This is a genomic window from Kribbella sp. NPDC050820 (assembly GCF_040653975.1).
GTDB lineage: Bacteria > Actinomycetota > Actinomycetes > Propionibacteriales > Kribbellaceae > Kribbella.
The window spans coordinates 1-113,505 of record NZ_JBFAHB010000020.1 but is presented as its reverse complement, the minus strand read 5'-3'; the positions used below and the strand labels follow the sequence as shown (position 1 = coordinate 113,505).

Below are 113,505 nucleotides of genomic sequence, written 5' to 3'. Positions count from 1 at the left end.
CGGGGATGTCGGATGCAGCAGCACCACAGCCGATCTGGCGTTCAGCGCGCGCCAGAGTGGGTCCCACGACGGCTCCCCCGGATACAGTCCGCCCGCGTTGCTCATCAGTACGACGCCATCCGCGTGCAAGACGTCGTACGCGTACTCCAGCTCGACCAGCGCGCCCTCGACATTCGGCAACGGCAGGCTGGCGAAGAACCCGAACCGCCCGGGGTGGTCCCGGCCCAGCTCGGCCGCGCTCTCGTTGACCCGCCGCGCGAGCACCTGCGCCCGGAAGTCGTCGCCGAAGTGCACGCCGGGCGACGAGACGGACAGCAGGGCGGTGTCGATCCCGTTCCGGTCCATCACCTCGAGGTGGCGGCGGACAGACCACTCCGGCCAGCCGGGCATCCCGTCTGGCCGAAGGTGTCCAGCCCGTTCCGCCGCGGCGACGTACTCCGGCAGCAGGAAGTGAGCGTGGAAGTCGATCAACCTCCTCACCCGACCGGGTGGAGCAGGTCCTCGAGGCCGATCCGGCGGAGTAGCTCGGTGCGGACCCGGTCGGCGACCGCGTTGACCACGGCCGCGCCGTCGTCGGACGGGTCGATGTGCACCCGGAACGGGCGCCGGCCCTTCTCGGTGCCGACCACGGTGACGATCGCCTTCGCGACCTCGGCGACGTCGGCCCACTCGGGCTCCAGCTCGGCGAGCTTCTGGCCGACCTGTTCCATCAGGCCGGCGTACTTCGTCTCGTACGCCGTGACCACGTCGGCGTCGGCCGGCGACCCGCTGTGCGCGAAGTGGTTGGTCCCGTGGGTGAACGCGCCCGGCACGACGATCGTGGTCTCGATCCCGAACCGCGACACCTCCAGCGCGTAGCTCTGCGCGAGCGCGTCCATCGCCGCCTTCGCCGCGAAGTACGGCGCCAGGTACGGCGGGGTGCCGCCGCGTGTGCTGGAGCTGCCGACCCACAGCAGCAACCCGTCCTGCTGCTCCCGGAGCTTCGGCAGCGCAGCCCGGTTCAGCCGCTGGGTGCCGAGCACGTTGGTGTCGTACAGCTCGGCCAGCTGCTCCGGCGTGAACGCCTCGGTCGGTCCGGTGACCATGTGCCCGGCGTTGTGGATCAGTACGTCGAGACGCCCCTGCTCGCTGATGACGGTGTTGACGGCCTGCTGGGCGGAGGCGTCGGAGCTGATGTCGAGCTCGACCGGGCGGAGGTCGACGTTGTGCTCGGTCGCGTACTGCTTGGCGTCCGCTGCCGCGGTCACGTTCCGGCCGCCGAGGTCGCGCATCCCGGCGTACACGATGTGTCCGGCGTCGGCGAGAGCGCGGGCGGTGAGGGCGCCGAAGCCGCTGGAGGCGCCGCTGATCAGAACTGTCTTGCTCATGATCGGTGTCCTTTCAGTACGAAGAGGTGGGTGGTGGTCAGGCGGCCGAGCCGCCGTTGGCGTAGATGACCTGGCCGTTGATCCAGCGCGCCGGGCCGGCCAGGAAGGCGATGATCTCGGCGATGTCGGACGGCTCACCGAGGCGCTCGAGCGGCGGCTCGGCGGCGATCCGGTCGATCAGCTCCTGCGGCTTGCCCTCGAAGAACAGCGGGGTCGCGGTCGGGCCGGGGGCGACGGTGTTGACGGTGACGTCGCGACCGCGGAGCTCGCGGGCCAGGATCAGCGTGATCGCCTCGACGCCGCCCTTGGTCGCGGAGTACGCCGAGTAGCCCGGGCGGGCCAGCTTGGTCAGCGAACTGGACACGTTGATCAGCGCGCCGCCCGAGCGCAGCCGCCGTACGGCCTGCTGGTCGACGACGATGGTGCCGCGCAGGTTGGTCCGTACGACGCGGTCGAAGACGTCCAGGTCGAGGTCGGCCAGCGGGGACAGCGGCATGATCCCGGCCGCGTTCACGACCACGTCGACACCGCCGTACTCCTGCTCGGTCCGGTCGAAGAGCGCTGCCACCGCGGTCTCGTCGGCGACGTCGGCCTGGATCGCGATCGCCCGCCCGCCGGCCTGCTCGACGTCCTTGACGGCTTCCTCGGCCGCGGCCTGGTTACCGGCGTACCCGATCACCACCGCGTAGCCGTCCTTGCCCAGCCGGGCCGCGGCCTCGCGCCCGATGCCACTCGATCCGCCGGTCACGATCGCGACTCGCTCGGTGGTGGTGTTGTTCATCGTCCCGCTCCTTCAAGTCTTCGGTTTCTTGCTGACACCAAAGATCTTGCTGCCGTTCGATGCATCACGTCCAACGAATCAACTCGATGGGTGAATCAGTTTCATTGATTCAAAAGCACGGCCTTCGGGCGGGTTGGATGGATCAGTCTTGTTGATCCACGTCCGCGCCCAGTTCGGTGCCGGGTGGGTGTTGGAGGTGGGCGCCGACGAGGCCGAGAAGTGCGCGGAGGGCGGCGGAGGGTTTGCGCTTCTTCAGCGTGGCCAGGTACAGCGTCCAGCGGAACGACTCGTCCGCGACCGAGATCGCGCGGATCGAGTCGATCTCGGCGACGGCGTACCCGGGCAGGATCCCCAGCCCCACGCCGTGCGCGACGAACTGGACCCCGCCCTCGATCCCGAGCGCCTCGACCACGACCTTCCGCTCGATCCCGGCCGCCTCGAACTTCTGGTCGATCAGCGTCCGCGTCCCGGACCCGGGCGGGAAGTCGACGAACGCCTCGTCGGCCAGGTCCGCCAGCGTCACCGACCGCAGCCGCGCCAGCCGATGACCGACCGGAACCGCGAGCACCTGCGGCACCCGCAGCAACTCCCATGTGGTCAGGTCGCGCGGCGCGCTCCCGGCCGCGACCCCGAGGAACCCGCAGTCGATGTCGCCGTTCCGCAGCCCCGCGATCACCCCCGCCGACCCCTCGGCCTCGGCCCGCAACTGCAACTCGACGTTCGGATACCGCCGCCGGAACTCACCGGCCGCCGCCGGCAGGTTGATCAGCCCGAGCCCCGGCAGCAGCCCGACCCGCACCGACCCGCGCATCCCCGCACCGAGCTCGTCGACGACATCACGAGCCCCCTGTACGGCGTCCATCACGGCCAGCGCCTCCGGCAACAGCGCCGTACCCGCCTCCGTCAGCACCACCCGCTGGGCACTGCGCTCGAACAACGTGACCTTCAGATCGCGCTCCAGCGCAGCGATCGCAGCACTGACCGCGCTCTGGACCACATGCAGCCGCCGAGCCGCCAGCGTGAAGCTGCGCTCATGCGCAACCGCCACGAAGTACTCCAACTGCCGCAAGTCCACGAGGGCAGTGTGTCAGCCCACGTGCACCCAGGGCCGTTTCGACCGGACCGGCTCGGCGCGCCGCAGCACCTCACGGGTCACGGGCGGGACGTCGCCCTCACCGGAGATCAGGTAGCGGAACAGGAAGTAGAACGGGTTGCCCTCGGCCCACGCGAAGTAGATGTGCGGCATCACGTCCCACTCGTCGCGGATCCGCAGCGACAGCGCCGCGATCGCGTTCGCCACACTCGGGCTGTCCACCTTGAGGACCGAGTACCCGTGCAGCTCCTCGCCGGTCACGTCCAGCTCGGTCTCGAACTGCGACGCGTCGGTCAGCGTGACCTCGAGGAACACGATCGGCAGGCCCTCCGGCAGGTTCCGCACCTCGCGCTGCTCGGCCTCCTTCTCCTGGTACTCGGTCGCGTCCCGCTCGTTCGGCTCGTTCGCGATGATCCGGAGCTCGCCGTCGACCGCGGCCGCCTCGATGATCCGGCGCGCCTCGTCGTCGAACCGGACCTCGGTCGCCCGCAGCTCCAGCGACCGGGTGGCCCGGGAGATCAGCGAGGTCAGGATGATCGCGACGATGAAGAAGGACGCGATCTGGACGCCGTCCGGGCGCTCGATGATGTTCGCGATCGTGGTGTAGAGGAAGACCAGGCTGATCACGCCGAAGCCGACCGTCTTCGCGCGCTGGCCCTTCCGCCGCGCGGACAGCGTCACCGCCACCGACGCAGACAGGATCAGCACCAGTACGCCGGTCGCGTAAGCGCCACCCTGGGCGTCCACGTCGGCCTTGAACAGCAGCGTGATCACGAAGGCGATCACCGCGAAGACGAGCACCAGCGGCCGGGTCGCCCGGGCCCAGTCCGGGACCATGCCGTAGCGGGGCAGGTAGCGCGGGACGATGTTGAGCAGGCCGGCCATCGCCGACGCTCCGGCGAACCACAGGATCAGGATCGTGCTGACGTCGTACACGGTCCCGAAGACGTTGCCGAGGTTCTCGTGCGCCAGGTACGCCAGCGCCCGCCCGGACGCCTCGCCGCCGTCCTCGAACTCGTGCTCCGGGATCAGCACGATCGTGGTGAAGCTGCTGGTGATCAGGAAGCCGCTCATGATCAGCGCGGCGGTGGTGAGCAGCTTCCGGGTGTTGCGGATCCGCTCGGCCGGATGCGCCGGGTCGTCGTCGGCTGCGCCCTTGACCTGTGGCATCACCGCGACGCCGGTCTCGAACCCCGACAGGCCGAGGGCGAGCTTGGGGAACACGACCAGCGAGATACCGATCATCACCCAGATGTTGGAGTGCTCGGTGACCAACAGGCCGCGCCAGTTCGTCACCAGCCCCGGCGCGGTGATCACGTTCCACAGCGCGTCGCCGACGACGACCAGGTTGAGCCCCAGGTAGACCGCGACCAGGACCACGGCGATTCCGATCGCCTCACCGAAACCGCGCAGGAACACGCCCGCGAGCAACGCCAGCAGGACCAGGGTGATGGCCACCTCCTTGCCCTCGAACCAGTGCGGGACGTACGGGTTCTCGACCACGTGCGCGGTCGCGTCGGCGGCCGACAGCGTCATCGTGATGATGAAGTCGGTGGCCATGAAGCCGAGCAGCACCAGGATGGTGAACTTGCCCTTCCAGCGGCCGAGCAGCCGGTCCAGCATCGCGATCGAGCCCTCGCCGTGCGGGCTCTCGGCGGCCACCCGGCGGTAGACCGGGAGCGCCCCGAGCAGCGTCAGCAGGACGAGGATCAAGGTGGCGAGCGGCGACAGCAGGCCGACGGCCGCCGCGGCGATCGCGGGCTGGTAGCCGAGGGTGGAGAAGTAGTCGACCCCGGTCAGGCACATCACCTTCCACCAGCGATGGGTCGGGTGCGGAGCCGGCCGGTGCGGCCCGGCGTGCCCGGTGGGCCGGTCGTGCAGCAGCCAGCCCACGAACCGTCCGTGCCGCGGCGGGGGTACGCCGACGGCGTCGTTCTCCTGCGTTTCTGTCGCCGCCACGGCGCGCAGCCTACGTAGCTCCGGGATCTGCAAACCCGGCCTCTAACAGCTCTCTAACAAGGTGTGTCAAAACCGGCCGGGCGGCTCCGACCTGGTGGTGACTGAACTCTCACAGACAGGATGACGAGCGTGACGAATCTTCAGGAGCAGGTGCAGCGGCGGATCGACGAGTTGGCCGGGACCGAGCTCGGGCTGCAGGTCGCGGTCTACAAGGACGGTGAGCTCGTCGTCGACGCGGTCGCCGGCGAGGCGGTCGGACCGGACACCCTCTTCTACAGCGCTTCGACCGGCAAGGGCGCGACGGCGACGGTGGCCAACGTGCTGGCTGACCGCGGTGTCCTCGAGTACGACGCTCCGATCGCGGACGTCTGGCCCGAGTTCGCGGTCCACGGCAAGGAGAAGGCGACGTTGCGGCATCTGCTCACCCATTCGGTCGGCCTGCCGGCTTTGGCGCCGGATACGACGACCGACGACTTGCACGACTGGCCGAAGATCACCTCGTACCTGGCGGCCGCCGAACCGTGGTGGGAGCCGGGGACGAAGACGACGTACCACGCCGAGACGTTCGGCTACCTGGTCGGCGAGGTGGTCCGGCGGACGACAGGCCGGACGATCTCCGACGTACTGCGGGAGATCGCGGAGCCGCTCGGGATCGCCGACGAGGTGTACTTCGGCGTACCGCTGGACCAGCAGCACCGGGTTGCCACGCTGATCGAGCCGGCCGGCGCCGAGGACACGTTCGCGATGCTGGCCGGGATGTTCAGCAAGGTCACGCCGGCCGCGGTGATCCCGCGGGCCGCGCTGTGCAACAGTCCTGAGCACCTCGCCGCCGAGACTCCGTCGGCCGGCATCCTCACTGCGCGTGGCATCGCGAAGCTGTACGCCGCCCTGATCGGCGAGGTGGACGGGGTCCGGCTGATCCGGCCGGAGCGGGTTGCCGAGGTCACCGGGCCGGCCTTCGTCGGTAAGGACGAGCTGCTCGGGAACGACGCGACCTGGGCGCTGGGCTACGCGATCGGGCGGCTCGGTTCGAGTGCGGAGGAGAGCCCGACGTCGTTCGGCCTGCCGGGCATGGGTGGCAGCGCCGCCTGGGCCGGCGCGCGTTCAGGCGTCTCGTTCGCACTGACCAGGCGGTTGTTCGACCCCGCGCAGTCCGCGTCGGCGATCGAGATCGGCAACCTCGTTGCGAAAACTCTTTGCTGAAATCCCTTGTGGGTAAGGTCTTTCCGGGTCCTAGGCGCTGCGGATGGAGTGCTGGTCGACCCAGACCAGGTGGCCGTGGTGGCTGACGAGAACCTCGTCGGCACCGGCCGCGCCGGTCCGGCGACCGAGCTCCTGACCCGCGATCCAGCGGCCGCCGATGCGGACCTGGACAGCTACCGGCCGGGTCGGAGATGTGGCTACGGACATGGCACCTCGAACGGCAGTGGAGTGATGCTGAAGATCGGTCATCGTCGCCCTCGCAGGGACACGGCAACCAGCGTCGGGGGCTGGCTACTCAACCAAAGGCCACCCTACAACCGCGACATGACAGAGCGTTAGCGATAACTCGAATTGACCGCCAACCCCCTGGGTACCGGAAAGATCTCACCCTTAGGAGGTGGAGTCATGAGCACGAATCCGATCCCTCCGGTGCCGGTCGGCCCGGGCGACTCCCGCAACCCGGACAACCCGGATCCGGAGATGCCGGACCTGGTCGATCCCTCCATCGACGAAGGAACCACCGTCGCCGACCGCCCCGACGACGACTCACCGCTGGAGCAGCCCGCCTCCAACCCGGACGCCCCGGACGAGGATCCCAACGACCAGCTACCCCACTGGGACAGCTGACTAGCGCCACTCCGGCAACTGCTGGAGAGCCCAGGAGTTCCCGTCGGGGTCGTCGAAGAACGCGAAGGTCCCCCACGGGAACTCCTGCAGGTCCGACACCTCGACGCCGCGGCCGGCCAACTCGGCCCGAGCCGCCGAGACGTCGGGTACGACGATCTGCAGCCCACGCACCGAGCCGGGTTCACCCTGCGGCATCCCGCTGCCGATCGCGATCGAGCAGGCCGAGCCCGGCGGGGTCAACTGAACGAATCTCAGTTCCTCGGTGACCTGGTGGTCGTGGTCGGCGTGGAAGCCGACCTTCTCGGTGTAGAACTCCTTCGCCCGGTCCACGTCCGTCACCGGCACCGACACCAACTCAAGCTTCCAGTCCATGGCCAGACCCTAAGGTCGATCCGGGCCGTCCGGAATGGTTTCTCTCCTCGTCGAAATCGATACAGAGGAATAACGCCGGGAGAGCCGGGGTAGGGTTCCGATCAGATAGCACTGACCGCGGTCCAGACATGTGCCGCGCCGTGACTCAACGTCGCGAGGTCAGCAAAAATGGTCACCGTACTCTCCAGCAGCACCGTCGACGAGCCGCGCAGCACCGATCCGAAGCAGCGCCGGGACACGACGACCCGAAACCTCCTCAGCCGGCGGGCCGCCAGCACGGACGAAGCTCTCCGGCAGGCCCTCCTCAGTGAGGCGATCGAGCTCAACCTGAGCATCGCCCACAGCATCGCCACCCGCTTCCGCGGCCGCGGTGTGGAGGCCGAGGACCTGGACCAGGTCGCGTACCTGGGGCTCGTGAAGGCCGCCCGCAGCTACGACCCCGGCACCGACACCCCGTTTCTCGCCTACGCCGTGCCGACCATCAGGGGTGAGGTGAAACGGTACTTCCGCGACTGCTCGTGGACGGTCCGGATCCCGCGCCGCCTGCAAGAACTGCAGGGCTCGATCGCCTCGGTCCGCCCGCAGCTCGTCCAGGACCTGCACCGCGAGCCCACGCTCGCCGAGCTCGCCGCCGAGATCGGTGCCGAGGTCAACGAGATCGAGGCCGCGATGGCCGCCGACGGCTGCTTCTCGGTGCTGTCGCTGGACCGCCCGGTCGACGACGACACGGCCGCCAACCTGGCCGACACCATCGCGGACACCGACGACAGCGCGTTCGAGCGGACCGAGGCGGTCGCCGTCCTCGAGCCGGTGCTCAGCGACCTGGCGCCGCGGGAGCGTAAGATCCTCGAACTACGCTTCATCGAAGGACACACCCAGGCCGATATCGGCGCCGAGATCGGAGTGAGCCAGATGCAGGTCTCCCGGCTGCTCCGCGGCATCCTGAACCGGCTGCGCAACCGGATCGAGCCACCCTCGGCAGCTGCCGCTTGACGTCCAAGCCGATCTTCGTGGTGCAGCTGCATGATGCCCGGCGGCTGCACTACGACGTTCGGCTGGAGGTCGACGGCGTCCTGAAGTCCTGGGCGGTCCCGCGCGGGCCGTCGCTGGACCCGACCGTGAAACGGCTGGCGGTCTTCACCACCGACCACGACCTGGAGTACGCGTCGTACGAGGGCGTGATCGCGGACAGCGCGTACGGCAGCGGTGCCGTGATCGTGTGGGACGCCGGCATCTACAGCAACCTCACCCGCGACGATCGCCACCAGCCGGTGGACCCGGCGGTGGCGATCGAGCGCGGGCACTTCAAGGTGCAGCTGCACGGCGTGAAACTCAACGGGGCCTGGGCTTTCACCAGGACCGGGGCGGACTGGCTGCTGGTGAAGGTCCGGGACGCAGCGGCCGATCCGGACGTCGACCTGACCGTCGCCGAACCGCGATCGGTGCTGAGTGGGCTGACCATCGAGGAGATGGCTGCCTCCTGACCGTTTCCGGCCAGTAGGCTCACTTGATTCCCTCCAGGCGTCTCCGCACACTCGGGCGTACTTTCCGAGTCCCGCCTGGAGGACCCGATGCGCATCCCAGCCGCCCTGCGCTCCGCCGTACTGCTCGCCGCTGCGCTCCCCCTTCCGGCGGCCGCCGCGCCACCGCCGGTCTGGACCCACAACGCGAGCGATCGCCTGTTCCCCGGCACCACCAGACCCGCCGGCGCACCCACGTCGATCGAGCTGTACGCGGCCCGCAACGAGACCGAGGCCGCGCAGCTGGCCGTCCGCCCGACCGCAGCGGTACGGCGTACTACGACGCGCTCGTCGAGAACACTCCGCGATCACTCGCCGCGAACGTCACCCAGCCGTACCACTACAGCGTCCACGTCCCGGCCGACGCGACCCCGGGCCTCTACACCGGTACGGCGACTGTCCAGAGCAGCGCAGGCAGCGTCGTCGTACCCGTCCGGCTGACCGTCTACCCGGTGACCATCCCGCCGACGGACCAGTCCACCTTCAAGCTGAACAACTGGACCACCTCAGCCGGCTGGGACTACGACGGCACGATCAAGGCGATCCCGGTCCAGTACGGCGTCCAGATGTACGACGCCAACTGGTGGAAGGTGATCGAGGCGATGGCCCGCAACCACGCCAAGCACCGGAACAACGTCGTGTACGCCGACTTCCAGGCGCTGCTGATCCCGCGGGCCCGGATCGATGCGGCAGGCAACTACACCTTCGACTGGACCGACTTCGACCGGTTCATCGGGGTCTACCGGGATGCCGGCGCACTGCAGTGGATCTACACGCCGACGCTCCTGATCAGCAGCGACCCCGCCGTCGGCCGTCCATCGCAGTTGGAGATGCTCAAGCGCGCGTCCGACGGATCGACGCAGATGGTCCCGGTGCCGTCCCAGTCGGCGGAGGCGAACGCGTACCTGGACAAGCTGTTCCCGGCGCTCAAGCAGCACCTGGACGCGAAGGAGTGGACCGACCTCTTCTACATGAGCGCGAACGACGAGACCCGGCACACGGCCGACACCACCGCGGCGAACTGGTTCTACGCCAAGTACCCGGCAGTACTTCCCGAACCCGCAGCTGAACGAGGCCGAGCTCGCGATCCACAACCCGCCGCCGAACCTGACCGCGAACACGCCGATCCTCGACCTGTACGAGAAGAACGTCGGCTACTACCAGAGCAAGCGGCTGGGCGGCAACGAACTGTGGCTCTACAACTGCATCGGCCCGCAAGGCCCCTACCTGAACCGTTTCCTGGTGTCGCACCTCGCGAAGACCCGGCTCACTCCGCTGCTGGCGTGGAAGACCGACTCGATCGGCTACCTGCACTGGGGCTGGAACTACTGGTTCGAGCACGTCGGCGGACCGTACCTCCAGTACGACACCTTCGACGGGAGGCAGAACGGCGACAACTTCATCGTCCGGCCCAACCGAGCGGCGTACGACGTCTACGACAGCATCCGGAGCGAGGCGCAACTCGACGGCGCCGAGGACTACGAGCTCTTCACCAAGCTCGCCGCGACCAAACCGCTGCTCGCGAAGGCGCTGGCCAACTCGCTGCTCGTCAACTCCTACACAGGTGATCGATCCGGCACGGCCGTGGACGTCGTACACCGTCAGGTCCTCGACGCGCTCGTCGCCGGTGGCCCCGACCAGGCCTATCCGTACGCCGACGACTTCGCAGCCGGATCCCAGTCCTGGCAGACGAACAGCGGAACATGGTCGGCCTCGGGTGGCATGCTGACGCAGACCGACGTCAGCCGCTGGGACCACGTCGCCGGCCTCGAGGGACGCGCGTACGGCGATGTCGCGGCGAGCGTGGACCTGCAGATCCGCGGGGTCAACCCAACCGGTGGCAACGAGAACTGGGCCGGGATCGTGGTCCGCAACCTCAACCCGACGGACTTCGAGAGCGGCTATCTGGTGGCCCAACGCAACAACGGCGAGGTCTTCGTCTATCGCAGCGGTACGACGCTCGCGCGGGCGCAGGCGCCTGGATACGCGGCCGGCCAGTTCAACCGGCTGCGCGTGGTCGCGCGCGGGAGCACCCTGCAGGTGTACGCCGGGTCCGGGCATGCGCCGGTGCTGATCGTGACCGACTCCGCCTTCCGGGCCGGCGGGATCGGGCTGGCGAGCGGCGGCGTGAACGTTGCCTTCGACAACGTCCGACTGAATCCCGAGGTGAACCCGGCGGAAGGCGCCGCAGTGAGCGTCAGTTCGTCGTACGACGGGGATGGGTGGAATCCGCGCGGTCGTCGATGGTCGGCGAACCTCTGGCGCTGCGTCGATGGGGTGGACCAGTGCGGCAGCCGCGAGTGCGACGGACGCCCAGACCTTGCAGGTGGATCTCGGGTCGGTGCGGTCTCTTGGGCGGGTGGATCTGTACCCGCGATCGGAGGGGCCAACACCGGGAACGGGTTCCCGGTCGACTTCACCGTCGAGACGTCGGCCGACGGTGTCACCTGGACGCCGGTCGCGACGGTGGCCGATCACGCCCAGTCGGGGTCCGCGCCGGTATGGTTCACCTTCCCGCCGACGACCGCGCGGTACGTCCAGGTCCGTGGGACGGAGCTGCGGCCGGACGGCGAAGGCGGGTACCGGATGCAGTTGGCCGAGCTGGAGGTGCGGTGACTACCAGGCGTTGAGGTGCAGGACGTCGTCCAGCGGCTGGCGCGGGGCGGGCTTGAAGTCGGTCCCGACCGTGTAGGCGGTCGGGATCAGCACCGACTGCCGGATCTCCTCGGGCAGGCCGAGGACGTCGGCGACCTCCTGCTCGTAGTTGAGGTGCAGCGTGGTCCACGCCGTACCGAGGCCGCGGGCGCGTGCGGCGAGCATGTAGCTCCACGCCGACGGCAGGATCGAGCCCCACAACCCGGCCTGGTTGCCCGCCGGCAGCGCGCGGGCTTCGAGGCATGGGATGACGAGGACCGGGACCTGCCCCATCCGCTCACCCAGGTAGGCGACGCTGTTGCCGATCCGGCGCTGTACCGGTCCGCGCACCGGGTCGTCCGCGAAGAGTTTCCCGGCGGCACCGGTGCCGGCCAGGTACTTCTCGACGGCGAGCCGGTAGTACTCCCCGATGGCGGCCCGCTTGTCCGCATCCGTGACCACCACCCAGTGCCATGTCTGCCGATTGCTCCCCGACGGCCCCTGCAACGCGATCTCCACACACTCCCGCACCACGTCCAGCGGCACCGGCCGCTCCAGATCCAGCCGCTTGCGCACCGTTCGAGTGGTGGTGAGCAGTTCGTCGGGGTTGAGCTCCAAGGTGTAGGTCACGCCCACAGTCTGCTCGATCAGCAGGTGTAGAGGCTGTTGGGGTGGACCTTCTCGCAGAAGCGGACGTGGAGGTGGTTGTCGTGGGCCGGCCACTCGGTGGTGAGTCCTTCGTTGATCAGGACCGGGTCGTTGAAGAAGATGATCCGGACGTGCCCCGGTGCGGCGGCACGGATCGCCTGGACCAGTTGGCGAGTGGCAGCCCGGTCGTACGTCGATGACTCCCAGGTGATCCGGCCTGCGGTGCACTGGGCGCTGTCCGTGCGGATCGGCCAGATGTCGATGTCCAGGCCAACCTCATGGCTGCCGTGGCCGGGGATGTCACCACCGTGCTCGAACCCGGCATCGCCGTACGGGACCTTTCCTTGTGCGGTGCCGCGGAACGATCGCGCGGCCTGCTCGAGCTGGGCGACTGCGGCCGACGTGGCCCAGTTGGCCGCCGTACCGTTGCCGTCGGGGTCCTGGTCGCACAGGTTGGCGGCGAAGTCCGGGTAGTCGTAGTGCCAGGCGAGGTTGCGCCAGGTGATCGGGCCGACGATCCCGTCCGCGCCGATGCCGGCGTGGGACTGGAACGCGACCACTGCGTCGCGGACCGCCGTACCGAACACTCCGTCGACCGGCAGGCTGAGCCGCCGCTTGGCGTTGAGCTCGACCTGAAGCGCCTTCACCGCCGCGTTGTTGTCGCCCGACCGGATCGTCGGCACCAACGCTCCCCAGGTCTGCGGTCCGACGATGCCATCGGCGCCGAGGCCCTTCGACGTCTGGAACGCCTTGGCGGCGGCCGTCGTCGTCGCGCCGAACACTCCGTCGGCGGAGACGGACTGCCCGTGGTGCTGCAGCAGGTACTGGATCGCCAGTACGTCGGCGCCACGATTGCCACTGCTCTGCGTCGGGAAGAACGCGTTCGCGTACGCCTGCGCCGGCGCAGGCACTCCGATCAGCAGTACGGCGGCCAGCACCGCGAACACGAGTCGTCGTCTCATGGCTCCTCCGGGGCGGGTGAGGTGCGCTGGTTACTGACCAACTTCTACGCAGCCACGATCGGGCATGATCTTCCCAACCGCAAGACCTCACTGGAAGGGTGCCGGGTCCCCCGCGCCGACCCGGACCACCTCGGCGAAGTCGTCGGAGAAGTCGACGACGGTGGTGGGCTCGGTGCCGGTCTCGCCTTCGATGACCGCGTCGACCTGGTTGTCGAGCTCTTCCTTGATCTCCCAGGCCTGTGTCATCGGCACCTCGTGGTCCGGAAGCAGCAGGGTGCTCGACAGCAGTGGCTCGCCCAGCTCCTCGACCAGCGCCTGGGCCACGACGTGGTCCGGGATCCGCACGCCGACCGTCTTCTTCTTCGGGTGCAGCAGCCGGCGCGGCACTTCCTTCGTGGCCGGCAGGATGAACGTGTAGCTGCCCGGCGTGGCCGCCTTGATCGACCGGAACACCGCGTTGCTGATGTGCACGAACTGCCCGAGCTGGGCGAAGTCCTGGCAGACCAGCGTGAAGTGGTGCCGGTCGTCCAGGTGCCGGATGGCGCGGATCCGCTCGATCCCGTCCCGGTTCCCGAGCTGGCAGCCGAGCGCGAAGCACGAGTCGGTCGGATATGCGATCAGCCCGCCGTCGCGCACCAGGTCCACCACCTGGCCGATCGCGCGCCGCTGCGGATTCTCCGGGTGCACGTTGAAATACCTCGCCATAACGGCCGAGCCTAGCGGTCGGGTCAGCGGGCCGGACCGACCGCGGTGGCGGTGACGACGAGGTTGTCCTCGTAGCCGCCGCGGGAGGCGTCGTACGCGCCCGTGCAGGTGATCAGGACCAGCCGGTGGCTGACCTTCTGGTCGAAGGCGCCGCTCTTCGTCGCGAGCGCGTTCTTCGGCACCGAGACGATCGAGCTGACCCGGTACGTCGCGGTGTGGCCGGCGCCATGCAGTACGACGAGCTCGCCCGGCTTGATGCGGAGCAGCCGGGCGAAGTGCCCGACTCCCTCGGTCTTGGTGTCGACGTGGCCGGCCAGCACCACCGACCCGAACGGGTCACCGGCCTGAGCACCGCCGTCCCACCAACCGACGCGCCGGCCTTCCTCCGGGACCTTCAGCTCACCCCTCACCGTGCTCGCCGGGATCACCGGAGCCGTCGCCCCACCCGGCAGCACCACCTGGTCCGGAACGAACCAGATCCGCTGGCTCGGGGCCGGCGTACCGATCCGGGCCGGCGGTGCGGACGCCGGATCGGTCTGCGACGGCGTGACCCTGGGTTCGATCTCCGGAACGAACCCAGGGGCGCCACGTACAGCCGGAGCGGACGACGGCGTTGGGGTACCGCCGCCCGCCCCGGGGTCCGGCACGGCGTTGTCCGCCTGCGCAGCGCACCCCTCCAGGCCCGCGCAGCACAACACCAGTGCGAGCAGGAGCTTCCTCAGCGACGGACCGCCTTCCGGACCGTCACCACCGCAGCCAGCAGACCGGCCAGGATGACCACGAGCCAGAGGTCCGCGGAGCTGTGCGCCTGGTTCAGCTCCGCCGCCTGACCGCCGGTCCCGGTGTCCACCAGCCCGGGTGTCCCCGAACCCGAACCCGGCAACTTGATCGTCCCGAGCGCGACGTTCATCGTCTTCGCGTTCGGATTACCGACCGCGAAGACCCGGGTCAGATAACCGGCCCGAGCCGGCAAATCCAACGGACCGAGAACAACCGGTGAACTCGCGCCGGCCGGCACGATGTCGACCTTGTAGGTGGCCGCCGGGACGACCGCCTCCAGCGATTCCCCATTCGCCACGTTCGCGAACGCCACCTGACCGTTCACCCGGATGTCGGCCGGCCCGACGGCCGCGTCGTGCGCGACCCGCAGCGCGGCCTTGTCGCGCGGGATCGCGTTCAGTTTGTTCACGTACGACGTCAGCACCGGCGCGCCGGTGGGCGAGACCGGCAGGTGGATCACGGCGTCGACGCTGGCCCCGGATCCGACCGAGACCTCCCGCGAGATCACCGTCTTGCCGTCCTGCCGGGCGGTCAGCATCCGCTTGCCTGCGGCAACACCGAACGGCCCGACCACCTTCGTGGTCGCGACATCGGTCGCCACCGTGCGGCCGTCGATGCTGATGTCGAGCGATCGCCCGGGCAGGCCCTGGACGACGTACAGATTGGCGCCCGCGGCCCCCTCGGCCGGCGCCACGAGGACGGCCGGCGCCGCCGCGACAGTCACCACCAGCGCCAGCGGAATCACCCGGCTAATTACCGGACCAGGAATTCTCGAAATTGCTTCGAATACGGCCCGGAATGGTCCGGACACGCTCCGTCTCGCCATTTTGTGCCCCCTCGAAGTCCCCAGGAAATATTCGGCAGTAATTGCCGCACCCCACTAATTCCGGCGTATCGTATGCGCAAGTCCGATCCGACCGCCAGAGGAAACGGCCGAATCCGTTGGGGGCGATGAGACGTGTCTGAACGCGGTTCGCCGGACCGGGCGTCGAGGACGGGCGCGGAGTTCCTCCCGGACGTGCCATCGGGGGTGGAGGACCTCGGGCGACGGGCGACGGGGACGGGGACAAGGTGGCTGGCCGCGGCCGCGCTGACTCTGGGGCTCAGCGCGACCGTGGCCTGCTCACCGGACACGGCCGGCCCGGTGGCCCCCAGCCCCGGCCTTCCCTCTGGACCGGTCAGCACCACTCGGCCCGGCGAGACGCCGGCCAGCAGCCCGGGTCCCGGCGCGACCACGCCGGGCATCCGGATGGTCGCCGTACCGCTGGCGGACGGGTCGTTCGACATCACCGAGGACGTGATGTTGCCCAAGCCGACGAGCATCCTGCAGGTCCAGCTGCCCGCGTCCGGTGAACAGCTGCCCGGGATGATGACCAAGACCTCGCCGATCGCGACCAACCTGCGGGTGCTGGCCAACGGCGCGGCCATCCCGCTGGCCAGCTCCAGCGTCACCACCACGACCGACGTGCCGCTGACCACGGCCGCGACGAACCTGCGCCTGATCTACCGGCTGTCCGGCTCGACGGTACGGCGTACGGAGTCGAAGCCGGAGCGGGCCGCGTCGGCCATCCGGCCGCTCACCGCGATCACCGAGGGCGGCCTGCCGACCAACCTGATCGTCAACGGCGGCGAGCTGCTCAACGTCGTCTGCCCACTGCTCACCGAGACCCGCTGCGCAGTCGGCAACCCACCCGAACTCTCGGTGCTCCCAGGCATCCCGGCCGACAAGGCCCTCGTCGTTCTCCAACTGGATCTCCCGCAGCCGTAGTAAGCACCTAGTGTGAGTCCATGACGGACGAGCGGATCGTTTTCGGCACCAGCCGGGCGAGGTGGGTCCTCGCGGCCACGGCACTCGGGTCGGGGATGGCGTTCCTCGACGGCACGGTGGTCAACGTCGCGCTGCCGGCGATGGGCGAGGAGTTCGACGCCGAGGTCGCCGGACTGCAGTGGATCGTCAACGGGTACATGCTGCCGCTGGCGGCGCTGATCCTGCTCAGTGGTTCGCTCGGCGACCGGCTCGGCCGGCGGCGGATGTTCGTCGTCGGAGTGATCTGGTTCGCGATCGCCTCGGTGGTGTGCACGGTCGCGCCGACCCTCGAGGTGATGATCGCCGGCCGGGTCCTGCAGGGCATGGGCGGCGCGTTGCTGACCCCCGGCAGCCTGGCGATCCTGCAGACCACGTTCGCGCCGTCCGACCGCGGCAAGGCGGTCGGCGCCTGGTCCGGCCTCACCTCGGTCGCCGCGGCCATCGGCCCGTTCGTCGGCGGCGGCCTGGTCGACAGCGGGTCCTGGCGGTACATCTTCCTGCTGAACGTCCCGCTCGCCCTGCTGACCTTGCTCGTCACCCTGCGGCACGTCCCTGAGACGCGCGACGAGACCGCGGCCGGCAAGCTCGACCTGAAGGGCGCCGCGGTCGCGACCATCGGCCTCGCCGGGCTCACCTTCGGCCTGATCAGCGCCGGCGAACGCGGCTGGAGCGACCCGCTCGTGCTGACCTCGCTGATCGTCGGCGTCCTCTCGTTCGCGGTCTTCGTGGAGGTCGAGCGCCGGGAGTCGCACCCGATGATTCCGCCCGGCATCTTCGCCAACCGGGCCTTCACCGGCGCCAACCTGGTCACCGTCGTCGTGTACGGCGGCATGGGCACGGCGACGTTCCTCCTCGTCGTCTACCTCCAGACCGCACTCGGGTACTCCGCGATCTGGGCCGGCGCCTCACTGCTGCCGATGACGCTGCTGATGCTGGCGCTGTCCGGGTACGCCGGCGGACTCGCGGACCGGATCGGTGCGCGGATCCCGATGACCGTCGGACCGCTGCTGATGGCGGCGGGCCTGCTACTGATGCTGCGGATCGACATGGACTCGACTTACGTCTCCGCGGTGCTGCCGGCGGTCGTCGTACTCGGCCTCGGGCTGGTCGCGACCGTCGCGCCACTGACCGCGACCGTGTTGTCGTCGGTGGACGACCACCACGCCGGGATCGCGTCCGGGGTGAACAACGCGATCGCCCGGTCGGCGCAGCTGATGGCGGTCGCGGCGATCCCGATCGCGGCCGGGCTCACCGGCGACTCATGGCTCGATCCGGTTGCCTTCAGCAATGGGTTCGCCAACGCACTGTGGATCTCCGGGGCGTTGTGCGCTGCCGGTGGGGTGATTTCCTGGTTCACGATCGGCGGCCGCGCCGAGAGGCCGGTCGAGGTCCTTCACCACCCGCACTGCGCGCTGACCGCACCGCCGTACGCCGACAGCCGCGAGGCCTCCTGAGCCCAGCCCGGCACGGCGACATGTCGACAAATGGCGAACCGGCCTTCAGCAGTTCGGAAGGTCGCGGCCGTTGTTGTCCTTCGCCTCGTCGTTGCCCCAGCGGGACAGGTAGTACGCCGACACCCACTGATTCGCCGGGCCGACGTCGAGGTCGGTCTTCATCCACCAGTGGTTGTAGGCGGTGCCGACCCGGACCTCCGGCCCCCAGACCTTGCAGAACACGTAGTTCGTGCCCTTGTAGAGGGTGCCGGTCTGGGTGCCGCCGGGCGTGCTGTGACCGGGTGCGTTGGCGAACGTGTCGACCCAGAACTTCCCGTCGCCCGCGCCGCAGTTGGCGCTGGTCTCGAAGTGCTGGTTGTACGACCAGGTGAGCGGTACGGCGTGCCCGTTGAACCACGACTGCTGGACGGTGCCGTTCAGCTTCTGCTCGTAGTGCAGGTGCGGCCCGGTGCTGTCACCGGTGTTGCCGACGATGCCGATCTGCCGGCCCTGTGCTACCACGTTGCCGACGGCAACGTCACGGCGGTCCATGTGCAGGTACCGGGTCTGCCAGCCACCACCGTGGTCGATGACGACCATGTGGCCGCCGCTGGACGACAGCAGCGACGCACTGACCGTCCCACCGGCCGACGCGAGCACCGGAGTGCCGCGGGTGGCTCCGCTCGGCGAGACCATGTCCAGCATCCACTGGCTGGCGTGGCCGCCGTGCGTCGCGGTGGTCCACCGCAGCCCGCACGGGATCGGCATCTGAAATCCGGGCGCTGCCGTGGCAGTGGTCGGCACAGCGACCAGCCCGGCGGCGACGAGTGTTGCGAGCAGCAACAGCTTGATGATGCGCTTCGGGTTCATGGGGGCGGCCCCTTCCGCGATCGACTTGAGCGTCAGGGTAACGCTCCGTCGCGGGATCCCGAGGCCTTTCGACCTGCGCGAAAACGTCAGCGCAGCGCCAGATACTCCTTGCGTACGGCGGGTTCCAGCCGCTCGATCGCGTACCGCAGCATGGTCCGCGGCATCAACGCCGCGTGCTCGTCGAGGAACGCCCGGAGCTCGTCCTCCGAGACTCGCTTGCCGGCCTCACGCAGCATCCACCCGGACGCCTTGTGGATCAGGTCCTCGCGGTCGTCGAGCACCAGCGCGGACAGCGCGTACGTGTCCGCGCTCTCGCCGTTCCTGATGAACAGGTGGGTCGCAACGAGCGCGATCCGCCGCTCCCACAGCGAGGGCGACCGGACCAGCGTGTAGAGCACGTCGCGCGGCTTGTCGAGCAGGTACCCGCCGACGATCTCCGACGTGCTGCAGTCGACCAAGTCCCAGTTGTTGATGTACGCCGTACTGCGCAGGTAGAGGTCGTAGATCGCGGTGACCTCGGCCGGGTCCGCCGTACGCGGCTTGAGGCTGCGGGACGCGCGGTCGGCGAGCAGGCAGAGCACGGCCAGCCGGTGCTCGTGGATCGGGCTCTTCAGCGCCTCCTCGAGCTCGGCGAGCGGAAGGCCGGCGCGCAGGTAGGGCTTGAGCAGGCCGCGGATGGTGGACAGCTTCACGCCGATCATCTGGTCGCCGTGACCGTAGCCACCGGGTCCCAGCTTGAAGTAGCCGGCCAGGATCTTCGCCGCGGCCGGGTCGGCCGCGGCGTCGACGTCGGCGAGCAGGTCGGCGGTGCTCAGATCAGCAACCCTCCGGTGGCGCGCAGGTTCTGCCCCGTCAGCCAGCGGCTGTCCGGACCGGCCAGGAAGGCGACGACGTCCGCGATGTCGGCCGGCTCGCCGACGCGGCCGAGCGCGGTGATGCCGACCAGCGCGGCCTTGGCCTCCGGCGGGTTGGAGTCGCGGAACATGTCGGTGTCGGTCGCACCCGGCGAGACGATGTTGACGGTGATTCCACGGGCGCCGTACTCTCGGGCGGCGACCTTGACGAACTGCTCGAGCGCGGCCTTGCTCGCCGCGTACAGCGAGATCCCGGGACCGGGCACGACCGTATTCAGCGTCGAGAGCGCGATGATCCGGCCGCCGTCGGGGAGCACCCGCGCCGCCTGCTGGATCGCGAAGTACGGACCCTTCACGTTGGTGGCGAAGAGGTGGTCGTAGTCGTCCTCGGTGACGCTGTCGATCGGCTTCACCGTCACCTCGGCCGCGTTGCCGACGAAGATGTCCAGGGCCCCGGTCGGCTCGGCGGCTCGCGCGAACAGGTCGGGGATGCCGGCCAGGTCGGCCTGGTCGGACTGCACCGCGATCGCCTGGCCGTCGGCCGCCTTGACCTCGTCGACGACCTCGGCGGCCGCGGCGTCGCTCGACAGGTAGGTGAAGGTGACCACGGCGCCGTCGGCGGCCAGCCGCCGGACGATCGCTGCCCCGATCCCTCGCGAACCGCCGGTGACGAGAGCGGCCTTGCCGTCGAGCGCACCCATCGCAGCCTCACCCCTGGTGTCAGATTGCTTCCATAACGTGTCTATCACGCATACCCTGGTGACCCCAGTGAACCCGTCCCGGAAGGGCATCGGGACCTTCGGCGGCCGTGAGGTGATGCGTTCGATCGAGTGACGATTGCCTTTGTAGGAGGCGTCTGCACAGGCAGGTGAACGAGGCGTCTGCACATGGCAAATGCACTGGCTGGTAGCGCTTACACCCGTGGTTAGATCACGCTCCGAGGTCATCCGGGTCAGACCCGTTGTGACGCTTGCGCGTTGGGGCATACGGTGAGGGCAGGGCAGTTCCACCTCGCCAGGACCGACCGGCGTCCGCGGGACTGTCCGGGGGAGAGACCGGCGTGACCAGCCACCCAGAGCCGCGGGACGGCGAGATGATCAAAACGACTTTCGACGCTGTGACCGAGGAGCTGGAACCAGGCGTGCTGCTGGTCCGGCTGTCCGGTGAGATCGACATCGCGACCACTGACTTCGCTGCCGAGTCGATCCGCGCCGCAGTGGCCCCACCGGCCAAACTGGTGCTGATCGACGTCTCTGCCGTCACCTTCTGCAGCTCGGCCGGACTGGGCAACCTCGTGGAGGCCCGCAACCTGGCCGGCCTGCACAACATCACCCTGGCTCTGGTCGGCGTCGGCCGCCCGGTCGATCGGCCGCTGGCGATCACCGGTCTCGGCGGCCAGTTCCGGATCTACTCCACCGCCACCGAGGCGCTCGCCGAGCTCTGAGCCCCCGGGCGGGGGTGGAATCGATTCCAGCCTGCCTCTAGGGTGCTGGGTGTGTTGCACGCCATCGAGGACACCTGTGTGGTCTACCTGTTCGTTGACCCGGCGACGCGGTCGGCAGTGGCGATCGACGCCGGCAGCGGACGCTGGCTGGACCAGTTGCCGTCGTACGGCGTGGACCGGGTGACCGACGTACTCGTCACGCACCACCACCGCGACCAGGTCGAAGGTCTGCCACGGCTCGTGGCAGCCGGCGCCCGGATCTGGGCGCCCGCCGGCGAAGTCGACCTGATCGCCGGTGTGGATCATCACTGGCAGCAACGACGTGTGGTGAACAACTACGATCTGCACACGGACCGGTTCTCGTTGCTGGAGCCGGTGCCGGTCGCCGGCGTCATGAAGGACTACAGCGTCTCCCGCATCGGGCATCTGGACGTGCGGACGCTGCCGACACCTGGTCACACGCCAGGCAGCGTCAGCTACCTGATCGATGGCTATGCCTTCACCGGCGACCTGCTGCACAGCCCGGGCAAGGTGTGGTCGGCTGCCGCGCTGCAGTGGTCGTACGTCGGTCTTGAGGGCGCCGCGCTGACCATGGCCTCCCTGGTGCAGTTGCTGGACCACCAACCGCGCGCACTGATGCCCAGTCACGGCTCGCCGATGACAGACCCGGCTCTCGCCGTCCGGCAGACCTGCGACGCGCTGGGCGAGCTGATCAAGGTGCGACTCGGCCAGCCGACCGGTCTGCTCGACAAGCTCGAGCGGCCGTACGTAGAGCTCAGCCCGCACCTGCTGATGAACCGCACGAGCGAGTCACACAGCTACGTCCTGCTCAGCGACTCCGGTAGGGCGCTGCTGATCGACTACGGCTACGACCTGACCACGGGCATCCCGATCGGTGGCCCGCGGCACCATGTCCGACCCTGGCTGCCCAGCCTGCGCGCACTGCAACGCGACTACGGCATCGAGCGGGTCGAGGTTGCCATCCCCACCCACTACCACGACGACCACGTTGCCGCGTTCAACCTGATGCGCGAGGTGCACGGGACGGAGGTGTGGGCGTCGAGTCCGGTGGCCCACGTGCTGGAGAACCCGACGCACTATGACCTGCCCTGTCTATGGTTCGAGCCGATCCCCTGCGCGCGGCACGTGGCGGACGGGACGAGTGTGCGGTGGCGCGAGTACGAACTGGACCTGCATGCTCTGCCGGGGCACACGCTGTACGCGTCGGCCATTGGCTTCGAGGTGGACGGGCAGCGGGTGCTGTCCACAGGAGATCAGCAGACGGGTAGCTGGGTTCCTGGTGAGTCGGCGGAGATCCCGAACTTCCAGTACGCGAATGCCTTCGCTGCGGACGACTATGTGGCCTCGGCTGCGCTCTACCAGCGGCTGCAGCCGTCTCTGATGATCTCCGGGCACTGGGACCCGCGACCGGTGACGCAGGACTACCTGGACGAGTTGGTGCGGCTTGGCGATGCCGTTGCGCGGGTACACCGGGAGTTGTTCTTGCCGGACGACCCGGTGTTCACGGGTGCTGTGCGCATCACGCCGTACCGGATCGATGCGGTGGACGGGCAGCCGTTCACTGTGCGGGTGAGCTGTGCGGGTGCGTCGCTGGTGGTGCCTTCCGGATGGGAGTGCTCACAGGTGGCGTCGCAGGAGTTCCTCGTGGTGCCACATGTCGGGGAGCCGGTGCGGCAGGCGCGGATCGCGGCCGGGATCACCCGGGACGGGCGGTACGTGGGTCAGTTGGCAGAGGCACTAGTAGACGTGAGGACGGGTCGTTGAAGTACACGGTCGATGTACAGGAAGCCAAGGCGTACGCCAGCGTGGTCGTCGATGGACGGCCGGTGCTGAAGCTGCGGCTGTTCGCCTCGCTGGACACAGTGGAGGGGTTCGACGAGAGCTACGGCGACATCGCGGTGGATGTCGTCGAGGGTGCTGAAGGACTGGTCGTCACTGCGACTGCTCACAGCACGGTGTGGGACACGCGAGTCACGACCACGCGGTTCCTGGCCGACCGGATCGAGACGTCGACAGTGGTGACCGGCCGGGGGCGGCTTACCGATATGCACCTGCTCGGTGGGCGTCGTACGCCGCGGGGTTTCCTGCCCAGCGGGTCGCAGCTGCAGCAGGCGTACTCCCCCAATCCGGACCACCCGACCCGTGTCATCCGGGATGCGCTGGAGCCGGCGACGATCAGTGTGTGCGGTGAGGGCGGTGAGCCGGGCATCGAGCGGTGGCTGTTCACGCCCGCGCCCTGGTGCTTCGCGGCGGCCGTGGACGACCAGTGGCTGGGCCTCAGTGTGGTGGCACCGGTCGCCGAGCAGACCTTCACCAGCTACCACTACCTGCCTGTGACCGGTGGCTTCAGTCTGCGGCTGGACTACGAGGGCCAGACCGTGGTCGAAGGGCAGTTCCGCACGCCGCCGCTCGTCGTACACCTGGGTGGTGAGTCCCCGTCGGATGTCCTGGTGCAGCATCGGGCATTGCTCGACTCGTACGGCGTTGTGCCTTCCCGGACGGCAGTGGACGCGGAGTGGTGGCGCGGGACGATCTTCTGCGGGTGGGGAGCGCAGTGTGCGCTGGGGGTTCGCACCGACCAGGCTCCACAGCCGCTAGCGACCCAGACGAACTACGACGCGTTCCTGGAGACCCTTGCTGGGCAGGGGATCGTGCCGGAGACGATCGTGATCGACGACAAGTGGCAGGCGTCGTACGCGACCTGCCAGCCCGATCCGGTGAAGTGGCAGGACCTGAAGGGCTGGATTGCCGCGCGGCATGCGGCCGGGCAGCGGGTGTTGCTGTGGTGGAAGGCGTGGGACGAGGAGGGCGCTCCGCTGGACGCCTGCGTGACCGATGCCGGTGGCAACCCGGTCGGCCTCGATCCGGACTCTCCTGCCTGCGCGTCACTGATCACCGAGGCCGTGACCTACATGCTGTCCGCAGACGGGCTGGATGCGGACGGGTTCAAGGTCGACTTCACCGCGCGGACGCCGTGCGGCTCGTCACTGCGGCACAGCGGACGCCGGTGGGGTGCCGCGCTGCTGCACGAGCAGCTCCGGCTCGTTTACGACACGGCCAAGCGGGTCAAGCCGGACGCACTGGTCGTCACGCACACGCCGAACCCGGCCTTCCTCGACGTGACCGACGTGATCCGGCTGAACGACGTACTGCACGACCACACCGCCGAGCCCGGGTATGTCGCTCGTCACATGGCCTATCGGGCCGAGGTGGTGCAGGCGGTATGTCCTGAGCTGGGCATCGACACCGACGGCTGGATGATGCCGAGTCACGGTGAATGGCGCACGTACGTGGCGATGCAGGGCGGTCTGGGCGTGCCGGCGCTGTACTACGTGGACGGTACTGACACGGACCGCTACGACTTCGCTCCGGACGACTTCGACGCCATCAAGGACAGCTGGAACCGCTACAGGGCGGCCCGGAGCCTTTAGACTGCGGCCCATGAGTCCCCGGGGGCAGCAGGCAGCACGGGCCGTGCAACAGCAGCCGGTCCAGCCTGCGCAGCCGTCTGTACGGCGTCCGACGGTGCAGGACGTGGCCCGCGAGGCCGGTGTCTCACCGTCGACGGTGTCACGCGCGCTGCACACCCGCGGCTACGCGTCCCCCGCCGTACGGGCTCGCGTGCGGGCAGCGGCCGAGCGGATCGGCTACGTGCTCGACCACAACGCCCGCAACCTGCGGAGCCGTACGTCGACCTCGATCGGCGTGCTCATCTCCGACCTGCGCAACCCCTTCTACGCCGACCTGGCTGCCGGTATCGAGGAGGAGCTGCGGGCGGCGGAGTACCAGATGGTGCTTGTCAACGACAACGGCGACCCGGCAGAGGAGATGCGGGCCGCCGAGACACTGCTGGCGATGCGGGTCCCCGGTGTGATCGTCACGCCAGTCACTGCCAAGTGCCCGCGGGTGCTGCAGGAGAACGGCGTCCACGTGGTGTGTGCGGACCGTGAACTCGGCCGGGGCAACGGCGACGTGGTGATGAGCGACAACAAGGCCGGGGCGCGCGAGCTGACCGACCACCTGCTGGCTCTCGGGCACACCCGGATCGGGCTGCTGATCGACGAGACCAAGTGGTCGACCGGCGCCGGGCGGCTGGCCGGCTTCCGGGCCGCGCACCTGGACAACTTCGTCGACCTGGACGAGGACCTGATCGCGTACACCAGCTTCGACGCGGATGCGGCCCGGGAGACGACCCGCAAGCTGCTGAACGACCACGACGTCACCGCAATCATCTCCGCGAACAACGTGCTGGCGCAGGGTGCGCTGGCCGAGATCAAGGACCGGCGGCTGAAGATCCCTCGCCAGCTCAGCGTCGCGGCGTACGACGACGTGCCGTGGATGTCGCTGGTCCAGCCGGCGCTGACCACGGTCGACCAGCACACCGTCGAGCTCGGGCGCAGCTGCGCGCGGTTGCTGCTGGCCCGGATCCGCGGGGAGCTCCCCACGAAGCGGCGGATCGTGCGGGTGCCACCGCGGCTGATCGTGCGCGGCTCCACCGGTCCCGCGCCGCGCTGATTCCCGGTCTGTTGTCCACAACCTCCCATCTGACGTCTTGACGTCGGCAGAATCTCACACCTAACGTGCTCTGCAACCAAATGTGGCATCGATACCACATTTCGGCCACTCGCCCCCTGTCGAGGATTAGGAGCACACGCAATGAAGCACCTGCGCCTTCCCGTGGCGCTGGCCGCCGGGACCCTGGTTCTGACCGCCTGCGCCGGCGTCGGGAACAAGGAGGACTCCGGTGGCAGCACCCCCGGCTCCACCGACTCGACCCCGTCGGGAACCCTGAACGTGATGGGTTTCAGCGGTGAGGACGAGGTGGCCCAGTCCCGGGTGAACGCGTTCAAGGCGGCGTACCCGACCGTCACCGTGAAGAACAACAAGGGCGACTTCGACGCCCAGCAGTTCCTCACCGCGGTGTCCAGCGGCAACCCGCCGGACGTCGTCTACATGGCCCGCAACCTGATCGGGACGTACGCGGCGAAGGGCGCGATCCAGCCGCTGGACGACTGCATCAAGAACAGTGGAATCGATACCACCCAGTACCGCGAAGCCGCGATGAACGAGGTGAAGCTGAAGGACAAGACCTACGGCATCCCGGAGTTCTACACGGTCTCGACCAACCTGATCAGCGGCAAGGCGCTGAAGTCCGCCGGCGTGCAGACCAGCGACATCCAGACCGCTGACTGGGACAAGCTCGAGCAGACGGTCAAGAAGCTGTACGTCGCCAAGAGCGGCCGCCCGGCCCGGATCGGCTACGACCCGAAGATGCCGGACTTCTTCCCGCTCTGGGCGATGGCCAACGGCGCCGAGCTGGTCAAGCCCGGCGGCGAGCCGAACCTGAACGACCCGAAGGCGGTCGAGGCGCTGCAGTACACGATCAAGTTGATCACCGACCAGGGCGGCTGGTCGAACTTCAAGACCTTCCGCGACACCTTCGATCTGTTCGGCGAGAAGAACCAGTTCACCAAGGACCAACTGGCCGCGTTCCCGATCGAGAACTGGTACGTCAACGTCCTGCTCGACTCGCGCAAGCAGGGTCTCGAACTGCAGTCGACGATGTTCACCAACCGGCAGGGCGAGCCGATCAGCACCATCGGCGGCTCGGCCTGGGTGGTGCCGAAGGGCGCCAAGAACATGAACGCCGCCTGCCAGTGGGCGAAGACGATGACGTCGCTGGAGACCTGGCACAAGGCTGCCGAGGCGCGGATGCAGACCGTGACCAAGGACAAGAGCTTCTTCACCGGCCTGTTCACCGGGAACAAGAAGGCCGACGAGGAGATCAAGGCGAAATACCTCGAGCCCACCGGTGACGCCGGCTTCGACCAGGCGATCAACAACTACTACGACGTGCTGGACAAGGCGAAGTCGATGAACCCGTCACCGGCCGGCGCGGAGATCGACGCCGCCTGGAAGAACGCGGTCGGCAAGGCGCTCGGTGGGTCCGCCACCCCGCAGGCCGCCCTCGACCAGGCCCAGTCCGAGGCCAAGGCCGCCTTCGACAAGGTCAACCAGGGCTGATTCGATGACCACCACCGTCGAGCGTCCGGTGGCGGGCGGGCAGGCCGAGCCCGACCGCCGCCGGCCCAAGCCGCGGCGCAGCCCGCTGGCGAAGCGGGAGGACCGGGCCGGCTGGCTGTTCGTCTCGCCGTGGGTGATCGGGTTCCTGATCTTCACCGCGGGGCCGATGATCGCCAGCCTGGTGCTGTCGTTCACCGACTACCAGATGATCCAGGCGCCGCGGGCGGTCGGCCTGGAGAACTACCGCGAGCTGTTCGACGACCCGCGGGTGCTCAAGTCGCTCAGCAACACGTTCGTCTACGCGGCGATGTTCGTCCCGCTCGGCACCGTCGTGGCGTTGGCGCTGGCGATGATGCTGCAGCGGGTCGGCCGGGCCGGGGGCTTCTTCCGGACCGCGTTCTACCTGCCGGAGATGACGCCGGCGGTGGCCGCCGCGGCGATGTTCCTGCTCCTGCTGAACGGTCAGCAGGGCCTGGTCAACAAGGTGCTCGGCTGGGTCGGCATCAACGGGCCGAACTGGACCACCGATCCGAGCTGGCTGAAACCGTCGCTGGCGATCGTGAGTCTGTGGACACTCGGTGGCACGGTGGTGGTCTACCTTGCGGCGCTGAACGGCGTACCGAAGCAGCTGTACGAGGCGGCCGAGCTGGACGGTGCGGGGCCGGTGACCCGGCTGTTCCGGATCACGATCCCGATGATCTCCGGGGCGCTGTTCTTCACCGTGATCACGAACACGATCGCGGCGATGCAGATGTTCGACCAGGCCTACACGATGTTCTACGGCCCGCAGCAGAAGGCGGCGGCGTCGGAGGAGTCGCTGGTCTACATGGTCTACCTGTTCCAGAACGCCTTCCAGTTCTTCAAGATGGGCTTCGCCTCGGCGATGGCGTGGCTGTTGTTCGTGATCATCCTGCTGATCACGTTCATCCAGGTCCGGATCGGCAACCGGTACGTGTACTACCACGGGGAGCGCTGATGACGATTCCCTACCGTCGGTTGCCGTTCCTGTTCTTCCTGACGCTGGCGACGTTCGCGTTCTGCTACCCGTTGGTGTGGCTGGTGTCGGCGTCGCTGAAGCCACGGTCGCAGGTGTTCGACAACCGGCTGATCCCGGAGATCTTCCAGCCGTCGAACTACGTGCGCGTGTGGGAGGCCGCGCCGGTGCTGCGCTGGCTGACGAACTCGCTGACCGTCGGCTTCATGGCCGCCGCGGCCGTGACGCTGTCGAGCGCGCTGGTCGCGTTCGGGTTCGCGTACTTCCGGTTCCGCGGCCGGAACCTGCTGTTCGGGGTGCTGCTGTCGACGATGATGCTGCCCGGTGCGGTGACGATGATCCCGGTGTACCTGATCTGGAACCGGCTGGGCATGATCGACACCCAGATCCCGCTCTGGGCGCAGAACCTGTTCGGCTCGGCGTTCTACGTGTTCCTGCTGCGGCAGTTCTTCCTCGGCATCCCGCGCGAGTTGTTCGAGGCGGCCCGGGTGGACGGCTGCGGGTACTTCGGGCTGTTCCGGCGGATCGCGTTCCCGCTCTGCAAGCCGGCGCTGGTGATCGTGTTCGTCTTCGAGTTCAAGGCGAGCTGGTCGGACCTGATGAAGCCACTGATCTACCTGCAGACCCCGGAGTACTTCACAATGCCGCGCGGCCTGAAACAGATCATCGACGCGTTCGCCCTCTCGGGTCACTACGAGTGGGAGATCGCGGTGGCTGCCAGCGTGATCGCGGTGGTGCCGATGATCGTCCTGTTCGCCTTCGGCCAGCGGTACATCCTCGACGGCGTGGCCACGACCGCGCAGAAAGGCTGAGCGTGCATCCCGCTGATCTGCCGCCCGTGCTCGCGTTGGACGTCGGTGGCACCAAGCTCGCTGCCGGCGTCGTCTCCGCTGACGGCACGGCGCGGTCCTTCTGCCAGGTCGAGACCGCCGTGGACGAGGGCCCGGCAGCCGTGGTCAAGCGCCTGCTGGACCTGGGCGAGCAGGCCCTGACCGAGGCCGGTTCGGTGCCGGTGGCGGCCGTCGCGGGGTCGGGCATCGCGCCAACCGTCGCCGGGACGGGCACCGCGGCGGCTGTCGCCGGGCAGGTGGCCGCGGTGGGTGTCGGGTGCGGTGGACCGCTCGATCCGCGGACCGGGGTGATCCTCGGCCCGCCGGGTCTGCCCGGCTGGGACCACGTCCCGCTCGGCAGCTTGGTGGCCGACCGGTTCGGCCTGCCGGCGTACGTGGAGAACGACGCGACCGCGGCGGCGCTCGGCGAGTACCGCTGGGGTGGCTGGGATGTGCGGAATCTGGTCTACCTGACCGTCTCCACCGGCTTCGGCGGCGGTGTCGTTGCTGACGGCAAGCTGTTTCACGGCGCGGCCGACCAGGGCGGCGAGCTCGGGCACGTGGTCGTCGACTGGCAGGGGCGCCAGTGCGGCTGCGGCGCCCGCGGCTGTGCGGAGGCGTACGTCTCCGGGACGTCGATCGCGCGTCGGGCTGCCGAAGCTGTGATGGCGGGGTCGAGTCTTGCGGTGCTGCCGGCGATCACAGCCAGGGATGTCGCTGAGCACGCGGCGGCTGGTGATCCGGTCGCGCGGGCTGTGTGGGACGAGACGACCGCGATCCTCGGCCGGATGGTCGCCGTACTGATCAACGTCTGTGAGCCGGAGCTCGTCGTGCTCGGAGGTGGTGTCACCAGGGCGGGCGACCAGTTGCTCGCGCCCGTGCGGGACGCTGCATTGCGACAGGCGATGCCACCGGCCGCCGCGGCGTGCGACGTGGTGCTCAGCAGGCACGGTGATGCGGTCGGGGTGCTGGGTGCCGCGGCGATCGCCTTCGACCGTTTGGAGGTGACCCGATGACCGAGCTCTGGGTGGACGGCCTGCTGGACGGGCAGCTGGAGCGGCATGCGGAAGTGACCGCCTTGATGCGGGACCAACTCCCCCAGGTGCAGGCGGTCGCCGACGAACTGATCCGCCGGCTCGCGGCCGGCGGTGTGCTGTACACGTACGGGAACGGCGGGTCGGCCGCCGACGCGCAGCACCTGGCGGGCGAGCTGATCGGCCGCTACCTCCGCGAACGCCGCCCGCTCCCCGCGGTCGCGCTCATCGGGGACGCTGCGGTGGTGAGCTGCATTGCGAACGACTACTCCTACGACGACGTGTTCGCGCGGCAGGTGACCGCGCTGGTTCGTCCACAGGACATGGTGGTGGGGTTCAGCACATCCGGTACGTCGCTTACGGTGGTGAAGGGTCTCGCGGCGGCGCGGGCGAAGGGCGCGTGCTCGGTCGCCTTCACGTCGACGCGCGGCAAGGATCTCGCGGCGGCGGCGGACCTGGCGGTCGTCGTACCGGCCGAGGAGACCGCCCGGATCCAGGAGATGCACGTCCTCGCCCTGCACCTGGTCAGCGAACTGGTCGACCGCTGGGCGCTCAGCACCGACATCGTGGAGACGTCATGACACGTGGTCCCCTGCACATGATCGGCAATGCTCACATCGACGCGGTGTGGCTCTGGCAGTGGCAGGAGGGGTATCAGGAGGTGCGGGCCACGTTCCGGTCCGCGCTCGACCGGATGGACGAGTACCCGGACTACGTCTTCACGGCGGACTCGGTCGCGTACTTCAGCTGGATCGCCGAGCACGATCCGGGCCTGTTCGAGCGGATCCGCAAGCGGGTCGCCGAGGGCAGGTTCGAGATCGTCGGCGGCTGGTGGGTCGAGCCGGACTGCAACATCCCCGGCGGCGAGGCCTTCGTCAGGCACGCGCTGTACTCGCAACGGTGGCTGGCCGAGCACCTGGGTGTGATCGCGACCGTCGGCTGCAACGTGGACCCGTTCGGCCACAACGCGACGCTGCCACAGCTGCTCAGCAAGGCCCGGCTCGACTCGTACGCGTTCCTGCGGCCGCAGAAGCACGAGCGGGAGCTGCCGGGACAGAAGTTCTGGTGGGAGTCGGCGGACGGTTCCCGCGTGCTCGCGTACCGGATCCCGCATGAGTACTGCTCTCCGGGCGGCGAGATCTCCGGCCACGTCACCAAGGCGCTGCAACAGTTGCCGGCGACCACCGAGCCGCTGATGGTGTTCTACGGCGTCGGCAACCACGGCGGCGGCCCGACGATCGAGAACATCGAGTCGATCAAGCAGCTCGCCCGGCGCGACCTGTTCCCGGAGATGTTCCCGTCGACGATGCGCCGGTTCTTCGACGAGGCCCGCACGTTCGACGGCATCCCGGTGCATCCGACCGAGCTGCAGCCACACGCGATCGGCTGCTACGCCGCACACTCCGGCGTGAAGCGTCAGAACCGGCTGGCCGAGCAAGCACTGCTCGCGGCCGAGAAGTGGACGACGATCGCAGCGGTGATCAGCGGGACGCCGGATGCTACGGCCGAGCTCGGTCACGCCTGGAAGCAGGTGCTGTTCAACCAGTTCCACGACATCGCGGCCGGCACGGCGATCGAGCCGGCGTACGACGATGCCCGCGACCAGCTCGGTGAGGCGAAGGCGATCGCGGCCCGGCTGGCGAACCGCTCGATCCAGTCGATCGCGCGGCAGATCGACATCCCGGCCGAGTCGGCGATGGTGCCGGTGGCCGTGTTCAACCCGCACCCTTGGCCGGTGACCGCGACGGTGGAGCTCGAGCTCGGGTACCCGGCGCCGCTGCGGGGTGCGATCGCGTTGTCCGAAGGGCTCGACGGCCGGCTGATCGACGTTCAAGAGATCCGGTCGGCGGCGACGGCGAACGGGCGGCGGCGGATCGCCTTCAAGGCAACGGTTCCACCACTCGGGTACCAGCTGTACACGATGCGTCCGGGTGACGGGTCGTCGTACCACCTTGGTCAGCCAGCTGGTGACTTGGTGCTGGACAACGGGGTCGTTCGGGCCGAGGTGGACCCGAAGACGGGCTGGTTGCGGTCGCTGGGGTTGGCGGACGGGCCTTCGTTGGCGGCTTCCGGGGTCGCGCATGCGCAGGTGATCGACGACGACACGGACACCTGGAGCCATGGAGTCCGGTCGTTGTGGAACACGGCAGGGTCGTTCGAGGTCAGTCGGGTCCGGCGGCTCGCGGATGGGCCCGTTCGGCAGGTCGTCCGGGTGGAGTCGAGGTACGGCGAGTCCCGGCTGGTGGAGGAGTTCGTGCTCGACGCGGAGTCCGACGCGGTCGAAGTACGGGTGACGATCGACTGGCGGGAGAAGCTGAAGGCGCTGAAGCTGTGCTTCCCGTTCGCGGTGAAGAAGTCCGAGGCGACGCACGAGATTCCGTACGGGCACCTGGTGCGGGAGCAGAATCGCGAGGAGGTGCCGTCGCACGCGTGGGTGGACATCTCGGGCGCCGGCGGCGGCGTCGCGGTCCTGAACGACGGGAAGTACTCGTTCGCCGTCGACGGCTCCAAGGCCGGGAAGCCGGTGCTGGCGATGACAGTCGTGCGGTCGCCGGTCTACGCCTGGCACGATCCGCGGCAGTTGGACGACGACGGCGTGTACGAGTACCTGGATCAGGGAATCCAGCGGTTCACGTACCGGCTGCAGCCGCACGGCGGTGACTGGCGCGCCGCAGGTGTGGTGCGACGCGCGGCCGAGCTCAACCAACCGGTCACACCGCTGATCGAGTGCTTCCATGACGGCCCGCTGCCGGTCTCGCAGTCCTACCTGACCGTGCACGGCTCGGACGACGTGATCTTCTCGGTCCTGAAGCGAGCCGAAGACAACAACGGCGCCGTGGTCCTCCGCGGCTACGAGATCAGCGGCCGTCCGGCAGAGGTGCGAGTTGAGTTGCCGTTCCTGGGCCGCTCGGTCGACGCATCCTTCGGACCGCACGAGGTGAAGACCTTGCAACTCCCGTCGTCGGCCGAGGCCACTCCGGTCGAGGTCGATCTGCTCGAGTGGAACCCGTCGAAGCCACCGCCGTTCGGAGCCTGATCCGGTGAAGGTCACTGTCGAGGACGCTGGTGGAACGGCTCTCCCGGACGACGCGTGGCAGGTCGACGTCCAGGTCGATCCCCTGACCGATGGCGAGCATGAGGTGCGGCTGCGGGTTCGGTACGACGGCTCGCAGCCGGTAGATGCCCGCATCCGCGTCGAGGTGCCGGTGCCGGCCGTGGAGCATCCCCGCTGGCTGATTCCCGGAGTGTTCTACGGGGACAACCGAGACCCGGCCTGCATCCGCCGATACCCGCGCTACTCCCCAGGCGAGTTGGACGCCTCCGACCTCGTTGCAGACCACTGGTCCTTCCGCGCCGACCGCGCCGCCACACCGGTTGTCTTCGGCTGGGGTCCGAACGGCGGAGTCGCTCTCGAGGTCGACGCCAACACTGCACTGGGTCTCAGCGGCCTCGGCCTCGGAGCAGGCCCGGATCGGCCAGCGTCGATCTGGGTCTCACTGCCCTATCGCGAAGAACCCTTCAGCTACGTCGGCGAGCCACACGGTGTCCCCTCGCTCGCCGAGTCGTTCCGCTGGGAGCCCGGCGATGCGCACGAACTGCGTATCGGCCTCTGGGACCTGCCGGCCGATCACGCCGGCTTCGCACCGGTCTTGCGTCGACTCCGAGCTCGCGAGCGGGCGACCAACCCGCCGGTCGAGCCGTGGGTCGACCTCGCCGACGCTGCCGAGCTCACGTCGTACGGGCTCTGGCGGTGGCACTATCGCGAGGACCCCGCGGTGCTCGTCGAGACCGCGCTCTTCGACCGGGAGTTGATCGGCGGCGAAGGCGGCAACGACCGGTTGGCGATGCACGTCGCGTGGGTGAGCGGCATTCCGTACGCGCACGCGCTGCTGCGACACGGCCGTCGCGTCGGCAATCCGTCGTACGTCGAGGCCGGTACGGCGGTGATCGACCACATCACGAGCAACCTCACACCGGCCGGGACGTTCTGGGGTTGCTGGTACGCCGAGGGCGGCTGGAAACAGTCGTGGACACCGGTGCCCGGCGGGCTGCATGCGCGGACGCTGGCCGAGGCGACGTTATTCACCGTGCGAGCGTTGGCGGCCGAGCGTGTGGAGCATCCGACCTGGCGGGATGCGGCGTTGCAGAACCTCGGCTTCGCCCTGTCGGCGCAAGATGCCGAGGGCAACTTTGGCAGCCTGTACCACCTGGAATCGGGTGAGGTGATGTCGCGACGAGGTGCGGCCGGCCTGACCTGGGTCGCCGCGATGGCGGAGGCCTACGAAGTCTTCGGCGACGAGCGACACCTGGCCGCGGCGCGGTCGGGTGGCGCGTATTACGCGGCGGATGTCCGCAACGGCACGCTCTGCGGCGCCCCGGAGGATGTCGACCTGGCGCCGACCTCCGAGGACGGCTACGCCGCGCTGATCGCGTACGCCGCTCTCTACAGGATCGACCGGGATCCCGGCTGGCTCGAGCTGGCGCGTACGGCGGCCGACTGGATGCTCACGTTCCGGTACAGCTACGACGTGAGCTTCTCGCCGCAGACCATTCTCGGCGCCTACAACTTCCGCAGCCGCGGCGCAGACACCGCCAGCCCGTCGAACCAGCACCTGCACAACTACGGCCTGATCTGCACGGCCGAACTGGCAGCCCTCGCGACCTGGACCGGCGACGACTCCTACGCCCTCGCAGCCGTCGAGCACCTCAGATTCGCCCGCCAGTTCGTCGCCCGCCGCGACGGCGACTTCAACGCCCGCCGCGGCATGGTCACCGAACGCTACTACCAAACCCAATGCTTCGGCCCACCCGGCGCCATCCTCACCCTCTCCCACTCCTGGTGCATAGGCCTACTACTCCTCGCCTGCGAAGACGCCCTGACCCACCTCACGACGATCGACTGGTAAGACTGCTTGGTCGTTGCTGACGGCGTTCTTCCATGGGCGGGCGTGGGTGTGGACAATGTTGGCAATCAGGGCCAGGCGGTCTCGGCAGGTTGTTGAGAGGGCATCGGCCGGGGCGTCGGTCTCCAGGGCTGGGGTCCAGAGGGCTCGGCCGGCGAGGGTGCCTGAGGCGCCGCCGCGGCAGGCGAGCTCGACTGCGCGGGGGAAGTCGTCGCGGGCGACGCCGTTCGACAGGACGACCCACGGCACGTCCAGCGTGTTGGTCAGTTGTTCGCAGGTCTTGATGATCTGGTTCGGATCGCCGAGACCGCGGCTCGGGACCTGCGCCTTGTACAGATCAGGACGAACCGGCCCGAGCGCCTCGGCCGCCTCCACGATCGCCGCGTCCAGCTCGAAGTCGTCCTCACCCGGCGCGGGCTGCGCCACCGGCTCCAGCACCGACAACAGTCCGGCGTCCGCGCATCGCCGTACGAACTCCGCGGCCATCTCCACCCGCCGCGCAGCCTGATCGTCGCGCTTCCAGATCACCAGCAGCTTGAGCGCGACCGCCCCCTCAGCACGCGCTGCGGAGGCATCCACCGACTCGTCCAGCTGGGTGTCCGTGACCGGCCCGCCACGCTCCTGCGTCAGCGCATCGGCCGCCAGGATCCACCCGGGCTCGCGGGGAGCGTCGTACCCCTTGTCGATCAGGAAGCCGGACGCCAGTGGCGCAAGGTGTTCCGCGACGGCGGCCTTGAAGGACGTGATCGCCGCGGCATCATCGGGCCGCCCGTGCTCGGCGAGCGTCGTGCGCAGGCTCTCGCGCTGGTCCATCGCGACCATCGCGAAGGTGCCGTCGGGATAGGCAAGGGCATCAAGTGTCGGGCTCACGACACCACTTTATGGAATCGATGCCAGAACGCGCCATCCCACACCTCAGCCAACTGTGGACAAACCTCGATCACCCTTGCCCGCAACGGCTCCACCGGCGTACCGGTCACCACCTCGGCCGCCATCCGCGCGGCCCCTTCGGCCGCCGTCGCTTCGCCGTCGAGTACGGCGAACTCCCGCCCACCCGACGCGAGCGCCTTCCGCCGCATCCACCCGCCAAGCCTGACCGGACCCCCAAACGCCACCGTGCTCCGCCATGGAATCCCGAGCAACCGCGTCTGCTCCTCAGCCATCCACCGCGCGTGAAAACTCAGCGCATCCACCAACGCCCGCATCTCCTCGGCCGGATCATCGACCGGCCGCAGCACGTCGTACGTCGATGCCGGATCCGGCGCAGGCGCCTGACGCCCCTGTGGATAAGGCGCAATGACCCGCTCACTCGGCGACTCCACCTCATCCAGTACGGCGTTCAGCCACGGGTAACCGCGGTCGAGCGCAGCAAGCCTCTGCTCGACCAGACCGCCCGCCGCGCCGTTGCCGGAGATCGCACACCCATGCTGTCCGTCGACGTACCACCCGGTGCTGATGCCCTGCTGCCGCAGTACGTCGTCCAGCACCGGCGCAGGACTCGGTGTGATGATCGCCTCCGCCGTACCAAGCGAGTCAGCCACCTGACCGGGCTCACGCACTCCTGCGGCCCACGCACCGACCAGGTGGTCGTGACCGCACAGCACCACCGGCACGCCGGCCGGTGTGGTCGCTGCGACCGTCATGGGCTCGACCAGAGGCGGCAGGTGGTCCAGACCGCCGTACGCGAGCAGGTCGGGGTCCCACTGCCTGGTGCGGAGGTCCAGTACGCCGAGGCGCTGAGCATGCGTGAGGTGCATCGCATAGGTGCCCGTCAGTGCGGCCAGGACCAGGTCAGGAGCACCCGCCCACAGCCTGGTGCGGGCCAGAGTGTCGCCCAGCCAGCGCCAGGTCACCACGGGCAGCTTGGCGCTCAGCCGGAGACCGGTCCGGGCGTACAGCTCCTCAGGACCGACCTCAGCCCGCAGCTGTTCGGCCTGCTCGACGCCTGGCTGGTCACGCCAGGTGATGAGCTTGGTGAGCGGCTGCAGGTCCCGGTCGAGCGGCACACCGGTCTCCGCCATCCCGGAGATGCCGATCCCCTCGACCCGCTCCCTGTCGGACAGCTCCCCGACCAGTCGCCGTACGGCGTCCTGCAACTCCCCAGCGTCATCCGGCGTACGCACCGACCGGACCACCACGGCGGGCCCGGCGCGGCCCGGAACTCGGCACACCTTCAGGTTCGTCGTACCGACATCGACGCCTATCCAGGTCACCTGTAAGACCCTAGACCGGGTGATGCGATAGCGTCCGGTGGTCCCCGAAGAAGGAATGTCATGGGTGAGCTGAGCAAGATCGTGGTCGTCGTGCCGACCTACAACGAGCGGGAGAACCTGCCCGTGCTGGCCGGGCTGCTGTCCGACCTGAATCTGCCGGGCCTGCAGATGCTCGTGGTCGACGACAACTCCCCCGACGGCACCGGCGACGTGGCCGACGAGCTGGCGAAGGCGTCGCCCGAGCAGGTCGGCGTACTGCACCGGACCGAGAAGAACGGCCTCGGCCGCGCCTACATCGCCGGCATCAGCCGCGCGCTGGACGAGGGCGCCGACATCGTGATCCAGATGGACGCGGACCTGTCGCACCCGGCCTCGGTGATCCCGACCATGGTCGAGATGCTGCGGACGACGGACGCCGGCGTGGTGATCGGGTCCCGGTACGTCGAGGGCGGCTCCGCGGCCGCGGAGTGGGCCTGGCACCGCCGGGCGCTGTCCGCCTGGGCCAACTTCTACGTGAACGCGATCCTGCGGCTGCACGTCAAGGACGCCACCGCCGGGTTCAAGGCGTGGAAGGCCGACACGCTGCGCTGGATCGACGTCACCACGATCCAGAGCAACGGGTACTCGTTCCAGGTCGAGATGAACTACCGCACGGTCCGCCGCGGCCTGCGGATCGCGGAGACGCCGATCCGCTTCGAGGAGCGCACGGCCGGAGCCTCCAAGATGAGCCTCAAGGTGCAGCTCGAGTCCGCCCTGATGCCCTGGAAGCTCCTGTTCCGCCGTTCGGCCTGAGCCTCAGATCGACTTGGCGACGGAGGCCAGCATGCGCGTGCCGTCGCGGAAGACCGCTGTCTGATCGTCCTTGCGGGCGGCGACGCACAACGTGACGGTGACGTTGTGGATCGACTCGACGCCGGTCATCGTCGTGCATTTGGCGACGAGCGAGAGAACTCCGCCACCGGACGTGGTGTACCGGCCTGAGTAGGTCAACTGGGCCTGGTTGTCGATGTTCGAGTTCGCCGGGCTGAGCGTCTTGACGGACGATTTCCGGACGCCGGTGAGGCGATCGGCCTTGATGAGGTCCGCCGCCACGGCCGAGACCGCGACCCGGGCGGGATAGCCGACGGGATTGACCATCACGAACACGGCACCGGCGCGACTCCGGGAGCCGAGCGTGACCGAGTACTGCGTCGAGCGGTCCTTCCGCCAGCCGGTCGCGGGTTTGACGTAGACGTCGTCGTACACCTTGATGCCCTGGTCGACGTCCTTCAACGTACGCCGCCGCTCGGTGGGCGTCGGAGACGGAGTCGGAGTAGGCGTCGGGACCGTGGTCGGGGTGTCGGTGGGGGTCGCGGACGGCTGGGTCGACGGGTCGGGGGAGGACAGACCGTCGGAGTACGTGGCGGTGGGCAAGGGCGAATCCGCTGAGGTGTTTCCGTCGGAGCGGGTCAGTACGAACACTCCGACGCCACCGATCAGCGAGACGACGACGGCGATCGCGGCGGCGATGAGCCATCCCGTCTTGTTCTTGCGTGGCGGCGGGAGGTGGTAGCCGGGCTCTTGGCCGTCGTGCGGCGGCTGCATGGGTGGCTGGCCGTAGTACTGCGGCTGAGTGGGGGGCCGGTCGTAGTACGGCGGCTGCCCGCTGTGCTGCGGGGGCTGGCCGTAGTACTGCGGCTGGCTCACTGGTTGGGCCGGCGGCACGGGGTACGCGCGCGTCGGTTCGTTGTCGGGGTTCCAGGCAGGCGGCTGGGACGTCGGGTCACTCACGACAGGGGGCCTCAATCGGTTGGCGATGACGAAGAGGCCGGTCCCCGATACCGGCCGAGTGAGGTTACCTCAAGCGCGTGATCCGCGTCGCATTCTTACGGGTGATTTGCACCAAGTGGCAACGGCTACCCGTAGCCGAGCTCGTGGAGGCGGGCGTCGTCGATGCCGAAGTGGTGCGCGATCTCGTGCACCACGGTGATGTTCACCTCGTCGACGACGTCCTCGACGGTGTCGCAGATCGCCAGCGTCGGGTTGCGGTAGATCGTGATCCGGTCCGGCAGTACGCCGCCGTAGTAGTGCCCGCGCTCGGTCAGCGGGATGCCCTCGTAGATCCCGAGCAGCTCCGGATCGCTCGCCGGCGGCTCGTCCTCGACGAAGATCGCGACGTTGTCGATCAGCGCCGCCAGCTCCGGCGGCACCTCGTCCAGCGCCTCGGACACCAGCACCTCGAAGTCCGCCCGGTTCATCTCGATCACGCTGCCAGCGTAGTGAGTCAGAGCCAGCCCTGCCTTGACGCTTGGACGCCGAGCTGGAACCTGGTTTGGGCGCCCAGTGCTTCCTGCAGGCGGCCGATGCGGCGGGCGATGGTGCGCTCGCTGACGCCGAACTCCCGGGCGATCGACTCGTCCGTCAGGCCGGCGCTCAGGTAGGTCAGCAGCCGCTTCTCCTCCAGGCTCGGCCCGGCGTTCACGTCGTTCAGCTCGGTACCACTCGTGATCGGCACCGCGATCCGCCACAGTGCCTCGAAGATCCGCGCCATCCCTGCCAGCAGGGGCGAGTCATGTACGACGACAGCCGCAAACGCCGGACCTCGGCCCGTGCGCCCACCAGTGCCCAGCGGTCGTCGACGATCGTGATGTTGAGCGGCACGTGTGGGAAGACTCGCGCCGTCTCACCGGCGTCGATGCACGCCTGCACCATGTGCAGCGCGTTGGCGTCCTGGAGGACGTGGGCTCCGTAGATCACGTCGTACTGGACACCGCGTTCCAGGGCCTCGAACATCCCGTCCACGATGCGTATCTGCCGGGCCGCGATGTTGCCCATGGTCATGGCGCGGACATGCTGCTGCGCGTCGGTCTGGACGGAGTTCAGGACCGCCTGTGAAGCGGCGTACGTCGGCAGGACCTCCAGATAGTCCTGCTTACCGGCTGCGGCCTTCCAGAGCTCGCCGAGCACCTCCGCGCTGTCGCGGGCCAGCTGCGCCTGCCGCGTGTGACGCTCCGCCAGGGCCTCCATCGCGAGCCGTGGCGGGCGAACGGCCATGGCGTCGCCGTTGCGCTCTACGAGGCCGAGTTCGGCCAGCTCCTCGAGGCTGCTGTCCACCTGCTCGTGCTGCGCTGCCAGGTCGACCGGTGCCGTGTCAGGGCGCTGCAGCAGGTCGAGCAGCAGCGCCTGCGCCGGGGCCGAGAGGCCCAGCGCCTGAAGCGGTTCCATGCCCTTGTGTACCACCGGCGGCAGGGGTGGCGACAGGTTGCTGACATGCCGGTTTCTGACAGCGCAAGGCCTCGTAGTGGGCGCTACTCGATGCCAATACTGCTGCCGTCCCCACCAGTTCCCCCGAGGAGAGAGATTCGGATGAGAATGCGCCTGGCGATCGCTGCCATCGCCCTGGTACTCGGCCTCGCCGCACCGCCCGCGGCCGCGGCCACTGCGTCCCCGGCCGCTCCGATGCAGAGCGCCGTACCGCAAAGTCTGTCGCCCGAGCTTCAGCAGATTGTCGACAATCTACCGGCAATGCGCGCACACGCGGCGGCGGTCCAGGCTGAGCTGGGGCTGCCGGACAACCCGGCGCTGGACGCGCTCATCGAGGCCATCGACCCAACGCAGTACGAGTGCTCGGCGGCCGTGCCACCGGTGGTCGCGGCGATCATGCCCGATGTCGCGGGTTGGACCTTCGAGCAGATTCTGGCCGTCCTGCACGTGCTGATCTACCAGATGGCGCTGGTCGACGCGGCGTACCTGCCGCAGCCCGCGCCGTACACCTACGGCGCCAACGGTGAGTTCACGAATGTGGTGAACCGCACGAACCGCGACCTGCGGACGTTCTGGGACATCCCGTCCGGCGACATCGAGCTCGTGGCCGCCCACGGCCGGTCGATGCTCGACGCCGAGGTGAACTACCGCGTCTTCACCGCTGTCTACAACCTCGACCCGGTCGCCTCGCGAGTCTCGGCCGACCTGGTCGCGCGGGAGCTCAACAGCGCGGCCCTCGGGTACGGCGACCTGCCCCTGTTCACCTTCAACGCGTACGCAGCGCCCGGCGGCGACGTCATCCCCGGGTACCGCGTCTCGCCGAAGCGGATCGCTTTCGGTGACGGCGTACTGGAGGGCTTCGCCCGCGTCGGACTGGGTGACGTGGCGCCGCAGGCCATCCTGGCGCATGAGTTCGGTCACCACATCCAGTACGCCCGCGACCTGATGCGCAGCGACCTGCCGGCCCCTGAGGCCTCCCGGTGGGCCGAACTGATGGCCGACGCGTACAGCGCGTACTTCCTCACCCACGCCCGCGGTGCGGCGTTGCAGTGGAAGCGGGTCGAGCTCTTCAGCCAGCTGTTCTACCAGCTGGGCGACTGCGGCTTCGCCGAGGGCGGCCACCACGGAACGCCCAACCAGCGGATGCGGTCCGCGCTCTGGGCATACGGCGTCGCGGACTCAGCCCGGGAACAGGGACACATCCTGCCGGCGCTGAGCTTCTACCAGCTGTTCGTGGCCCAGTACCCGCAGCTGATCGCCCCTGACGCAACCAGCTAGCCCTCCCCCTCAGGGCGCCGTACGCCGTCTCTCTCACCCGGCGTACGGCGCCCGCCCCTGCGGGTCTCCGGACCCTGGTCGATGCCTGCTGAGTAACTCGTTTTGGAGCCAGCGCCCAACTCCTCTATGCTTACGGCTGTCCCTGGAGCTTCGGCTCCCGCGGGTCCGAGTCCCCATCGTCTAGTGGCCTAGGACGCTGCCCTTTCAAGGCGGTAACGCGGGTTCGAATCCCGTTGGGGATACGGCCGAAAGGCCGGTGTCAGAAGCACCTCGAAGATGCTGTAGGATCATCGAGAAATCTGGCCCAGTGGCGCAGTTGGTTAGCGTGCCGCCCTGTCACGGCGGAGGTCGCGGGTTCGAGTCCCGTCTGGGTCGCCAGGAGAGGCGGCGGTGTCAAAACACCGCCGCCAATTTTCTCCCCGGTCAGGTAGCTCAGCTGGTAGAGCGTCCGCCTGAAAAGCGGAAGGTCGGCGGTTCGAGACCGCCCCTGACCACCCTTCTTGAGCGTGACTCGGGCCAATCTGGCCCGACTGCCAGTCCCCGTGAGTCCCCCTCAGCAACCATCCGCAGTTGCACGGATGTTGCACGCCGTTTGACTCGTAGGAGCCATCGAATGCCGGACCTCGTCAGCTCAACCGTGATTGTGTCCGCGCTGACATCCGCGGCTGTTGCACTGGGCGTCGACTGGACCGTGAAACCTCGACTGGAGGCTCGGAAGGAGCGCCTCCTCGCGGCTCATCGAGCTCGTTCGACTGTGCTTCGGTGCTTGACGATAATCCTCGTCGCTGCCGCAAAGCTGGGCACCGAGACTCCGGGAACGTTGACGGCGGACGCGCGCAAGATGTGGTTGGCGGAGCTGGACGCAGCGAAGGAAACGATCGCCGCAACATCGCGCGACCTTGAGCAGGCGGTTCTCGACGCCGGCATCCCGTTCGAGCGGATCCTCGTCCCTCTCACTCGTTTCGCCAATCAATCACGAGGGCTCGTCCTGGGCGACCGGAGGAATCATGAGAAGGCCGAGCTGATCCTCGCGTCCGGCGCTCCGCTCCTAGAAGCGTGGCGGGCTGCGATGCGTCCACTCTTCGGTATCCGAGCCGTCCGTGGGGGTTCCAAGCTCGTCGAGGCTGTGGCCGCACTAGATCGGGCCGTAGCGGCTGGCCAATCCGATCCGTAGTCGAGTTCAAGCTGTCTATCCTCGATCACGGCATGCTTGATTGCAGCCGCCGATGCGGACGGACTGTCCAGGGCTGTCCAGCACGATCCATGGCCGCTGTTAGCAAGCCCGTTAGCAGGGCGGACGAGCGACTCATCACGAGTCCGTTGCCCTGCCTCTGCGGGAAGATGTTTGCATGCCTGCGATGCCAACCACGCTGCGGTCCGTAGCCGGGGCCGGTCTGCATGCTCTACTGCGCCTGCCTCGGTTGCCTGAGCTACCACCGCTCGATCTGGCGACCCACCGTGAGTATGAGGAATTCACAAGGAGCTACGTCGATCCGCCCGGCTCACGGGAGGGACTGCAGCCGCCACGGCAGACGATGACCTACGTGCGGTGGCTCGCGAGCCACCGGCAAGTGCTGTTCCATGGCAGTCAGCGCGACAGTATCAGCGAGCTGAGACCGGACCGCGAGTCCGACGACAGCACGGCGTTTGGTAGCCAGCGCGCGGTTTTCGCGACGGACGATCCAGTGTGGGCGATGTGGTTCGCCCTCCTGACCCGTGGGCAAGGCTTCCGCTCCACGCGCAACGGCGTCTGGTCGATACCTGGCGACACGCAGCACCAGCAGTACTTCTTTTCCGTCGACAGCGACCAGCCGGACGCGGAGCTGCTCACCCACGGCTGGTTATACATGCTTTCCCGAGACGGATTCACGGCTGAGCCCGCCGTCGCAGGACTGCTGCAATCGGGTCAATGGGTCAACCCCAACCCGGTCAGACCGGTTGCCCGGATTGCCGTTGCTCCGGCTGACTTCCCGTTCACGAGCATCATCGGACGCCACAGCGGCAGTGAATCCATGTTTCGCACCCTTTGGAACGCACGTACCGCATCCTGCCGCCCTTGAGTCCACCGCGACGCGATGCCCCTGCGTCTTCCCGTCTGCCACACTCCAACCAGCCGGCCAAAATCGACCTGGCATCCCGGTGCACCAGGACTCACCGTAGTACCCAACTGAAGGGTCTCCAGATCCTGATGCGGATGCTGTCCGGATCCGTTGCCTCGAGCAACGATCTCGACGTTGTGCGTCATCAGGTACCCGAAGCCCACGTTCGCCGGGTCGTAGTGGTCCCAGAAAACGAGAACGACTGCCGCGAGTCGAGCCAGGTCGACATCGTCGCGAACCGACGCCCGCCCCGGTGGATCTGAAACTTCATGACGTCTAGTAATACCGCGTTCACGGTAAGCGATACCCCATTGCCACATGCTGCAACTGGTCTAGCCGCTGTCGTTGGGCCCTGCTATAACTCGCTGGTCCCCCGAGCGACAGGAGTCTTGATGCGCCGCCCGCGTGTCGTCGTTGCCGGTCTCGTCAGCGCGGCTGTAATCGCCGCCGGAGCCGTGACTGTCCCACTGACCATCTTCCGTTCCACCGCTGCCGAGGCGGCCGTCACCGCCGAACAGGGCGAGCTGCTGGCCCCGCTGTGGGACGACCAGCAGCATCCGTTCGTCACCTATGGCACCTCGAGTGAGTACTTCGCGTACCACCAAGACCCGTGGAGCGGCGACAGCAACAACAACTGGCACATAGCCAGCCTGGCCGACGGGCACATCGTGATTCCCGATGTCTCCTCGGAGTACTCCGGACCGGCGATGGCCGGAAAGTATTTCGTCAAGACGACTTCACCCAGCGTGGGCAAGTTCAACTACGAGTACATCGATCCCGCGACGTCGGAGTCCAAGGGCACCGTGCTCATCCCGGATTGGGCAGCCTGTTTGCATGAGGTAGGCGTCGTCTTCCGGACGGTGGACAACGACGTGCAACACCTCTGGATCCAGCAGCCGGACGGTGCGAAGCGCGAACTAGCCACCGCGCCGATCGGGACGCTCGTGTGCATGGACCAGGACGAGCGCCACCTGCTCGTGAAGACAGTGGACGACCTGCGGCTGATCGACGTACAGACCGGCACCAGCAAGACGGTCGCGACAGTGTCGCCGGAGTGGGCGGCGCTGACGCCCGGCCGGGTGTTCTGGCGTACCGGAGCGACCGCGACCGGCCAGCAGGTGGCGTGGGCCGACCGGGCCGGTCCGGCAACCGGGACCGTCGAGGTGGCCTTCACGCAGGATCTGCAGACCCTGGCAGACGACCTCCTGGTGCTCCACAAGACCGCCGACTACCAGTTCGACGTACGGCGGATCGCCGCAGCGGACGGAGCCGTGAGCGCACCGCTGCTGACCGACGCCCGCGGTGGCACCGCACTCGACGACGGCTCGTTCCTGGTCGGACGGCCAACGTCGCTCGACCTCCTGTCCGGCGACGGCGGTCGCCGGGAGGTCATGCCACTTCCCAGGTCACGAGAGCTGGGGTGGGGTGTGGGCATGTCCGGAGACCGGGTCGTCGCGTCCTGGATGGACTCGAGCGACATGGCGTTCTCCGACGTCCCGATGTCCGAGATCACGACTACCGCCGGCGCCGAATGGACCCAGCCGAGGACGTCGATTCCAGGCCTGCAGCGCCCGGACGAGCCGTTCCAGCTTTCCGGCGACGTGCTGGTCACGACGCAGCGCACCTCCGGCATTATCCAACCGCAGTACGTCGTCGCGTGGCCCGGCGGACACCGCGAAATTCCCCGGACTTCTCTGAACACCGTCCGGCTCGGGCGCGGCGGCCGGCTGCTGACCGCCTTCCTCAACGGAGTCGGAGACGTTCTCCAGGACGCACGGACCGGCGAACCGGTCGACGCCGTCGTCAAAGACCGGTCCAAAACGGCCATCGACGGCACGTGGGTATGGACCGGGCCGGACAGCACCGGGATTCTCTCCGGCAAGGACACCAGCACCGGTCGGACCAAGACCGTGCAGGCCACCGTCCCGCAGAGCTGCGCGCCGGGCGCCGGTCTGCAAGTTGCTGGTCGCTGGGCGACGTACTGCGGTGTCGTGGTCGACCTGCTCGGAGTGGTGCCGGACCGGACCCTGACGGTCGGCGCGGGCTGGAGCCGAGTACTCGGCGACGGCTTCGTCGCGGCGCTCGTGATTTCGGTCGGTAATCCTCCGGAGTTGGTGGTCACCGATCTGAACGACCCAGACTTACCGCACCGCAGCTACGGGTTCGTTGCCGCCCAAGCCTGGCGGGAGACTCGGCGGATCATCGCCGAGGCCGGTGCCGGCGATCCGAGGTTCGCCTACATCGACAACGCCGAACAGGTCCGTGTCGCCAAGGTCGACTGGCTCGAGCCGGCGCCACCGACCACCAGGACCGACAAGACTGCGCCGACGCTGACCTCGGCTACGGCCGGCCCCCGGACGTCACCGACCCAGTCGATCAGCTTCAGTTACGCATTCGCCGACCCGACCTCCGAGACCGAGCCCGCCAGCGGCGTTGCGTCGTACGACGTCCGCACGCAGCAGCGCACTGGGACGAGCGGCGCGTACGGCGATTGGAAGCAGCAGGCGACGACAGACACCCGGGTGACGATGACGGCCAAGCCTGGAGTGGACACCTGCTTCCAGGTGCGCGCCACAGACAAGCTCGGGAACGTCAGCCCGTGGAGCGCGTCGTACTGCACCCAGGTCGACGCGACGACGCCGACGCTGTTCAGCATCTCGGCCGGTGACCGGGTCCGGTACACGTCCGCGGTGACCTTCCGCTACTCGTATCGGGACAACACCGAGCTGAGCACGTACGACGTGGTGTACCGGACCGCGCCGGCCGGTCGCTCGCTGGGGCAGTGGGTGTTCCCGGCCGGCTGGCAGAAGATGCGGGCGACATCGGTCTCGATGACCGTGGCCGGCGGCTCCGACACCTGCTTCATGGTGCGTGCGCGCGACGCGGCCGGGAACCTGTCCGCGTGGTCGCCCTCGGTCTGTACGTCGCTACCACTCGACGACCGCTCGCTCAGTATTGTCGGCTCGGTGACCCGGGCCAACACCGCGATGGGCATCTACGGCACCGCTTCGCGGCTCAACAAGCCGGGCGCGGGTTTGTACCGGACCGGCCAGGTTGGCAACCGGATCGCCGTGGTCGCGCTGAGCGGACCGGGTCAGGGCGCTGTCGACGTCTGGCACGCGGGCCGCAAGCTCGGCCGGATCTCGCTCGCCGCGACCAGCTGGAGCAGGCGGACCTACTATCTGCCGGTCACGCCGTACGTCTCCGGCACGGTCTCGATCGTCTCGGCGAGTACGGCGTACGCCTGGATCGACGGCTTCACCGCGCTGCGGTACTAGAACCCTCACGACACAAAGAGGACTGCGCCGCCCGGTGCGCGGCGCAGTCCTCGCCAGGGTGAGACGCCCGGTCAGCCGGTGGGTTTGCTGTTGTCGGAGCCCGGGGTCGCGGTGACGGACTGGGAGTTGCCGTTGCGGGTGAGGGTGAGCTTCACCTGATCGCCAGGGCGGTGCAAACGGACTGCGGCGACCAGCGCGTCCCCTGACGCGATCGCCTTGCCGTCCACAGCGGTCACCACATCACCTGACTACAGCCCGCGTAGCGTGCTCGCATGCCATGGACCCCTCATCTCCAACCCATCCGCAACCCCCGGACCGATGCGGCATCGCTCGCTGGCGGTCGGGCGCTCTACGTTGCCCAGGCCTACGAGGACAAGTGCGAAGCGCTGCTTCGGTTCGGGCACCTGGCGGCGGGCAGCCAGGCGGACCCTGTAGCCAAGCTCGACGACTTGATCCGAGCGCTGCCGAGGGATCGGATGCTCAAGGAACGTTCGAGAAACCTTGCACAGGTTCTGCCCTCAGCGGCCGAGCACGCACAGGTGCTCCAGAAGGCACGGGAGGCACGGAACTTCATCGCCCATGAGGGCGGCCGGTTCTCTATTGATGACTGACGAGCATCAGACCTTTCGCGACCGCCTCACGGATCTGCGAGCTCAAGTCCAACTCCTTGCGAGTGGGGGCAATCTGGTGTCCGCCTGGCTATTCAATGTGGAAGAACCCTACGAGCCCCTACCTCGGGGGCTAATCGACTCGAACAGTTCGATGATTGACGCGGGGTTCTTCGCGCCAGTGTGGGAGCTCGTCACAAGCACTTCCCACGAGTACCGGCACGCGGGCCCTCGCTCCACGGTGCACCGGCTTGGGAGCTTCCGCCTCACCTAGTGACTGATTACCCGGGTGTTGCGGCTGACCCAGCGACCGCCCGCGGCCCATCCACCACCGCCACACAAGTCGCCCCCGCTGTGTTCCAGCCTCCAACGGCGTCAACTGAGGGCTGGAACAAACAGAGGAAGCAATACAGGACCGTCGGAGTGTAGCTATCGCTGTAGCAATTTCAGGCTCTCACTACCAGCACGCCAGGCCTCAGGACGACCGAAGCCACGATCGCGATCGCGATGACCACTGGGTGCCGCGCGACCTGAAAAGCGGAAGGTCGGCGGTTCGAGACCGCCCCTGACCACCCCTCTGATCTGCAGTTAGTGATGGCCTCGTGCCGAGGCTCCTCCGGGTGTAGCAACAACTGCAGCAGTAGCGTGCGGCAAACGGCCTGGGTGGGTACACCATGAGCGGCGCGAGGACATTCTTGGGCCTCTTGGTCGCCAAGAAGAACCGGGTCCTGGGCTCGCTCTTCTTTGTTTGCGGTATTGGTGCCACGATCCGGGCCGGTGCCCGGGTAGCTGCTCGAGGGCGTCGCGGGCCACGGCGATGTGGTCGGCGGCTGTGTTGGCGGATGAGCCTGACGCTGCGGCGCGGCAGCTTTCGCCCTTACATGGCCGACTATGGCGGCCTGTTGGTCGGTTCAGCGTCACGAGGCTTGTTCGTCGGGGGCGGGTGGATCCTCGGCGGGAGAGGGTGGGACGTGCTCGATCTTGAAGCCGGTGAATCCGTAGAGCACCGATAGCACCGGGCTGGCCCAGCAGAAGATGGCGTAAGGCGCGTAAAGCAGGGTCGAAACGCCGAGGACGGCGCCCATGAAGGCGCCGCAGGAGTTCCATGGGACCAGCGGCGAGGTGACCGTTCCGCTGTCGGCTGCGAGCCGCGACAGGTTTGTCGGGGCCAGTCCGCGCTTGGCGAACTCGGCCCGGAAGATGCGCGACGGCAGCACCAGCGCGATGTATTGGTCGCCGGCCACGATGTTGAGCCCGGAGGCGCAGGCGAACACGGTCAGGAACAGCCTGCCGGTGCCCTTGGCGGCGCTGATCATCGGGTTGACCAGGCGGTTGATCAGCCCGAATTCCTCCAGCAGCGCGCCCAGTGTGACGGCCCCGAAGATCAGCCAGAGCGTGAGCAGCATGCTGTCCATGCCGCCGCGGGCCAGCAGCCGGTCGATGTCGCCGATGCCGGTGTCGATGCTGAATCCGTTGGCCATCGCCAACCAGACAGCCTTGATCGGGCCGAGCACCGCGCGGTAGGCGCTTTCGGGGTCCACGTGGTGTACGAAGTCCCGGTACACGTCCGGCTGTAGGAACGCGCCCAGCACCCCGGCGAACAGTGTGGAGAAGGTCAGCGCGAGCGACGCCGGCACCTTGCGGATCGACAGGATCGCGAGCAGCACCAACGGCAGCAGGTTCCAGATGGTGATGTTGTAGACCTGGTTGAGCGAGGCCAGCTCGACGGCCTCCGACAGCGGCGCGTGCACGTCGGGACCGCGCACGAAGCCGATCACGAAGAACGCGGCCAGAGCGATCGCGAACGCCGGTATCGATGTCCAGATCTGGCGCTTGATGTGCTGGTAGACGTCGACCTTGACCATCTGCGCGGTGAGAATCGTGGTCTCCGACAACGGAGACGCCTTGTCGCCCAGGTAGGCGCCGGAGATGACCGCACCCGCCGTGATCGCCGGGGACACCCCGAGCATGGCAGCGATCCCGACGAGTCCGACCCCGATGGTGCCGGCCGTCGTCCACGAGCTCCCGATGCTCAGCGCGATGACGCCACAGATGATCGCCGAGGCCGCGTAGTACCAGCTGGGCGACAGGATCTGGATGCCGTAGTACACCAGCGTCGGGATGGTGCCGGACAGGTTCCACACGCCGATCAGCGCGCCCACGGCCAGCAGGATGAACGTCGCACTGGTCACCGAGGCCATGGCTCCCTGCGCAGCCGTCTGGACGCGCGACCACGGGTTGCCGTTCTTTACTGCTATCAGGGCCGCCACCATCGCGGACAGCACCAACCCGACCTGGATCGGACCGTCCAGCGCGTCCAGGCCGAACAGCGCCAGCGCCGAGGCGATGAACACGGCCAGGACGACCAGCGGGATGATCGCGTCGGCCAGCGACGGCTCCCGGGCCGGTGCACGGCCCGCGTCGGTGTCGATCTGGTCACTCATCGCAGGCGCCGTCCCGTCAGATGCTGATTCGTCCGGTCCACAGTCCGACAACGCCCACGCCGGCGCCGATGATGATGAGCACCAACAGAACAATCTCTGTGGGTGTGAAGATGCGCCGGCCGAGCTCGGCCCGAGCCTTGACGTACAGCAGAGTTGCCGGAGCCAGGATGATCGCGCACAAAAGCAGGAACTTCAGCCCGGCGGCATCGAACAGGAACAACGTGTACGCAGTCGCGATCCCCGCGAAGATGGTCTCCTTGCGGCGGGTGCCGGCGCCGACCTCTTCATAGGTCTCACCGGTGAGCCCGAGCTTGAGGGCATAGGCGGCCGCGAGGAAGTACGGGATCAAGGCAAGGCTGGTGGTCAGATCGAGCATGAAGTTCAACGCGTCAGTGAGGACCAGGGTCAGGGCCAGCAGGCTTTGGACAGCGAGCGAGGTGACCACCAGAGCGGTGATCGGGGTGCCGTTGTCGCTCTCCCGGCCCAGGAACTCCGGGAAGTCCTCGTTGCGGGCGGGCATGTACATGACCTCGGCCGCCATCAGGGTCCAGGCGAGGTAGGCGCCCAGCACCGAGACGATCACGCCGACGCTGATGAACACCTCGCCCCAGTCGCCGACCACTGACTCGAACACGCCGATCATCGACGGCTGGCGAGTCTGGGCGAGCTCGGGCTGCGGCAGCACCGAGTAGCTGGACAGGGTCACCAGGGAGAAGATCGAGAGCACACACAGGAAGCCCAGCACCGTGGCCTTGCCGACGTCCTCGCGCTTCTTGGCGTAGCGGGAGTACACACTGGCGCCTTCGATGCCGAGGAACACGAAGGTGGTCACCAGCATCGTGTTTCTGATCTGCTCGTTGAGGTTCCCCAGGTCGCCGTAGCCGTAGGCGGTCCAGTTGTCGGCGAACACACCGGCGTCGAGGTTGACGAACAGCACGACGATGAAGACCAGGATCGGGATGACCTTCAAGACCGTCACGATCCGGTTGATGACTGCGGCGTCACGGACCCCGCGGGCGATCAGGTAGTGGAAGAACCACACGCCGACCGAACCGAGGGCGGCGGCGAGCACGGTGTCGCCGTCGCCGAAGGCGTCGAAGAAGGTGCCGAGGGTGGCTGTGATGAAGACCCAGTAGAAGGTGTTGCCGGCGATCGCGCTGGCCCAGAAACCGATGGCGGAATTGAAGCCGGCGTAGTCACCGAACCCGGCCTTGGCGTAGATGAACACACCGGAGTCGAGGTCGGGTCTGCGGATCGCAAGGGTTTGGAACACGAAGGCCAGCATCAGCATCCCGGCGCCGGCTACCGCCCAGGCGATCAGCGATCCGAGAATCCCGGTCGCAACGCCGAACCGGGCGGGAAGCGAGAAGACTCCTGCCCCGACCATCGAGCCGACGACCATGCCGGTCAACGTCGGCAGCGACATCTGGGCGGCGGTGTCGACCTTGGTGGTTTCCTCCACAGCACCGCCCATCAGACTGCCTCTCGTGAGTAACGGCTACCCCGGTCAGAACGAGATCGGCTCGCGGATAATGGGGCAGGTCATGCAGTGCCCGCCGCCACGACCCCGGCCCAGTTCGGCACCGACGATCGTGATGACCTCGACCCCGGCCTTGCGCAGCAAGGAGTTCGTCAGGGTGTTCCGGTCGTAGGTGAACACCACACCCGGCTCGACCGCCACCGCGTTGTTGCCGCTGTCCCACTGCTGCCGCTCGGACTGGTACGCGTCGCCGCCGGTCTCGATCACCCGCAGGCCGGACAATCCGAGAGCCGCCGCGACCACGTCGACGAAGGGTCGGCTCTCGTCCGTGACGTGCAAGGCGCCGGCGTTGCCGGCGCGCAATGTGAACGGGTGCACCGCATCCATGATCGTCGGATACAGCGTGACGATGTCGCGGTCGGCGAAGGTGAACACGGTGTCCAGGTGCATCGCGGCCCGCAGTTTGGGCATGCCGGCGACGACGACCTGTTCAGCCGTGCCGCTCGCGAAGAGCGCGGCCGCCACCTGCGTGATGGCCTGGCGCGACGTCCGTTCGCTCATGCCCATCAGGACGACGCCGTCGCCCACCGGCATGATGTCGCCGCCCTCGAAGGTGGCCTGGCCCCAGTCCTCTCCGGGTCACCCCACCACAGGGTGGAGCCGACGAAGTCGGGGTGGAACTGGTAGATCGCCTTGTAGATCAACGTCTCGTCGTGCCGGGCCGGCCAATACAGCGGGTTCATCGTCAGGCCGCCGTACAGCCAGCAGGTGGTGTCCCGGGTGTACAACGTGTTCGGTAGCGGCGGCATGAGGTACTCGCGCGCACCGGTCGACTCGCGCGCCAAGGCGACATAGTCGGAGCGACGGAAGTCCTCCGGCAGGTCAGACGTCGCGAGGCCGCCAATGAGGTACTCGGCCAACTCGGAGTCAGACAACGACTCCAGGTATGCCCGGGTACCGTCGACCAGGCCCAAACCAACGTGGTTCGGCTCGATCTTGCGCTCCAGCAGCCACGTCTTCGCGTCCGGGATAGCCATGGTCTGGGCGAGCAGCTCATGCAGCTCGACGACCTCGACCCCGCGGTTGCCCATCTTATTGACGAAGTCGGCATGGTCGCGCTGAGCGTTCTCCACCCACAACACGTCGTCGAACAACAGGTCATCGCCGTTGGTCGGGGTCAGCCGACGGTGCGCCAGCCCAGGCCGGCAAACCAACACCTTGCGCAACCGCCCTACCTCGGAGTGCACGCCGTACGAAGCAGACTTCGGGGCGTTCTCGGCCGTCATGATCGTCAGAGTCCCTAGCACATCGACAGAGGCAGCTCGGCAGGCCTGATCACCAAAGAGCTTCGCGACACCCTCGGCCCAGCGCCTCACCCCGAACGGATGAGATCGGCTCTCGCCGCCGCCTACGGGCTACCGCCCGGGGTGCGCGCTGATCGCGCGCAATTGACTACCAACGCTGACCGTCTTTGCGAGGTGATCGTGGTCACGGGCAACCGCGTAGAGCGAGTGACCTTGGTCCCGTTGTCATGTGGAAGGCGGTGAGCCCGCCGATCGCGACGGTGTGGGATGAGGTCGGCGGCTACGGTTCGGGTTCTGTCTCGAATGGCTCTTTGTCGCTGCCCATTGCTTCGCGGAGGCGGTGGCGTGCGGCGTTTAGGCGGTCCGTGTAGTCGGGCATGAAGATCTCGGTCAAGGCTCTGTCCAGGATGCCTGAGATCGTGTGTAGCGGGGACCAGACGGCTTGGTAGGTCACGATGGCACTCAGCTGATCTGAGTTCATGGGACCGTCGGGAGAGTGGGGCTCTCCCGACGGTCAGGGTTCGTTAGGTCTGGCGGATGGCGAGGCCGTCGATTTGGACTAGTTTGCCGGTGGATCTGGTGGAGATCCGGAGGGCTCCGGTGATCGCCGAGGTTTGTACCGGAAGACCGATCAGGACTTGCCGCTGTGTCGTGGCGGCGTACAGGTTGATCGTCGTCAGGTACCGGGTGCCGAGATAGACCGCCACCACTCCGCACGTGGAGCACTTGGTGGCCAGCAGGTAGGCGCGCTTCATCTTGACGGTTCGGGTCAGCGATGCGCCGTACTTGGTGGTGGAGGTTGCCGTGCTGTAGTAGAGGCCCGACCCGGTGCCGCGCACCCAGCCGGTCCCGGCGCTCAGCGAACGGTCGTCCAGCGGCCTGGAGAAGCACCTCTCGGCGGTCCAGGCCGACGTGTTGCCGACGCGGTCGCGGGCGCGGACGGAGACGCAGTACTCATACCCGCCCGTCAGTGGGAGGACGTAGCTGCGCAATGCGGTCCCGGTCGTCGGGTACACATAGTTGCCGAAGGCACCGGATGAGGATGCCGCCCGGTAACGCACGTCGTACGTCGCGACCCCCGACGAGTCGTTGGCCAAGTAGGTCACCGTGGCGCTCGACGCGACGGTAGCCGCGAACGTCGGGGTGACGAGGCGGACCGCAGGCGCGATTGCGTCCACCGTGAACGCACGCGCCGCCATGACCTTACGGCCGTTGAACGTCTGCCCATGCGGCTCCTGGGCGATCACGCGCAGAGTGTGCGGTCCGGTGGTCAACCCCGTCGGGCGGTACGGCGAGGCGCAGGTCACCGGAGTGCCTTCGTCGATCTGACAGGTGATGGCCGACCCGCTCTCCAAACCGCTGGTGTCGAACGCGATCGCCGGCGACGGACCCGTGACCGCGGGCGTCGGCTTGATGAAGGTGGCGAGCCCTTGCCATTGAACGTCGTGAATCGTCTGGCCGGAAGCCGACTGCAGCAACACCCGCGACGACCCCGGGACGCCGGCCGACACCGCAAGGGAATGGATGCGGTCGACACCGGACTCACGGCTGAGTACGCCGAGAACGTTCGCGTCCGGCCGCCAGGAGATCCGCTGGATCGACGACGAGGGAAGCTCCGGACTGAGTCGGACAGTGCCCCCGTTCAGCGGCACGATGCCGACACGGTTCGACTGACCGGCAGGAACGAACGCGAGCCATCTGCCGTCCGGGGATGCCGCCGTGTGCGTGGCGCCGTTCGCGCCGGACAGGACGGCGATCCGGGTGCCGTCCGCACGGGCCGACAGCCGAGCCAGTGGCGCTCCGCTGATGCGCGAGTCACGGACGATCAGTGACTGTGCATCCGGATGCCAGACCGGGAAGTCCAGGGAGCACCCGACGCGGGTCGAGACGCCACCCGTGGCGGGAACGATGTCTACACAAGAAGCCGTGCCGTCCTTGGTCGTGTAGGCGATCCGCGTTCCGTCCGGTGACCAGGACGGCGTGTGGATGGCCGCGGCCGTCACGACTCGGGTGACCGGCTGGCTGCCCGGCCCGTCGGCTCGGCGGGCCCAGAGCACGCTGCTGCCGCCCTCGTCGGTTGTGTACGCCACGCTCCGGCCGTCCGGTGAGACAGCCAGCTCGGCGCGGTTGGACGAGGGAGCGCCTGGGCCGAACGGAACGATCTGGGTCCCCCAGATACCGAACGTGCCGAGCGTCGAGTCCGCGCCGGTCGGCCCGCTGAAGAGCGTGATCTGTTCCCTGGCCGGCGCCGGCTCGATCGGGAAGCTCCGCTGTCCCTCTCCGAGCTCGTTGACGGCGGACACCGAGTAGAAGACGCCTGGTGCTCGGTCGGGATCGATCCACTGGTGCTGGTCGGCGGGCAGCCGGTACTCGGTCGCCGTATTGTCGACAATCCGACGTACGACGAAGCCCTGCACCGGCCTGGCGCCGTCCTGGCTCGGACCGGTCCACGAGAGATCGACGCCGGTCAGCGTCGCCACCGCCTCGACCGAATCCGGAGCCGCCGGCGGGGACTCGCCGGCGGCGACGGCCTTGATGTGCCGCGACCCCCGACGAGTGGAGTCGAAGATGCGGAACGACGCGTCGATGGGGTACGTCGTGGTCGCCTTGAACGTGAGCGTCATCGTGCAACTGGATCCGGGGGCCAGTGGCGCGCTGCAGTCGTTCCGGACTCCCCATCGGTCCGAGAAGCCCGCGGTCAGCTCGGTCCTGGTGATGGTCAGATCAGCCGTCCCGGCGTTCGTGATGGTGATCGGGCGTTCGGCAGTGGTCCCGACCAGCACCCGGCCGAAGTCGACGCTGTGGGAGCTCACCGAGATCGCGGAGTAGGGCTGAGTGCTGTTGATGCGGATCTCACCGATGACCTCTTCCCTGTCGACACCGCACGGCCTCACCGAGAACCATCCGGTCATGAGGGCGATCTTCAGATCCGCGGTGTACGCCACCTGGGTGATCGAGAGCTGCGCGTTGTCGGGCACGCCACAATCAACGTCGCCCTGGCGCAGCCGGAGGCTGGGATAGAAGGTGCGGGGTTCCAGCAGCGCCGGCAGGGTGAGCTGGATGTCGCCCGCGGACAGAGTCCGGGTCGCCCCCTCGGGCTGGCCTACAGTGACTGTGGTCGCGACCTCGCTGGTCAGCTCGGAGATCCCGTTGTACCCCGGGTTCACATCCATGGTGAGCGCGTTGACGGAGCCGGTCACGGGATCCTGCAGCGGCCGGGTCGCCGTGGCGATGCCACTCCCCTGGCTCGTGCCGACCTCGTTCTTCGCCAGGACGTAGTACTGGTGGCTCTCACCGGGCTGCAGCGAGGTGTCGATCCAGTGGTGAGTCGACGGATCGACGGGGCCGGAGACGTCCTCCCAGTGCCCGTTCTCCCGCTGCCGCATGACCACGTAAGACTCAGGCGGGCTGTCGGGGTTTTCGGTCGGCGGTTCCCATTTCACTCCGGCCGCGCCGACGACCGGGAACGACGTGACCCACTGCGGCACTCCGGGGACGCTGGTGGCGGCTTGCGCCCCGTTGAACTTCGGCAAGAACGTGGCGAGAGTCGCCACGACGATCAGCACAGCAACGAGTACAGCCTTGCGCTTCAAGAGCCCCCCAGGCATCAGAAGCGGCCCCATCGCGGGCGGATCCTCGACGGCGGCCAACAGCGCAGAAGGCTATCGCACCATCGCGCGGACTTCACCGGGTAAATGACTGACTCGGTAGGGGATGCTGTGTCCGGATGCCGGTCTGGTGTCTCGATCGTGGAGGCAGTGGACTTCGGCTGCTGGCGTCGGACGGCGAGCGTGGGTCCTGGCTGGGGCCGCGATTCGTGGCTCTTGGCGACGCGCCTGGCTCATGATGGGGCGTCGCGGCGAGAGGTCGGGCGGATGACTCATGATGGGGCGTCGCGGCGAGAGGGTCGGGCGGATGACTCATGATGGGGCGTTGCGGCGAGAGGTCGGTGGATGCGGCCCCGGTCGGGGCACGGGAGGATGTGGGGCGTGGACGAGGAGAAGGACTTCCTGGCTGAGGCTCGTGCTCTTGAGGCGGAGGCTGCGCTGGCGCGGGAGGAGGCTCGGGCGGCTGCGGAGGAGCCGGCGGCTCAGCGGGAGTGGATTCGGCAGTCCAACCTGATCTATGGCGGGTTGGGGGCGGCTGGGCTGGTGGTAGTGCAGCCGTTCCTGACCGTGGAGTCGCTGGATGCGTCGGCGATGGTGTGTGTGGTGGCGTTCGCGGTGTCGTTGCCGTTGCTTGCTGCGCTGCTGATGCTGAACTGGCAGGAGGAGTTCCGGCGCCGGGTGAGCAAGTCGGGGCTCGTCGAGGTGGCGAAGTCGCTGGCCCAAGGCTCGGCGTTCGTCGGTGTCGCGGCCGCGTTCTGGCACATCTCCATGGTCGCGGGGATCGTCTTCCTGGCCATGGGAATCGTCGCGCTGGCGGTGCACTCCTCGGGATACACAGCCCTGGAGTACGACTCGAAGTTCCGCTCAAGATTCCGCTCCCGCAAGACCCCTGAGTCAACACCTCCGCCTGACAGCCAAGCCCAGAACACCTCAAACACCAACAACCAGTAGCCACGGCAGACCGCAGGACAGTAGGTACGGCGGGCCGCCGAACAGTAGCTACGGCGGGCCGTTCGAGCCGAACTGGTTGCCGGACCGCCGCTGAGTTATCGCGTCGTGGCGTCGTTTGTCTCGCGTTCTGCGAGGAACTGGGCGAGGAGTTCGACCACGACCGTGTGCGTCGTACCCGACCAGGTGCCACCGAGGCCGGTTCGTGTCTAGCGGTAGCCGTGTTTTAGGAGGTAGTTGGCGCCGGCTTCGAAGGAGGCTGGGGGTAGTAGTTCGAAGGCGAAGGCGTCGGATAGGCGGGTGGTGGTGTTGAAGGCGGTGCAGACGGCCAGGGCGTCCTTGACTTGTTGGGGAGTCGCGCCGGTGGCGAGGACTTGGCGGATGTGGTCGGGGGTGATGGTGGCGTGCTGGGTCAGGTGGGCGAGCATGCCCAAGGTGGCTCGGAGCTGAAGCGTGATGGGGGCGGAGTCGAGGTCGGTGAGGACTGCTTGGACCAAACTCGGGTCCTGGTAGGCCTGGGAAGCGGTGGCGGTGTGCGCGCGGGTGCAGAAGGCGGATTGGTTGAGGTTGGAGATGTAGGCGGCCATCAGTTCTCGGTCGGCTACGGACCAGGCTGACGGGCCGCGCATGGCTTCGTGGGTGAAGAGTTTGGCCTTGGCGCCGTAGAAGTCAGGGCGGTAGAAGACCACCTTGGCGGCGTCGGGGACGGGGTGGCCGGAGAACAGGCGGATGATGGCGAAGAGGAGCTTCGTACGGCGGCGGTAGCCGTGGTTGAGGATGGCGGGGCGCATCAGCCGGCCTCCCCGGTGGCTTCGGCGAGGGCGGCCAGGCCGGCGTCGTACATGCGTGCTGACTGGCCGACGGCCGCCGCGATGACCAGTTCGAAGAGCTGGTCATCAGTGAGGCCGGTTGCGGCGAAGTCTTCGTCGGTGATCTGGGTCGGTCTCGTGGCCACCTTGTCGATCAACGGATGCGAGGGTACGGCGTTGCCGAAGGCGCGGGCGCGCTCGTCGGCGGACGTCGTACCCGGGCCGTTCAGGATCTGGTCGACCAGGGCTCGGTGCGCTGTTTGCTTTCTCTCCACACTCATATGACGAATGAGATCAGGAGAAATGTGACATGCGGTCACTCCTCGACGAAGGGGATCTTGCTGACGCTCTCCTGGTACTGGTCGAGCGCGTCCTCGACCGAGAGGTGGCCGAACTGGAGCGAGGTCAGCACGCCTTCGAGCTCGGTGTTGCAGACCTCGGCGGCGGTGACGCGTGCGGCGAGGTCCTGGGACTTGCTCAGGTTGCTCGAGATGACGGAGATCAACGAGACGATCAAGGCCGCCAGGCACAGCGGCTGCCAGACGGCCGCGGAGGTGTCGAGGGACAAGTCTCCTTTGACTCGCTCGGTGAACTGCACGCCCATCAGCGCCGGGCCGGCCACGAAGGCGGCGGCCAAGGCGCTGCTGACGATGCTGATGTTGGTCAGCCGGTTGCGGCGCGGCCGGACCTCGCGCAGGAACGCCGCGATGCCGGCCCGCCGGGTTTCGATCTGCGCCCGCAACTGCGCGCGTACGTCGATGTCCTCAGCCATGGTCCTCCTCCTGCCCCTTGCCATGCCGACAAGATGCACGAGGCGGACGATAAATACCGCTCGCCGGAACTCAACCGCCTGCCACGAACGCGCGGAGAGCGCTGAAGTCAGCTGGGGTGAGGCCGCGCTGAGGATCGACGGCGTGTAGCAGCGCTCGGCCCCGGTGGTTGGCGCGCGCCCAGGCCCGGTCTGCGGCGGTGATCTCGTCGTCTACCCAAATGAACGTCCGACCGGCCGCGCGGTCGACCAAGGCGCGAGTCTTCCAGTGGAGCCCTGCGCGCTCGTCCTGCTCGTCCTGGTCGGACGGCTCCGGCCAGGTCATCACCGGCAGCTCCGGGAGGCCCAGCCATGGGGAGACGCATTCGTTCGCGTCGGTCATCCAGGTGGTGGCCCAGATCAGCTCGCACCCCAAGGCCAGCAGTCGGGGACCGTGATCCGGGTTGATCCGTTCCAGGAGGGGATTGGATCCAGAGCTCAGCGCCGTACTCGTCGGCCGATAGGTCGGATAGTTCTTCGCGCCGAAGGGGATCAGCGGGCCGTCGACGTCGAGGAACAACAGCACTGCAGGCACGTCTGCACGATAGTCGTGAGGCCCCACCACTGGATGGTGGGGCCTCAGGAGGTCAGTTGCAGAAGGCGGTGTTGAGGAAGTTGTTGATGGTGATGTCGGGGTCGCCGGTGTGGGTGGGGGTTACTACGACGGTGGCTTGGCGGTGGGTGTCTTCGGTGGAGAAGGACCAGGACTGGTAGGTGAGGGAGTCGCCGTCGTTGCCGTAGACGCGGGTTCCGCAGGCGGTGTCGCGCCAGGCCAGGCCCAGGCCGTAGTTCCGGCCGGGGACGGCGGGGGTCTTCATCTCGGCCAGCAGGTTCGGCGGGAGCAGGTCACCGTCCAGCAGTTCGGCGAAGAAGTGGTTGAGGTCAGCCGCGGTGGAGATCAGCTCGCCGCCGGCGCCGAAGATCGACGGGTTCATCTCGGTGTAGTCGACGAGACCCTGGTCGCTCGGGATGTAGCCGTGCGGGTGCGGTCGCCGGATCAACGGCGACGTCCCGGGCAGTTCGGTGCCGCGCAGCCCGAGCGGCAGGATCACGCGACGCTCGATCTCGTCGGCGTACGACGCTCCGGTCACCTTCTCGATGATCATGCCGAGCAGGGTGTAGTTGGTGTTCGAGTAGTCGAAGACCTTCCCCGGCTCCTTGGACGTCGGCGGTTTCGCCAGCGCCCGCGCGACCATCTCCTCGGCCGTCCAGGTCCGCCACCGGCTGTCCAGGATCTCCTGCATCGTCAGGGTGTCCTTGAAGTCGAACAGCGTGCTGGTGTGGTTGAGCAGGTAGCGCAGCTTGATGTTCTCGCCGTTCGGGACCACGCCGGGCAGGTACTTCTCCACCGGGTCGTCCAACCGCAGCTCGTCCTCCTCCACAAGCTGCAGTACGACGGTTGCCACAAACGTCTTCGTGATACTGCCGGCCCGGAACTGACCGCGGACCGGGACCTTCCGCGTCGTACCGACCTCGGCGACACCGCTGGTCCCGCGCCACACGCGATGCCCGTCCCGCACCTCCGCCAGCGCGCCGACTCCACCGTCAGCCACGACGGTGTCCAACTGTTTCTGCAGTTCGGCGCGATCCGGTGGTGCGGCAACGGCAGCCACTGGAGCCGCCATCACCGCCGACACCGTCGTCGCAGCCACCAGAACTCGCAGCCCTCGCCGCATACCAGCCCTCCCTGTCAGCGTTTTGCGTACAGGGCAAGCCTGGCGAAGTCGGGACCGCGGCAGATCCGGGAACGCCCTCCGTTCTCCCCCAAAGCCCTATAGGGGTCGACGGCAACGAGTCGTCAGGCTTCGATCCGGCGGCCGGTGAACGAGCCGGTGTCGGTCGAGGGATCCTCGCCCGGGACGAACAGCGTGAAGGTGAAGGTGCCGCGGATCCGGTCACCCTTCACCTCACCCCGCAGCTTGAGCCGTGCGGTGGGTCCGGTGGATCCCGGACCCCCCTCGCCGGGGAACCCGGACCACAGCGTCGCGCGCCACTTGCTGCCGTGCTGTGCCCAGGACCCGGTGAACGGCGGGCCCGCCGGGCTGATGTCGTGTGTGATCGCGACGCCCCCGTCGGCGAAGCTGCCGACGGAAATCAGCGTGCCTCCCTGCGGACCGCCGGACACCACGTCGACCAGCCAGCTCCCTGCCAACCGCTTGGAGCCGCTGCTCGCGGCGGCCGGTTGCGTTGCCAGCGCCCCCACCCCGACAACCACTGCCCCACCGGCGGCTGCGCCGGCTCCGTGCAGCAGGCGTCGGCGATCGATCGCGTTCGCTTCCATGACTCCCCCTCGTGCTCCCCCTTGTACTGCTGACTTCCCCGTGAATCCACCATGCGCCGCAGCAGGGAGGCCCACAACCCCGTAGGAACCCACACCACGAACGGCCAGTGCGCGACTACGCCGCGGCAGCAGCCTCGGTCAGTTCTTCGGAAGTCGGCTGCAGTTGCGGCGAGGCCAGTGTCAGAAGGACGTTGGCCAGGGCAAACACCGCGGCCGCGAGCAGGCCGCGTTCGTACCCAGCCACGAGAGCTTGCTGCTGGGTGGCACCGTGCGTGAGTTCCTGCGTGGTGTGGGTGATGGACAACGTGGTGACGATCGCCAGACCGAGTGCGCCGCCCACCTGGTACATCGCGTTGACCACGCCGGACGCCGCACCGGCCTCGGCCGGCCGGACCTCGGAGACAGCGGTGATCTGACCAGGTACGCCGACACCGATGATGCCGAAGCCGAAAATCACCAAGCCAGGCAGGAGTTCTGAGGAATAGCTGCCGGTCGCATCAGCCTGCGACAGCAGCAGCAACCCAGTCACGCTCAACACTGCGCCAGTGAGCTGGACGGTACGAGTGCCAACGCGCTGCACCAACTGCGACGCCAGTATCGCGCCGGCGATCGCCGCACCACCCATGGGCAGGAAGTGCACACCCGCCTCGAGCGCACTGTCCCCACGCACCTGCTGCAAGTAGATGGCAGTCAGGAAGAACATCGACAGGAACGCAGCCCCGTTCAGCGCAAGCGATCCGCCCGACACACTCAACGCACGCGACCGGAACAACCGCAGCGGCACCAGCGGAGCAGCAGACCGCCTCTCCACCAGTACGAACGCCAGCAGCAACACCACTCCAGCAGTCAGTACGCCGACCACCTCGAACGATCCCCACCCGGACGGCTCCGACCGCACCACGCCGTACACGACCGCCAGCAAACCCGTCGTAGCCAGCACAGCCCCCAAGGTGTCGAACGTACGGCGACCAACCGCGTGCCGCACGTCGCGTACGAACACCGGGATCACCGCGACCAGCGCAATCACGATCGGCACGTTGACGAAGAAGATCCACTGCCAGCTGAGCGAGTCGACCAGTACGCCGCCCGCCACCACGCCGAGCGTGCCACCAAGACCCGCAAGACCACCCCAGACCCCCATCGCGATGTTCCGCTCGCGCCCGTGCGCAAACGTCACCGTGAGAATCGCCAGCGCTGCCGGGGACAGCAGCGCCCCACCAAGACCCTGTACGGCGCGGGCGGCGATCAGGAACTCGGGTGAGCTCGACAACCCCGCGACCAGCGAGGTGACGCCGAACAGGAGCAGCCCGGCCACGAACACCCGGCGCGGCCCGAGCAGGTCGGCCATCCGGCCGCCGAGCAGCAGGAAGCCGCCGAAGAGCAGCGTGTAGGCGTTGATCACCCACTGCAGGGAGTCGGCGGAGAAGTTCAGGTCCGCCTGGATGTGCGGCAGCGCGACGTTCACGATCGTCACGTCCAGCACCACGATGAACTGCGCAAGGGCCAGCACCGCCAGGGTGGCCCAGGGACTGCGTCGCATGACTACCTCACTCGAAGTTCAGTCTACGTTGTATGTATACGCTGTATGCGTACGCAGTACACGCTAGGTCTACGGTGTAAACTTGTCAACGTGATCAGCAAAGAACCCGCCCGCAGGCTGGACCCGGACAAGGTCGTGGACAGTGCGCTCGCGATCGCGGACGACGAGGGACCGGCCGCCGTCACCCTCCGCCGGCTGGCCGGTCAGCACGAGGTCACGCCGATGGCGCTGTACCGGCACTTCAAGGACAAGGACGACCTGCTCGCCGCGCTCGGCGACCGGCTGCTGGCGGACGTCGTACTGCCCGAGCCGTCCGACGAGCCGTGGGAACAGCAGCTGCATGCCGTGCTGACGGCGTTCGTCACCGCGCTGCGAGGGCACCCGCGGCTCGCGGATCTCACCCTGCCCCGCATCCTCGTGGCCGAGCCGGGGCTGGTGATGGCCGAGCGGACGATGGAGCTGCTGACCGCCGGCGGGTTCTCGGTCGACGACGCGGCCGAGGTCGGGCGGCAGTCGATATGCTCGCTGATCACGCTCGTCACCAACGACCCGATCGCGCGGGAGGCGAGCGACCCGATCACCCGTGAGGACTCGTTGCGGCGCAAGCGTGCGTCGCTGGCCTCACTGCCCCCGCGCAAGTACCCGCTCGTCACGTCCGCCGCGGACACCCTGGTGTGCCCGACCTCGACGGACCGGTACTACGAGCTCGGCATCGACCTGGTCGTCGCGGGCATCCGCGGCGTATTGAAAGAGGAGAAGTAGCTTGGCACTCAGCGTCCTGACCTACCTGGAGCAGCACAGCCCGGACGAGATCGTGCCGGCCAAGGAGCAGTCGATCGAGATCAGGCGGGTCGAGGAGGTCTCCCCGGAGTTCGCCCGCTACCTCTACACCGCGGTCGGCGGTCACTGGCACTGGATCGGCAAGCTCGGCTGGAACTGGGACCAGTGGACCGACTGGCTGAGCCGGCCCGGGTTCGAGACGCACGTGCCATGGGTCGACGGCGTCCCGGCCGGGTACGTCGCCCTGCGCGGCGTCGGCAGCGAGGTCGAGATCGAGAACTTCGGGCTGCTGAAGGCCTTCATCGGCCGCGGGATCGGCGGCCACCTGCTGACTGTCGGGCTGCAGATGGCCTGGACGCTCGACGAGCGCCACGAAGGCGTCGACCCGATCACCCGGGTCTGGGTGAACACGAACACGCTCGACGGACCGGCCGCGCTGGTCAACTACCAGGCCCGCGGCCTCAAGCCCTACAAGACGGTGGAGGAAGAACGCCCCGATGCCGACGGGCCGGCGCCCGGTCCCTGGCCCGGCTGGTCCGGCCCACCCGGCGTGGTGCGTGAGGTCCCGGCAGGCTGACGGGGCTGGAGGTAGGGCGTCGACGACCAGACCGACTGAGAACCCAGGAGAACAAGGGGGTCTCGCCACGACGCGGCGAGACCCCTTGTGCTCAGAGACCGGACTCGAACACCACGCCGCGGACCTCGACGCCGAGGCCCTCGATCGAGGCGTCCGGGATCATCGCGGCCAGCTCGTACGCGCGCTCCGCCGAGGCCACGTCGACGATGTAGTAGCCGCCGAGGAACTCCTTCGCCTCCACGAACGGCCCGTCCGTCACCGCCGGGACCCCGTCGCGGACCTTGACCACGGCGGACTTGGCCGGCTCGGTGAGCGCGACCGTGCTGTGGAACTCCCCCGAGTCCTTGATGGTCGCCATGAACTTCTCGTGCCCCGCGCCGATCGCGGCCTGCTCCTCCTCGGTCAGCGCGGCCAGCACCTCGGCGTTGATGTTCAGCACCAGCAGATACTTCACGGTGTCTCCTTCATCCACGGCCCCCGGTTGGAGAGCCTCTCGCCCATCAGTACGGAGCCGGCCGCGCCATCTTGACATCGGATGCGCAGCAGAGCGGATAGCGTCGGCGGCATGGCCGAACTGAGTCTCACAGACATCCGGTCCGCCGCCGACCGGATCGCCGGAATCGCCCACCGTACGCCGGTGCTGAACTCGCGAACCCTGGACGAGCGAGTGGGCGCCCGGGTCTTCCTCAAGGCGGAGAACCTGCAGCGCATCGGCGCCTTCAAGTTCCGCGGCGCCTACAACGCGGTCAGCCGCCTGACCCCGGAGCAGCTCCGGTACGGCGTCGCGGCGTACTCCTCCGGGAATCACGCCCAGGCCGTCGCGCTGGCGGCGCAGATCGCAGGGACGAAGGCGGTCATCCTGATGCCGGCGGACGCGCCGCCGACGAAGGTCGCGGCCACCCGTGGGTACGGCGCTGAGGTCGTCACGTACGACCGGTACGCGCAGGACCGGACCGCCCTCGCGAAGGAGCTGGCGTCCGAGCGGGGGCTCACGCTCATTCCGCCGTACGAGCACTACGACGTGATGGCGGGGCAGGGGACGGTCGCGCTGGAGCTGATCGAGGAGACCGGGCCGTTGGACGCGCTGCTCGTACCGGTCGGAGGCGGTGGGTTGATGGCCGGGTGCGCGACGGCCGCGACCGCCTTGGCACCCGGGATCCGGATGATCGGGGTCGAGCCGGCCGCCGGGGACGACCATGCCCGGTCGCTGGCAGCAGGTCAGCGGGTGGAGATCGACGTACCGCGGACGATCGCGGACGGGCAGGCGATCTCGACTCCGGGCGAGCTGACGTTCGCGGTGAACCGGCGGCTGGTGGACAGCTTCGAGCTCGTCACGGACGACGAGATCCTGGCCGCGATGGCGTTCGCGTTCGAGCGGCTGAAGATCGTGCTCGAGCCGAGTGGCGCGAGTGCGCTGGCGGCGTTGCTGGCCGGGCGGATCCAGTCGCTGCCGGAGCGCGTCGGGGTGGTGCTGTCCGGCGGGAACGTGGGCCTGGACCGGTTCCTGGAGCTGCTCGGGAAGTAGCTGAATGCGCAAGCACCTGAGGGTGCCCTGAGTACGCACTGTGCCCGTTGTCACAGAAAGCGACGGGAGACTGTGACCGAGGTCACATGAAAGCGCTCATTTGCCCGCTGCGCCCCGCTCAGACACGCTCAGGACACCTGGTGTTCACCCTCGATCCCTGATCCGTCAGAGAGCCTTCCAGGGCCTTCCTGAGGGCTGCCTGTGGATCGGAGGGTTTGCGTCGTGATCGTTCTGTTATACAGTCGTCGGCGGTTCGGTAAACAACACGAACCGCATCTGTGTCAACGCCGAGCCCTGCCAGGCACAGTTGCTCCCCTCGAACAACCAAGGCAGGGGTGGGGGACCCAGGAGGTTGGGTCTCGACCGTGAGTGGTCGGAACCCTGGGGTGAAGTCCGCGGGAGCGGACCGGGCGATGAATCCCAGCCCGAACCCGACAGCTAACTCCGCAGGCGTCGGGAGACAACCATGCCCGTCACTGCCCGACGGACGTCGCTTTCGCGCGCCGTCAGTCAGACCAGCGAGCTGAGTACCAGGCCCACCGGCCGGACCCTCGCGAAGCACCGCAAGCCCACCAAGCCCGCGACTCCGCGGGCCGCAGCCGCTGTCCTCACGGTGGGCCTCACGGTCGGCGGTGGAGCCGCCATCACGCTCGCCGCGCCTCCGGCCACCGCCTCGGCGGCGACCACTTCCGCCACCGCAACCACCACGCCGCGTGGCTACTGGAGCATCCCGAGTCGGCCGCTGCTCCGGTTCCGCGACAAGGGCCCCACCGTCAAGTACGTGCAGCGGGCCCTGCACCTCGGCCCGGACGGGTACTACGGCGCCAGCACCATCCGGATCCTGAAGAAGTACCAGGCATCCTGGGGTCTCAAGCCCACCGGGACGACGACCCGGGCGACCTGGGGCCGGCTGACCTACACCGCCAAGCGCGGACTGCTCTACGGTCCGTACGGCAAGAGCAGCGGCAACACCACCTTCCGCGCCAAGGTGCTGCGCGAGGCGGCGAAGCTGAAGGGCACGCCGTACCGCTACGGCGGCACGACCCCGCGTGGCTTCGACTGCTCCGGCTACACCGGCTACGTGTACAAGAAGGCCGGCAAGAAGCTGCCCCGCACGTCGCGTGCGCAGTACAGCGCGACCAAGCACATCAGCCGGTCCACGGCCAAGCCGGGTGACCTCGTCTTCTTCAAGAGCGGTGGCGGCGGCGTGTACCACGTCGGCATCTACGCCGGCGGCAACATGCTGTGGCACTCCTCGAAGCCGGGTGTCCCGGTCCGGAAGGCCAAGATCTGGACCAAGAGCGTGGCCTTCGGCCGCGTCTGAGCCAATCCCGTCAGCGTTTCCCTCCCCCCAGGATCGCTGACCTGAAACCGGTCGCGGGCCGTCGTCCCCCACCCCTCCGACGGCCCCGGCCGGTTTCCCTTCTACCCGTCCAGCAGGCCCGCGTCGTGGGCGAGGATGGCGACCTGGACGCGGTTGGTGGCGTCCAGCTTCACCAGCACCCGCGAGACGTGCGCCTTCACCGTCGCCTCGCTCATGTACAGCGTCTTGCCGATGTCGGCGTTCGACAGCCCGCGCCCGACCGCGGCCAGCACTTCGCGCTCCCGGTCGGTGAGCACGGCGATCCGCTCCCGCGCCTGCCGCTGCCGGTCCGAGCGCGAGTCCGCCGCGAAGTGCCCGATCAGCCGCCGCGTCACCGCCGGCGACAACATCGCGTCCCCGGCCGCGACCACCTTCACCGCCTGCACCAGTTCCCGCGGCGGGGTGTCCTTCAGCAGGAACCCGCTTGCCCCGGCCTGCAGCGCCCGGAACACGTAGTCGTCCAGGTCGAACGTCGTCAGTACGACGACCTTCGGCGGATCCGGCAGCGCCTGCACCTCCCGGGTCGCCGCCAGCCCGTCCAGCCGTGGCATCCGGATGTCCATCAGGACGACGTCCGGCCGGTGTTTCACCACCATCGCCGCCGCGTCGGCGCCGTCCTCGGCCTCGGCGACCACCTCGAGGGCGTCGTCCGACTCGAGGATCATCTTCAGCCCGGCCCGGACCAGCGCCTCGTCGTCCACGATCAGCAGCCGCGTCATCGTTCCCCTTCGTCCACACCCGAGTCCGCACCCGGGTCCACACCTGACTCGACGTCGTCCCGGCCGTCCGGCCAGGGCAGCCAGGCGTCCACCTGCCAGCCGCCGTCCTGCGTCGGCCCGGTCGACAGCCGGCCGCCGACCAGCTGCACGCGCTCGCGCAGGCCGACGAGACCCGCACCGGCGCCTGGGAGCAGTGAACCAGCAGCGACCGGCCGCACGTTCGTCACCCTCACCCGGACGCCGTCTCCCCTGCTGCCGTGGACGACGACCTCGGTCGAGGCACCCCGGGCGTGCTTGTGCACGTTGGTCAGCGACTCCTGCACCACGCGGTAGACCGTCCGCCCCACCGAGGTCGGTACGTCGTCCGGCAGCATGAACTCGCCCGTCACACTCACCCCGGCGCTCCGGGACGCCTGGACCAGCCGATCCAGGTCCGAGGCCCGCGGCACCGGAGTCAAGTCGGCTCCGTCGACGCTGAGGTCGGAGCGCAGTACGCCGAGGACCTCGCGCAGGTCCTCCATCGCCTGCCGCGCGGTCTCGCGGATCAGCCGGGCCGAGTCCTCCACCTTCTCCGGACCGACCGCCGGGTTCACCTCGAGCCCGCCGGCGTGCAGCGCGATCAGCGACACCTTGTGCGCGAGTACGTCGTGCATCTCCTGGGCGATCCGGGCGCGTTCACCCAGCCGGGCCTGCTCGCCGCGCAGCTCGCGCTCAGCCTCGGCCCGCTCGGCGCGGTCCCGCAGCGACACCATGAGATCCCGGCGCGCGCCGACGTACGCGCCGACCGCGATCCAGGTCCCGAGTAGGAACGGCGCGGTGAACACCGCGACCCAGACCTCGCCGTCACCGGACGCCGTGTTGACGACGTAGGCGACGTAAGCGGCGAATCCGACGATGGCGAGGATCAGGTCGCGACGGCGGATGGCGAGGGTCAGCAGGGCGAGACCCATCGGCACGAAGATGGCGGCGGCCAACATCGCCGCGATGCTGACCAGGGTCACGGTGACCGGGAATCGCCGCCGCCAGAACAGGGCGACCGAGGCAACCACGCCGGCGCCGAGTACGAACCACGATTTGGTGTCCCAACCGGCGTCGGCGCCGGTGGAGGCGGCCTGGGCCACGATGGTCAGCAGGCTGAAGCCGACGAACAGGATGTCCCGCAGCCGCGGGGCATGCCGGGACAACCAGGCATGCCAGCGCTGCAGTCGTCGTCGCATTCTGTCAGCGTAGTTGCGGGGTCGGGGTGTTCTCTTCACCCGATCGGGTGGGTTCAGGGTCGTTCCCCGACGACTTTCGTAGGGGGTCGCCGCAGCCGCTCGTCCGATGTGCGACCGGGGTCCCGAACGGTTGACTCGTTGCCATGATCACCGTCGAGAACCTGACCAAGCGGTACGGCAGCACCACGGCCGTCCACGACGTCTCCTTCACCGTCGAGCCGGGCAGCATCACCGGCTTCCTCGGCCCGAACGGGGCCGGCAAGTCCACCACGCTGCGGATGCTCACCGGGCTCACCCCGCCGACCTCCGGCACCGCGACCATCACCGGCAAGCGGTACGTCGACCTGCCCAACCCGGGCCGGGTCGTCGGGGTCATGCTCGATGCCGCGGCGCAGCACCCGGGCAGGACCGGACGGGAGACGCTCCTGCTCAACGCGAGCCTGCTCGGTGTCCCGAAGTCGCGGGTGGACGAGATGCTCGAGGCCGTCGGCCTCAGCCACGCCGCCAAGCGCCGGGTCGGGCAGTACTCGCTGGGGATGCGGCAGCGGCTCGGGATCGCGAGCGCGCTGCTCGGCGACCCCGCCGTACTGATCCTGGACGAGCCGGCCAACGGCATGGACCCGGAGGGCATCCGGTGGATGCGCGGGCTGCTGCAGGACTTCGCCTCCCGCGGCGGCACGGTGATCCTGTCCAGCCACCTGCTGGGCGAGGTCCAGGCGACCGTCGACCGGCTGGTCGTCATCGGCGGCGGCCGGATCGTCGCCGACGGCTCGCTGGAGGAGCTGCTCGCCGGGAGCGGCACGCTGGTTCGCGGTCTCGACCCGATCGGCCTGAACCAGGCCCTGACCGCCGCCGGGCTGCACCTCGAGCCGCTCGCCGACGGCGCGCTCCGCGTCGACGCCACCGCAGAGCAGGTCGGCCGGGCCGCGGCGGCCGCCGGCCAGATCCTGCTCGAACTCCGCCAGAGCGATGGCGCCGGGCTGGAGGACCTGTTCTTCCAGCTGACCACGCCCATCGCCGAAGCCGCCTGACCACGCCTACTCTTCTGGAGCTCATAGACATGACCACTCTCACCGAAGCCGCTCCGCCGGCCCCGGCCAAGCACCGGGCCGAGGTGGCGACCGCGCTGCCGCCCGCGCGCGGCCAGTCCTTCCTCAAGCTCGTCGCCATCGAACTGCGCAAGTCCCTGAACACCCGCAGCGGCCGGGTCCTGATCGCCGCCGTCCTGCTGCTCGCCGTCGCCGCGATCGGCTGGCAGCTCACCCACCTGCCACAGGGACCCGCCGGGTTCGACGGCTTCCTCGGCGCCGCGTCCACCGGCGTGATGCTGATCCTGCCGGTCATCGGCGTGATGGCGATGACGAGCGAGTGGACCCAGCGGACCGCGCTGACCACGTTCACGCTGTCGCCGCGCCGGGTCCGGGTCCAGCTGGCCAAGTTCGTCTCCGCGATCGTGCTGAGTGTCGTCGTGATGACCGTCGTCGTCGCCCTCGCCCTGGCCGGTACGGCGCTCGCCGGAGCGGTCACCGACCACACGACGTCGTACGCCGACCTGGGCGGGCAGTTGGCCGGGGCCTACCTGACCGTCGCGCTCAACGTGGTGATGGGCGCCGCCTTCGGCGCGGTGATCGCCCAGACCGCAGTCGCCATCCTGGTGTACTTCATCGCCCCGACCGCCTGGTCGCTGGCCGGGCCGGCGCTGTTCAAGGACAACGCGAACTGGCTGGACGTGTTCGGCGCCTTCGGCCGGATCATCGAGCGCGACCTGAACGGGATGCTGCCCGAGACGCTCACCGCGATCGGGATCTGGATCGTGCTGCCGACCATCGTGGGACTGTGGGCAAGCTCACGTCGCGAGGTCAAGTAGCGGTGGAGTAGCGGGGGATCGACGCGGTGGGGTGGGCCGGTTCGAGGGGACCGGCCCACCCCACCGACGGTGTGATCGGACCTCTCGGGGTCCAGCCAGGGGGCCGGTGCGTGTGTCGATCCCGTGCTCCGGGTATCCTAGAAACACGATTACTGACGACTGATCCGTGGGCGCCACGCTGCGTACCCGGTTGACTTGTGCGAGGGGGTCGACGCTATGGGGCGCGGCCGTGCAAAGGCCAAGCAGACGAAGGTCGCTCGCGACCTGAAGTACCGCACCTGGGACACCGACTTGGACCAGCTCAAGCGAGAGCTGTCCGGTGACCAGGGGAGCGACCGTTCTGCCAACGGCGAGAACGACGGCGACGACTACGACGCCGACGACTACCACCCCCGTCGGTAAGCAACAGCTCGGCTGACCTGCTCAGCGCCCTCAGGGGTGGCTGAGCAGTTAGTCGCGCGTCCGACGAGCTTCACCACACCAGCAGTAGCCGGAGCGGTCCCGCCTGCCCGAAAGCGTCGGCGGGACCTCCTCGGAACCCCGGGTCAGCCGCTCAGCGGTCGGCCTACTTGGCGTACACGCCTTCCAGCGTGACGGTCCCGCCCGCGGTCGGGCCGACCTCGCCGCACACCCATGCCGGGATGTCGCGCGCCGCCAGCGCCGCGATCGCCAGGTCCGCCACCGACGGATCCAGTACGGCGACCATCCCTGCCCCCATGTTCAGCGTCTTCTCCAGCTCGGGCAGCGCCACGTCGCCCAGCAGCCCGACCAGCCCGAAGATCGGGTCCGGCGTCCAGGTGGACCGGTCGATCCGGACCGACAGCTCGTCCGGGATGACCCGGGCCAGGTTGGCCGCGAACCCGCCGCCGGTGATGTGCGACATCGCGTGCAGCGGCTTCGCGTCGCCCTCGAACTCGCCGTTCAGCTCCTGGATCAGCTCCAGGCAGTGCTTCGCGTACACCCGGGTCGGGGTCAGCAGCACCTCACCCAGCGTGGTCCCCAGCTCCGGCACCTCGCGGTCCAGCGTCCAGCGCGCCCGCTGGAAGAACACGTGCCGGACCAGCGAGTACCCGTTCGAGTGCAGGCCGGAGGATCCCATCGCCACGACCACGTCACCCGCGCGGACCCGCTCCGCGCCCAGCACCTCGTCGGCCTCGACGACACCGGTCGCTGCGCCGGCGACGTCGTACTCGTCCGGCTCGAGCAGGCCCGGGTGCTCGGCGGTCTCGCCGCCGACCAGCGCCGTACCGGCCTCGACACAGGCCTCGGCGATGCCCTTGACGATCTGCGCGATCGTCTCCGGGACCACCTTGCCGGTGCAGATGTAGTCGGTCATGAACAGCGGCTCGGCGCCGCACACGACCAGGTCGTCGACGACCATCCCGACCAGGTCGAACCCGATCGTGTCGTGCTTGTCGAGCTTCTGCGCGATCGCGACCTTGGTGCCGATCCCGTCGGTCGAGGTCGCCAGCAGCGGCCGCCGGTACGACGTCAGCGCGGTGGCGTCGAACAGCCCGGCGAACCCGCCGAGCCCGCCGACCACCTCGGGGCGGGTCGCCTTCGCCACCCACTCCTTCATCAGCTCGACGGCCCGGTCCCCGGCCTCGATGTCGACTCCGGCGGCGGCGTAGCTCGCCCCATCACTCACGTTCTTCTCCTCGGTACGGCGTACGCCCGTTACGGACGGCCCATTACGGACGGCTGAGTGCGTCGGTGGCGCCGGCGCCACCGGAGACCGTGGCCAGGCCGTCGATGTCGGTGGCCACCGGCAGCTCCAGCAGGTGCTTGCCGAGGTGCTCCGGGTCCGGCAGCTCGACCGGGTAGACCCCGTCGAAGCAGGCGCGGCAGAGCCGCTCCTTCGGCACCGTGGTGGACTCGACCAGCGCGTCCAGGCTGATGTAGCCGAGCGAGTCGGCGCCCAGCGAGCGGCAGATCTCCTCGGTGTTCAGGCCGTTCGCGATCAGCTCGGCGCGACTGGCGAAGTCGATGCCGTAGAAGCACGGCCACTTCACCGGCGGCGCCGTGATCCGGACGTGGATCTCCTTGGCGCCGGCCTCGCGCAGCATCCGAATGACCGCGCGCTGAGTGTTGCCGCGGACGATGGTGTCGTCGACCACGACCAGCCGCTTGCCCTCGATCACCTCGCGCAGCGGGTTCAGCTTGAGCCGGATGCCGAGCTGGCGGATGGTCTGGCTGGGCTGGATGAAGGTGCGGCCGACGTACGCGTTCTTGACCAGGCCGGAGCCGTACGGGATGCCGGACTCCTCGGCGTACCCGATCGCGCCGGGGACGCCGGACTCCGGGGTGGCGATCACCAGGTCGGCCTCGGCCGGGTGCTCGCGGGCCAGCCGGCGGCCGATCTCGACCCGGGTGGAGTGGATCCGCTGACCGGAGATCTGGGTGTCCGGGCGGGCCAGGTAGACGAACTCGAACAGGCAGCCCTTGGGGTCGGCCTCGGCGAACCGGGTCGAGCGCAGCCCCTCGGCGTCGATCGCGACGATCTCGCCCGGCTCGATCTCCCGGATGAAGGAGGCGCCGACGATGTCCAGGGCAGCGGTCTCGCTGGCGACCACCCAGCCGCGCTCCAGCCGGCCCAGCACCAGCGGGCGGATGCCCTGCGGGTCGCGGGCGGCGTACAGCGTGTTCTCGTCCATGAAGACCAGGCTGAAGGCGCCCTTCACCTTCGGCAGGATCTTGGCCGCCGCCTGCTCGATGGTGAGGTCCGGGTAGCCGGCCAGCATCGAGGTCAGGATGTCGGTGTCGGAGGACGCGCTGTGCTTGGCGTTCGCCTTCGCGTGCTCGACCTCGACGTCCAGGCCGAGATCCAGGTCACCGCCGCCGTTCAGGCTCGCGGCCAGCTCACCGGTGTTGGTGAGGTTGCCGTTGTGACCGAGAGCGATCGACCCGGTCGCGGTGGACCGGAACGTCGGCTGCGCGTTCGCCCACACGCTCGACCCGGTGGTCGAGTACCGGCAGTGGCCGATCGCGATGTGCCCCCGCAGTGAGGCCAGGGTCGCCTCGTCGAACGCCTGGCTGACCAGACCCATGTCCTTGTAGACGAGGATCTGGCTGCCGTTGCTGACTGCTATGCCAGCCGACTCCTGCCCGCGGTGCTGCAGAGCGTAGAGCCCGAAATAGGTGAGTTTGGCGACCTCTTCCCCCGGCGCCCAAACCCCGAAGACGCCACACGCGTCCTGCGGGCCAAGGTCCTGCGGGTCCAGGTCATGAGTGAGCCGACCATCGCCACGAGCCACGCCAGCAGTCTACGGGACGCGGAACGGCGCTCCGGACAGCACCGATCCCGGTGGACTACCAGCAGGTCATTCCGATGCATCCGGGCCGGCTGCCCGCGGCGACGGTCGTGAGGGACGTCGGGGCGGCGGGCAGCAGGAGCAGTCCGAGGCTGACTACAGTCAGCAACTTCTTGATCACAACTTGTCCCTTCGAAATAATTCCGGAACCAACTGCCGGGTCTCAGTGTCGAAGCACTGTGTATATGGTCGGTTCCACCAAGTCCTGAGGAGAGAAGAAAAGTGTTCGAGCCGCTGGGGGTGGACGAAGCCACTTTCGCGGTCTATCACGCCCTCCTCAGCCACCCAGACAGTACGCCGGAGCAGATTGCCGCGCTAGTGAAAAGTCCGTTGCCGCAGGTTCAGCAGCGGATGGACACTCTGCGCGAGCTCGGCCTGCTGGTGCCGACCTGGACTGACCCGGACAATGAGCACGCAGTGCACCCGCGGGTCGGCCTGACCGGTCTCGCCGAGCGGCGGCGCACCGAGCTGAACATGGCGCTCGGTGAGCTTCGCGAGGCCGAGGCCTCGGCCGAGATCGTCGCGGAGCAGTACAACGAGTTACTGACTGCCCGGAGCAGCGGCGACGTCGAGGTGCTGAAGGGCCGGGCGAACGCGTCGCGCCGGATCGAGGAGCTCGGCCTGAAGGCCCGGGAGACGTTCTGGGGCCTGGTGCCAGCTCACATCGACGACACCATCCAGCCGATGGACCGGTCGCCTGACCTGCCGTTGCTCGAGCGCGGGCTGAAGATGCGGACCGTCTACCTGCAGAGCATGACGGCGTCGAAGCAGGCGCTGGACTACGCCGCGGCGATGCACCGGCTCGGCGGTGAGGTGCGGGCGACCCCGACGCTGCCGATGCGGCTGCTGATCTTCGACCAGGAGATCGCGATCATGCCGATGGACCCCGAGAACCCGACGGCCGGCGCGGTCATCCACCGGTCCCCGGCCGTCGTCTCGGTGGCCCTCGCGCTCTTCGATTCCTACTGGTCCCGGGCGACCGAGCTGTTCGCCCCGGAGGACCGCGACGACAACACCCCGCTGACACCGCACGAAGCCGAAGTTCTGCGTTTGCTCGCAGGCGGCGCGAAAGACGAACAGGTCGCGCGTTTGCTGGGTATTTCTTTACGTACCGCCCGGCGAATTACCGCGAACCTTTCCGAGCGTCTCGACGCAGCCAGCCGATTTGAATTGGGCGTGGCCGCAGCAAAACGCGGCTGGGTCTGACCCGGCCGGCAATTCCGGGCGAATTCCCCGGGTACGGCGCCCGCGCCCGGACGCCTGTCTCCGCAGGGGTTCCCGGCCGGCGCATCCGGTCTGGACCGCTGGCCGGCGACCCGGGCAGGAAGATGCCAAACGCTTGATTATCCGGGTTTGGCGTGGTTTAGTACGCGGCTTTCGCCGTTGACAACGTAATCGGGGTCAGACCATCTTGAGGGCGGCGAGGAGTTTGGTGAGCGAGTCACGGGCGTCGCCGAACAGCAGCGTGGTTCGCGGGTCGTAGAGGAGCTCGTTCTCGATACCGGCGAAACCGGGGCGCATCGAGCGCTTGAGGAAGATGACCCGCTGGGCCTCGTCGGCGTTCAGGATCGGCATCCCGTAGATCGGGGCGCTCGGGGTGGTGCGGGCGGCCGGGTTGACCACGTCGTTGGCGCCGACCACCAGGACCACGTCGGTGGACTTGAAGTCGCCGTTGATGTCGTCCATCTCACGGAGCTGCTCGTACGGCACCTGGGCCTCGGCCAGCAGCACGTTCATGTGGCCCGGCATCCGGCCCGCGACCGGGTGGATCGCGTAGTCGACCTTCACGCCGCGGCTCTGCAGCTCCTCGACCAGCTCGCGCAGGGTGTGCTGGGCCTGGGCGACCGCGAGGCCGTACCCGGGCACGACGATGACCTTGTTCGCGTACCCGAGCAGGATCGCGACATCCTCCGCGCCACCCGAGATGACCGGCCGCTCGGACGCCGTACCGGCGCCCAGGGTCGAGCCGCCGCGGATCGCGCCGAACAGGATGTTGTAGAGCGAGCGGCCCATCGCGTCGGCCATCAGCTTGGTCAGCAACGTACCGGCGGCGCCGACCAGGGTGCCGGCCACCAGCAGCAGCGTGTTGCCGAGCACGTACCCGCCGGCCGCGACCGTGAGGCCGGTGAAGGCGTTCAGCAGCGAGATCACGATCGGGACGTCGGCGCCGCCCACCGGCAGCACCAGCATGACACCGACCGCGAGACCGAGCAGGCAGAGCAGGACGCCGACCCACACCCGCGGGTCGGAGACCAGCCAGCCGGCCAGCGCGATGCCGCCGATGATCGCGGCGATGAACAGCACCGGCAGCCCGGGGAACGTCACCGGCCGGGTCGTCATCAGCTCCTGCAGCTTGGCGAAGGTGACGATCGAGCCGGAGAAGCTGATCGCGCCGACCAGGATGGTGAACGCGGTCGCGATCGCGGCGACGGTCTGGCCGTCGCGGACGTCGCCGAGCTCCATCAGCGCGACCAGGGCGGCCGCGCCGCCGCCGACGCCGTTGAACAGGGCAACGAGCTGCGGCATGTGCGTCATCTGCACCCGGCGGGACCCGACCACGCCGCCGACGGTGCCGACGGCCAGCGCGATCAGGATCGGCGCCAGGTGGTCCGGCTTGTAGGCGACGAAGGTGATCACCACCGCGAGCACCGCGCCGGCCGCGCCGAGCGCGTTACCGGCCCGGGCGGACTTCGGCGACGACAGCGCCTTCAGCGCGACGATGAAGCAGACCGCGGCGACCAGGTAGCCGATCTGGGCCCAGGTGGGGATCACTTGCGCAGCTCCTTCTTGCGGGCCCCCGGACCTTTGAACATCTCCAGCATCCGGTCGGTGACCACGAACCCGCCGACCATGTTGACGGTCGCCAGGACGACGGCCAGCAGCCCGACCGCCACCACGATCGCGGACTCGGCCTGGCCGGTGACGATGATGGCGCCGACCAGGATGACACCGTGGATCGCGTTCGCCCCGGACATCAGCGGGGTGTGCAGGGTCGAGGAGACCTTGCTGATCACCTCGACGCCGACGAACGCAGCCAGCACGAAGATCGTCAGCAGCGCGATGGACTCGCTCACGGGGCTTGTCCTTCCAGAAGTTCACGGGTCGGCTCGTGCAGCACGCTGCCGTCGTGGGTGACGCAGCAGCCGCGGACGATCTCGTCGTCGAAGTCCGGATCGAACGCCGCGTTGCGGGTCATCAGCCGGATCAGGTTGGCGATGTTCTGACCGTAGAGCCGGCTGGCCGGTCCGGCCAGCTGGCTGGGCACATTCGCGCCACCCCAGACCAGCGCGTCGCCGATGGTCAACTCGGTGCCGGCGACCGAACCCTCGACGTTGCCGCCCTGCTCGGAGGCCAGATCGACCACGACCGAGCCGGGCTTCATCTGCTCGACCATCGAGCGCGACACCAGCATCGGCGCGGTCCGCCCCGGTACGGCGGCTGTCGTGATCAGGGCGTCCGCGGCGGCGACGTACGGGGTGAGCAGCTCGCGCTGCAGCTGGGCGCGTTCCGGTGTCATCTCGCGGGCGTAGCCGCCGGGGCCGTCCAGCGTCCCGAGCTCCAGCTCGACCGGTACGGCGCCCATCGACGCGATCTCCTCGGCGGCCGCCGTGCGGACGTCGTACGCCTTCACGACGGCGCCGAGGCGCTTGCAGGTCGCGATCGCCTGCAGGCCGGCCACACCGGCGCCCAGGACGAGGACCTGGGCGGGTGGGACTGTGCCGGCCGCGGTCATGTTCAGCGGGAAGAAGCGCGGCAGCCGTTCGGCCGCGACGATCGCGGCGCGGTAGCCGGCGACCATGGCCTGCGAGGACAGCGCGTCCATCGACTGGGCCCGGGAGATCCGCGGGATCAGCTCCATCGCGAACGCGGTGAGCTTGGCCCGGCTAGCGGTCCGGACCACATCAGGCGGATTCGTCGGCAGGAACGACATCAGCGCCGTACCGGCGTGCAGCCGCTGCAGGCGCTCGCGCTCCAGCGGCTGCACCGACGCCACGATGGTCGCCGCGTGGTCGGCGCCCCAGGCGACATCGGCCCCGGCGTCGCGGTACTGCTCGTCGGAGTACAGCGCTCGTTCGCCGGCGGCCGGCTCGACCGCCACCTCATAGCCGAGCTCGATGAGTTTCGCGACTTGTTCCGGCACCAGCGCAACCCGGCGCTCGGCCGGTCTGGTCTCCCGTACGACTGCGATCTTCACTCGCCGAAACCTATGCCAAACACTGGGTCGCCGGAAAGCCCGGTCAGGCCTGGTCGGCCAGGTTCTGCAGGAGCAGGGCCTCGGCGAGGCAGACCTTGCGGAACTCCGCCAGGTGCAGACCCTCGTCGATTCCGTGCGCGCGTGTGTCCGGATCCTCCACGCCGGTGACCAGGATCGAGGCCTCCGGGAAGGCCTGCTGGAACTCGGCGATGAACGGGATCGACCCGCCCATGCCCATGTCGATCGGCTCGACTCCCCACGCCGTCTTGAAGGCCGCCCGGGCTGCTTCGTACCCGGCGCCGCGCGCGTTGATGCTGCACGGCTGGCCGGTCTGCCCGTCGGTGACGGTGACCTGCGCACCCCACGGCGCATTGTTCTCGAGGTGTTCCCTCAGCGCCGCGCTCGCCTTGATCGCGTCGTCGCCGGGCGCGACCCGCAGGCCCACCTTGGCGCGCGCGACCGGCACCAGCGTGTTGCTGGCCTCGGCCACCGACGGGGTGTCGATGCCGAGGATGGCGATCGACGGACGCGTCCACAGCCGGTCGACGAGCGAGCCGGAACCGGTCAGCCGGACCGAGTCCAGCACACTCGACTCGGCTCGCAGCCGGTCCTCGGGGTACACGACATCCGCCGCCCGCGAGGCATGCAGACCGTCCACGGCGACGTCGCCCTTGTCGTCGTGCAGGGTCGCGAGCAGGCGGCACAACGCCGACAGCGCGTCCGGAATCGGTCCGCCGAACAGGCCGGAGTGAACGGCGTGGTCGAGTGTGCGGACCTCGACGTACGACTCGACCAGGCCGCGCAGCGACACGGTCAGCGCCGGCTGGCCGATGTCCCAGTTGCCCGAATCCGCGATCACGATCGCGTCGGCGGCCAGCTCCTCGGAGTACTCGTCCAGCAGCTGCAGCAGGGTCGGTGAGCCGATCTCCTCCTCACCTTCGACGAACACCGTCACGCCCACCGGCAGATCGTTGCCGAAGGCCCGTACGGCGGCCAGGTGCGCAGCGATCCCCGCCTTGTCGTCGGCCGCGCCCCGGCCGTACAGCCGGTCCCCGCGCTCGGCCGGCTCGAACGGGTCGGAGGTCCACTGCTCGACCGGACCGGTCGGCTGGACGTCGTGGTGCGCGTACAGCAGGACCGTCGGCTTGCCGGCCGGGGCCGCCTTCTTCGCGATCACTGCCGGCGCGCCATCGCCTGCGCGGACGATCTTCACCGTGAAGCCCTCGGCCTCGAACAGTGAGGCGGTCGCCTCGGCGGAGCGCTGGACGTCGGCCGCGCGGGCCGGTTCGTAGCTGACCGACGGGATCCGGATGAGGTCCTCGAGGTCGGCACGGACGCTGGGCAGAACGCGGTCGATCGCCGCGGACAGATCGGTCATGCGCCTACCGTACGGCGTCCGTTCGGGAGCGCGACGCCCGCTACACCCTCGCGCGTTACTCATTGCCGATTTACTCTGGAATTGTCGTAGGTTTCCGCCCAACCTCGAAGGACAACGCCCATGTCCAGACGACTGACAGCCATCTTCGCTGCCCTCCTCACCTCCGCCGCCACGTTGACCGCCGGACTGCCGGCCAGTGCCGCGATCAGCTGTGACACCGCCACCAGCGGCGGCTCGACCTTCTACGACGGCCCGTCCGCGTCGTACAAGTACGACGCCCGCTTCAGCAACAGCGCGAGCATCCCCAACCTGAGCACGCACACCCCGCAAGGCGCCGGCACTTGGTACAACTGGGACGGCACCGGCAAGAACCTCCTGCTGGTCGCTTCCTACCGCACCGGCGCCGACTCGCAGATCTACGGCATCGACCCGTCCACGGGCGCCACCGTCGGGGTGGTCGCGATCGCCGAGTCGCATGTCGGCGGCATCACGGTCAGCAAGGGCTGGGCCTTCGTGTCCGGCCAAGGCAGCAGCATCCGCAAATACCGGCTGACGGCCTTGCGTGATGCGCTGAAGGCGGCGGGTACGCCGTACCTCACGCAGGTCGGGACCGCGCGGGACGTAGCTGCCTCGTCGTTCATCGGGAGCTACGGCGACTCGCTGTTCTCGGGATCGTTCAACTCCGAGGGTCGCGGGATCATGTACGAGTACAAGATCGCCGACGACGGGACGCTGACCACGGTGGCCGGCGCGTGGGAGGTGCCGACCAAGACGCAGGGCCTGACGGTGACCACGAACCACTTCATCTACAGCACGTCGTACGGGCGCACCAACCGCAGCAACATCTACGTGGTGAAGCGCGGCCAGAAGGACCTGGACGCGGCGGCGCTGAGCTGCTTCCGGGCCCCGAGCATGACCGAGGGCATCACGGAGTACAACGGAACGGCGTACCTGGTCTACGAGTCCGCCTCACACCTCTACGGCTCCGACCCGGCCACCCTCAACGTCATCCCCCGCATGCACAAGGCAACCATCTCGTCGCTGACGTCGCTCGTCCCTTAGGGCGTGTACGACGCCGAGTCCAGGACGGCCTGCCTGTTCTCGGGGTTGTCGTCACGCACCTGGACCTGCAGGAGCTTTCCGCCAGGTTGCAGGATGAACCGCTCCAAGACGGTGTGCGCGTCCGAGCACGGGTAGCGGAAGAGGACCGCCTGCTGACCATCGAAGTCCTGTTTCTCCCCCGTGATCGCCTGGCAGCCCGGCGGAGGTGTCGCTGTGGTCGGCAGCTCGGTCTTATTGGTGATGCCGAGATACACACCATCGGTTTGGCTGGACTTGCCCCAGTCCGCCGTGTTGGTGCTCACCAGCAGCGCAGGTCCGTCTCCCCGCTCGGCTTTCTGCGACCACTCCCGCGGCACCTCTACGGACAGTCCGCTGTACTCGACGGTCGCCGGGCGGGTCAGCACGAACTGGTAACCCGCGTAGCCGCCGCCGGCGGCCAGGACGAGGGCGACCAGTGCGGCGATCACGCGGCCGCGGACCGAGCGTTTTGGTTCGGTCGCGACTGTGGATTGGTTGGCGCTGGCGAGGGCGGTGGCCTGGTCGACGTCGGCGGGTGGGGCGGCGGGGGTTGGCATCTCGGCGGCCGGGACCAGGCCGGGCGGGACCTCGCCGGTGGTGTGCGCGTCGCGCAGGGCGTTGAGGAAGCTGTCCAGGTCCGGCCAGCGCTTGTCGCGGTCCGGCTCGAGGGCACGCCGTACGACGACGTCGATCGCGTCCGAGATGTCCTCGCGCAGGGTCGCCATCGACGGCGGCGGGGTGTCGATCTGCATCACGGCGCTCAGGCTGGCCACGCCGTACGGCGCCTGGCCGGTGAAGGCGGCGTACGCGACCGCGCCCAGCGAGTAGAGGTCCGCCCGGTGGTCCAGCCGCTCGCCGCGGACCTGCTCGGGAGCGACGTACGCCGGAGTGCCGCCGGGCATCGTGATCCGGGAGACCTCGGCCAGCGACTTGCCCAGCCCGAGGTCGGACAGCATCGCGCGGTCGCCGGCCGGGTCGGTGCGGAACAGCACGTTCGCCGGTTTCACGTCGCGGTGCAGGACGCCCCGGCTGTGTAGGTGCTTCAGGCCACGGCCGACCTGGCCGATCACCCGGACCACCTCGGCGATCTCGAGCGGGCCGGCCTTGATCCGTTCCGCGAGGGTGCCGCCGTCGGCGTACGTGAGCACCATGAACGGGCGGCCGTCCTCGGCCTCACCGATGTCGTGGACGCCGACGACGTACAGCGAGTCGACCTTGCGCAGGAACCGGCCCTCGGCCAGGAACCGGCGCCGGACGTCCTCGTCCTCGATCCAGTTGTCGGAGAGGATCTTGACCGCGACCTCGGCGTCCAGTTGCTCGTCCCGGGCCAGCCAAACGGTCGCGAAACCTCCGGCACCCACCCGGCGGACCAGGGAGTACCGGCCGATCCGGGGTGGCTGGTCCATGGCGCAATTATGCTCGATGCCTCCTGCGACTCGTTCGCCGGAGCATCGGGTACGGCGTTTCGGGCCGAACAAATCGGGGTTCCGGAGCGTCCAAACGGCGATGAACGAGGCAGGGGTGACCAGCAGAAACCACTCGTTGGTGGCGGGCATACCTCCGAGCCCGTGCTGCTCGGATCGTAAGTAAGGAGTCCGGTGATGCGGAGCAAGAACAGGCGCCTGGTCATCCTGGTCGCCTCAGTAGCAGTAGCCGCCGTAGCGATCGGCGCAGCCTTCGCCTACCGCCAAGGCCCGCAGTCAGCCGAAGCCGATGCCGCCCCGTTGACCGGCTCACCGTCTCCGACCCCGAGCCCCACGCCGAAGCCGACGCCGTCGAAGACTTCGACGTCCGCCAAGCCGACGCCGACCGTGACGCCGACCAGCGCCCCGCCGACATCCACCGGGCCGACCAAGGTCAACGTGGACATCAACAAGCTGTCCCAGGGCCGCGAGCCGGCGATCCCGTACCTGGTCGGCCGCGAGGTCCGCGGCGGCGCCGGCAGCGCGCTCAAGATCCCCGGCACCGGCGGCATCCTCGCGATCGGCCGGCTGGAGACCGATGCCCTGGCAGCCGTCACGAATGGCGACGCGGGGACCGAGCTGATCAAGGTGACTGGCTCCGGCGAGGTACACCGTACCCCGGACGTGTCCTCGCTGGTCACGAAGGCCGACCAGTCCGCGGCGGCCTATGCAGCGGCCCGGCCCAGCTGGCTCGGTGCGCAGAAGCAGGGCGGCATCGTCTACGCCGAGGACCCGGGCGAGGACGGCTTCCTGAAGTCGCTGAAGCTGCCGGACGCCTGGAACCTGCAGGTGCTCGCCTACGTGGGCAACAAGGTCTACTACCGCGCGGACAACGACGACAGCGGCGCTTGGAAGCTGTACAGCTGGGTGCCGGGTGCGGCGAAGCCCGTCGTGGTCAAGACGGTCGCCTCGGCGTCGGCCGTGTCGAGGGACGGCAGCGTGGCCTCCTCGGTGAACCTGATCAACGACGGCGGCAGTTGCTCGTCGATGGTCGACGTCGGCTCCGGCAAGCAACTGTCGCGCACCTGCGACTACTGGATCACCGGCTTCACTCCGGACGCCCGTACGGCGGTCGGCGGACCGGCGTACGGCGACGGCTACTGCAACGTGGTCCAGGCCGCGGTGGACGCCCAGACCGGCAAGGTGGTCCGCGAGTGGAACGGCTGCTTCCACCGGATCGCCGCCGAGGACGACCAGCACGTGCTGATCGTGGCCGTGGGCGACGGCCAGGGCGAGACGGAGAACGTCGACCAGGCGATCGTCCGCTGCAACCTCGCCACCGCCGCCTGCGAGCTCGCCACCAAGATCGTCACCGACCAGTCGCTGGTGCTCGGCACCTGATCTGCCGGTAGCAGACATCCCCGCTGCCGTCGCGGTTTCACAGCAGACTGGCGGCATGACGACTGTTGCGGTGCTGGCGGACGTGCATGGGGTGTTGCCTGCGCTCGAGGCGGTGCTGGGCGAGTCGGACGTGCGGGACGCGGATGTGATCGTGCTGGCGGGGGACATCGCCAGCGGGCCGCAGCCGGTGGAGACGTTGGACTTGCTGGTGTCGCTCGGCGAGCGGGTGGTCTGGGTGCGGGGGAACGCGGACCGCGAGCTCGTGGCGATGGCTCGGGGGACGTTCGAGGGCGAGGCGCCGGACGGCGTGAGTCCTTGGGCCGCCGAGCAGTTGCGGGCCGATCAGGTCGAGCTGTTGGCCGGCTTGCCAACCACGGTAACGATCGGCGAGGCGCTGTTCTGCCACGCGACACCGCGGGACGACGAAGAAATGGTGCTGGTCGACAGCCCGATCTCGCGGTGGGCGCAGGTGTTCAGCGGGCTGCCGGACGAGGTCCGCACAGTGGTGTGCGGGCACACGCACATGCCGTTCGCCCGCCAGGTCGACCGGCGCCTCGTGGTCAACGCCGGCAGCGTAGGCATGCCGTACGGCGCCCCCGGCCCGAGCTGGGCCCTGCTCACTCCAGACGGCGTACAGCTGCGAAGGGCACATTTGGACAGGAGGTATGCCGCCGACCGGATCGTCGCTGAGTCGTCGTACCCCGATCGAGAGGCCTGGGTGGCCGAATACCTCCTGTCGAACTACTCCGACACCGAAGCCCTGGAAGCGTTCAGGCCCCGCGCGGAGGGTTGAGCGGTTACCGTCAACACGTGTTCGCGCGACGGCGGAAGCATTTTGGGACTCCGGCTGACAAGGCGACGTATGCGACCCTGCATACCGCCTCGCTGGCCACACCCCACCTGCGGGAGGGCCTAACCCCCGCCGCGGCGGGCAAGGCGAGCCGCCACCTCCGGGACCTCCTGGGTACGGCGGCCATCGCCATCTGCGACTCCTCCGGCGTACTGGCCTGGGACGGCGTCGGCGGCCCCTATGAGAGCAACCACCGCGGCGACGCGAAGGCGCTCGCGGCCCCCACGCTCCGCACCGGTCGTACGGCGGTCCTCGGCGCCCACGACGTGGCTTGCAGCGACCCACAGTGCCCGATCCGTACGGCGGTGGTCGCTCCGATCGTCACCGAGGAGCGAGTGGTCGCCGTACTGGTCGCGTACAGCATCCGCTCGTCGGCTGCACTGGTCAGAGCGACCGAGGAGGTCGCCCGCTGGGTATCCGGCCAGGTGGAGCTGGCAGAGCTCAACAAGGAGCGCACCCGCGCGATGGAGGCCGAGCTGCGGGCGCTGCGGGCCCAGATCAGCCCGCACTTCATCTACAACGCGCTGGCTGCGATCGCGTCGTTCGTGCGGACCGATCCGGAGCGGGCGCGTGAGCTGCTGCTGGAGTTCGCCGACTTCTCCCGGTACGCGCTGCGGCGCGGTGGGGAATTCACCACGCTGGCCGATGAACTGCGCAACGTCGAGCGGTATCTGGTGCTCGAGCAGGCCCGGTTCGGCGACCGGCTGAAGGTGTCGTTGCTGATCGCACCCGAGGTGCTGCCGGTGGTGATCCCGTTCCTGGTCGTGCAGCCGCTGGTGGAGAACGCCGTACGGCACGGCCTGGAAGGCACCACCGGGGTCGGCCGGATCACCATCCGGGCCCGGGACCGGATCAACGAGGCCGAGATCAGTGTCGAGGACGACGGCGCGGGCAGCGACCCCGAGGTGATCCGGGCCGCGCTGGCCGGGGAGTCCGGCAGCGACTCGGTCGGCCTCGGCAACGTGGACGCCCGCCTCCGGCAGGTGTACGGCGACGCGTACGGCCTGGTCGTGGAGACCGCGGTCGACGCCGGAACCAAGGTGACGTTCCGCATCCCCAAGTACTCGTCCGGAGTGCATGCCGCGCCGTAGGGCTGTGTCGCGTTGACCGTGACGTTGGGGCTGACTAGCGTCGAAGACGATCCCCCTGACGGCGTCGGCCTTGCGCGCCATCGCCTCTGGACGGGATTCACCTGAGCGGGGCAGGCGACGACCGGATCGCCTTCTGCTGGGGGCGATCGCGGCCCGGGAAAGCGGTATCGCACGGCTCCATGCGTTCCGCGGTGGAGCCTCCTGGAGAGGAGCGATTTTCTCGTGCCAGGTAACAGGGCAGTAATTTACAAAGGGCCGGGCGACGTGGCGGTCGAGACCATCGACTACCCGAGCCTCGAGCTCAAGGACGGTCCGGGGGTCAACCCCGCGAACGTCGGCCGTCAGATCCCGCACGGCGCGATCCTGAAGGTGGTGGCCAGCAACATCTGCGGCAGCGACCAGCACATGGTGCGCGGCCGGACGACGGCACCGCCCGGACTGGCGCTCGGCCACGAGATCACCGGTGAGGTGGCGGAGGTCGGCCGGGATGTCGAGTTCATCAAGGTCGGCGACCTGGTGTCGGTCCCGTTCAACATCGCCTGTGGGCGGTGCGTCAACTGCAAGGAGGGCAAGACCGGAGTCTGCCTGAACGTGAACCCGGACCGGCCGGGGTCGGCGTACGGGTACGTCGACATGGGCGGCTGGGTCGGCGGCCAGGCGGAGTACGCGCTGGTGCCGTACGCCGACTGGAACCTGCTGAAGTTCCCCGACAAGGAGCAGGCACTCGAGAAGATCCGCGACCTGGCGATGCTGTCGGACATCTTCCCCACCGGGTACCACGGCGCGGTCACTGCCGGCGTCGGGACCGGTTCGACCGTGTACATCGCCGGGGCGGGACCCGTCGGCCTGGCGGCCGCCACCTCGGCGTTCCTGCTCGGCGCGGCGGTCGTCATCGTGGCCGACCTGCAGAAGGAAAGGCTCGAACAGGCACGCAGTTTCGGCTGCGAGACGATCGACGTGTCCGAGGGTGACCCGAGGGATCAGCTCGAGCGGATCCTCGGCGAACCGGAGGTGGACTGCGCGGTCGACGCGGTCGGGTTCGAGGCACACGGCCACGGCACCGACGCCCGGTCCGAGCGTCCTGCGACCGTGCTGAACACGGTCATGGACGTCACCCGTGCCGGTGGCGCAGTCGGCATCCCGGGCCTCTACGTCACCGGTGATCCCGGGGCGAGTGACGAGGCCGCGAAGACTGGCTCGCTGTCGATCCGGCTCGGCCTCGGCTGGGCCAAGTCGCTGTCGTTCACCACAGGTCAGTGCCCGGTCATGCGGTACAACCGCCAGCTGATGCAGGCGATCCTGCACGACCGTACGCAGATCGCGAAGAACGTGAACGCCACGGTGATCCCGCTCGACGAGGCACCGCAGGGCTACCGCGAGTTCGACAAGGGTGCGGCGCGCAAGTACGTACTCGACCCGCACGGGCTGATCAAGTAACCGCGCAAACCGACGGGAGCCGGGCCACTGCCCGGCTCCCGTCGTGTGCAAACTCGTCATCGGGGCGAAACGCATCGGTAACCATGCCCGAGCGATACTTCGATTGAAGGGATCCATGACGAGAGCGACCGTTCATGAGCAATGACAGCCGACTGGACCTCGAGTTCGCCTACACGACCTACGAGGACTCCTGCCGAGACCTTTACTCGCCGTACTACTACTGCCGGCGTCCACGCGGTCACGACGGGGTCCATGCCGCGGGCTTCGGATCGAGCCGCCTGCGCTGGGAGCACCAGCCGGAGCACGCTCCGCACATGTTGTTCTGAGCCGGTGGACGCCGTGCGGCTGTTTTTGGGCGGCGATGTGATGCTCGGCCGGGGCGTCGACCAGATCCTGCCGCATCCGGGCGACCCGGTACTGCGGGAACGCTCGGTCCACGATGCCCGGACGTACGTCGCGCTGGCCGAGGCCTTGAACGGTCCGATCCCCTCGCCGGTCGGCTACTCCTGGCCGTGGGGAGACGCCCTGGCGATCCTCGACAGCTTCCGGCCCGACGTACGGCTGGTGAACCTGGAGACCAGCGTCACCCGGAGCGACCACTTCGCGGCCGGCAAAGGGATCCACTACCGAATGAACCCGGACAACGTAGCCGCGCTGTCGGCTGCCCGGCTGGACCTCTGCTCGCTCGCCAACAACCACATCCTCGACTTCGGCGTCGGCGGACTCGAGGAGACCCTCGACGCGTTGCGCCGGGCACGGGTCGCAGTCGCGGGCGCGGGCCGCAACGCGACCGCGGCGGTCCAGCCCGCCCTGCTGCCGGCCGACGGCGGCCGGGTGGTGGTGTTCGCCTTCGGTGCGACGTCCAGCGGCGTACCGAAGGGCTGGGCGGCGACGGCGACCCGCCCCGGCATCGCCGTGCTGCCTGATCTGTCCGAGCACACCGCCGATGCGATCATCGCGCGAGTGTCGCAGGTCAAGCGCGGCCGCGATGTCGCCATCGTCTCGGTGCACTGGGGATCCAACTGGGGGTACGCCGTCGCGGCCGGACAGACGCGCTTCGCGCACCGGCTGATCGACGGCGGCGTCGATGTCGTGCACGGACACTCCGCACACCATCCCCGGCCGATCGAGATCTACCGGGACCGGCTGGTGCTCTACAGCTGCGGCGACCTGATCGACGACTACGAGGGCATCAGCGGCTACGAGCAATACCGCGACGACCTGCGTCTGCTGTTCCTCGCGACGGTGGAATCCACGACCGGCCGGCTGACCGGGCTGCGGTTGGCGCCGCTGCAGACCCACCACCTCCGGCTGCGCCCGGCAACGGCCGAGGACTCCGAGTGGTTGTGCCGAACGCTCAACCGCGTATGTCGCCGCTACGGCACCCGATTCAAGCTCTACGAGGACGGGCTGCTCGAGCTCACTTGCTGAGCGCCTCGACTTCCGCGTCGTCCAAGGTGAACGTCAGCGCCCCGGCGTTCTGGGCGGCCTGGTTCGCGTTCTTGGCGCCTGCGATCGGCAGTACGCCGTCCTGCTGGATCAGCCAGCGCAGTGCGACCTGACTGGGACTCCGGTCGTGCCGATCACCGATCTCCCGCAGCAGCTCGACCAGACGGGCCAGCCTGTCGCTGCTGAAGGCCCGGTTGTATCGCCGCCAGCCCGCTGGTCGGTTGTCGGCCGAGTACTTGCCGGTGAGCGCCCCCGAAGCCAGCGGCATGTAGGCGATCAGAGTGGCCCCCAGCTCTCGGCAGGCGTCGAGCACGCCGTCCGTCTCCGGGTTGCGGTGCAGCAGCGAATACTGGACCTGGTTGGAGGCCAGCGCCAACCCGTTGCGAGCCAGCTGAGCGTGCGCCGTACGCATTTGGTCGGCGCTGTAGTTGCTTACGCCCACCGCTCGGACCTTGCCGGCCTCGACGGCGTCGGCCATCAGGTCCATCAACGCCGTGATCGACATCCACCGGCTCGGGAAGTGCACCTGGTACAGGTCGACCGTCGTACGGCGGAGTCGTTCGAGGCTCCCGTCCAGCGTGGCCGGCAGGCTGCTCGTCCGGGAGAAGAAGCCGGACGGGAACTTGGTCGCCACGACGATGTCCCGCCCTGCCGTGAGCTCACCGACCCTGCGCTCGGACGCACCCTTGCCGTACATCGCGGCGGTGTCGATGAAGTTCAGTCCCGCCTTCAGGCTCACGCCCAGCGCCGCTGCCTGCTCCTCGGCCGTGCTGGTCGGCCCGTAGGCGTTCCGGGCCGGGTTCCAGCGCGGCGCGGTCGACATGTCACCCCACACCATCGCGCCGACACCGAGCCGGGACACACGAATGTCCGTCTGCCCCAGTGTCATCGACAGCGTGCTCATCCGGTCACCTCAGCGGTTCAACAGTAGCTCCAAATCGCGATCGGCTGGCATTAGTGTGTGGGCATGGCCGACACTCCCCTGCGCGCGCTGGTCGCGGACGACGAGGAGCCCGCCCTGGCCGAGCTGGTGTACCTGCTGTCGCGGGACGACCGGATCGGCGAGATCCGGACCGCGTCGAACGGTCCGGACGCCCTGAAGATCCTGCAGGCCGCGGACCTGGACGTGGTGTTCTGCGACATCAAGATGCCCGGCCTGGACGGCATCGACCTGGCCAGCGTGCTGTCCAAGTTCCGCCAGCCACGGCCGCAGATCGTCTTCGTCACCGCGTACGACGAGCACGCGGTGGCTGCGTTCGAGCTGCAGGCGACCGACTACGTGATGAAACCGGTCCGGGCCGAGCGGCTGGCAGAGGCGGTCCGCCGGGTCCTCACCGCCGGCGCACCGGCCGCGCTGCAGTCCCCGGAGGAGACCGAGGACGAGGTGATCCCGGTCGAGCTGGCCGGCGTCACCCGGTTCGTCCAGCGCTCGACGGTTCGGTACGTCGAGGCACAGGGCGACTATGCCCGCCTCCACACCGGGCAGAACTCGCACCTGGTCCGGATCCCGCTCAGCACGCTGGAGGAACGCTGGCGCGACGCCGGCTTCACCCGGATCCACCGCAGTACCCTCGTCGCCCTCGCGCACGTGGACGAGATGCGCGTCGACGGCGGCCGGTGCGCGGTCCGCGTCGGCGGCGACTGGCTGCCGGTCAGCCGCCGCCACACCCGCGAGCTCCGCGACCTGCTGGTCCGGTCGACGTCACTGCGTGGCTGACATGAGTACGCCGGAAGGACCGCGCCGCGTCCGGGTCACCAGCCCGCGAACGAGCGCGGCCCGGCGCCCGATCATCCCGACCGGCACCCGCGAGATCGACGAGCAGACCCGGCTCGGCGAGGTCTACATGTCCTCGCTGATCCAGTCCCAGCTCCGCCTCGCGCTCGCCGTCATCGCCGGCGCGGCCGTCGTCCTCGGCGGCATCCCGCTGCTGTTCGCGCTGGTCCCCGCCACCCGCACCTTCGACGTCTTCGGCGTGCCGCTGCCCTGGGTCATCCTCGGCATCGTGGTCTACCCGGTCGTCTACGTCGCCGCCCGGATCTACGTCCGCAACGCCGAGCGGATCGAGGCCGAGTTCACCGAGTTCGTCGGGCGGAAATAGTGCCCACCGGGAGGCACTAGATGTCGCCGGCAACGAGTTTGACGGCGATCGCGCTGGTGATCGTGGCCACGATCGGGATCGGCCTGTTCGGGTTGCGGATCTCCCGGACGACCAGTGACTTCTACGTCGCCAGCCGGGTGGTGACGCCACGGTGGAACGCGTCCGCGATCAGCGGCGAGTACCTGTCCGCGGCCTCGTTCCTCGGCGTCGCCGGGCTGGTGCTGGTGAACGGCGCCGACATGCTCTGGTTCTCCGTCGGCTACACGGTCGGCTACCTGATGCTGCTCGTCCTCGTCGCCGCACCGCTGCGCCGATCGGGTGCGTACACGTTGCCCGACTTCGCCGAGAGCCGTTTCGAGTCGGCCGTCGTACGGCGGATCTGCTCGGGTCTCGTGGTCGGCATCGGCACGTTGTACCTGCTGCCTCAGCTTCACGGCGCCGGCCTCACCCTGCAGACGGTCACGGGTGCGCCGCCCGACGTCGGCGCCGCGGTGGTCGCGGTGATCGTGGTGATCAACGTCGCCGCCGGTGGCATGCGTTCGATCACCTTCGTCCAGGCGTTCCAGTACTGGCTGAAGCTCACTGCCCTGGCCGCGCCGATCTTCGTCATCCTGATCGGGTGGCGATCCCTCGACCACTCGGTCGGCGTACTGTCCTCACTGCAGGGTGCCGGCGCGGAGTGGGCCGAGCCGCTGTCCACCGCGGGCGGCCGGGACCACCCGCTGTACGCGACGTACTCGTTGCTCCTGGCCCTTTGTTTCGGAACGATGGGCCTGCCGCACGTGCTGGTCCGCTTCTACACGAACCCGGACGGACGGGCGGCACGCCGTACGACGGTCGTCGTACTGGCGCTGCTGGGGACGTTCTACCTGTTCCCGCCGATGTACGCGATCCTCGGGCGGACATTCGCGCCGGACCTGGTCGGGAGTGGCGCGGATACCGTCGTACTGGAGCTGCCGGGACGGATTTTCCCTGGTACAGCAGGGGATCTGCTCGGGGCGCTGGTCGCGGCCGGGGCGTTCGCGGCGTTCCTGTCGACGTCGTCGGGGCTGACCGTGGCGATCGCCGGGGTGATCGACCAGGACCTGCTGCGGAGCCGGTTGCACCGGTGGACGGGCGGCGACTACGTCGCGGTGAACAGCTTCCGGATCGCGGCGCTGCTGTCGATGTGCGTGCCATATCTCGCGTTCCAGTTGACGGGGTCGTTGAGTCTTGCGGACACGGTCGGGCTAGCGTTTGCCGTCGCGGCGTCGACGTTCTGTCCCCTGCTGGTGCTGGGGATCTGGTGGCGGCGGATGTCCACGACCGGCGCGGCCGCCGGTCTCGTCGTCGGTGGGGTGGCGGCCAGTGCCGCCGCTCTCGTCAACGTGATCGGCGGCCCGGAGAGCGGTTGGCCGCAGGCCCTCGTCGGCCAACCGGCCGCGTGGACGATGCCGCTCGCGTTCCTCACCGTGATCGTGGTGTCCAAGCTGACCCCCGACAAGATCCCGGCCGGCACCGCCCGCAGCATGGTCCGCCTGCACACCCCCGAGGCCGTCGACGTCGACCGCGGTCTGCCGCTGTCGCCGTACCGCTCGTCGTGAGGATTCGACCGCTCGTCGCAGGACAGTGATCCACCGAACGACTGGTGTGGTCCGCTGAGCGCTCGATGCTCGTGGGTGCTGTCTCCTGGCGCGTGACCGGGGACACAGTACGGACCAGCAACCCCCTGCCGGTCACTCCGCCCGGCTCGATTCCGTCTGGAGGTCCGTGCATGAGCGAGCGAAGCGAGCTCATCATCAAACACAGTGTGACTCGTACCTCAGCCGCGCCCGGAGCGAAGCGAGGACGCGGATGAGTGATACGCGACCCACGGGCGACTCGGGGCTGACGACGTACCGGGACGTTCAGGTTTCGCCTGACTTCTCCGACCTGCGTCGCCGGTTCCGGCGCTTCGTGTTCCCGATGACCGGCCTGTTCCTGGTCTGGTACTTCCTCTACGTGCTGCTCGCCGCCTACGCCCCGGACTTCATGTCCACCAAGATCGGCGGCAACATCAACGTCGCGCTGTTGCTCGGCCTCGGTCAGTTCGTGTCGACGTTCGCCATCACGATGACCTACGTCCGCTGGGCCGACAAGCGGGTCGATCCCGACGCCGAGAGGCTTCGCCACCAGATCGAGGGAGCCGACCAGTGAGCGCACCCCTGCTGTTGCCGATGGCAACCGACATCGGCAACCCGACCGTCAACATCGCCATCTTCGCGCTGTTCGTGCTGGCGACCCTGGCGATCGTGATCAAGGCGTCCCGGAACAACCGGACCGCGGCCGACTTCTACGCCGGCGGCCGGTCCTTCACCGGCCCGCAGAACGGCGTCGCGATCGCCGGCGACTACCTGTCCGCCGCGTCCTTCCTGGGCATCGCCGGCGCGATCGCCCTGAACGGGTACGACGGCTTCCTCTACTCGATCGGCTTCCTGGTGGCATGGCTGGTGGCCCTGCTGCTGGTCGCCGAGCTGCTCCGGAACACCGGCCGCTTCACGATGGCCGACGTACTGTCGTTCCGGCTCAAGCAGCGGCCGGTCCGGATGGCGGCCGCGATCTCGACCCTCGGCGTCTGCTTCTTCTACCTGCTGGCGCAGATGGCAGGCGCCGGGGGTCTGGTCGCCCTGCTGCTCGGCATCGACAGCCGGGCCGGGCAGAGCCTGGTGATCGCCGTGGTCGGCATCATCATGATCACCTACGTCCTGGTCGGCGGCATGAAGGGCACCACCTGGGTGCAGATCATCAAGGCCGTCCTGCTGGTGCTCGGCGCCGGCCTGATGACGCTGTGGGTGCTGGCGAAGTACACGTTCAACCTGTCCAGCCTGCTCGGCGCCGCGGTGGACCGCAGCCCGGCGGCCGGTGAGAAGCTGCTGAACCCCGGCCTGCAGTACGGCGCGACCGGCATCAGCAAGCTGGACTTCATCTCGCTGGCGCTCGCCCTGGTCCTCGGCACTGCGGGTCTGCCGCACGTGCTGATGCGCTTCTACACGGTGCCGAACTCGAAGGAAGCCCGCCGCAGCGTCAGCTGGGCGATCTGGATCATCGGCATCTTCTACCTGTTCACCCTGGTCCTCGGGTACGGCGCCGCCGCACTCGTCGGCCCGGACGCGATCAGGGCCGCCCCGGGCAAGGCGAACTCGGCCGCCCCGCTCCTGGCCTTCGAGCTCGGCGGTGAGCTGCTGCTCGGTGTCATCTCCGCGGTCGCCTTCGCCACCATCCTGGCGGTCGTGGCCGGCCTGACGATCACCGCGAGTACGTCGTTCGCCCACGACGTCTACGGCCAGGTGATCAAGAAGGGCCAGGTCAACGCCGACGGCGAGGTCCGGGTCGCCCGGATCACCGCACTGGTGATCGGCGCGGTCGCGATCATCGGCGGCATCTTCGCCAACGGCCAGAACATCGCGTTCCTGGTGGCGCTCGCGTTCGCGGTCGCGGCCAGCGCGAACCTGCCGACCATCCTGTACTCGCTGTTCTGGCGGCGGTTCAACACCCGTGGCGCGCTCTGGAGCATCTACGGCGGCCTGGGCTCGGCGATCCTGCTGATCGCGTTCAGCCCGGTCGTCTCCGGCAAGGTCGACGCCAAGACCGGCGCCAGCCTGTCGATGATCACCGACACCAGCATCGACTTCCACTGGTTCCCGCTGGACAACCCCGGCATCGTCTCGATCCCGCTGGCGTTCCTGCTCGGCTGGCTCGGCACGGTCACCAGCAAGGAGCAGACCGACGTCGACAAGTACGCCGAGATGGAGGTCCGCTCCCTCACCGGAGCAGGCGCCGAGAAGGCCGTACAGCACTGAACCTGTCAGGCAGGCCCTGCTGACCAAACGCGATCCTGCCTGACAGCCCCACCCCCGCCCCTGAAGACGGGCCCGGACCCTCCCGCCGGGCCCGTCTTTCTGTTCCTCTGGCGCGATGTGTGGGGAGCACGTCGTCGACGCCAGACGGTGCGGCTGCCTAGCGTCGAGACATGGCTGACCCTGCAGTGATCTTCGCGAATCCGACCGGCGTGATCCGGTACTGGAACTCTGGCATGACCGACCTGTTCGGCTTCACCGAGGACGACGCCCTCGGAGCCACCCTGGACCTCATCGTCCCGCCCGACTACCGAGAACGCCACTGGATCGGCTACCGCGCCGCCATGAACCTGTCCGACGGCGTCGTAGACCACGGCTCCTTCAACGTCCCAGCCCTCCACAAAGACGGCCACACCATCCGCCTGGAAGTCCACCTCAACGTAATCCACGACAGCCGAGGCCAAGTACTAGGAGCCTTCTCAGCCTTCACCCCCGACCAAGGCCCCTCGGAGTCCATCGAGCCGCTGTAACCTCTCGCCACCACCACGGTCGGCTCGACGAGGGCGGGTTGGCGGGACCACGGGGCGGTCGAGTACGCGCGGTAGCGCGTAGGTGAAGCGCGATAAGCGCGTGCGTCGGGGTGGGTGGGAGCGGGGCGGCGTAGTGCGGCGACGAAGGAGCTGCGACGAGCGCCGCGTGGGATGTACCTCAGCCCAGTTTGAGTTTTGGCCAGAGGGTGTAGAAGTCTTCTCGGGACTGGATGCCGCGGTGTTCTTCGGCGGCGTGCAGGCGGCCGAAGGTGAAGGCGTTGCCGCCGTCGAGGTGGACCTGGACGGCGAGCTGGCGCAGGAGGTCGCGGGAGACGACCGAGTCCTGGTGCGCCCCGAGCACTTCCTGGACATCTTCGGCCCGAGCGGCGAGGTCAGCGGCATCGTCACCCTGGACAGGTACGGCGGACTCCGCGGCGTACCGGAGTCGCTTGGCTGCCTTGCGGACCTCGTGCAGCTCGTGGTCCTGCTCAGCCGTCGTCTCGGCCACCTTCGACCGGCGCACTGCCTTCCGCATCCGCTTCCAGTCGTGGTCGAGCAAGTCGCCGATCTGCTTCTTCGCCTTCCGGTCGTCACCCACCAGCGGCGGGTTGGCGATCAGCCGATCGAGAGCATCCAGCAGCCGGAAGTACCGCTCACTCTCCAACGCGACAAGCGCCCCGGCCCGTCCCTCCCTGTAGACACCCCGCAGATGATCGTCGATCCGCCCAGCGACCCGCCCCATCACCAGCTCGGCCGGCTGCTCAGCAACTGTCGCGGCGAAGTGCTCGCGCTGCACCTCGGCGTCCCGCGCGACCCCGAGCTCACCGGCGAGCCACTTCAGCTCGTCCCGGATCCGGTCCCCTGCCTCACGGTCGACCACCGGCCGGTACGTCGCCAGCGCCGAGCGGAGCCGCCGCGTCGCGACCCGGAACTTGTGGATCGAGTCCGGGACGTCACGCCGCACCTCCGGGTCCCGCTCCCGGATCGCCTGGACCTGCGTACCGGCGTACTCACGGAACAGGTCCGACGTGCGCGGCTTCGACGGCAGCTCCCACACAGTCGGAGTCGGCACCCGATCGCCCAGCGCCCGCGCCAGCTTGCTCGGCCCCGCCGCGGGCTGCGCGCCGGCGGACAGCAGGACCTTCTCGGCGTCCTCGAGCAGCGAACGTTCACCGCCGACGAGCTCGACCTCCCACTCCCGCCAGCTCTCCGGCTCGCCGCCCTCGACGGTCGCGGTGACCCGGTCGTCGGCAAGCTCCGCCAGCACTTCCCCGTCCTCGCCGAGCAGCTTGTACACGATGCGCTTGGTGGTCAGCGTGACCACCGGGACGAGCTCGTGGTCGCGGACGTGCACCCGCACCATGCGAATCAACGCGATCGGCACCTTGGCGTTCGACCGGCCGAGCGGTTGTCTGACCTCGAGCCGCTCGCCGGACGAGACCGGCAGCTTCACGTGCCAGCCGTCGTCCTCGCCGCCGGTCCGCCGCCGCAACGTCACCTTGTTCGCGGCCAGGTCGAGCGCGTCGGTGTCGTAGTACACGGCCTCCAGGTCCAGCTCGACCGGTTGCGCGACACTCGCGACCCCGGGCAACTCGTGCAGCGCGGGCAGGCTCGCGCTCTCGTCGACGTCGTACTTGCTCTCGATCTCGAGCTGTTCGCTGGTTGCCATCCTCCTTGTTTACCAGGTGTTCATGAACTGGTCAGCGCAGCGCCTGCAGATCGGCCACCAACCGTTGCAGATCACGATCGGGTACGGCGTTGCGCGCGGTGCCTGGCGTGGACGGCCAGGTCTGGCGGTCGTGGTTGAGTTGCAGGGCCCAGGCGATCAGGACCAGGAACAGCAGCAGGATCAGCATTTTCGGCCTACCGATTTGAAGAAGGTGTAGTGGAAGGTGCCGCCGGTCTCGGCGGCTTTCGACAGTTCACGGATGCCTTGGGCCCATTCGGCGGGTGTGCGCATCCCGGCGGCGATCGCGCGGTCCCGGACCGACTCGACCATCGCGATGAACGTCTTGCGGGTGAAGCCGTCGACCAGGTGCGGCAGGGTCTCGTCGGCGTACACGGTGCACGGCCAGGCGCGGACGTCGTCGTACCCGGCGTCCTTGAGCAACGGCTGCAGCCGGCGGCCGATCAGTGAGTCGCCGCCGGCCTCGGCCTGGAGGTCGACGAGGCAGTCGATGACTGCCTGCGCCGCCGTACTCCTCGGGTGGAAGAAGGCGGACTCGTGGTCGCCCTCGATCACGGTGATCGTGCCGCCCGGCTTCAGCAGGCTGCCGAGCCGGACGAGCGCGTCGTGCGGGTCGGCCAGGTGCTCGAGGACGAAGCAAAGGAAGACGTGGTCGAACTCGCCGGTGAGTTCGTGCAGGTCGGCGAGCCGCCAGTCGACGCGGGCGTCGGGGGCCGCGGCGCTGACGCGTGCCTTGGCCTGGGCGAGTGACTCCTCGGAGATGTCGACGGAGACGAGATCGATGCCCGGGCTGCGAGTCACCAGTTGGACCGTCTGCGCGCCGACCCCACAGCCCGCTTCGAGCACCCGGCTGCCGGCCGGGTAGGCGGTCCCGGCGTGCAGGAGGTCGGCGAGAGTCTGCGCCTGGTCGGTCAGCCGGCGGGTCTCGGCGGGGGTGTAGCCGTGCACGTAGTCAGTTCCCATACCTCCAAGTTGCCGCCACAATGGTCCAGTGAACAGGTCCAATCAGGGCGAAAGTGGTCGGTCCAAACCAGGAGCCGACTTCCTCCAGCTGGACCCGGCGGACGCGCCGCCGGGCGGCCTGTCGAGCTGGCTGACCGAGCATCTCCGAGCGGCAATCTCCGACGGCCGCCTGCCCATCGGCAGTCGCCTCCCTGCCACCCGAGTCCTCGCCGCCGAGCTCCAGGTCTCCCGCGGCGTCGTCACCGAGGCCTACCAACGCCTGACCGAAGACGGCCACGTATCCGGCCGCGGCCGCGCCGGCACGGTAGTAGTCACCTCCCCCGGGCCGGCCTCCCGGCGGGCCTCGCAGCCCTCGCACCGACACCGCAGCGCGGCGCCGGACACGGCGGAGACGGTGGCGAGTGGGCCGGGGCTCGATGTGTTCGATGTCTTGCGGGCGGCGCCGGCTCGGATTGATTTGACGCCTGGGGTGCCGGATCTGGCTGCGTTTCCGCGGGCCGCCTGGCTGAAGGCCGAGCGGGCCGTCTTGAGTGATCTGGAATCAGCGGAGTTCGGGTACGGCGACCCGGCCGGCACGCCCGCGCTCAGGCGGGCCGTGGCGAACTGGCTCGCGCGCAACCGGGGCGTGACGGCGCACCCCGACGACCTGATCATCGTGGCCGGTGTATCCCAGGCGATCGGCCTGGTCGCGCAGGTCCTCAGGTCCCGCGGGATCACCGAGATGGCGGTCGAGGATCCCGGCTCACTCGGCTCCCGCCAGCACCTGCAGAACTGGGGTCTCGACACCCCGCCGATCCCGGTCGACGACGGCGGCCTCCGGGTCGACCTCCTGCGCGAGTCCGGCGCCCGCGTGGTGATGGCGACACCCGCGCACCATTTTCCGACTGGCGTCGTACTGGACGGTGAACGGCGGCGCGAGCTGATCCAGTGGGCGGCCGAGGGCGGGTTGATCATGGAGGACGACTACGACGCCGAGCACCGGTACGACCGGCCGCCGGTTCCGGCCCTGCGCGCGATGCTGGCCGACCAGGTGATCTACGCGGGCAGCGTGTCGAAGCTGCTCGCGCCGTCGCTGCGGATCGGGTGGATGCTGCCGCCGGCGTCGTACAAGGACGACCTGATCGACATGAAGCGCCTGGCCGACCTCGGCAACGCCGCGCTGCCCCAGCTCACGCTCGCACACCTGATGGAGTCCGGCGAGCTCGAACGCCAGCTCCGCTTCCTCCGCCGCCGGCACCGCACCCGCCGCGACGCGATGGTGCGGGCCGTCGCGAACTACTTGCCCACCGCAACCGTCCACGGCGCCGCCGCCGGCCTCCACCTGACCATCACCTTCGAGGCCTCGGTGAACGACGTCGAGCTCGCCGCGGCCGCGCTGCAGAAGGGCGTGAAGACTCACCCGCTCTCCTGGCACTGCCAGCTCCCGCACGCTCCCGGCCTCGTCCTCGGGTACGCCGCCCGCACGCCCACCGATCTCACCGAAGCCATCGCCACCATCGCCGACGTCATGTGACCGGGCTCCACCAGTTCGCGCGACCAGCCAGCTTCATGAACGCTGGCAGCAGCACACCCCGGATCGCGGTCGCATCCACCAGCACGGCCACAGCCATCCCGATCCCGATCATCTTCAGGTAGACGACCCCGCCGGTCGCATACACCGCAAACGACAGCGCCAGTACGACGGCCGCCGTCGTCACCAACGGCGCCGACTGCTGCAACCCCGTCGCCACCGCCCCGACCGTGTCCCCCGTCCGCCGATACTCCTCCCGGATCCGCGACACGATGAACACCTCGTAGTCCATCGACAGCCCGTAGACGATGCAGAACATCAGCATCGGCATACTCGCCTCCAGCACCCCGGTCGCCGTGAACCCGAGCGGCCCGGACAGGTTGCCCTGCTGGAAGACCCACACCATCACGCCGAACATCACCGCCAGGCTGAGCAGATTCAGCACGGTCGCCTTCAGCGGGAGCAGCACACTGCCCGTCGCGAAACAGAGCACCGCGAAGCTCAGCAGCAGGATCAGCCCGAACACCAACGGGATCCGCTCGGTCAACGCCGACCGCCAATCGACCATCTCGGCCGGAGTCCCGCCGATGATCGCGTCGTACGGCGGATCCACCGCACGCACCCGCTCCACCCAGCCGCCGACGTCCCCTTCCAGCACCTCCTGGGTCGGCGTGACGGTCAGGTAGGCGCCACCGTTCCGCGAGTACGTGTCGACCTGCGCGACCCCGTCCAGCTTCGACAACTTCTCGGCGTACGGCGGAAGCGCAGCGGACTGAGACGTGTCCGGCATGACGACGTACAGGGCGTCGGACTCCTCTTGGCCGAAGTTGGTGCGGACCTGGTCGGCCATGATCCGGCTGCTCGCGTCGGCCGGCAGGATCCGGGCGTCCGGGAGGCCGAGTCGCAGACCGAGAGCCGGTGCCGCGAGCAACAAGATCAGCGCGAGCATCGCGCCGCCGGTGAGGACTGGTCGACGCATGACGTAGTGCGCGAGCCGGAACCAGCCTGTTCTCTTGCGTTGGGCAACTGGCCCGGCGGCTCGGTGGCCGAGGAGGGCGAGGGCGGCCGGGAGGATCACCAGGGCGCCGACGAGTGCGGAGGCGACGACCAGCACTCCGGCGTACCCGAAGGAACGCAGGAAGGGCAGCGGGAACAGCAGCAGGGCGAGCAACGACATCGCGACGGTCAGGCCGCTGAAGAACACCGTCCGACCGGCCGTGCGCACTGCCGTTACCACCGCGTCGCCGACTTCTGCGCCGTGCGCCAACTCCTCGCGGTAGCGTGCGATCACGAACAAGCAGTAGTCAACGCCGAGGGCTAGACCCATGACCAGGGAGAGGTTCGCGGCGAAGGTGGAGACCTCGGTGAACGCGGCGATCGCCCGTAGCCCGGCCAGCGCACCGCCGACCGCGAAGATCCCGACGCCGAGGGTCACCAGTGCCAGCGACACCCGTCGATAGATCAGCACGAGCAGCACCAGAACCATCGGCAGCACGATCACCTCCGCCCGCAGGAAGTCCTCCCGCGCCTGCGCCCCGATCTCCCGGAACACCTCGTCCTGCCCACCCGCCTCAACCGAGATCCCGCCGCGCTGCCCGGCAAACTCCTGCGCAAGCTCGCCGACCCGAGCCCGCGCCTCGTTCACCTCGCCCGGCACCCGAACGAGCACCAGCGCCTGCCGCCCGTCCTCACTCCGCAACGCCGGGCTGTTCTCGCGCGACCAGTACGACGCCGCTTCCGCGACGCCGGCCTGGTCGGCAATCTCCTCGGTCAGCGCGAGCCCTTCGGCTCGCACCTTGGCGTCGTCGACGCTCCCGCTAGCCGTCACCAGGAACGCGAGGTTGGGCGGGCCGGTCTGGAACTGGGTGTCGAGGACGCGACGCGCCCGATCGGACTCCGACGCGGAGTCGGCGATCCGGGACAACGACAGGGCATTCAGAGCGCCGGCGGCGATCGCCAGCACCAGAACGGTCAGAACACCCGACAACGCGACGACCAGGCGCCGTCGCCGTACGGCAAACCGACCGAGCCGCTCGAGCAGACCGGCCTGCGTCGGATGGGCGGGGGCGGTTTCGGGCATGGGGGAACCTCCGGGCAGGCGGCGGTAGGATGACAGAACACGAGTAGTTGCTCGCGTATGAAGAAAATACGAGTATTTGCTCGTGTTTGTCAATCGAGGGGTGACGCATGCCTGAGGAACCGCGTCGGCAGGCGCGCGGGCAGCGGCGGATGGAGCAGCTGACCGACGCGGCCGCGGTGGTGTTCGCCGAGGTCGGGTACGCGAAGGCGACCACCAACGCGATCGCCAAGCAGGCGGGCGTCTCGCCCGGCACGCTGTACCAGTTCTTCGCCAACAAGGAGGCCCTCGCCGAGGCGCTGGCCGAGCGCTACCGGGCCGAGCTGAAGGCCGCCCACGAGCAGGCTTTCGACCTGAGCATGGTGAAGCTGCCGCTGCCGGAGATGGTCGACCGGATGATCCGCCCGATGGTCGAGGTCAACCTCGCGAACCCCGGTTTCAAGGCGCTGTTCAGCAGCGGCGACCTCCCGGACCGGCTCACCGCCCCGACCCGCGCCCTGCAGCAGGCCGTCACCGGCCGGGTGGCCGAGATCATCGGCGCCCGCGTCCCCGACCTGCCCGCCGACCAGCGCGACACCGCCGCGGCCGTGGCCACCCAGATCTTCGCCGCCCTCCTGGGCACGATCGTCTCCGCCGCACCCGCCGACCGCGACCGCTGGATCACCGAGCTCAACCGAGCCCTGGTCGGCTACCTCACTCCCCTCGAGACCCCTGCCCACCCCCACTGATCCCGACCCACGGCCTCCCGGCTGGGCAATGTAGAGATCTACATCACCGGGTGTACAGCGGGGACATCGCGAGGGCGAAGGCGGTCATGGTGTCCGGGTCGATCGCCCGGGCGGGCAGCGGGACCAGGTCGACCAGTTTGTCGTCGCCGACCAGGATCGTGGTCCGGCCGGTGGCGGTGTCGACGTACGCCTCGTCGCCGAGCGGGATCGACTGCGCCGTCGAAGCCTTCCGGATCGGCTCCATCAACGCCTTCGCGTTCGGCGTACGGCGGACCGACGTGGAGAGCACGCTGGTCGGGTTGACCCAGCCGCAGACCAGATCGCCGAGCGCGGTCTGGCCGTCGCGGCGGACCATCGCCGGTGCGCCCATCACCTTCTCGGCTTCGTCCGACCCCCGCTCACAGTCCGGTCGCGCGATCAGCGCCGGCGCCTCCGGCAGCCCGGGTGCCTGCCGGACCACTTCCTGCCCGAGTACGACGTACTTCGCCAGAGTCGCCGGTGGTCCGCTGACCTTGTACAGCCGCCCCTGCAGCAGGAACACCACGAACGTGCTGGTCCCGAACCCGCCCTCGCCCACGACCGCGGGCTTGGCCGGCTCACCCTTCGTCGCCGCGTAGGCCTTCTGCGCGCCGGCCAGCGTCGCCTTCGTTGCCGGAAGCACCGAAACCCCGACCCGCAGCACCGGCCCGTTCGGGCTGGTGCTCAGCCCGAACTGGCAGACGTCGTACGTCGGCAGGCCGAAATCGGCCGGGGGGACCTTCGTCTGGAGCGTCACCACCGGTGTCCCGAGGGTCGCCTGCACCAACGCCTGGTCCATGCGCACGCACAGCGTCTCCGCGACCTTCGCGGTCGGCGGCGTGCTCGGCGAGGGTGTCTCCGACGGCGTCTGGGTCGGCGTCGTACTCACCGAAACCAGCGGCGGCACGTTCGGCGCGGTCTCGTTACCGGGACCACCACAGCCCGCGACGGCGAGCAGAGCAGCGGCCAGAAGGGCAGGACGGATACGCATGGTGAGTCGACTCTAACTCGCCGCGCGCAACTCCCTTTCGCGGATCGCGTGTTCGTCGGTGCGGGCGTCGTACCCCCAGAAGTCGCGCAGGCAGGCCGCGGTCACGACCACGCCGGCGACGCACAGGATGCCGCCGCTGACGATCGACGTCCGGACGCTGGTGAGGTCCGCGACCAGGCCGGACCGGGACTGGCCGCCGAGCGGGCCGAGCGAGTAGGACAGCATCTCGATCCCGGCCAGCCGGCCGCGCATCTCGTCCGGGATGGTCTGGTTCCAGATCACCGAGCGGAACAGTCCGGAGATCATGTCCGCGCCGCCGGCGATCCCGAAGAACGCGATCGCGAACCAGATGTTCGGCGCCAGCCCGGCGACGCCGACCGAGGCACCCCACGTGATGGTCGCCAGTACGACGGCCCGGCCGTGGTGATGCACCCGTCGGGCCCAGCCGCTGGTCAGGGTGGCCAGCATCGCGCCGATCGCCTCCGCGCTGTAGAGGAGACCGAGCAGTTTCGGCTGCTGCAGCACCTCGGTCGCGAACGCCGGGAACAGCACGATCGGCATCGCCAGGAACATGCCGACCATGTCGACGGCGTACGTCCCGAGCAGGTCCCGGCGGCGGAAGGCGTAGCGGATGCCCTCCCCGATCGCGCGCAGGCTCGGCGGCGTGCTGTGCTCGCTCACCTTGTACGGGCGAAGCAGCAGGTAGAGCAGGGTCGCGACGGCCAAACCGGCGAGCTCGACCGTGAACGCCCAGGCGACACCCGCGGTCGCGACCAGGACGCCGCCGAGCGCGGGACCCGCGAGCTGGCCGACCTGGAGGGTCAGCGCGTTCAGCGTGACCGCGGCCGGCATCTCCTTGTGTTTCACCACCCGCGGGAAAAGCGCGTCCCGGCTCGGGCGCTGCAGTGACGACGCGATCGCATTGAGACCACCGCAGACGTAAATGAGCCAGACCTGCGGATTGGAAAGCAGAGTGTTGGCGAGCAGCAGGGCACAAATGACCACTTGCGCTATCCCGGTGCCGATCAGCATTTTCCGCCGGTCGACGTGGTCCGCGAGCGCACCGCCGTACAGGCCGAACACGACGAGTGGCGCGATCGTCACCAAACCCATCGCGCCGACGGCGAAGTTCGAGTGCGTCAACTGGTACAGCTGGTACGGCAGGGCGACGTACCCGACCATGCCGCCCAGAAAGAACACCGATCCGGAGATCACCAGGATGCGGAAGTCGCGGGAACCACGCCACGGCGTCAGATCGACGCGGAGCCGGGAAAGCCGTTCTCGGACACTTGATGACACCGGCACATGGTGGCATGCACCCTCGCTCCGGGAAGAACCCTTTTTCGTCCCTACCGTCGAACCGATTGGTTGCCCACGGCGTCAATCATCCCGGTCCGGAACCGCCGGTCGCTGAGTCATCGCTCAAATGAGTGGGAGCAGCGGGCCGAGGTCGGTGCGTTCGCCGCTGGCCCGGAGCTTGCCGGAGCTCCGGGCCTCCGGCCAGGTGGTGCGGCCGAGGGCGAGGTCGATCCACAGCTCGGGCGGGAGCTCGACCACAGCGCCCGGGGTGCCACGCGTGTGCCGGGGGCCTTCGATGCACTGCACGGCGCCGTACGGCGGGACCCGGACCTCGACCGCGTGCCCGGGAGCCTTGGCGACCAGGAGCTTGAGCAGCTGCTTGGTGAGCAGCTTGAGGTCCGCGCGATCCGCCGTACCGGCGTCGTACCGCTGCAGGGCCTGGGCGAAATCGGGATCCACGACGAGCCAGCGTACGCGGGGATTGTGGGGTCGCCCCCTTCGTGGTCGATAATCAGGCGGGAAAGAGGGAAGCGAGGTCGGGATGCTCACGCCCAGGCACCAGGCGCTGCTGATGACGCTGGCGGGAATGACCGTCGGCGTAGCCGTGTTCGGCGGCGTACTGGCGATCAACGGGGACTTGCTGGGGACCGACACCCCGGCTGGGAACGTGAACAACAGCCAACCCGCGCCGACCACACCGTCCTGCACGGACTGCCTGCAGGCGGACTCGCTGCAGTACACGCTGCAGACCTTCGGCACCAAGAGCGACCCGGTGTCCGCCGAGGTCCCGAACGGGTGGAAGAGCGCCCAGGAGGGCACCCGGCCGCGGTTCATCGACCCGAGCGGGGTCTGGCAACTACGGTTCGACACGCGCGGGAGCAGCAAGTCGCCGGACGAACTGGTGGGCAGCCGCGAGCGCAGTATCGACGAGCAGGGCCTCAAGGTGATCAGCCGCGACAACGGCACGCTGATCTACACGTACGTCGACCAGACCCGCGGACCGCGGATGGGCCTGTCCCGCTGGATCTCCCAGGACGGCGGCCAGAAGACCGCCGTCGAGATCACCGTCGGCGGCCGCCCGAAGGACGAAGCAGCCCTCCGCGCCGTCCTCGAGCAGGCCACTCAAACGTTGCAGCTACCCACGGCGGACAACGACACCCGCCCCAGCTAACACTTGATGTCGGCGGTGGGCGCCGTACCTTGCAGGAGGTAGCTCTCCACGGCGTTGTCCACGCAGGCGTTGCCGGCCTTGTAGCCGGTGTGCCCGTCGCCGTCGCGGGTGATCAGGACACCGCTCTCCAGCTGACCCGCCAGCCCGACGGCCCACTCGTACGGCGTCGCCGGGTCGCGCGTGGTGCCGACGACCACGATCGGCTTGGCGCCGGCCGCCTTGATCGCGTGCGGCTGGTTCTCCGGCTTGACCGGCCAGTTCGCGCAGGCCATCGAGCCCCAGAGCAGGAAGGCCCCGAACCGCGGTGACGCTGCCTTGTACTCCGGCTCCTCCGCCTTCGCCTGCGCGATCGAGCTGATGTCCGGGCGGTCCAGGCAGTTGACCGCGTAGATCGCCTCGTTGCTGTTGTTCGAGTACCCGCCCGGCTCGCGGCTGGTGTACTCGTCGGCGAGCGCCAGCAGGCGGGCGCCGTTCCCGGCCAGCCCGTCCAGGACCGCGTCCTCGAGCCGCGGCCAGAAGTCCTTCACGTACAGCGGGTAGATCACGCCGAGCACCACCAGCGCCTGCGTGACCTCACGCCTCCCGTCGCCGGGCAGCGGGGTCGCGTCACTGTCGTTGATCAGCTTGTCGACCTTGGCGAGCACCTCCTGCTTGGTGCTGCCGAGTCGGCACGACCGCTGCGCGCAGTCCTCCGCGAACGCGTCCAGCGCGGTGTCGAAGCCCTTCGCCTGGGCCATGTTGTTCTGCTTCGAGGACTTCGACGGGTCCACCGCGCCGTCCAGCACCAGGCGGCCGACGTTCTTCGGGAACAGCTCGGCGTACGTCGCACCTAGGTAGGTGCCGTACGACATGCCGAGGTAGTACAACTCGGAATCGCCGACGATTCCCCGCAGTACGTCGATGTCGCGCGCCGCGTCCTTGGTCGACACGTGCGGCAGCAGCTCACCGGAGCGCTGCTGGCACCCGTTCGCGAAGACCTTGGACTCCTCGTTCAGCTCGTTGATCTCGGCGTCGTCGTCCGGGCTGCCGTCGGTCGCGATGTACTTGTCCATCTGCGCGGTGTCCAGGCAGCGCACCGGCGTCGACTGCCCGACCCCGCGCGGGTCCCAGCCGATCACGTCGAACTTCCGCAGCAGCTGCGCGCCGAGCACGAACCCGGCCGAGGCGGCGAACTCCTGCCCCGAGGCGCCCGGACCACCCGGGTTGATGAACAGCGTGCCGATCTTGCCGGCCCGGTCCCGCGCGAGCACCTTGCGGGCCCGGAGCTCGATCGTCTCGCCGGTCGGCTTCGAGTAGTCCAGCGGGACCTCGATGGTCGCGCACTGCTGGTTGGAGCCACAGCGCTCCCAGTCCGGCTGCTGCTGGTAGAACTTCTCCAGGCCGGCGGGGATCGGGCCGGCCGGACCCTTCGTCGGGTTGCTGCCGCTGCCGGTCGAGCCGGTCGTGCCCTCCGCTCCGGCGTCCTGGGCGCGGCTCGCGATCCCACAGCCGCTCACCAGCACCGCGAGAACCGCAAACACAGCAACCCCTCGCTTGGCCCGGGAGCTGGTCAGCCCTGCGCGGGGGGTGGTCGTTGTGCGGTAACTCACTGCGGGCTGTCTCCCTCGTCGTCATGGTGCAAGCGCCGGCGCCGCCGCGGCTTCCTTCGCCTCGGCTCCGTGGCCTCCTCGGCTGCCGCGATCTCCGTGGGTTCCGCGGTCGGCGTGGTCGTCGCCGTCGCGGCCTCGGGCTCCACGGGTACGTCGTCTGCCGGTACGTCGACGATCGGCGGGGCGTCCGGTGTCGTCGTACTGGAGGCTTCGTACTGCTGGCGCGGCGAGCAGACGTCCGCCCGGCTGCAGGCGCAGCGCCGGCCCGACGCCGCCAACCGCACCACCACGGTGTCGCTCGGCACGTTGTGTCCGACCACCACTCCATCACCCGCGGGGGTCTCCACGTGCGTCCCGGCCGGCGGGGCCTTGGCGTTGAACTCCTGGTAGAGCGGGTGCTCGTACTTCAGGCAGCACATCAGCCGGCCGCAGGCGCCGGAGATCTTCAGCGGGTTCAGCGGCAGGTCCTGGTCCTTCGCCATCCGCACGCTGACCGGCTCGAAGTCCTTCAGGAACGTCGCACAGCACAGATCCCGCCCGCACGGCCCGATCCCACCCTGCAGCCGCGCCTCGTCGCGCGCACCCACCTGCCGCAGCTCGATCCGCGCCCGCAGCCCACGCGCCAGATCCCGCACCAACTCCCGGAAGTCGACCCGGTGCGGCGCGGAGAAGTACACGATGACCAACTGGTCCACATCCGCGCGGCGATCCACGAAGTCGATCCCGACCACCTTCATCGGCAGCCCATGCTGACGAATCAACCGCTTCGCCGTCACCCGCGCATCAGCCCGCCGCTGCCGGTTCTGCTCATCCCGGTCCAGATCCGCGGTCGTCGCGATCCCCTCACACAGCGGCAGCCCGCCGATCTCCTCCGTGACGTACTGCGGCGCCCACACACACTCGGCCACCTCAGGCCCGTCATCGGTCGGAACCAGCACCTTGTCCCCGACACGCGGACGATGCGGGCCGGGGTCCAGGTAGTAGAGCCGCCCGTACCGCTCGAACGACACCGCCATCACCATGCCCACGCGGCCAGCGTACTTGCACGACTGATAATGAGCCCACGCGTGCTACGCCAGCTCCTGCGTCGCCCCCGCTCCGCCCGCTCCCACCCGCCCCCGGCTCAGCGCCGTCCTTCCCCTACCCGGCTGCCGCCGGGGTTTGCGGGCTCCCGCCCGCCCCTGCGTGCTCCTTCGTCACCCGCACTCGAGTGATACGCCGGCGCCCGTCCGCAGGACAACTGCCCCTCACGGCGACCTGCGCCGTGCGGCGTGGACGCGTTCTAAGATTGCGGATCGGCAGGGGCGTAGTAGCTGGTGAGCATCTCGGTGGTCCAGGCCGGCTGATAGGTAGCACCTCGGGGCCCGAACTCGCTGAACCACGGTTTGATGTCGATCACCGGAGTGCCGTCTACGGCGTCGAGGTCCTCGACGTGAAGATCGAGCCCGTCGACCTTCAGCAGGCGGCAACGGGAGACGCCGAGCCAGTTGATCCGGCGCATATTGCGGTGGCCGAAGGCCCCGACCTCGGGCCAGTCGGGGTTGTCCCGGGGTCGGCGGGCGCCGAGGTTGAGGTCGGTCTGGTCGGTGAGATGAAAGAAGAACACGACCTCGAGGTGGGAAAAGGCCTCCAGACCGGCCACAGATCGTTCGTCGAATCGGTCGCCGTCGATGCGCAGGATGGCGCGAGTGCCGCCCAGTAGTCGTCGGTCGGATCGGGTCGGCCGCCGACGACCTGAGCAACTGGTTCGACCGTGATAGCGCGCTGCGTCATGGAGAGGATCCTTCGCTTGGGGTTGGTGAGCAGGGTGTCACCTCGCTGCGGAGGCAAGATAACGGCACACTGATCGAGTTCGGCAGCAGCGCGAGCCAGGTTCACGACGCCGGGCACCCGCACCACCGCGACCGACACGGCCGCGCGGACATCGGATGGGAGGCGACGACCAATGGCTGAACTCACTGCCCCGTGGACCGAGTTCGACTACGCCGTGGTCGACGTCGAAGGCAACGGTCAGCAGCCGCCCGACCTTGTCGAGATCTCGATCGTCGCGATCGAAAACGGCACAATCGGTCCGCCGAAGACCTGGTTGGTCCGGCCGCCGCGGCAGATCACTGCGATGGCGCGACGCTTCCACAGGATCACTGACGACATGGTCGCCGCAGCTCCCACGATCGCCGACCTCGACGGGCAGTTGCGTGAAGCGCTTGGCCGCACGGTATTCGTCGCCCACAACGTGCGCGTTGATCTCGGCGTGGTCAGCCGCGAGCTACCCGGCTTCCAGCCCGCGCAGGTCCTCGACACCCTGAAGCTGGCCCGACGGCTCCACCCCGGCCGCGGTTCTTACAAACTCGGCGCCCTGATCGACGCGTTCGGACTGGCCGACGGCCTACCAAGCGACCTGGTACCGCATCGTGCAACGTACGACGCCATCGTCTGCGCCCGCCTCCTGGTTCACCTGGCCAGCCCGCCCGATCGCGCCCCGCTCACCCTGACCGAACTACTGGACACCATGGGTCGCAAGGCCCGCACGGGTACCGCTGCCAATGAACCGGCCGCGACTCTCTTCTGAGTACGGCGCCGGCCTCTTCGTCACCATCGGCACGTCTTGACCCGAGACAAGCCGAGTTGCTCCCAAGCTGGCACTCAGCTCGCCCTGCCAGCACAACGATCCGTAGGAAATCCTCTACATCAACATGGCTGATGTAGGGGATATCCGGTTCTCCTGTCTGATGTGTGGGTCGGCTTGGTGCCCCACCTCGCGACCGATGGCGGTCGAGCGCACCGCACCCATGCCACCCCGCGAACAGGATCCCCCGATGATGCGGACCGCCAGGCCATCACAATCACCACCTACGACCCGGCACCCTGCCTGCCACCACCGACGCCAGCCGATTGTGATGGCCCGGCGGTCCGCCACTCGACAGCCCCCAACAACTCAACACCCCAATGGCTTGCGCTCGCTCAACCCGCGCCCCACACATCCGTCACAAGAGGGGATCTCCGTCCGTGTTGTGCCTTCTCCTCTCGCGTATCGAGGGAGAAGGCACAACAGCACCGGATATCCGACGCCCCGTATTCGGTTGCCAGCCGAGGCGACTGCATCCCATTGGCTCACGCCGCGTCGCGGGCACTGGAGCCGGAGACGGGCGCCAGCTGGGCGGTCGCCGGGAGGCGGTTGTTGGCGTCGATGCGCCGGGCAGGTGGTCGAGGGCGTGCGACGGAGGAGCGCGCAGGGCCGGCGGTAGCCGGGGTGGCGGCGGGAGCCGCAGAGGCGGGCGGTAGCCCGCAGCAGGTTGGGTGGGTGGGAGCGCGCGTAGCAGGGGCGACGAAGGAGTCCCTGTGTAGCACGCGTGGGGCAGAAGAATCAGCGTTTGGTGCCTTTGATGCTTCCGGTTAGTTGGTCGAAGTCGGGGCCGTAGGCGGCGCAGACGACGAGGCGGTCTTCGTCGTTCCAGAGTTGGCGGGTGGGGGTCCAGTAGTCCCATTCCAGCTCGGTGGACTTGACGGTGGAGCCGACGTACTTGGTGAACTCCGTGGTGCAGGCCTGTTCGCCGGCCTTGTCGACCTCGCGGTCGCCGGGGTACGGGCCGTCGGGGAGGGTGACGCCGGCGATGATCTCGCCGTCGTGCAGGTCGGCGCAGGGGCGGCGGACGACCTCGTCCTCCTCGTCGGCATCGTCGAAGCACTCGCCGACGGCGAGGTCGTCGATGTACGTCGTCGCGGTCGAGTACGACGAACTGGGCTCGGGGGCGCCGTAGTCGTCGTCGCTGGTCGCGCCGATCACGCCGAGGGCGACGATCAGGATGAGGTACAGCAGCCAGCCGATGGTGATCAGGCTGCCGATCACCAGACCGGCGATCGCCATGCCCTTGCCGTCCTGGGGGCGCTTCTTGAGCTGCGACAGCGCGATGATCCCGAGCACCAGGCCGACCGGGCCGGCGATGGGGATGCACAGGCCGCCCAGGCTGGTTGCCAGCGAAGCGATCGCCATGCCGTTGTTGCCACCGTCCGACCCGGGATACCCGTACCCGTACGGCGTCGGCCACGACCCGGCCGACGGATACCCAGGCTGCCCGTACGGCGCCTGCGCCCCAGGTTGCCCGTACGGCGACGACCCAGCCGCCGCCTGTCCGTACGGCGACCCGCCCGGCTGCTGCCCGTAAGGCGACCCCGCGGGCTGTTGTCCGTACGCCGACTGCCCCGCCGACTGGTGCGGTTGCCCCGGAGCCGCCCACTGCGTCGCCCCGGGCTGCCCGGACGACTGCTGCCCGGACGTCTGCCCGTAGGGCGACTGCCCCGACTGCCCGGACGAGGGCTGCCCCGACTGCCCGTAAGGCGACTGCCCTGGCTGCCCGGCCGAAGACTGCCCCGGCTGGCCGGACGGCTGCCCCGCCTGCCCCGCCGGCGTCCCGCTCTCAGGTGGCTGAGGTGGTTGCCCGGGGCGTCCGTACGTCGGGAACGACCGAGGCGTGTCCTGTGGCCGGCCTTGGTCCGGTCCGTTCGGTGGTTGGCTCACGTTTGCTGTCCCCCGCTGGTGCTACCGCTGCGACCCGCGCATGCTACCCGTCAAGTGGGTCCCCGGCATGCCGAGCAGGCACAGGACGTTGCCGTCAGCAACTGCGCGGTCGCCGAGCACGACGTAGTACATGTCCAGTTCCGACTGCTCGTACGACTTCCCGACGAACGCGCTGAAGGCGGTCGCGCACTGCTGGGTGGCCACCGTGCCCTTGTCCTCGGCCGAGAGCCCGGCCAGGTTCGCCCGGACCTTCGCGTACCCCTCGCCGGTGTGGGCGACCGCACAGTCGGCGATCCGCACCACTCGCAGCGTCTCCGCCTCCAGGTCCGCGTCGAAGCACTGCTGTACGGCGACCTGCGAGATGGCGACCGTACGGCCGATCCCCGCCCGGCGCTCGCCGTACAGGTTCAGGGCGACCGCGATGGCGATCGCGACCGTCCAGGCCAGGCTGATCGCCAGCGCGCCGTACGCGAGCCGCTTGCCCCGGCTGCCGGTCCGCTTGATCCGGCGCAACGCGATCCCGGCCAGCACCACGGCGATCGGGACCAGCCCGGGCAGGCTGGTCACCAGCGCGGCCACGGCGTAGCGGTCCTGGCGCTGCTGTGCGGGAGTCGGTACACCCGCGAGCCAGGACTCGGCCGGCGGCAAGGATGGCCGGGCAGGCTGGATCGGGGGCGGTTGCGTCATGCAGTTCCGTTCGGGCAGGGCGCCGAGCGGTCTGCCCGGACACCCAGACATCGGACCGGCCGGTCTCGGTGTTACAGCCGCTGCCCGCTAACCGGACGCAGGTGTCACCCTTCGAACAGCGCGATCGTCATCGCCTCGAGAGCCAGCAAGGGTGCGACGTTGGTCTCGATCGCCTCTCGGCAGGCGGCCAGCGCGTCGATCCTTCGAATCGTCTGCTCCGGGGTGGTTCTGCCCGCGTATTGCTCGATGTTCGATCGGAGCTCGGCGTTGATCAACTCGGCGCCGGCTCGGGTCTGAACCATCAGAACGTCGCGGTACAAGGCCATCAGGTCAACCAGTGACCGGTCGAGCACGTCGCGTTCCCACCGCTTGGCCCGGGCCTTCTGCTGATCCTCGAGTTCCTTCAGCGCGGCGTTCGCTTCCCGGGGCTTGGCGCCCTTCGTGCCGACTCCGAGTGCCTGCTCGAGTGCGGCGCGTTCCTTCTCGTCGACCATCGCCGCACTGGCCTTCGCCTCGTCCTTCGCCGCCTCGACCAGCTGTTGTGCGGCCTTCAGACAGGCGCCGAGGTCGCGGAGCGCGAACGGGACCTCCAGCACCTTCGTCCGCCGAGCCCGCACCTCCTCGTCGCGCGCCAGCGCCCGGGCCCGGCCGATGTGACCCTGCGCGGCCCGCGCGGCGAACCCGGCCAGCTCCGGATCGACGCCGTGCTTGCCGATCAGCATGTTCGCCACCGCGTCCACCGGCGGTGTGCGCAGCACCAGCAACCGGCAGCGTGACCGGATCGTCGGTACGACGTCCTCGACGGTCGGCGCGCACAGCACCCAGACCGTCCGTGGTGCGGGCTCCTCGATGCTTTTCAGCAGCGCGTCGGCGGCCTGCTCGGTCAGCCGGTCCGCGTCCTCGACGACCATCACCTGCCAGCGGCCCTGGGTCGGGCTCATCGCGGCCCGGCGGATCAGCTCGCGGATCTCGCTGACCCGGATCGACAGCAGCTCGGTGCGGATCAGCGACACGTCCGGGTGCGCGCCGGTGAGCGCCGTACGGCACTCGTTGCACTCGCCGCAGCCCTGGTTCTCGCACTGCAGCGCGGCCGCGAACGCCCGGCCCGCGTTCGACCGCCCGGACCCGGGCGGCCCGGTGATCAACCAGGCATGAGTCATCCCCGCGACCGCGGCACCCGTCTCCCCGCGCATGCCGGCCTCTGCACCCGCCACGGCCTTCTGCAGTACGGCGACCGCCGGCTCCTGCCCGACCAGGTCGTCCCAAACGGTCATGGGGCCTCCCGGCCTGGACTGAGGAGCGGAGGGAGCGAAGCGACTGGAGGGACGAGGGAAGGCCGGGAGTTACAGCCCCATGACCACGCCGGCGCCGGAGG

107 protein-coding genes, 3 tRNA genes, 2 pseudogenes and 1 riboswitch (1 of these 113 only partly in view) are annotated in these 113,505 nt (G+C 68.6%); of the genes and pseudogenes, 55 read left to right on the top strand and 57 right to left on the bottom strand.

The window, feature by feature from the left end; translation table 11 throughout:
- From AB0H36_RS19760 to AB0H36_RS19740, 5 genes are all read right to left on the bottom strand, one after another.
- Positions 1–480, bottom strand: the 5' portion of a protein-coding gene (locus AB0H36_RS19760) for an amidohydrolase family protein (protein ID WP_360524856.1). The gene continues 426 nt to the left of window position 1, outside the view; the window shows 480 of its 906 coding nt (coding positions 1–480); the start codon lies at positions 478–480; its stop codon lies beyond the left edge, outside the window.
- Positions 477–1,367, bottom strand: a complete 891-nt coding sequence (locus AB0H36_RS19755) for an SDR family oxidoreductase (protein WP_360524853.1) — start codon at positions 1,365–1,367, stop codon at positions 477–479. Before AB0H36_RS19755 ends, AB0H36_RS19760 begins: the two co-directional genes overlap by 4 nt.
- 37 nt (positions 1,368–1,404) lie before the next feature.
- Positions 1,405–2,148, bottom strand: a complete 744-nt coding sequence (locus AB0H36_RS19750; RefSeq protein ID WP_360524850.1) for an SDR family oxidoreductase — start codon at positions 2,146–2,148, stop codon at positions 1,405–1,407.
- Positions 2,149–2,290: 142 nt separating this feature from the next.
- On the bottom strand, positions 2,291–3,223 hold the full coding sequence (locus AB0H36_RS19745; protein ID WP_360524847.1) for a LysR family transcriptional regulator: 933 nt from the start codon (positions 3,221–3,223) through the stop codon (positions 2,291–2,293).
- A gap of 12 nt (positions 3,224–3,235) precedes the next feature.
- Positions 3,236–5,200, bottom strand: coding sequence for an amino acid transporter (locus AB0H36_RS19740; protein ID WP_360524844.1), 1,965 nt, complete (start codon positions 5,198–5,200; stop codon positions 3,236–3,238).
- 129 nt (positions 5,201–5,329) lie between these two features.
- Between AB0H36_RS19740 and AB0H36_RS19735 the strand changes: the two genes are divergently transcribed.
- Positions 5,330–6,403, top strand: a complete 1,074-nt coding sequence (locus AB0H36_RS19735) for a serine hydrolase domain-containing protein (protein ID WP_360524841.1) — start codon at positions 5,330–5,332, stop codon at positions 6,401–6,403.
- A 30-nt stretch (positions 6,404–6,433) separates the two neighbouring features.
- Here AB0H36_RS19735 and AB0H36_RS19730 read toward each other — a convergent pair whose 3' ends face one another.
- Positions 6,434–6,610 (bottom strand): hypothetical protein, encoded by a 177-nt coding sequence (locus AB0H36_RS19730; RefSeq protein WP_360524838.1) that lies wholly within the window; start codon positions 6,608–6,610, stop codon positions 6,434–6,436.
- Positions 6,611–6,808: 198 nt separating this feature from the next.
- Here AB0H36_RS19730 and AB0H36_RS19725 point away from each other — a divergent pair, with 198 nt between their 5' ends.
- Entirely contained in the window at positions 6,809–7,030 is a 222-nt protein-coding gene (locus AB0H36_RS19725; RefSeq protein ID WP_360524835.1) for a hypothetical protein, read from the top strand.
- On the opposite strand, the gene AB0H36_RS19720 is transcribed toward AB0H36_RS19725, so the two are convergent.
- Positions 7,031–7,402: a VOC family protein gene (locus AB0H36_RS19720; protein WP_360524832.1), complete on the bottom strand. Its 372-nt coding sequence runs from the start codon at positions 7,400–7,402 to the stop codon at positions 7,031–7,033. It abuts the gene before it with no gap.
- Between the two features lie 168 nt (positions 7,403–7,570).
- On the opposite strand from AB0H36_RS19720, the gene AB0H36_RS19715 reads away from it, so the two are divergent.
- The 5 genes and pseudogenes from AB0H36_RS19715 (at position 7,571) to AB0H36_RS19695 (ending at position 11,538) form a co-directional block, all read left to right on the top strand.
- Positions 7,571–8,395: a SigB/SigF/SigG family RNA polymerase sigma factor gene (locus AB0H36_RS19715; RefSeq protein WP_360524829.1), complete on the top strand. Its 825-nt coding sequence runs from the start codon at positions 7,571–7,573 to the stop codon at positions 8,393–8,395.
- The gene (locus AB0H36_RS19710; protein WP_360524826.1) at positions 8,392–8,886 is read left to right on the top strand and encodes a DNA polymerase ligase N-terminal domain-containing protein; all 495 of its coding nucleotides are present in this window, start codon (positions 8,392–8,394) and stop codon (positions 8,884–8,886) included. Before AB0H36_RS19715 ends, AB0H36_RS19710 begins: the two co-directional genes overlap by 4 nt.
- An 87-nt stretch (positions 8,887–8,973) precedes the next feature.
- Positions 8,974–9,363 carry a hypothetical protein gene (locus AB0H36_RS19705; RefSeq protein ID WP_360524823.1) on the top strand — a complete coding sequence of 130 codons (390 nt, stop codon included), beginning with the start codon at positions 8,974–8,976 and terminating at the stop codon, positions 9,361–9,363.
- Positions 9,364–9,488: 125 nt separating this feature from the next.
- Positions 9,489–9,881 (top strand): annotated as a pseudogene (locus tag AB0H36_RS19700) (glycoside hydrolase domain-containing protein); the annotation flags it as partial.
- Positions 9,882–9,987: 106 nt separating this feature from the next.
- Positions 9,988–11,538, top strand: a complete 1,551-nt coding sequence (locus AB0H36_RS19695) for a glycoside hydrolase domain-containing protein (RefSeq protein WP_360524880.1) — start codon at positions 9,988–9,990, stop codon at positions 11,536–11,538.
- Here the strand turns inward: AB0H36_RS19695 and AB0H36_RS19690 are convergent, their stop codons facing one another.
- The 5 genes from AB0H36_RS19690 to AB0H36_RS19670 all read right to left on the bottom strand — a co-directional run bounded on the left by AB0H36_RS19690 (position 11,539) and on the right by AB0H36_RS19670 (position 15,396).
- Entirely contained in the window at positions 11,539–12,186 is a 648-nt protein-coding gene (locus tag AB0H36_RS19690) for a nitroreductase family protein (RefSeq protein WP_360524820.1), read from the bottom strand.
- A 17-nt stretch (positions 12,187–12,203) separates the two neighbouring features.
- Positions 12,204–13,166 (bottom strand): penicillin-insensitive murein endopeptidase, encoded by a 963-nt coding sequence (locus AB0H36_RS19685; RefSeq protein ID WP_360524817.1) that lies wholly within the window; start codon positions 13,164–13,166, stop codon positions 12,204–12,206.
- Between the two features lie 87 nt (positions 13,167–13,253).
- On the bottom strand, positions 13,254–13,871 hold the full coding sequence (locus AB0H36_RS19680) for an L-threonylcarbamoyladenylate synthase (protein ID WP_360524814.1): 618 nt from the start codon (positions 13,869–13,871) through the stop codon (positions 13,254–13,256).
- Positions 13,872–13,894: 23 nt separating this feature from the next.
- Positions 13,895–14,518 carry a class F sortase gene (locus AB0H36_RS19675; protein WP_360524811.1) on the bottom strand — a complete coding sequence of 208 codons (624 nt, stop codon included), beginning with the start codon at positions 14,516–14,518 and terminating at the stop codon, positions 13,895–13,897.
- 71 nt (positions 14,519–14,589) lie between these two features.
- A complete protein-coding gene (locus AB0H36_RS19670) occupies positions 14,590–15,396 on the bottom strand; it encodes a DUF4397 domain-containing protein (RefSeq protein WP_360524808.1) in 807 nt (268 codons plus the stop codon).
- A gap of 213 nt (positions 15,397–15,609) precedes the next feature.
- Here AB0H36_RS19670 and AB0H36_RS19665 point away from each other — a divergent pair, with 213 nt between their 5' ends.
- Positions 15,610–16,419, top strand: a complete 810-nt coding sequence (locus AB0H36_RS19665) for a hypothetical protein (RefSeq protein ID WP_360524805.1) — start codon at positions 15,610–15,612, stop codon at positions 16,417–16,419.
- A 20-nt stretch (positions 16,420–16,439) separates the two neighbouring features.
- Positions 16,440–17,912: a DHA2 family efflux MFS transporter permease subunit gene (locus tag AB0H36_RS19660; RefSeq protein ID WP_360524802.1), complete on the top strand. Its 1,473-nt coding sequence runs from the start codon at positions 16,440–16,442 to the stop codon at positions 17,910–17,912.
- A gap of 45 nt (positions 17,913–17,957) precedes the next feature.
- Here AB0H36_RS19660 and AB0H36_RS19655 read toward each other — a convergent pair whose 3' ends face one another.
- The 3 genes from AB0H36_RS19655 to AB0H36_RS19645 all read right to left on the bottom strand — a co-directional run bounded on the left by AB0H36_RS19655 (position 17,958) and on the right by AB0H36_RS19645 (position 20,316).
- Complete coding sequence (locus AB0H36_RS19655; protein ID WP_360524799.1) at positions 17,958–18,761, bottom strand: M23 family metallopeptidase; 804 nt, start codon at positions 18,759–18,761, stop codon at positions 17,958–17,960.
- 86 nt (positions 18,762–18,847) lie between these two features.
- Positions 18,848–19,561: a DNA alkylation repair protein gene (locus AB0H36_RS19650; protein ID WP_360524877.1), complete on the bottom strand. Its 714-nt coding sequence runs from the start codon at positions 19,559–19,561 to the stop codon at positions 18,848–18,850.
- Between the two features lie 11 nt (positions 19,562–19,572).
- Positions 19,573–20,316: an SDR family oxidoreductase gene (locus AB0H36_RS19645; RefSeq protein WP_360524796.1), complete on the bottom strand. Its 744-nt coding sequence runs from the start codon at positions 20,314–20,316 to the stop codon at positions 19,573–19,575.
- A gap of 392 nt (positions 20,317–20,708) precedes the next feature.
- Between AB0H36_RS19645 and AB0H36_RS19640 the strand changes: the two genes are divergently transcribed.
- From AB0H36_RS19640 to AB0H36_RS19590, 11 genes are all read left to right on the top strand, one after another.
- Positions 20,709–21,059 (top strand): STAS domain-containing protein, encoded by a 351-nt coding sequence (locus AB0H36_RS19640; protein ID WP_360524793.1) that lies wholly within the window; start codon positions 20,709–20,711, stop codon positions 21,057–21,059.
- 51 nt (positions 21,060–21,110) lie between these two features.
- Positions 21,111–22,844, top strand: coding sequence for an MBL fold metallo-hydrolase (locus AB0H36_RS19635; protein ID WP_360524790.1), 1,734 nt, complete (start codon positions 21,111–21,113; stop codon positions 22,842–22,844).
- Positions 22,841–24,511, top strand: coding sequence for a hypothetical protein (locus AB0H36_RS19630; protein ID WP_360524787.1), 1,671 nt, complete (start codon positions 22,841–22,843; stop codon positions 24,509–24,511). The genes AB0H36_RS19635 and AB0H36_RS19630 overlap by 4 nt, the downstream gene beginning before the upstream one ends.
- 10 nt (positions 24,512–24,521) lie before the next feature.
- The gene (locus AB0H36_RS19625) at positions 24,522–25,595 is read left to right on the top strand and encodes a LacI family DNA-binding transcriptional regulator (RefSeq protein ID WP_360524784.1); all 1,074 of its coding nucleotides are present in this window, start codon (positions 24,522–24,524) and stop codon (positions 25,593–25,595) included.
- A 141-nt stretch (positions 25,596–25,736) separates the two neighbouring features.
- Positions 25,737–27,104: an extracellular solute-binding protein gene (locus AB0H36_RS19620; protein ID WP_360524781.1), complete on the top strand. Its 1,368-nt coding sequence runs from the start codon at positions 25,737–25,739 to the stop codon at positions 27,102–27,104.
- Between the two features lie 4 nt (positions 27,105–27,108).
- Positions 27,109–28,080, top strand: coding sequence for a sugar ABC transporter permease (locus AB0H36_RS19615; RefSeq protein WP_360524778.1), 972 nt, complete (start codon positions 27,109–27,111; stop codon positions 28,078–28,080).
- Positions 28,080–28,910 carry a carbohydrate ABC transporter permease gene (locus AB0H36_RS19610; RefSeq protein ID WP_360524775.1) on the top strand — a complete coding sequence of 277 codons (831 nt, stop codon included), beginning with the start codon at positions 28,080–28,082 and terminating at the stop codon, positions 28,908–28,910. Before AB0H36_RS19615 ends, AB0H36_RS19610 begins: the two co-directional genes overlap by 1 nt.
- Positions 28,911–28,912: 2 nt before the next feature.
- On the top strand, positions 28,913–29,944 hold the full coding sequence (locus AB0H36_RS19605; RefSeq protein ID WP_360524772.1) for an ROK family protein: 1,032 nt from the start codon (positions 28,913–28,915) through the stop codon (positions 29,942–29,944).
- Positions 29,941–30,543 carry an SIS domain-containing protein gene (locus AB0H36_RS19600; RefSeq protein WP_360524769.1) on the top strand — a complete coding sequence of 201 codons (603 nt, stop codon included), beginning with the start codon at positions 29,941–29,943 and terminating at the stop codon, positions 30,541–30,543. The genes AB0H36_RS19605 and AB0H36_RS19600 overlap by 4 nt, the downstream gene beginning before the upstream one ends.
- Entirely contained in the window at positions 30,540–32,999 is a 2,460-nt protein-coding gene (locus AB0H36_RS19595) for a glycoside hydrolase family 38 C-terminal domain-containing protein (RefSeq protein ID WP_360524766.1), read from the top strand. The genes AB0H36_RS19600 and AB0H36_RS19595 overlap by 4 nt, the downstream gene beginning before the upstream one ends.
- Positions 33,000–33,003: 4 nt before the next feature.
- On the top strand, positions 33,004–34,869 hold the full coding sequence (locus AB0H36_RS19590) for a hypothetical protein (protein WP_360524763.1): 1,866 nt from the start codon (positions 33,004–33,006) through the stop codon (positions 34,867–34,869).
- Here AB0H36_RS19590 and AB0H36_RS19585 read toward each other — a convergent pair.
- A complete protein-coding gene (locus AB0H36_RS19585; RefSeq protein WP_360524760.1) occupies positions 34,816–35,736 on the bottom strand; it encodes a hypothetical protein in 921 nt (306 codons plus the stop codon). The two genes, AB0H36_RS19590 and AB0H36_RS19585, sit on opposite strands and share 54 nt — an antisense overlap.
- Positions 35,733–37,079: an FGGY family carbohydrate kinase gene (locus AB0H36_RS19580; RefSeq protein ID WP_360524757.1), complete on the bottom strand. Its 1,347-nt coding sequence runs from the start codon at positions 37,077–37,079 to the stop codon at positions 35,733–35,735. Before AB0H36_RS19580 ends, AB0H36_RS19585 begins: the two co-directional genes overlap by 4 nt.
- Before the next feature lie 60 nt (positions 37,080–37,139).
- On the opposite strand from AB0H36_RS19580, the gene AB0H36_RS19575 reads away from it, so the two are divergent.
- Positions 37,140–37,871: a polyprenol monophosphomannose synthase gene (locus AB0H36_RS19575; RefSeq protein WP_360524754.1), complete on the top strand. Its 732-nt coding sequence runs from the start codon at positions 37,140–37,142 to the stop codon at positions 37,869–37,871.
- A 3-nt stretch (positions 37,872–37,874) separates the two neighbouring features.
- On the opposite strand, the gene AB0H36_RS19570 is transcribed toward AB0H36_RS19575, so the two are convergent.
- The 4 genes from AB0H36_RS19570 to AB0H36_RS19555 all read right to left on the bottom strand — a co-directional run bounded on the left by AB0H36_RS19570 (position 37,875) and on the right by AB0H36_RS19555 (position 40,283).
- A complete protein-coding gene (locus AB0H36_RS19570) occupies positions 37,875–38,849 on the bottom strand; it encodes a hypothetical protein (protein ID WP_360524751.1) in 975 nt (324 codons plus the stop codon).
- 125 nt (positions 38,850–38,974) lie between these two features.
- Positions 38,975–39,325 (bottom strand): metallopeptidase family protein, encoded by a 351-nt coding sequence (locus tag AB0H36_RS19565; protein ID WP_360524748.1) that lies wholly within the window; start codon positions 39,323–39,325, stop codon positions 38,975–38,977.
- A gap of 17 nt (positions 39,326–39,342) precedes the next feature.
- Positions 39,343–39,573 carry a LuxR C-terminal-related transcriptional regulator gene (locus AB0H36_RS19560; protein WP_360524745.1) on the bottom strand — a complete coding sequence of 77 codons (231 nt, stop codon included), beginning with the start codon at positions 39,571–39,573 and terminating at the stop codon, positions 39,343–39,345.
- Positions 39,546–40,283 carry a hypothetical protein gene (locus tag AB0H36_RS19555; protein ID WP_360524742.1) on the bottom strand — a complete coding sequence of 246 codons (738 nt, stop codon included), beginning with the start codon at positions 40,281–40,283 and terminating at the stop codon, positions 39,546–39,548. The genes AB0H36_RS19560 and AB0H36_RS19555 overlap by 28 nt, the downstream gene beginning before the upstream one ends.
- A 141-nt stretch (positions 40,284–40,424) precedes the next feature.
- Between AB0H36_RS19555 and AB0H36_RS19550 the strand changes: the two genes are divergently transcribed.
- From AB0H36_RS19550 to AB0H36_RS19520, 7 genes are all read left to right on the top strand, one after another.
- On the top strand, positions 40,425–41,600 hold the full coding sequence (locus AB0H36_RS19550) for a hypothetical protein (protein WP_360524739.1): 1,176 nt from the start codon (positions 40,425–40,427) through the stop codon (positions 41,598–41,600).
- 169 nt (positions 41,601–41,769) lie between these two features.
- Positions 41,770–41,842 (top strand) — tRNA-Glu (locus AB0H36_RS19545).
- A 59-nt stretch (positions 41,843–41,901) separates the two neighbouring features.
- Positions 41,902–41,978, top strand: a tRNA-Asp gene (locus AB0H36_RS19540).
- Between the two features lie 43 nt (positions 41,979–42,021).
- Positions 42,022–42,094: transfer RNA gene (locus AB0H36_RS19535), tRNA-Phe, on the top strand.
- 119 nt (positions 42,095–42,213) lie between these two features.
- Positions 42,214–42,774, top strand: a complete 561-nt coding sequence (locus AB0H36_RS19530; RefSeq protein ID WP_360524736.1) for a hypothetical protein — start codon at positions 42,214–42,216, stop codon at positions 42,772–42,774.
- 184 nt (positions 42,775–42,958) lie between these two features.
- Positions 42,959–43,660 (top strand): hypothetical protein, encoded by a 702-nt coding sequence (locus AB0H36_RS19525; RefSeq protein WP_360524733.1) that lies wholly within the window; start codon positions 42,959–42,961, stop codon positions 43,658–43,660.
- Positions 43,661–44,091: 431 nt separating this feature from the next.
- Positions 44,092–46,977: a hypothetical protein gene (locus tag AB0H36_RS19520; RefSeq protein ID WP_360524730.1), complete on the top strand. Its 2,886-nt coding sequence runs from the start codon at positions 44,092–44,094 to the stop codon at positions 46,975–46,977.
- 71 nt (positions 46,978–47,048) lie between these two features.
- Here the strand turns inward: AB0H36_RS19520 and AB0H36_RS19515 are convergent, their stop codons facing one another.
- Positions 47,049–47,213, bottom strand: coding sequence for a PDZ domain-containing protein (locus AB0H36_RS19515; RefSeq protein WP_360524727.1), 165 nt, complete (start codon positions 47,211–47,213; stop codon positions 47,049–47,051).
- Positions 47,214–47,249: 36 nt separating this feature from the next.
- Here AB0H36_RS19515 and AB0H36_RS19510 point away from each other — a divergent pair, with 36 nt between their 5' ends.
- Positions 47,250–47,588 carry a hypothetical protein gene (locus AB0H36_RS19510; RefSeq protein ID WP_360524725.1) on the top strand — a complete coding sequence of 113 codons (339 nt, stop codon included), beginning with the start codon at positions 47,250–47,252 and terminating at the stop codon, positions 47,586–47,588.
- Positions 47,589–48,502: 914 nt separating this feature from the next.
- Here AB0H36_RS19510 and nhaC read toward each other — a convergent pair.
- The 4 genes and pseudogenes from nhaC to AB0H36_RS19490 form a co-directional block, all read right to left on the bottom strand.
- The gene (nhaC, locus tag AB0H36_RS19505) at positions 48,503–50,029 is read right to left on the bottom strand and encodes a Na+/H+ antiporter NhaC (protein ID WP_360524722.1); all 1,527 of its coding nucleotides are present in this window, start codon (positions 50,027–50,029) and stop codon (positions 48,503–48,505) included.
- 16 nt (positions 50,030–50,045) lie between these two features.
- Positions 50,046–51,503 carry a basic amino acid/polyamine antiporter gene (locus AB0H36_RS19500; protein WP_360524719.1) on the bottom strand — a complete coding sequence of 486 codons (1,458 nt, stop codon included), beginning with the start codon at positions 51,501–51,503 and terminating at the stop codon, positions 50,046–50,048.
- A 33-nt stretch (positions 51,504–51,536) separates the two neighbouring features.
- Positions 51,537–52,666 (bottom strand): annotated as a pseudogene (locus AB0H36_RS19495) (arginine deiminase).
- A gap of 671 nt (positions 52,667–53,337) precedes the next feature.
- A complete protein-coding gene (locus tag AB0H36_RS19490; protein ID WP_360524716.1) occupies positions 53,338–56,421 on the bottom strand; it encodes a choice-of-anchor D domain-containing protein in 3,084 nt (1,027 codons plus the stop codon).
- A gap of 381 nt (positions 56,422–56,802) precedes the next feature.
- Here AB0H36_RS19490 and AB0H36_RS19485 point away from each other — a divergent pair, with 381 nt between their 5' ends.
- The gene (locus AB0H36_RS19485; RefSeq protein ID WP_360524713.1) at positions 56,803–57,372 is read left to right on the top strand and encodes a hypothetical protein; all 570 of its coding nucleotides are present in this window, start codon (positions 56,803–56,805) and stop codon (positions 57,370–57,372) included.
- A gap of 206 nt (positions 57,373–57,578) precedes the next feature.
- On the opposite strand, the gene AB0H36_RS19480 is transcribed toward AB0H36_RS19485, so the two are convergent.
- The 7 genes from AB0H36_RS19480 to AB0H36_RS19450 all read right to left on the bottom strand — a co-directional run bounded on the left by AB0H36_RS19480 (position 57,579) and on the right by AB0H36_RS19450 (position 62,807).
- The gene (locus tag AB0H36_RS19480) at positions 57,579–58,160 is read right to left on the bottom strand and encodes a hypothetical protein (RefSeq protein WP_360524710.1); all 582 of its coding nucleotides are present in this window, start codon (positions 58,158–58,160) and stop codon (positions 57,579–57,581) included.
- Complete coding sequence (locus AB0H36_RS19475) at positions 58,160–58,459, bottom strand: hypothetical protein (RefSeq protein WP_360524707.1); 300 nt, start codon at positions 58,457–58,459, stop codon at positions 58,160–58,162. Before AB0H36_RS19475 ends, AB0H36_RS19480 begins: the two co-directional genes overlap by 1 nt.
- A gap of 35 nt (positions 58,460–58,494) precedes the next feature.
- Positions 58,495–58,950, bottom strand: coding sequence for a hypothetical protein (locus AB0H36_RS19470; protein WP_360524704.1), 456 nt, complete (start codon positions 58,948–58,950; stop codon positions 58,495–58,497).
- Between the two features lie 70 nt (positions 58,951–59,020).
- Positions 59,021–59,521 (bottom strand): HAD domain-containing protein, encoded by a 501-nt coding sequence (locus tag AB0H36_RS19465; protein ID WP_360524701.1) that lies wholly within the window; start codon positions 59,519–59,521, stop codon positions 59,021–59,023.
- Positions 59,522–59,573: 52 nt separating this feature from the next.
- Positions 59,574–60,662: a serine hydrolase domain-containing protein gene (locus tag AB0H36_RS19460; protein ID WP_360524698.1), complete on the bottom strand. Its 1,089-nt coding sequence runs from the start codon at positions 60,660–60,662 to the stop codon at positions 59,574–59,576.
- Positions 60,663–60,784: 122 nt separating this feature from the next.
- Positions 60,785–61,267 (bottom strand): hypothetical protein, encoded by a 483-nt coding sequence (locus tag AB0H36_RS19455; protein WP_360524695.1) that lies wholly within the window; start codon positions 61,265–61,267, stop codon positions 60,785–60,787.
- Positions 61,268–61,382: 115 nt separating this feature from the next.
- Positions 61,383–62,807: an MFS transporter gene (locus tag AB0H36_RS19450; protein ID WP_360524692.1), complete on the bottom strand. Its 1,425-nt coding sequence runs from the start codon at positions 62,805–62,807 to the stop codon at positions 61,383–61,385.
- 90 nt (positions 62,808–62,897) lie between these two features.
- On the opposite strand from AB0H36_RS19450, the gene AB0H36_RS19445 reads away from it, so the two are divergent.
- Positions 62,898–63,569, top strand: coding sequence for a TetR/AcrR family transcriptional regulator C-terminal domain-containing protein (locus tag AB0H36_RS19445; protein WP_360524689.1), 672 nt, complete (start codon positions 62,898–62,900; stop codon positions 63,567–63,569).
- Between the two features lies 1 nt (position 63,570).
- Positions 63,571–64,164 carry a GNAT family N-acetyltransferase gene (locus AB0H36_RS19440; RefSeq protein WP_360524686.1) on the top strand — a complete coding sequence of 198 codons (594 nt, stop codon included), beginning with the start codon at positions 63,571–63,573 and terminating at the stop codon, positions 64,162–64,164.
- 91 nt (positions 64,165–64,255) lie between these two features.
- Here AB0H36_RS19440 and AB0H36_RS19435 read toward each other — a convergent pair whose 3' ends face one another.
- A complete protein-coding gene (locus AB0H36_RS19435) occupies positions 64,256–64,618 on the bottom strand; it encodes a YciI family protein (RefSeq protein ID WP_360524683.1) in 363 nt (120 codons plus the stop codon).
- A 111-nt stretch (positions 64,619–64,729) separates the two neighbouring features.
- Here AB0H36_RS19435 and AB0H36_RS19430 point away from each other — a divergent pair, with 111 nt between their 5' ends.
- Positions 64,730–65,689, top strand: coding sequence for a pyridoxal-phosphate dependent enzyme (locus AB0H36_RS19430; protein WP_360524680.1), 960 nt, complete (start codon positions 64,730–64,732; stop codon positions 65,687–65,689).
- A 275-nt stretch (positions 65,690–65,964) separates the two neighbouring features.
- A riboswitch (cyclic di-AMP (ydaO/yuaA leader) is annotated at positions 65,965–66,156 on the top strand.
- Complete coding sequence (locus AB0H36_RS19425) at positions 66,156–67,013, top strand: NlpC/P60 family protein (RefSeq protein ID WP_360524677.1); 858 nt, start codon at positions 66,156–66,158, stop codon at positions 67,011–67,013. (Overlaps the previous riboswitch by 1 nt.)
- Positions 67,014–67,114: 101 nt before the next feature.
- Here AB0H36_RS19425 and AB0H36_RS19420 read toward each other — a convergent pair whose 3' ends face one another.
- Entirely contained in the window at positions 67,115–67,771 is a 657-nt protein-coding gene (locus AB0H36_RS19420; RefSeq protein WP_360524674.1) for a response regulator transcription factor, read from the bottom strand.
- Positions 67,768–68,988 (bottom strand): histidine kinase, encoded by a 1,221-nt coding sequence (locus AB0H36_RS19415; protein WP_360524671.1) that lies wholly within the window; start codon positions 68,986–68,988, stop codon positions 67,768–67,770. The genes AB0H36_RS19420 and AB0H36_RS19415 overlap by 4 nt, the downstream gene beginning before the upstream one ends.
- A 143-nt stretch (positions 68,989–69,131) precedes the next feature.
- Here AB0H36_RS19415 and AB0H36_RS19410 point away from each other — a divergent pair, with 143 nt between their 5' ends.
- From AB0H36_RS19410 to AB0H36_RS19400, 3 genes are all read left to right on the top strand, one after another.
- Positions 69,132–70,019 carry an ABC transporter ATP-binding protein gene (locus tag AB0H36_RS19410; RefSeq protein ID WP_360524668.1) on the top strand — a complete coding sequence of 296 codons (888 nt, stop codon included), beginning with the start codon at positions 69,132–69,134 and terminating at the stop codon, positions 70,017–70,019.
- 29 nt (positions 70,020–70,048) lie between these two features.
- Positions 70,049–70,855, top strand: coding sequence for an ABC transporter permease (locus AB0H36_RS19405; protein ID WP_360524665.1), 807 nt, complete (start codon positions 70,049–70,051; stop codon positions 70,853–70,855).
- 216 nt (positions 70,856–71,071) lie between these two features.
- Positions 71,072–71,257, top strand: coding sequence for a DUF3073 domain-containing protein (locus AB0H36_RS19400; RefSeq protein ID WP_360524662.1), 186 nt, complete (start codon positions 71,072–71,074; stop codon positions 71,255–71,257).
- 163 nt (positions 71,258–71,420) lie between these two features.
- On the opposite strand, the gene purM is transcribed toward AB0H36_RS19400, so the two are convergent.
- Both purM and purF read right to left on the bottom strand, forming a co-directional pair.
- The gene (gene purM, locus AB0H36_RS19395; protein WP_360524659.1) at positions 71,421–72,503 is read right to left on the bottom strand and encodes a phosphoribosylformylglycinamidine cyclo-ligase; all 1,083 of its coding nucleotides are present in this window, start codon (positions 72,501–72,503) and stop codon (positions 71,421–71,423) included.
- Between the two features lie 43 nt (positions 72,504–72,546).
- Positions 72,547–74,109: an amidophosphoribosyltransferase gene (purF, locus tag AB0H36_RS19390; RefSeq protein WP_360524656.1), complete on the bottom strand. Its 1,563-nt coding sequence runs from the start codon at positions 74,107–74,109 to the stop codon at positions 72,547–72,549.
- Between the two features lie 408 nt (positions 74,110–74,517).
- Here purF and AB0H36_RS19385 point away from each other — a divergent pair, with 408 nt between their 5' ends.
- Entirely contained in the window at positions 74,518–75,372 is an 855-nt protein-coding gene (locus tag AB0H36_RS19385; RefSeq protein WP_360524653.1) for a helix-turn-helix transcriptional regulator, read from the top strand.
- Positions 75,373–75,567: 195 nt separating this feature from the next.
- Here AB0H36_RS19385 and AB0H36_RS19380 read toward each other — a convergent pair whose 3' ends face one another.
- The 4 genes from AB0H36_RS19380 to AB0H36_RS19365 are packed head-to-tail and all read right to left on the bottom strand — an operon-like array spanning position 75,568 to position 79,739.
- Complete coding sequence (locus AB0H36_RS19380; RefSeq protein ID WP_360524651.1) at positions 75,568–76,938, bottom strand: NAD(P)(+) transhydrogenase (Re/Si-specific) subunit beta; 1,371 nt, start codon at positions 76,936–76,938, stop codon at positions 75,568–75,570.
- Positions 76,935–77,240 carry an NAD(P) transhydrogenase subunit alpha gene (locus AB0H36_RS19375; RefSeq protein WP_360524648.1) on the bottom strand — a complete coding sequence of 102 codons (306 nt, stop codon included), beginning with the start codon at positions 77,238–77,240 and terminating at the stop codon, positions 76,935–76,937. The genes AB0H36_RS19380 and AB0H36_RS19375 overlap by 4 nt, the downstream gene beginning before the upstream one ends.
- Positions 77,237–78,361: an NAD(P) transhydrogenase subunit alpha gene (locus tag AB0H36_RS19370; protein ID WP_360524645.1), complete on the bottom strand. Its 1,125-nt coding sequence runs from the start codon at positions 78,359–78,361 to the stop codon at positions 77,237–77,239. The genes AB0H36_RS19375 and AB0H36_RS19370 overlap by 4 nt, the downstream gene beginning before the upstream one ends.
- A gap of 43 nt (positions 78,362–78,404) precedes the next feature.
- Positions 78,405–79,739, bottom strand: a complete 1,335-nt coding sequence (locus tag AB0H36_RS19365) for a dipeptidase (RefSeq protein WP_360524642.1) — start codon at positions 79,737–79,739, stop codon at positions 78,405–78,407.
- Between the two features lie 120 nt (positions 79,740–79,859).
- Between AB0H36_RS19365 and AB0H36_RS19360 the strand changes: the two genes are divergently transcribed.
- The gene (locus AB0H36_RS19360) at positions 79,860–80,801 is read left to right on the top strand and encodes a hypothetical protein (protein ID WP_360524639.1); all 942 of its coding nucleotides are present in this window, start codon (positions 79,860–79,862) and stop codon (positions 80,799–80,801) included.
- Here AB0H36_RS19360 and AB0H36_RS19355 read toward each other — a convergent pair.
- A complete protein-coding gene (locus AB0H36_RS19355; RefSeq protein ID WP_360524636.1) occupies positions 80,798–82,225 on the bottom strand; it encodes a serine/threonine-protein kinase in 1,428 nt (475 codons plus the stop codon). The two genes, AB0H36_RS19360 and AB0H36_RS19355, sit on opposite strands and share 4 nt — an antisense overlap.
- Positions 82,226–82,420: 195 nt before the next feature.
- Between AB0H36_RS19355 and AB0H36_RS19350 the strand changes: the two genes are divergently transcribed.
- The 6 genes from AB0H36_RS19350 (at position 82,421) to AB0H36_RS19325 (ending at position 88,432) form a co-directional block, all read left to right on the top strand.
- Entirely contained in the window at positions 82,421–83,623 is a 1,203-nt protein-coding gene (locus AB0H36_RS19350; protein ID WP_360524633.1) for a hypothetical protein, read from the top strand.
- A 55-nt stretch (positions 83,624–83,678) separates the two neighbouring features.
- Positions 83,679–84,416, top strand: a complete 738-nt coding sequence (locus AB0H36_RS19345; protein WP_360524630.1) for a metallophosphoesterase family protein — start codon at positions 83,679–83,681, stop codon at positions 84,414–84,416.
- A gap of 17 nt (positions 84,417–84,433) precedes the next feature.
- Complete coding sequence (locus tag AB0H36_RS19340) at positions 84,434–85,564, top strand: histidine kinase (protein WP_360524627.1); 1,131 nt, start codon at positions 84,434–84,436, stop codon at positions 85,562–85,564.
- Between the two features lie 222 nt (positions 85,565–85,786).
- Positions 85,787–87,001 carry a formaldehyde dehydrogenase, glutathione-independent gene (fdhA, locus tag AB0H36_RS19335; protein WP_360524624.1) on the top strand — a complete coding sequence of 405 codons (1,215 nt, stop codon included), beginning with the start codon at positions 85,787–85,789 and terminating at the stop codon, positions 86,999–87,001.
- 134 nt (positions 87,002–87,135) lie between these two features.
- Positions 87,136–87,327: a hypothetical protein gene (locus AB0H36_RS19330; RefSeq protein ID WP_360524621.1), complete on the top strand. Its 192-nt coding sequence runs from the start codon at positions 87,136–87,138 to the stop codon at positions 87,325–87,327.
- A 13-nt stretch (positions 87,328–87,340) separates the two neighbouring features.
- Positions 87,341–88,432, top strand: coding sequence for a CapA family protein (locus AB0H36_RS19325; RefSeq protein WP_360524618.1), 1,092 nt, complete (start codon positions 87,341–87,343; stop codon positions 88,430–88,432).
- Here AB0H36_RS19325 and AB0H36_RS19320 read toward each other — a convergent pair.
- The gene (locus tag AB0H36_RS19320; protein WP_360524615.1) at positions 88,422–89,354 is read right to left on the bottom strand and encodes an aldo/keto reductase; all 933 of its coding nucleotides are present in this window, start codon (positions 89,352–89,354) and stop codon (positions 88,422–88,424) included. The two genes, AB0H36_RS19325 and AB0H36_RS19320, sit on opposite strands and share 11 nt — an antisense overlap.
- A 63-nt stretch (positions 89,355–89,417) precedes the next feature.
- Between AB0H36_RS19320 and AB0H36_RS19315 the strand changes: the two genes are divergently transcribed.
- From AB0H36_RS19315 to AB0H36_RS19290, 6 genes are all read left to right on the top strand, one after another.
- Positions 89,418–90,167, top strand: coding sequence for a LytTR family DNA-binding domain-containing protein (locus AB0H36_RS19315; protein ID WP_360524612.1), 750 nt, complete (start codon positions 89,418–89,420; stop codon positions 90,165–90,167).
- A 1-nt stretch (position 90,168) separates the two neighbouring features.
- Positions 90,169–90,549: a hypothetical protein gene (locus tag AB0H36_RS19310; protein ID WP_360524609.1), complete on the top strand. Its 381-nt coding sequence runs from the start codon at positions 90,169–90,171 to the stop codon at positions 90,547–90,549.
- Positions 90,550–90,569: 20 nt separating this feature from the next.
- Positions 90,570–92,132 carry a cation acetate symporter gene (locus tag AB0H36_RS19305; RefSeq protein WP_360524606.1) on the top strand — a complete coding sequence of 521 codons (1,563 nt, stop codon included), beginning with the start codon at positions 90,570–90,572 and terminating at the stop codon, positions 92,130–92,132.
- Positions 92,133–92,382: 250 nt separating this feature from the next.
- Positions 92,383–92,724 carry a DUF485 domain-containing protein gene (locus AB0H36_RS19300; protein WP_360524603.1) on the top strand — a complete coding sequence of 114 codons (342 nt, stop codon included), beginning with the start codon at positions 92,383–92,385 and terminating at the stop codon, positions 92,722–92,724.
- Between the two features lie 20 nt (positions 92,725–92,744).
- Positions 92,745–94,367, top strand: coding sequence for a cation acetate symporter (locus AB0H36_RS19295; protein ID WP_360524874.1), 1,623 nt, complete (start codon positions 92,745–92,747; stop codon positions 94,365–94,367).
- Positions 94,368–94,537: 170 nt separating this feature from the next.
- Complete coding sequence (locus AB0H36_RS19290) at positions 94,538–94,894, top strand: PAS domain-containing protein (protein WP_360524600.1); 357 nt, start codon at positions 94,538–94,540, stop codon at positions 94,892–94,894.
- Positions 94,895–95,072: 178 nt separating this feature from the next.
- On the opposite strand, the gene AB0H36_RS19285 is transcribed toward AB0H36_RS19290, so the two are convergent.
- The 3 genes from AB0H36_RS19285 to AB0H36_RS19275 are packed head-to-tail and all read right to left on the bottom strand — an operon-like array spanning position 95,073 to position 97,544.
- Complete coding sequence (locus AB0H36_RS19285) at positions 95,073–96,563, bottom strand: CYTH and CHAD domain-containing protein (protein WP_360524597.1); 1,491 nt, start codon at positions 96,561–96,563, stop codon at positions 95,073–95,075.
- 31 nt (positions 96,564–96,594) lie between these two features.
- Entirely contained in the window at positions 96,595–96,750 is a 156-nt protein-coding gene (locus AB0H36_RS19280; RefSeq protein ID WP_360524594.1) for a hypothetical protein, read from the bottom strand.
- Complete coding sequence (locus tag AB0H36_RS19275) at positions 96,744–97,544, bottom strand: methyltransferase (protein WP_360524591.1); 801 nt, start codon at positions 97,542–97,544, stop codon at positions 96,744–96,746. Before AB0H36_RS19275 ends, AB0H36_RS19280 begins: the two co-directional genes overlap by 7 nt.
- A 28-nt stretch (positions 97,545–97,572) precedes the next feature.
- On the opposite strand from AB0H36_RS19275, the gene AB0H36_RS19270 reads away from it, so the two are divergent.
- Positions 97,573–99,057 carry a PLP-dependent aminotransferase family protein gene (locus AB0H36_RS19270; RefSeq protein ID WP_360524588.1) on the top strand — a complete coding sequence of 495 codons (1,485 nt, stop codon included), beginning with the start codon at positions 97,573–97,575 and terminating at the stop codon, positions 99,055–99,057.
- Here the strand turns inward: AB0H36_RS19270 and AB0H36_RS19265 are convergent.
- Positions 99,050–101,134: an MMPL family transporter gene (locus AB0H36_RS19265; protein ID WP_360524585.1), complete on the bottom strand. Its 2,085-nt coding sequence runs from the start codon at positions 101,132–101,134 to the stop codon at positions 99,050–99,052. The two genes, AB0H36_RS19270 and AB0H36_RS19265, sit on opposite strands and share 8 nt — an antisense overlap.
- A 107-nt stretch (positions 101,135–101,241) precedes the next feature.
- Between AB0H36_RS19265 and AB0H36_RS19260 the strand changes: the two genes are divergently transcribed.
- Positions 101,242–101,859: a TetR/AcrR family transcriptional regulator gene (locus AB0H36_RS19260; protein ID WP_360524582.1), complete on the top strand. Its 618-nt coding sequence runs from the start codon at positions 101,242–101,244 to the stop codon at positions 101,857–101,859.
- Positions 101,860–101,902: 43 nt separating this feature from the next.
- On the opposite strand, the gene AB0H36_RS19255 is transcribed toward AB0H36_RS19260, so the two are convergent.
- The 3 genes from AB0H36_RS19255 to AB0H36_RS19245 all read right to left on the bottom strand — a co-directional run bounded on the left by AB0H36_RS19255 (position 101,903) and on the right by AB0H36_RS19245 (position 104,626).
- On the bottom strand, positions 101,903–102,868 hold the full coding sequence (locus AB0H36_RS19255) for a hypothetical protein (RefSeq protein WP_360524579.1): 966 nt from the start codon (positions 102,866–102,868) through the stop codon (positions 101,903–101,905).
- Positions 102,869–102,880: 12 nt separating this feature from the next.
- Positions 102,881–104,167, bottom strand: coding sequence for an MFS transporter (locus AB0H36_RS19250; RefSeq protein WP_360524576.1), 1,287 nt, complete (start codon positions 104,165–104,167; stop codon positions 102,881–102,883).
- Positions 104,168–104,290: 123 nt separating this feature from the next.
- The gene (locus tag AB0H36_RS19245) at positions 104,291–104,626 is read right to left on the bottom strand and encodes a sterol carrier family protein (RefSeq protein WP_360524573.1); all 336 of its coding nucleotides are present in this window, start codon (positions 104,624–104,626) and stop codon (positions 104,291–104,293) included.
- A gap of 82 nt (positions 104,627–104,708) precedes the next feature.
- Here AB0H36_RS19245 and AB0H36_RS19240 point away from each other — a divergent pair, with 82 nt between their 5' ends.
- Positions 104,709–105,338, top strand: a complete 630-nt coding sequence (locus AB0H36_RS19240) for a hypothetical protein (RefSeq protein ID WP_360524570.1) — start codon at positions 104,709–104,711, stop codon at positions 105,336–105,338.
- Here AB0H36_RS19240 and AB0H36_RS19235 read toward each other — a convergent pair.
- The 3 genes from AB0H36_RS19235 to AB0H36_RS19225 form a co-directional block, all read right to left on the bottom strand.
- A complete protein-coding gene (locus tag AB0H36_RS19235; RefSeq protein ID WP_360524567.1) occupies positions 105,335–106,858 on the bottom strand; it encodes an alpha/beta hydrolase in 1,524 nt (507 codons plus the stop codon). The genes AB0H36_RS19240 and AB0H36_RS19235 overlap by 4 nt on opposite strands.
- A 65-nt stretch (positions 106,859–106,923) precedes the next feature.
- Positions 106,924–107,949, bottom strand: coding sequence for a regulatory iron-sulfur-containing complex subunit RicT (gene ricT / locus AB0H36_RS19230; protein WP_360524871.1), 1,026 nt, complete (start codon positions 107,947–107,949; stop codon positions 106,924–106,926).
- A 260-nt stretch (positions 107,950–108,209) separates the two neighbouring features.
- The gene (locus AB0H36_RS19225) at positions 108,210–108,605 is read right to left on the bottom strand and encodes a TrmO family methyltransferase (protein ID WP_360524868.1); all 396 of its coding nucleotides are present in this window, start codon (positions 108,603–108,605) and stop codon (positions 108,210–108,212) included.
- Between the two features lie 309 nt (positions 108,606–108,914).
- Between AB0H36_RS19225 and AB0H36_RS19220 the strand changes: the two genes are divergently transcribed.
- Positions 108,915–109,496: a 3'-5' exonuclease gene (locus tag AB0H36_RS19220; RefSeq protein WP_360524564.1), complete on the top strand. Its 582-nt coding sequence runs from the start codon at positions 108,915–108,917 to the stop codon at positions 109,494–109,496.
- Positions 109,497–110,291: 795 nt separating this feature from the next.
- Here the strand turns inward: AB0H36_RS19220 and AB0H36_RS19215 are convergent.
- The 3 genes from AB0H36_RS19215 to AB0H36_RS19205 all read right to left on the bottom strand — a co-directional run bounded on the left by AB0H36_RS19215 (position 110,292) and on the right by AB0H36_RS19205 (position 113,404).
- On the bottom strand, positions 110,292–111,443 hold the full coding sequence (locus tag AB0H36_RS19215) for a DUF4190 domain-containing protein (protein ID WP_360524561.1): 1,152 nt from the start codon (positions 111,441–111,443) through the stop codon (positions 110,292–110,294).
- 21 nt (positions 111,444–111,464) lie between these two features.
- Positions 111,465–112,130: a DUF4190 domain-containing protein gene (locus AB0H36_RS19210; protein WP_360524558.1), complete on the bottom strand. Its 666-nt coding sequence runs from the start codon at positions 112,128–112,130 to the stop codon at positions 111,465–111,467.
- A gap of 104 nt (positions 112,131–112,234) precedes the next feature.
- The gene (locus tag AB0H36_RS19205; RefSeq protein WP_360524555.1) at positions 112,235–113,404 is read right to left on the bottom strand and encodes a DNA polymerase III subunit delta'; all 1,170 of its coding nucleotides are present in this window, start codon (positions 113,402–113,404) and stop codon (positions 112,235–112,237) included.
- Between the last annotated feature and the right edge of the window lie 101 nt (positions 113,405–113,505).

What these genes read in the sequence shown, in the direction of transcription:
- AB0H36_RS19755 (WP_360524853.1), bottom strand. Translation starts at nt 1,367, where the DNA reads ATGAGCAAGACAGTTCTGATCAGCGGCGCCTCCAGCGGCTTCGGCGCC.
- AB0H36_RS19750 (WP_360524850.1), bottom strand. Translation starts at nt 2,148, where the DNA reads ATGAACAACACCACCACCGAGCGAGTCGCGATCGTGACCGGCGGATCG.
- AB0H36_RS19730 (WP_360524838.1), bottom strand. Translation starts at nt 6,610, where the DNA reads ATGTCCGTAGCCACATCTCCGACCCGGCCGGTAGCTGTCCAGGTCCGC.
- AB0H36_RS19725 (WP_360524835.1), top strand. Translation starts at nt 6,809, where the DNA reads ATGAGCACGAATCCGATCCCTCCGGTGCCGGTCGGCCCGGGCGACTCC.
- AB0H36_RS19720 (WP_360524832.1), bottom strand. Translation starts at nt 7,402, where the DNA reads ATGGACTGGAAGCTTGAGTTGGTGTCGGTGCCGGTGACGGACGTGGAC.
- AB0H36_RS19715 (WP_360524829.1), top strand. Translation starts at nt 7,571, where the DNA reads ATGGTCACCGTACTCTCCAGCAGCACCGTCGACGAGCCGCGCAGCACC.
- AB0H36_RS19705 (WP_360524823.1), top strand. Translation starts at nt 8,974, where the DNA reads ATGCGCATCCCAGCCGCCCTGCGCTCCGCCGTACTGCTCGCCGCTGCG.
- AB0H36_RS19685 (WP_360524817.1), bottom strand. Translation starts at nt 13,166, where the DNA reads ATGAGACGACGACTCGTGTTCGCGGTGCTGGCCGCCGTACTGCTGATC.
- AB0H36_RS19680 (WP_360524814.1), bottom strand. Translation starts at nt 13,871, where the DNA reads ATGGCGAGGTATTTCAACGTGCACCCGGAGAATCCGCAGCGGCGCGCG.
- AB0H36_RS19660 (WP_360524802.1), top strand. Translation starts at nt 16,440, where the DNA reads ATGACGGACGAGCGGATCGTTTTCGGCACCAGCCGGGCGAGGTGGGTC.
- AB0H36_RS19655 (WP_360524799.1), bottom strand. Translation starts at nt 18,761, where the DNA reads ATGAACCCGAAGCGCATCATCAAGCTGTTGCTGCTCGCAACACTCGTC.
- AB0H36_RS19645 (WP_360524796.1), bottom strand. Translation starts at nt 20,316, where the DNA reads ATGGGTGCGCTCGACGGCAAGGCCGCTCTCGTCACCGGCGGTTCGCGA.
- AB0H36_RS19640 (WP_360524793.1), top strand. Translation starts at nt 20,709, where the DNA reads ATGATCAAAACGACTTTCGACGCTGTGACCGAGGAGCTGGAACCAGGC.
- AB0H36_RS19625 (WP_360524784.1), top strand. Translation starts at nt 24,522, where the DNA reads ATGAGTCCCCGGGGGCAGCAGGCAGCACGGGCCGTGCAACAGCAGCCG.
- AB0H36_RS19620 (WP_360524781.1), top strand. Translation starts at nt 25,737, where the DNA reads ATGAAGCACCTGCGCCTTCCCGTGGCGCTGGCCGCCGGGACCCTGGTT.
- AB0H36_RS19615 (WP_360524778.1), top strand. Translation starts at nt 27,109, where the DNA reads ATGACCACCACCGTCGAGCGTCCGGTGGCGGGCGGGCAGGCCGAGCCC.
- AB0H36_RS19610 (WP_360524775.1), top strand. Translation starts at nt 28,080, where the DNA reads ATGACGATTCCCTACCGTCGGTTGCCGTTCCTGTTCTTCCTGACGCTG.
- AB0H36_RS19600 (WP_360524769.1), top strand. Translation starts at nt 29,941, where the DNA reads ATGACCGAGCTCTGGGTGGACGGCCTGCTGGACGGGCAGCTGGAGCGG.
- AB0H36_RS19595 (WP_360524766.1), top strand. Translation starts at nt 30,540, where the DNA reads ATGACACGTGGTCCCCTGCACATGATCGGCAATGCTCACATCGACGCG.
- AB0H36_RS19575 (WP_360524754.1), top strand. Translation starts at nt 37,140, where the DNA reads ATGGGTGAGCTGAGCAAGATCGTGGTCGTCGTGCCGACCTACAACGAG.
- AB0H36_RS19555 (WP_360524742.1), bottom strand. Translation starts at nt 40,283, where the DNA reads ATGGAACCGCTTCAGGCGCTGGGCCTCTCGGCCCCGGCGCAGGCGCTG.
- AB0H36_RS19550 (WP_360524739.1), top strand. Translation starts at nt 40,425, where the DNA reads ATGAGAATGCGCCTGGCGATCGCTGCCATCGCCCTGGTACTCGGCCTC.
- AB0H36_RS19530 (WP_360524736.1), top strand. Translation starts at nt 42,214, where the DNA reads ATGCCGGACCTCGTCAGCTCAACCGTGATTGTGTCCGCGCTGACATCC.
- AB0H36_RS19525 (WP_360524733.1), top strand. Translation starts at nt 42,959, where the DNA reads ATGCCAACCACGCTGCGGTCCGTAGCCGGGGCCGGTCTGCATGCTCTA.
- AB0H36_RS19520 (WP_360524730.1), top strand. Translation starts at nt 44,092, where the DNA reads ATGCGCCGCCCGCGTGTCGTCGTTGCCGGTCTCGTCAGCGCGGCTGTA.
- AB0H36_RS19510 (WP_360524725.1), top strand. Translation starts at nt 47,250, where the DNA reads ATGCCATGGACCCCTCATCTCCAACCCATCCGCAACCCCCGGACCGAT.
- nhaC (WP_360524722.1), bottom strand. Translation starts at nt 50,029, where the DNA reads ATGAGTGACCAGATCGACACCGACGCGGGCCGTGCACCGGCCCGGGAG.
- AB0H36_RS19500 (WP_360524719.1), bottom strand. Translation starts at nt 51,503, where the DNA reads ATGGGCGGTGCTGTGGAGGAAACCACCAAGGTCGACACCGCCGCCCAG.
- AB0H36_RS19490 (WP_360524716.1), bottom strand. Translation starts at nt 56,421, where the DNA reads ATGCCTGGGGGGCTCTTGAAGCGCAAGGCTGTACTCGTTGCTGTGCTG.
- AB0H36_RS19480 (WP_360524710.1), bottom strand. Translation starts at nt 58,160, where the DNA reads ATGCGCCCCGCCATCCTCAACCACGGCTACCGCCGCCGTACGAAGCTC.
- AB0H36_RS19475 (WP_360524707.1), bottom strand. Translation starts at nt 58,459, where the DNA reads ATGAGTGTGGAGAGAAAGCAAACAGCGCACCGAGCCCTGGTCGACCAG.
- AB0H36_RS19470 (WP_360524704.1), bottom strand. Translation starts at nt 58,950, where the DNA reads ATGGCTGAGGACATCGACGTACGCGCGCAGTTGCGGGCGCAGATCGAA.
- AB0H36_RS19460 (WP_360524698.1), bottom strand. Translation starts at nt 60,662, where the DNA reads ATGCGGCGAGGGCTGCGAGTTCTGGTGGCTGCGACGACGGTGTCGGCG.
- AB0H36_RS19455 (WP_360524695.1), bottom strand. Translation starts at nt 61,267, where the DNA reads ATGGAAGCGAACGCGATCGATCGCCGACGCCTGCTGCACGGAGCCGGC.
- AB0H36_RS19450 (WP_360524692.1), bottom strand. Translation starts at nt 62,807, where the DNA reads ATGCGACGCAGTCCCTGGGCCACCCTGGCGGTGCTGGCCCTTGCGCAG.
- AB0H36_RS19430 (WP_360524680.1), top strand. Translation starts at nt 64,730, where the DNA reads ATGGCCGAACTGAGTCTCACAGACATCCGGTCCGCCGCCGACCGGATC.
- AB0H36_RS19425 (WP_360524677.1), top strand. Translation starts at nt 66,156, where the DNA reads ATGCCCGTCACTGCCCGACGGACGTCGCTTTCGCGCGCCGTCAGTCAG.
- AB0H36_RS19420 (WP_360524674.1), bottom strand. Translation starts at nt 67,771, where the DNA reads ATGACGCGGCTGCTGATCGTGGACGACGAGGCGCTGGTCCGGGCCGGG.
- AB0H36_RS19415 (WP_360524671.1), bottom strand. Translation starts at nt 68,988, where the DNA reads ATGCGACGACGACTGCAGCGCTGGCATGCCTGGTTGTCCCGGCATGCC.
- AB0H36_RS19410 (WP_360524668.1), top strand. Translation starts at nt 69,132, where the DNA reads ATGATCACCGTCGAGAACCTGACCAAGCGGTACGGCAGCACCACGGCC.
- AB0H36_RS19405 (WP_360524665.1), top strand. Translation starts at nt 70,049, where the DNA reads ATGACCACTCTCACCGAAGCCGCTCCGCCGGCCCCGGCCAAGCACCGG.
- AB0H36_RS19400 (WP_360524662.1), top strand. Translation starts at nt 71,072, where the DNA reads ATGGGGCGCGGCCGTGCAAAGGCCAAGCAGACGAAGGTCGCTCGCGAC.
- AB0H36_RS19385 (WP_360524653.1), top strand. Translation starts at nt 74,518, where the DNA reads ATGGACACTCTGCGCGAGCTCGGCCTGCTGGTGCCGACCTGGACTGAC.
- AB0H36_RS19365 (WP_360524642.1), bottom strand. Translation starts at nt 79,739, where the DNA reads ATGACCGATCTGTCCGCGGCGATCGACCGCGTTCTGCCCAGCGTCCGT.
- AB0H36_RS19360 (WP_360524639.1), top strand. Translation starts at nt 79,860, where the DNA reads ATGTCCAGACGACTGACAGCCATCTTCGCTGCCCTCCTCACCTCCGCC.
- AB0H36_RS19355 (WP_360524636.1), bottom strand. Translation starts at nt 82,225, where the DNA reads ATGGACCAGCCACCCCGGATCGGCCGGTACTCCCTGGTCCGCCGGGTG.
- AB0H36_RS19350 (WP_360524633.1), top strand. Translation starts at nt 82,421, where the DNA reads ATGCGGAGCAAGAACAGGCGCCTGGTCATCCTGGTCGCCTCAGTAGCA.
- AB0H36_RS19345 (WP_360524630.1), top strand. Translation starts at nt 83,679, where the DNA reads ATGACGACTGTTGCGGTGCTGGCGGACGTGCATGGGGTGTTGCCTGCG.
- AB0H36_RS19330 (WP_360524621.1), top strand. Translation starts at nt 87,136, where the DNA reads ATGAGCAATGACAGCCGACTGGACCTCGAGTTCGCCTACACGACCTAC.
- AB0H36_RS19320 (WP_360524615.1), bottom strand. Translation starts at nt 89,354, where the DNA reads ATGAGCACGCTGTCGATGACACTGGGGCAGACGGACATTCGTGTGTCC.
- AB0H36_RS19315 (WP_360524612.1), top strand. Translation starts at nt 89,418, where the DNA reads ATGGCCGACACTCCCCTGCGCGCGCTGGTCGCGGACGACGAGGAGCCC.
- AB0H36_RS19310 (WP_360524609.1), top strand. Translation starts at nt 90,169, where the DNA reads ATGAGTACGCCGGAAGGACCGCGCCGCGTCCGGGTCACCAGCCCGCGA.
- AB0H36_RS19305 (WP_360524606.1), top strand. Translation starts at nt 90,570, where the DNA reads ATGTCGCCGGCAACGAGTTTGACGGCGATCGCGCTGGTGATCGTGGCC.
- AB0H36_RS19300 (WP_360524603.1), top strand. Translation starts at nt 92,383, where the DNA reads ATGAGTGATACGCGACCCACGGGCGACTCGGGGCTGACGACGTACCGG.
- AB0H36_RS19295 (WP_360524874.1), top strand. Translation starts at nt 92,745, where the DNA reads ATGGCAACCGACATCGGCAACCCGACCGTCAACATCGCCATCTTCGCG.
- AB0H36_RS19290 (WP_360524600.1), top strand. Translation starts at nt 94,538, where the DNA reads ATGGCTGACCCTGCAGTGATCTTCGCGAATCCGACCGGCGTGATCCGG.
- AB0H36_RS19285 (WP_360524597.1), bottom strand. Translation starts at nt 96,563, where the DNA reads ATGGCAACCAGCGAACAGCTCGAGATCGAGAGCAAGTACGACGTCGAC.
- AB0H36_RS19280 (WP_360524594.1), bottom strand. Translation starts at nt 96,750, where the DNA reads ATGCTGATCCTGCTGCTGTTCCTGGTCCTGATCGCCTGGGCCCTGCAA.
- AB0H36_RS19275 (WP_360524591.1), bottom strand. Translation starts at nt 97,544, where the DNA reads ATGGGAACTGACTACGTGCACGGCTACACCCCCGCCGAGACCCGCCGG.
- AB0H36_RS19265 (WP_360524585.1), bottom strand. Translation starts at nt 101,134, where the DNA reads ATGCCCGAAACCGCCCCCGCCCATCCGACGCAGGCCGGTCTGCTCGAG.
- AB0H36_RS19260 (WP_360524582.1), top strand. Translation starts at nt 101,242, where the DNA reads ATGCCTGAGGAACCGCGTCGGCAGGCGCGCGGGCAGCGGCGGATGGAG.
- AB0H36_RS19255 (WP_360524579.1), bottom strand. Translation starts at nt 102,868, where the DNA reads ATGCGTATCCGTCCTGCCCTTCTGGCCGCTGCTCTGCTCGCCGTCGCG.
- AB0H36_RS19240 (WP_360524570.1), top strand. Translation starts at nt 104,709, where the DNA reads ATGCTCACGCCCAGGCACCAGGCGCTGCTGATGACGCTGGCGGGAATG.
- ricT (WP_360524871.1), bottom strand. Translation starts at nt 107,949, where the DNA reads ATGGTGATGGCGGTGTCGTTCGAGCGGTACGGGCGGCTCTACTACCTG.
- AB0H36_RS19210 (WP_360524558.1), bottom strand. Translation starts at nt 112,130, where the DNA reads ATGACGCAACCGCCCCCGATCCAGCCTGCCCGGCCATCCTTGCCGCCG.
- AB0H36_RS19205 (WP_360524555.1), bottom strand. Translation starts at nt 113,404, where the DNA reads ATGACCGTTTGGGACGACCTGGTCGGGCAGGAGCCGGCGGTCGCCGTA.